Genomic DNA, 111,814 nt, shown 5'->3' with positions numbered 1-111,814 from the left:
CTGGTGCTGGCGATCGGCAATCCGTTCGGCGTTGGCCAGACGGTCACCTCCGGCATCGTTTCGGCGCTGGCACGGACCGATGTCGGCCAGACCGATTTTGCTTCTTTCATCCAGACCGATGCTGCCATCAATCCGGGCAATTCCGGCGGGGCGCTGGTCGACATGGATGGTGAGCTGGTCGGTGTGAACACGATGATCTTCTCGCGCTCGGGTGGTTCCAACGGGATCGGCTTTGCCATTCCGGTTGAAATGGTGGCCCGCGTCGTCGACACGGCGATGAGTGAGGGCGAGCTGATCCGGCCCTGGCTTGGCGCGCGACTGCAGCCGGTGGATAGCGATATCGCCGATGCGTTCGGTCTCAGCCGTCCGCGGGGAGCACTGGTCAATGAGGTCTACCCGCAGGCAGCGGCCGACGAGGCTGGCTTGATGCAGGGCGATATCGTTCTCGCGATCGATGGCCAGGCAGTGAACAATGAGGCGGGCGCGCGGTTCCGCCTCGCCACCCGGGCCGCCGGTGATGATGCGGTCTTCACCGTCCTGCGCGATGGTCAGGAAATGACCTTCGATGTCGCCGTCCAGCCGGCCCCCGGAATTGCCGAACCGGATCCGTTCGAAGTGGCCGGTCGCAATCCCTTGTCGGGCGCTGCCATGGTCACCCTGTCACCGGCTTTCAATGAGCGTGTCGGCCTGGATCCTTTCCGCAGCGGCGTGGTCGTCAGCGCGGTCGGACGGCGCTCGGTGGCCGGTCGTTTCGGCTTCCGACCCGGCGATCACCTGGTCGAACTGATGGGCACGCCGATCCGCTCGCTCGACGACGTCGCCGAGGTGCTGGCCCGTCATGACGGTGAACAGGTCTGGCCACTCGTGGTCGAACGTCGCGGGCAACGTTTCGAGACGTCGGTGCGGCTCTACTAGCTGGCGGACGGATCGTGGGGCTTGAGCGCCACGAAGCTCCAGACATGACCGAACGGGTCACGGATCTTGCCGTGCCGACCGAAGAATTCGTCTTTGCACGGGCGGACCACTGACGCGCCTTCCGCAATTGCCTTGTCGAACCAGGCATCGGCATCGGTGACATACAGGTTCAGCGTGAACGTGGTCCGGTTGTCCAGCGTTGCCGGGGCGACATTGCCGATATGGGCCTCGTGCTCGGGGAATTCGTCAGCGAGCATGACGATCCCGTCATTGATCTGCAGCGTGGCGTGACCGAGCTTGCCCTCGAAGTCATAGCGTTCCAGTAACTCCGCACCCAAGGCCCGGGTATAAAACTCGATCGCGGCGGCGCCATTGCGCACGCTCAGATAGGGGGCAACGCCCGAGGTCGGCGGCTCATGGGTCTCATTCATGCCGTGTCTCCGTTGTCGATTTTCTTTGAGGTCGCCGTCGCCGCGAGTGACCAGACATAGCCCCACGGATCCTTGATCTGACCATAGCGGTCGCCCCAGAACATGTCGGCCAGCGGCATCGCGATTTCGGCGCCGGCCCTGGTCGCTCGGGTCCACCAGGCATCAACATCATCGACCTGCATGTGAAGCGCGATACTGGCGGGTGCCGGTGCCGGCGTGCCGCCGCGATATTCCGGAAAATCATCATGCAGGAAGACCGAGCCGCCATTGATCACCAGATGCGCGTGCAGGACCCGTTTCTCATCTTCGGCCATTTGGCAGAAAACCAGCTCGGCGCCAAAGGCGGCCTTGTAGAATTTGACCGCGGCGAGGGCGTCCTTGGTGGTCAGATGCGGCGTCACCCCGCTGGCGGTGGCTGTGCCCTGATGATCATTGGCCGGTCGCTGCCGGGTCTCCGGATCGCTCATCTCTGCCTCCCGTTTTCTGCCTGCAACTCTATCACGCCCGCACTTCTGTGAAACCGCGAACACGCCTAGGCTTTGTCGCAATGACCAGCTTGTTTGAAGCCGCCGGCCTTGACGCTGATGCCCCGCGCCCGCTTGCCGACCGGCTGCGCCCGCAAACGCTTGCCGATGTGGTCGGGCAGGATCACCTGCTCGCCGGCAAGGGACCGATCGCCCGCATGCGCGCCCAGGGGCGGCTCGCCTCGCTGATCCTGTGGGGCCCGCCCGGCGTCGGCAAAACAACGATTGCGCGCTTGCTGGCCGAGGATAGCGGTCTGGAATTCGAACCCTTGTCGGCGGTCTTTTCCGGTGTCGCCGATCTCAAGAAAGCTTTCGAGCGCGCCCGGGCGCGGCGCCAGCAGGGGCGGGGCACCTTGCTCTTTGTCGACGAGATCCACCGCTTCAACCGGGCCCAGCAGGACGGTTTTTTGCCGGTCGTGGAGGAGGGCACCGTCACCCTGGTCGGCGCCACGACCGAAAACCCGTCCTTTGAACTCAATGCGGCCCTGTTGTCGCGTTGCCAGGTCCTGGTGCTCAAACGCCTGGATGATGCCGGGCTGGACCTGCTCATGCAGCGCGCCGAAGCCGAGATGGGCCGTTCGCTGCCGCTTGATGCCGCCGCCTGCGCCGCCCTGCGCTCGATGGCGGATGGTGACGGCCGCTACATGCTCAACCTGGTCGAGGAGGTTTTCACCTTCGATCCGGAGACCGAAGTGAGCGCTGATGACCTGGCCGAGCTGCTCAACAAGCGCGCCACTGCCTACGACAAGGATCGCGAGGAGCACTACAACCTCATCTCGGCCCTGCACAAATCGATCCGCGGTTCCGACCCGGACGCGGCGCTCTACTGGTTCGCCCGCATGCTGGAAGGCGGTGAGGACCCGCTCTTCCTGGCCCGGCGTCTGGTTCGCATGGCGTCGGAAGATATCGGCTTGGCCGACCCGACCGGCCTGATGATCGCCAATGAGGCGGCGCGCACCTATGAACGCCTCGGCTCACCCGAGGGCGAGCTGGCGCTGGCCCATGCCGTGGTCCATCTGGCGACCGCCGCCAAGTCGAATGCCGTTTACGTCGCCTTCAAGCGGGCCCAGAGAGCCGCCAAGGCGACAGGCTCCCTGATGCCACCCGCCCACATCCTCAACGCGCCCACCGCCCTGATGAAGGACCAGGGCTATGGCAAGGGCTATGAGTATGATCATGATGCCGTTGGCGGTGTCTCCGGTCAGGACTACTTCCCCGACGACATGCCGGACCGTCCGGTCTTTTACGAACCGACGGACAATGGCCGCGAAGCGGCGATTGGCGAACGTCTGGCGCGTTGGCGCAGGCTGCGTGGGGAGCGGCGAGGTGGCCGCTCATAACGCGGGACTTGCCAAGTGCGCGGTTCGCGCGAATCCTTCCGGCATCATTTCTCTGGGGGGAGTTCACATGAAACCGGAACGCATTCACCTGACGCTTGGCTTGCTCTGGCTCATTCTCGGCATGTTGCTGGGCGAGCATATGGGCCGCTCGGGCGATCACACGCAGATGCCGACCCACGCCCACATGATGCTGCTGGGCGGTGTTTTACCCATTCTCTGGGCGATCCTGTACCGCGTTTTCAAGCTGGGTAACGGCCTTCTGGCCTGGGCCCAGGTCGGACTGCACCATGTTGCGGTGCTCGTCATGATCCCGTCGCTCTACCTGATGTTCGGGCAGATGGTCGAGGAGGCCGCGGTGGGACCCTTGCTGGGCATCAGCGCGATCATGGCGATCGTCTCGGTCGCGTTGGTGCTGGTGATGAGCCTGCGCGCCAAGGACTGAGGCTCACTCGTTGCAGCTGGATCCGTAAAACCGGTTGGAGCGTTCCTGGTAGGCCGCGAGTGGTTCGAGGCCCAGCGATGCCCGCCGCTCATCGACCGTGTCCGGGTCTTCGATCGGCGGGTAGACCTGTTCGCCATTCTCGCAAATGAAACGTGAGCCATAGCGTTGTGGCCGGTCGTCAGCCACGGCAATGCGGTCGTAGAGCAGTGCGTAGCGCATGCCGTTGAAGTCACCGGCAAGGGCGAAGGGTTCGACCAGTTCGAGCAGGCGACGCTGGGCCGCCAGGTCGCCTTGCTGGATCAGGGCGGCAATGTCAGCGGCGAGGGCAGGCTGTTCACTGATCAGGGCGGCAAAGTCGTGCTCATCGAGCAGGCCGACAGCCCATTCTGTGTTGGCTTGATCGACCGCGTTGAACGTGTCTGCGGTGGCCTCGATGATCGCCGGGCGGGCGCCCGGGTCAAGGTCGGACCGTGAGATGCGCGATAGCAGCAAGTCGCGAATATAGCGGTCGCGGGCCTTGCGGGCGGCCATTTCGGCGATGAGGTCACCCCATTGCGCATAGGCGGCGTCAAACTCGGCGATCAGGGTCGCGGCGTCAGTGGGAAGTGGCGCCGGCGTGTTGTCGGTCGCCTCGGCATCGGCGACAGCGGGCGGGGCTTCCTGCGGCGCGGGCGGGGCCTCGGCGTCCTGCAGGATCAGCATGGTGGCCAGAATGAATACGGACATGATGCGACTCCCCAAGTTTCAGCCAGTCTAACGCCGCGTGTGGCGTATCCAAGGCATCAGGCAAAACAAAAGCGGCAGTCCTTGGGGAGAGACTGCCGCTTTCGCTTGGGGTCGGGGTCGATCAGGACGGGGGACTGTGAGGCGCGTCGCCGGTCCGGATCGGATGCCGTTCGGTTGAGCCCTTGGGGGCGGCCCAACCTAGGCGAATGCGCCGCCGAGGGCGATCGTCATGGCGCCAAACACACCGGCCACGAAAAGTACATTGACGAGTGTCGAGAGGGAGTTCGAAACACGGTCCATCATGGGTTCAGTCCTTGTCTTCTTGGCGCGCCGGGCCTTCCCGGTTCGCACGTTGGTAAATAAGGACTTAGCGGCGTCACACAATCGTCATTACACCAAAGCAGCATTGCGTAATTGCATGACTTATCGATTGTGACATGAAATTTAGGATTGGTTGGTGTCGCGTTAATGTGCCGGCGGCCAATGCCGGCGCGCTTGCCAATCCGGCTGCGGGACCCTATCGAGCCGGGATGATCAATTATCTTCTCGTCGGTGCCGGCGGTGCGCTGGGTGCTTTGTCGCGCTATCAGGTCGGCCGGTTGACCTTTCGCTGGTTCGGCCCGGAACAGGTGTGGGGCACATTCGCCGTCAATCTGGTCGGCGGCCTTCTCATGGGCCTGCTGATTGGTTGGCTGGCCGCGACCGACCGCGCCGACCAGCAATATATTCGCCTGTTTGGTGCCGTGGGCTTCCTCGGCGGCTTCACGACATTCTCGGCATTCTCGCTGGAGATCGCCAACATGTTGGAACGCAAGGCCATCCTGCCGGCCTTTGGCTATGCGGCCAGTTCGGTCGTATTGGCCCTGGCCGCAGTCTTCCTCGGCCTGTGGATCATGCGGAGGGCCTTCGCATGAGCGGCGTCCAGACGATCAAGGTTGAAGCCAGCGAAGATGATTCCCGGGTCGACCGCTGGTTCAAGCGCCGCTTCCCGCACGTCTCGGCAATCATGGTCCAGAAATTGTGCCGCAAGGGGCAGATCCGGGTCGATGGTGGTCGGGTGAAGGGGGACAGCCGCGTCCATGAGGGCCAGGAGATCCGCATCCCGCCGCTGCCGGAACCCGGCGAGCGGCCGCCGGCCAATCGTTTGTCCGACGAAGACATTGCCTATGTGAAGTCGCTGGTCATCTATCAGGACAACGAGCTGATCGCCTTCAACAAGCCGGCCGGCCTTGCGGTTCAGGGGGGCTCCAAGACAACGCGACATCTCGACGGTCTGCTGGATGCTTTCGGCACAGGTCTTGACCGGCCTCGCCTGGTGCACCGGCTCGACAAGGACACGTCCGGCATTCTCATCGTCGGCAAGGGACCCAAGGCCACCGCGCGCCTCGCGAAGGCCTTCCAGTCGCACAAGACCCGCAAGACCTACTGGGCTATCGCCATTGGTGTGCCCAAGCCCAAGAAGGGCGAGATCAAGGGCTTCATGCGCAAGGCCGCCTCGGTCGGGGTCGACAGTGAGCGCGAGACCATGGTCGCGGCCGGGCATGGTGATGACGGTGCCCAGCACGCCCTAACCCGCTATGTGGTGATCGGCGAGGCCGGCCAGAAAGCCTCCTGGGTGGCGCTGCGTCCGGTCACGGGCCGGACCCACCAGCTGCGGGTCCATCTGGCGGCCATGGGCACCGCCATTCTCGGCGACAAGAAATACACCTGCCACCGTCCGGCCCCGGAAGACCTGGGGCGACGGTTATGCCTGCACGCCCGCCGCCTGGAAGTCCCGCGACCGGGCGGCAAGCCGTTGGTGCTGACCGCGGACCTGCCGCCGGCGCTGAAGAAGATTTATGACACGCTCGGCTTCTCGGTGAAGGAAATCAGTGAGGTCGACATCGAAGATGATCTGGCCTAGCCGTTGTCTTTTGCCGCCTGCTTGGCCTTGAAGGCCGCGACTTTCTCCGGGCTGGTCTCGCCCTGATATTTCGCTTTCCACTCGGCGGGCGGCATGCCGTAGACGCGTTCGCGGGCCTGGTCTTTTGTCACTTCGATGCCGCGCTCCGACGCCGCTTCGCGCCACCAGTCACCCAGGCAGTTGCGGCAGAAATCGGCGAGCAGCATCAGGTCGATATTCTGGACTTCCTTGTGGGCGTCCAGATGCGCGACGAGGCGGCGAAAGGCGGCAGCATCCAGCGCCGTGCGCTCGGTTTCGGTGATGTTTTCGGGCAGGGTCATGGCGGCGGCGCTCCGGCTTGCGTGTGATGCATGGGTAGCATGAGGCGGGGCCTGCTTGCCAAGCCCGGCGCAGCCGCCTATGTCGCGGCCAAGCAGAAGGAGCCTCGCGGCGTGAGCACCCCACTCAAACTCGCGATCTGGGATGTCGACGGCACCATCGTCGACAGTCGCCAGGTGATCCAGAAAGCCATGGACCGCGCCTTTCGCCGCGCCGGTCTGGGCGGGATCGAATATGACCGCACCCGCACCATTGTCGGGTTGGAGCTGACCGAAGCGGTCACCCGCCTGGCGCCGCCGGACTATTCCGCCGTGCAAGCCGTTCAGCTCGCCACCTTCTACAAGGAAGCCTTTGTCGAGCAGCGCGCCGAGGCCGGCTTTTCCGAACCGCTCTATGACGGCGTGCGCGACACGATCGAGCGACTGGTCGATGCCGGCTGGTTGATGGGCGTGGCGACCGGCAAGGCCCGTCGCGGCCTCGACATCGTGTTCGAGCATCACGGCCTGCATCGCTATTTCGACACGCTGCAGACCGTCGATGGCGGCGCTGGCAAGCCGCATCCGCGCATGGTGCTGGACGCGATGCGGGAGACCGGCACGGACACCTTCCAGACGGTGATGATCGGCGATACGCGGTTTGACATGGAGATGGGCCGTAATGCCGGTGTCCATACGCTTGGTGTGGGCTGGGGTTTCCACACTGCCGACGAGATTGCCGAAGGTGGCGCCGACAGCATCCATCATGATTTCGCCGGACTTGATGCCGCGCTGGACCGGTTTGCCGCCGCGGTCGATAGCGCCGCCGGGCAGGAGACAGGCACATGAGCCAGACCTATGAAACCAAGCCGGGCGTAAAAATTCCAAGCCGCGAGAGTGCACTGCCCAAGCGTTTCTACACTGATGTGACCGTGGTCGCGGACGGCGAGGTCTTTGCCGTGCATCTCGACGGGCGCCCGGTCAAATCACCGGCCAAGCGGTCGCTGGCGCTGCCGACGCGGGCACTGGCAGAGCTGGTTGCTGCTGAATGGGCGGCCCAGGGCGAGCGCATTGATGCGCCAAGCATGCCGGCAACGCGGCTATGCTTCGTGGCGCTGGATCTGATTCCCAATGCCCGCGCGGAGACCGTGGCCGAGGTGACGAAATATGCCTCGACTGATCTCGTCTGTTTCCGTGCGCCGGAACCGCCCGCACTGGCCGCATCGCAAGCCGCCGCCTGGGACCCGATCATCGCATGGGCTGAAAGTGCCCTCGGCGCGCATTTCGTGCCGGCCACCGGGCTGATGCCGATCGACCAGGATCCGGTCGCCCTGCAGCGTGTCATGCAGCGGGCCGGCGAGCTCGATGACTGGCGTTTGACGACACTGGCCCATGTCACCGCTGTCTGCGGCTCGGCCCTGATTGCGCTGGCCTTGCTTGACGGCGAGATTGACGGCGAGAAAGCCTTCGTCCTCTCGACCCTGGATGAGCATTTCCAGATCAGCCAGTGGGGCGAAGACCATGAAGCCGCCGACCGCCTGGCCCGCTTGCGCACCGAATTGGTGGTGATGGGCGAAGTCCTGCGTGCATTGGACGCGGCGTCTGCGGCTTGATGCCAGGCGCCAGACGATTAACCTGCATCCCTTGATGTTGCGGAGACTGGACCATGGCTGACACCGCCCCTGTGCAAGCTGGCAAGACCGGCCCCGGCGGGCTGCTGGACTTTGACGTCCTGCGCAAGGCCAGCGTGCGGACCGAGCCATACAATTATTTCGTCGCCGAAGCCGCGCTCAGCGAGCGCGAGGCGGCGGACGTGCGCCGTGATTATCCCGCCATCGACAAGCCGGGCTATCTGCCGCTCTCCAAGCTGGAAGCCACCGGCGAGTTCAAGCGCCTGATGGACGATCTCAACTCCGCCGAGCTGGCGCAGGTCCTGAGCGACAAGTTTGGCGTCGATTTCACCGACAAGCCGCGCATGATCACCGTGCGCAAGGTCTCCCAGCTGTCGGACGGGCCGATCCACAACGACTCGAAGTCGAAAATCCTGACCATGCTGACCTATCTCAATGCCGAGTGGGACGGCACGGGTGCCGGCTGTATCCGCGTGCTCAACGGGCCGAAGGATTTCGAGGATTTCACCGAGGAAGTCCCGCCGCTGGCCGGCTATGTCTTTGCCTTCCTGCGGGCCGACAATTCCTGGCACGGCCATCTGCCCTTCGAGGGCGAGCGCTATGTCGTGCAGACGACTTTCCTGACCTCGCAGGAAGAACTCGACCGCAAGGAAAACCGCGGCGGGCTGCAGTATTTTCTGAAAAAGCTGAACCCGTTTCAATAGCGAAACGACTGGCCCGACTGCCGCATCCTTTGATCAGAAGGCGTGCACGGCGGCCCAACGGTCGAGGCGGCGGAAGGCTTTGCCCGGCCAGTTCGACACGCGCCCTAGCGGCAGGGCCTGGGCCATGCTGTCGATCGCCTGGCCGGTTCGCACCAGCGCGTGGGCGAGGGACGGGCGTTGCAGCCGCCCGCCCACCACACCGAAGCCGGCATTCGAGAGACGCCGCTTGAAGTCATAATCGCCTGGTCCGAGATGGATTTCGCGCACGCCCTGGTCCGCGAGGTGGCGGGCGATTTCGAGATAAAGCGTCAGGCCCGGTCCGAGCTTGGAAAACTCCGGCCGGTAGACCGGGAACCAGTAGTGCAGCACCGTGTCCGAACGCATGCCGAAATGGGCAGCGGCGAGTTGGCCATCGATCTCGACGGTCGACAGCATGCCGGCAAATTCCGACGTGTCGGTGTCGAACAAGTCCTCGATCAGGTGACGGGCCCAGCTGGCGACAAAGACGTCGAGGGCGTTGGTGCGGCGATATTGCTCGCGCTTGGTTTCGATCACCGCGCGCAGGGCGTCGGGACGCCGGTCGTCAAGACGGAAGACAACCCGGTCGCCCAGCTCCGCCAGCTTGCGCTGACGGGCGCGGATATTGCGCATCGCCTTGGCGTCTTCGCGGGCGCAATCATCGAGAAAACTGTCATACCCGGACGACAGGTCGGAAACCCAGGAAATCTCGGCCGGCGCCGTGCTGCCGCGGGCGAAGCTGGCTTGGTCGGCGAGGGCGCCGTGATAATTGAGGATACCGAATCCACTGCCGGCAAGCGCGGCTTCGACATCGAGATCGGGCGTCGTGGTGATCAGGCCATGATGATCGCCCAACGGGCCGCCGATCGGCCGTGCCACGCCTGAACGGGACAGGTGCAGCGGCAGGAATCCGGCGATTGTGCCGTTTCGGTGCAGGATGGCGATACGGGTGTCCTGACGTCGGCGAGCCACCGCCTCGACAAAGTCCAGCGAGAAGTAAGGCGAGGCAAGAGACCGGTTTTGCTCACGAAAACCGTTCCAGACCTGGCGCTCGGCGGCGCCAATCCCGTCCAGTGTCACAATGTCCGTCCGAGTCATCTGGTCGCTCATGCGCCGATCCCCAATCCCGTCATGCCGTTTACCCTGCAAGAGATGCGCCCGGGCTGCTGCGTGCGGTGGGGTTGCGGCCTGTGACTGGCGCACCGGCTTGATTGCACAAGCATTCGCGGGTCTGCTATCTGGCGCATAACAAGAATCCCGTGGGGAAGGACCTGCCATGAAAGACGTGCTCGAGCAGCTGGAAGCCAAACGCGCCGCGGCCCGGATGGGCGGCGGAGAAGCGCGCATCGCCGCACAGCACGGCAAGGGCAAGCTCTCGGCTCGCGAACGCATCGAACTCCTGCTCGATGACGGCTCGTTTGAAGAGTGGGACATGTTTGTCGAGCATCGCTGCGTCGATTTCGGCATGGCGGAGAAGAAAATCCCCGGCGATGGCGTGGTCACCGGCCATGGCACGATCAATGGCCGCCTGGTCTATCTCTTCTCCAAGGACTTCACCGTCTTCGGCGGCTCCCTGTCGGAGACCCATGCCCAGAAGATCGTCAAGATCCAGAAAGCCGCCATCCAGAACGGCGCCCCGATCATCGGGATTTTCGACGCCGGCGGAGCCCGTATCCAGGAAGGCGTCGCCTCGCTGGGGGGCTATGCCGATATCTTCCTGCAGAACACGCTGGCATCGGGCGTCGTGCCGCAAATCTCCATGATCATGGGGCCGTGCGCTGGCGGTGATGTCTATTCGCCGGCCATCACCGACTTCATCTTCATGGTGAAGGACACCTCCTACATGTATGTGACCGGCCCGGACGTGGTGAAGACCGTCACCAATGAGACCGTCACCCATGAAGAACTGGGCGGCGCCTCCATCCACGCGAAAAAGTCCGGCGTTGCCGATGGCGCCTTCGAGAATGATATCGAGGCGCTGGTGCAGCTGCGCCGCCTGATCGACTTCCTGCCGCTGTCCAATCGCGAAACCCCGCCCAAACGCCCGACCCATGACAATGCCGAGCGCATGGAGCCCAGCCTCGACACGCTGGTCCCGTCCAATCCGAACAAGCCCTATGACATCAAGGAGTTGATCGAGAAGGTGGCGGATGAGGGCGATTTCTTCGAGATCGCGCCGGATTATGCCGCCAATATCGTCACCGGTTTCGGCCGCCTCGACGGTCAGCCGGTCGGCTTTGTCGCCAACCAGCCGATGTCACTGGCCGGCGTGCTCGACAGCGATGCCAGCCGCAAGGCCGGCCGTTTCGTGCGCTTTTGCGACGCCTTCAACATCCCGATTGTCACCTTTGTCGACGTGCCCGGCTTCCTGCCCGGCACGCGCCAGGAATATGGCGGCCTGATCAAGCACGGCGCCAAACTCCTCTTCGCCTATGCCGAGGCGACCGTGCCCAAGCTCACCGTCATCACCCGCAAGGCCTATGGCGGCGCCTATGACGTGATGAGCTCGAAACATCTGCGCGGCGACGTCAATTACGCCTGGCCGACTGCCGAGATCGCCGTGATGGGCGCCAAGGGCGCCGCCGAGATCATCCACCGCAAGGATGCCGCCGACCCCGACAAGATGGCCGCCCACGCAGCCGAATACGAAGACCGCTTCGCCAACCCCTTCGTCGCCGCCGGCCGCGGCTATATCGACGACGTCATCATGCCCCACGGCACCCGCAAACGCCTGATCTCGGCGCTAAGAACGCTGAAGAACAAGAAGGCGGAGAACCCGTGGAAGAAACACGATAACATTCCGCTTTAGGGGGTGGACGTCATTTTGAAAGCGGATTCTGAGTACAGTTGATATAATCCGTGTTTCTCAAAAAACTCACGATGTGCATCACCTATGTGTTCAAGAATGGTGTACTTTTCTATTAATTCCTTAAATCTCAACCCTTTTTCTATAAGGCCATTTAGCAGCAAAAGTGAAAGCTCAGAGTTCGTAATTTGTGCTTTGACAATGTCAGCGTGAAATTGTGATGATGCAGAATTCTCATCAATATACTTAAAAATTCGAAAAATTGTCCGAAGGTAACTTCCCAACTGGTAGTCTAAGCTTTCGTAGTATCTTTGATATTTTGTGATTTTGTCGGAATCTCCACCCTTCGCAATGTGAAGTATGAGCTGGTCGAACGCGCGTGGTCCCCTCGTGCTGCTGTACTCAAAAGATTGCGCATTGTCTCTGTAAAGAGATATTAGTTTAAATAGTGTGTTTTCTAAGTTTTGTTCAAAAGCGCTCTTTTTTATTTCGAATATCTCATGGCGCTGAATTTGTACTCCCCAATACAAAACAATTAGCGCGATTAGAGCAACGCCCGTGCCCGCTGTGCCACCAATCAGTGCTCCAAAAGCTGCCCAATCCTCGCTTTTTGATGATAATTCGCCATTAAACTCAACAAAGTACATGATAATGATCGCGAAAAATGAAATCGTGACCAGCGCAACGAGCGCCCATCTAAGCCATCCAAAATTGTTTTGGTGCTGTTGCAGGTGAATTGCCATTTTGGTCCTCTTCAAGCTCGAATGGTTGATGGCACTCTAGCCGGATTCAGTTGGCTCTATATACGGCAATCCAAAGTTGCTCGCATTGGCGTTCTGAGTCTTGGGTCGGTTCCCAACGCTTGAAGCGAAGTGAGGTATGCTAACAGAGTTCACCTGAATCCTTTTAGCGCCGCTGGTTGTTTGGCTCTTGAATTCCGCTTCTGTACTACACGCGAGTGAGTTGGTTCATGATAAGATGTCCGCAGGCTGGGAGGTGCTCCGATTTTGGTGTGAGTAGATACGAGTCACAGGCTGTTTTCAGCAGTGCCGCCGACACTGCACCACCTCCACCCGCTGCCCATCCCCAGCCCCCACAACCCGATAGACCAGCCGGTGCTTGCTATCGATGCGGCGCGACCACCAGCCTGACAATTCGCCCTTGAGAGGTTCCGGTTTGCCTAAGTCCTCGAACGGGTTGCGGCGAATGTCTTCGATGAGCTGGAGGGTGCGTTTGGCGAGGCGGGTTTCGTGGCGGACCAGCCAGGTGAGGTCGTCGAGCGCCTGCTTCTCGCCGCCTGCGGCGTCGCCCCTCCGTCTCGCCGCTTCGCGGCGACCCACCTCCCCACGATGCGGGGAGGAAAAGTTAGACCGTCTTTCTTCCCCACATCGTGGGGAAGTGGCCCGGCGCGCAGCGGCGGGTCGATGGGGTGGCCGAAGGCCATGCGAGCAGCAGCGTGTCATTGACGCCGCGTGAATTCAAAGCGTGGCGCCTGGCGCTCACCCATCCATATTTCGCTTGCCGAGAGGTCGCCGTATCCGTTTCTTGCCGTCAAGGGGCATGCCCGCTGCGCGGCCCTTCGGGCCCTTGACGGCAAGAAACGGACACGGCCTGCTGGCTGACAAGCGATGTATGGCGCGGTCCGCGCACGCACGCGCACTCTCACACACCATTTTCCCGGGCGACGCCTCGGGAGCGACTGAACGGCACTCGTCGCGCTGGGGCCCGTTGGTCCCGGATGGCGCTGGCGCGATTTCGGCAAATGGGGCGGCAAATCGTATCGCGACGCAACTTGACAGCGTGGTCAATCCAAGGCTGTTCTTGCACGGTGCGATCATGGCGGTTTCGCCCTTGTTCAATTAACGGTGGATGAGCAGCCATGGATCAAAACTCACACGCCGGGAATGACCTGATTATCAGGCTGTTGGCCATCCTGGTCGCGGTCCGCGCACTTTATACCTTGACGTGGCTGCTCGTCGTCCTCGGCATCCGGGCCGATCTCCTGGCGCCGCCACTCGATCTCCTGCCTTACGCGCAAAGCGCACCGGTCTGGTTGATTGCCGGCTGGGCGACCTACGCGGTCGGCTATGCGGTGACAGCGGGACTGATTGCCAGCAACCGGCTGATGGCCGCGACCTGTCTCTATGTGGTCAGTTTTGCGCTCGATTCAGCGATCTGGTTTTACTTCACCTCGATCGCCATGCCGCTGGTGCATGCGATCAACTGGGTCGTGCTCGCGGATGTGGTGACCAATGGTCTGGATCTCGGCGTGATCGCCTGCCTCGCAATCATCGAGGCCAATCGCCTGTTGAAGGCGCGTCTCGACGTGTAGGCGCGTGAATGGCCGCGGCTGGTTCCGGACCGGCTGGCTGACAAGCGATTTATGGAGTGTTCCGCGTTCGCGCGTCTTAAGCACACACCATTTTTTCGGGCAGGGACCCGGGGCCAACCGAACCTGCCTTGAAGCGCTGAGCCGGCCGTTGGTCCCGGATAGCGCTGGCGCGCTTCCGGGAGACATGTCGTGGTATTGGGTTGAGGCAAGCGCCGCTACGCCGCCCGTACCGCCTTCGCCAGCATCGCCGGATAGCCGTGCGTGATGCAGGTATGGCCCTCGTAATAGCCACGTGTCGCCAGCAGCTTGTGCAGGCGCGGGAGATTATAGGGCGGGACGGCGGCGAACATGTGGTGTTCGAGGTGGAAATTGACGTTATTGGGCGCCACCAGCAGGCGCTCGAACCAGCGCGCAACCGTGGTGTGGGTGTTGAGGCGCGGCTCGGTGTCATAGCGGTCGATGGCGACGCCGTGCTCGCCGATATTCCGCAGCCGCATAATCGCCGGATAGAGGAAGAGGCGGGCCACCCACCACAGCGCGTAAGCCCAGATCGCCCCGGCGGCGGCGAGGGCAATGATCAGGACCAGCTGGAAGGCGAGGAAGGGGAGTTTGGCGCGCCAGTCAGGCTTGCGCCAGCTCATCACCATTTCCTTGAAACCGGTCTGACCGGTCAGGTCGCGGGTGAATTTGCGGCGCAGGCTGTCGCGCGTCACCGGATAAGCTTTGACCAGGCCCTGGTCGGGGTCCTTGTCGGTGCCGGCATGGCGATGATGGTCGAGATGATAATCGCGATAGAGCTGCAGCGGCACATCGACCGCGGCGCCGCCGATCCAGCGTCCGGCGAATTCGTTGAGCCAGGGCGTGCGAAACAGCGCCTTGTGGGCACAGTCATGCAGCACGATGGCAAGGGCCAGCTGGCGCCCGGCGATGATCAGCACGGCGATGATCGCGGTCAGCGGGTTGGGCCAGATGATGGCCAGCGCGAAGGCGGCGGCCAGCAGGGCGATGTCACCGGCCAGCATCAGCATGCCCTGCCAGTTCGTCGTGCGTGACAGCTCGCGCAATTCCTCACGGTTCACGCAATCGGACAGGCGGCGGTCATTTCCGGCGTGCTGCTGGCTCATGCTCTGTCGACCTTCCGTGCTTTGCCCGCCGGGCGGGTCTCTTGGCGCCCATTGTCTCGCAGAAGCCGGTTTGGCGAAAGAGGGGGCGCGGCGTCAGGTCTTGACGGCGCCACGACCGGTTGGAATGAAGCGCACGATGAAGGTTACCAGCAGGACGCAAGCCAGCGGGTAGAGGGCGTGGGCGAGGGCATTGCCCTCGGCCATGCCGGCGAGCAGGGCGAGGCTGATCACCAGCCGTCCGCCGCGCACCCGGGCATGGCTGAGCGCTTCGCCGCGGGCATCGCAGACGCTGGTCGGGACGGGGCACAGCCAGGCGCCGAGAAGGCCAATCACGACCAGCCCGCCAATCACCGCCATCAACGTGGTCGACACGCCCTGCGGGATCAACAGTGCCGTGAAATCACCCTCCAGTATGATCAGCTGCCAGACCGTGAAGGCGAGGGCGATCAGGGCGGCGATCAGGGCGAGGCTGCGGGAGCGGTCGAGATTGACGTCGATGGCGATGGCAATCGCGGCGACCAGTCCCATCAACGCATAGCCGTCGCTGAAGACCGACAGCCCGGCCAGAACGAGGACGATGCCAAGATCGCCCGGCTTGGCCGGTTGCCCCACGGTGCGGTTGACCGTGCGCGCCGCCATTAGGACGAAGGCGAGTGTCCAGACCGAGGTCGGCAGGCCCATGACCAGCCCGTAGAGGATGAGGGCCGCGGCCACAAAGGCGGTCAGATTGCGGTCGGGATCGGCTTCGCGGCCCAGGGCCCAGCCGAGAAAGATGATCACCATGCCCTCCAGTCCGGTGATCAGCGCATTCACCGCGCCGCCGCCGGCGGAGAGATAGGCATGCAGGCCAAGCCCGATCCCGATCAGTGGCAGGGCGACCAGGACGGCCAGATTGGTCGGATATTTGGCTTCCAGCGGACGGGCGATGGAGGACAGGCGGTAGACGGCTTTGCTCATTGATCGATTCCCCTTTGCACCGGAGACTATGGCGAATCGCGCTCGCTGCCAGCCTCGGAGGGATTGCGCATGATGGAAGCCCTGCTCGTTTCGGCCGGAATGGCCGTCTGGACGGTGCTCGTTCACATGGTGGGCCTTGGCGCCCTGCTGGCCTTGGCGCGCCTGAGGAGCGGCCGGATCGACCCGCACGGCTCGAACCTGCGGCAGGCCTTGTTCATCCTGTTTGTCGTTTTGGGTCTGTTCGTTGTGCACGCGATCGAAATCTGGAGTTTTGCCTTGGCCTATCTGGCGCTGGGGGTGGTCTCCGGCCTCGAGGAGGCGCTGTACTTTTCGACCTCGACCTTCACCACGCTCGGCTATGGCGATGTCATCATCGACAATGAGTGGCGTCTTGTTGCGGCGATGGAAGGGTTTACCGGCTTCCTGATGATCGGCTGGTCGACGGCCTTCCTGGTCTCGATCGTCGGCAAGCTGCGGGCCCTGGAGGCGGACTGGCTGGAGCGGCCGCGCGACGCAGAGTGAGTGCAGCGACTGAGACGCGCCGCCGCCACCGCTTGCCGCCCCCGGCCAAGCCACGCTAAACCCGTGACACCTGTGCGGTAATCACCCGCACCCGGATCAAGGGGCCAGCATGTTCAAGAAGATCCTGATCGCCAATCGGGGCGAGATCGCGGTTCGCGTCATCAAGACCTGCAAACGCCTGGGTATCGCCACGGTGGCGGTTTATTCCGAAGCTGATGCCGACAGCCTGGCGGTCGAAATGGCTGATGAGGCCGTCTTCATCGGCCCGCCGGCGCCCGGCGAAAGCTATCTGGTTCTCGAAAAAATTCTCGACGCGATCAAGCAGACCGGCGCCGATGCCGTGCATCCCGGTTTCGGATTTCTGTCCGAGAACGCAGCTTTTCCCAAGGCGCTGGAAGAGGTCGGCGTGGCCTGGATCGGGCCGAACATCCACGCCATCGACGCGATGGGCGACAAGATCCGCTCCAAGCAGCTAGCCGCCAAGGCGGGCGTGTCGACCATTCCCGGTGCCGATGGCGAGATCGCCGATGCCGATACCGCGCTCGCCGCGTCCAAGGCGATCGGTTATCCGGTCATGCTCAAGGCGTCGGCCGGTGGCGGCGGCAAGGGGATGCGGATTGCGCGCTCGGACGTCGAGGTCACGGAAGGCTTCAAGGCGGCCCGCAATGAGGCCAAGTCGTCGTTTGGCGATGATCGCATCCTGATCGAGAAATTCATCGAAGAGCCGCGCCATATCGAGATCCAGGTGATGGGCGACAAGCATGGCCATGTCATCCATCTCAATGAACGTGAATGCTCGATCCAGCGCCGCAACCAGAAAGTTCTGGAAGAGGCACCATCTCCCTTCCTCGACAAGAAGACCCGCGAGGCCATGGGGGCCCAGGCCGTCGCCCTGGCGGCCGCGGTTGACTATGACAGCGCCGGCACGGTCGAGTTCATTGTCGACAAGGACAAGAAATTCTATTTCCTCGAGATGAATACCCGGCTGCAGGTCGAACATCCGGTCACCGAGCTGACGACCGATGTCGACCTTGTCGAGCTGATGATCCGGTCGGCGTCGGGCGAGCCGCTGGGCCTCACCCAGCGCGATGTCCCGATCAAGGGCTGGGCCGTCGAGGCACGGCTCTACGCTGAAGACCCCTATCGCGGTTTCCTGCCGTCGATCGGTCGCCTGAAACGCTTCCAGGAGCCGGCTGAGGGCAAGCTGGGCAAGGGGGAGCTGCGTATTGATGCGGGTGTCCGCGAAGGCGATGAGATTTCGCTCTTCTACGACCCGATGATCGCCAAGGTGATCGGCTATGGCAAGGATCGCGAGACCGCGATCGACACGCTCGCCGCCGCCCTCGACCGGCTGCATATCGAAGGCCTGCAATCGAATGCGCCCTTCCTGTCGGCCGTGCTCGACGAGGCCGAGTTCCGCGCCGGCCGTATCCACACCGGATATATCGCCGAACATTTCCCGGAAGGGTTTCACGGCACGGCGCCGCGCGAGGAGCAATTGGTCGCGATGACCTGCGCTGCGGCGTTTGTGCACGAGACCTTTGTGCGCCGCGCCGGTTTGATTGAAGGCCGCATGCGGCCTGTCGAGGAACCAAAAATGCGCGAATGGGTCGTCCTGCTCGACAAGCGCCGCATTCCGGTCGAGATCGAGATGACCGGTCCCGGCCGGGCCTCGCTGTGGGCACCGTCGCTGGCGTCGGAGCGCCTGGAGGTCGAAACCGGTTGGCGCGCCGGACAACATCTTTTCGAGGCCAATATCAACGGGCAACCGGTCGCGCTTGAATTCGCCGACCGCACCGAAGGCTATCATTTGCGCCATCGCGGCTTCTCCGCCGTTGCGCTGGTCTGCACCACCCGGTCCGCCGAACTGCACGCCATGCTGCCGGAGAAGGAAAAGCCGGACATGGCGAAGCTGGTCGTCTCGCCAATGCCGGGCCTTGTGGTCTCGCTCGAGGTCGAGGAAGGTCAGAGCGTCAAGACCGGTGAACCGCTGGTCATTGTCGAGGCCATGAAGATGGAAAACGTGCTGCGCGCCGAAACCGATGGCACGATCAAGTCAATCAAGGTCGAGGCCGGCGCCTCGGTCGCCGCTGATGAGCTTCTTGTCGAATTCGAATAGGTCCGGGGCCCACCCGGGGAAGGCAGACGCGATGGACTGGCAATTCCTGTTGTTGAACCCCAATGGCCGCATCGCGGCGCGGGACTACTGGATCGGCGTCGCGATCATCATCGGCGGCAATATCCTGGCCGACATCATCCCGATACTGGGTGGCTTGATCTGGCTGGGGCTGATCTGGGTCGGCCTGTGCGTCTACGGCAAACGCCTGCACGATACCGGTCGCAGTGCCGCCATTCACGCCCTCCCATGGTTGGTAAGTTTCGCGCTCGCCATTGTTGCCGTGATGATGGTGGGCGGCGCCATCCTGTCCGCTGTGCTGTCGGGCGGCGATATCGGGCCGGCGATGTTCCTGTCGGCCGGTGGCGGATTACTCACGCTTGGCGGCTTGGGGACGTTGATCTGGGCCGGCTACACGGTTTGGCTGGGCATGGCACCCGGTCAGGGTGGCGACAACCTCTATGGCGCCGCACCGGCGATCGAGTCCGGGCCTGTCACGGTGGATCCGCAGCCGACAGCAGGCAAGGACGACGATAGGCCCGGATGAGGCCATTTCCCGTCAGGGGCGAAAAACGGCTGGAGAATTCCTGGAATCCGCCTAGGCTTTGCCCGCCAATGACAGGGGAGAGTCAAAGCCATGTCGCTCAATAGTTTCATTCTTAATCCGGCCGATGCCACACGGATCCTGTTCGGGGCGTCTGGCAAGTTGTCACCCCAGGAATTCGCCCAGGGCATCGTCGCCATCATGGCGGCCTATATCGTGTTGCAATTCATCAGCCTGATGCCGGGTTTGGGCTTGCTGCTCAGCTTTGTCGGCGGCCTCGTGCTCGCCTTTGCCTGGGTGTGCGTCTATGCCAAACGTTTCCACGATGCGGGCAAGTCCGGTTGGCTTGCGGCGGCAGCCGTGGTCGCGGTCCTGGTTATCGTAATCGTGGCGAATGTCATCCTCATGCCCGTGTTGGGGGTGAACATGGCCGGGGGTACCACGATGCCGGTTGTCACGGTCAGCAGTGTTCTTGCCGGTATCATCAGCAGTCTGGTCGGGAATGCGGTAGTCGGTTATTTCGTCTACAAGATGCCAACAGTCTGATCGCTGACCGGCCGGGACGCGTCCGGGTCGAATCCTGCTTGAATATGGCCGGTTCCCGGGTAGATACGGGGACCGGCCATTTCACTGTCCAGAGGACGACTTCATGAATCCGCTTGCCCTCCTGCTGCCCAACCACCGCGCGTCTGTTTCGGCTTTCATCCTCGGCATCGCCATCCTGGCTGCCCTGGACGCGATCCGGCTCGCTTTCGGCACGGCTCCGGTGCCGGGCATCATTCCGATGGCGGTGATCTGGTTTTGCTGTTTTTCCCTGTTCGCCAACCGTCGCCGCCATGCCGGCCGCAGTATCGGCCTCGCCATCCTGCCGATCGTCCTGTCCATCGTCGCAAAGGGAATCGGCACGCTGATCGGTGTTGGTATCGCGTCGTTCCAGGCGATGATCACCTTTGCCGAGGAGCAGGGTGTCGACACCTCCGATACGGTGGCATTCAACGAAGCGGTTTCGGATCCGGGTTTCCAGGAAGCTTTCTCGACCTGGATCGAATCGGACACCCAACGGGCGATGGAAATGTTCTCGCAAACGGCGTGGCCGTCCTATGTCGGGTTCTGGGGCGTGCTCGCGGTCTTCGTGCTGTGGTTCGCCACCATGCAGCGCAACAGCGCATCCACTAATCAGGGCTGAGCGGCTTGCAGTCGCGGCGGGTTGGCACGGGTCACGTCCCCGAAGGCTTGTGTCCAGGCCAGGTGCAGCGCGACGTCGAAATCCGCCATCGAGATGTCATGGCCCAGATCGGCCAGTGAGGTGACGCCATAGCGGGGATCCGAGATGCCGCACGGTGTGATGCCGGTGAAATGGCTGAGATCCGGATCAACGTTGAAGGCGATGCCGTGGAAGGAGACCCAGCGGCGAAGGCGCACGCCGATCGCGGCAATCTTGTCCTCGCGTCCGCCTGACCGGTCGACCCAGACACCGACCCGGCCGTCGCGAATGCCGGCTTCGATGCCGAACTGCGCCGCGGCCCCGATCAGCCAGTCTTCCAGCGACTGGATGAATTTGCGCACATCGCGGCCGCGCCGCGTCAGATCCAGCATGACATAGGCCACGCGCTGGCCCGGCCCGTGATAGGTGTACTCGCCGCCACGCCCGGTCTCGTAAACCGGGAAACGGTCCGGCGACAGCAGGTCACCGGCCTTGGCGCTCGTCCCTGCCGTGTAGAGCGGCGGGTGTTCCAGCAGCCAGACCAGCTCATTGGCCCCGCCCGCCGCAATCGCTGCGGCCCGCGCTTCCATGAAGGCGAGGGCGGGTTGATAGGGTGTCAGGCCGGGCGAAACAGCCCATTCGACGTTTTGTAATGTCATATCCTGAAGTCTTAACGCTGCGGAAACCGTATTGGCCAAACATCAGGCCCGCGATGATGATCCGCAAGTCCTGGAGTGCGACGTGAGTCAGATCAGTTCGGTGGAAGTGGAAATTTCAGTCCTGTTGGGCCGGTCGAAGATGCCGATCCAGCAATTCCTCCGCATGGGACGCGGTGCGGTGATCCCGCTCGATTCGGGCGAGGACGACCAAGTGTGGATCCTGGCCAACAATCATCCCATCGCCCGCGGCGATGTTGTCATCCAGGGCGACCGTATCGCCGTGTCCATTACTGGACCGGCCGATGCCAACGAATTCTTCGCAGCTGCATAAAGCGTTGCAATACCCTCTTCACAAGGTGCGGGGATGTTGCTATCTCCCGCGCCTCCATGACGTGCGGTCGTGGCGGAATTGGTAGACGCGCAGCGTTGAGGTCGCTGTGGGGTAAAACCCGTGGAAGTTCGAGTCTTCTCGACCGCACCATCTCTCTCCTTCAGGGGGCGAGATCGGAAGAAACCCTCACTCAGACCTGATCGTGCGAGCCGGGCTTTTCCGGTGTCAGAACGGTGAGCCTGTAGGCCGCCGAGACGCAGGCAATGCTGGCCAGTGAATAGGCCACCAGCAACAGTCGCAGCGGCAATTCCTCCATCACCAGACTGAGCCAGAACAGCGGCGTGCCGATATCGTCCGGCAGGTCTCCGGGCTGCGAGGGCAGGTCGGTGGCGATCGCGAGCACAAGCGTGTTTGACCAGATGATCAGCGGCACGATAAGGGCCAGGGATGCCAGGGCGACCAGCCACAGTCCGGCGCCGAGGCCGAGCGCCGCCGGGCGGGCCCGATTGAGCGCGGTGCCGTACCAGTCCCGCCCGCCAAGGACGCTGGACGGGTAGATGAAGGAGAGGCGCGCGAACAGCGGGCTCAGCCAGATTGCAATCCCGCCGGAGAGGGCGCCGACCACGATGCGTGGCGTATTGCCAACCAGTCCGGCGATTTCAGCCAGCGCGACCAGTAAGGCCGCCAGAACGAAAACGACCGCAGCCGTGGCGAGTACCGTGAGGCCCAGCGCCAGAGAACGCATCAGGATGCGCCAGAAGCCGGTTTGTGGCACCTCGATGCCGACGCTCCGGGCCGGCCGTTCCAGCATGGTCTTGTGGCCGAGAAAAATCAGGGCAGCGGCCATCGCGCCTTCGAAAATATTCGTGGTTCGTCCGACCAGTTGCGCAAACAGGGTGACGATGGTGTAGGCGAGGCTGACTCCGATCCACAAGGTCACCAGGGCGCCGGCGCGGGCGCCAAATGTCGCGGCAGCCTGCCGGAGTATACGGCCGGCGGTGACGCGCTCTTCGCTTCCGCCGATGCGGGTAAAGCCGAGCCCGAACAGGATGATCAGGCCGATTGTCCCGCCGATCGCCAGCCCGGCCAGGACCGGCAGGTTTTCCTCACCCGTGATACTGAACACGTCTTCGCCCCCATTTCTCCCAGTAAACGTCATAAAGCGTCGGTATTTCAGGTCAATGCGATTGAGGTTGCCGGTCGGGACGGCTAAGAGAGGCACGTATGGTGCCTGTCTTGTCGGCCGACGGTGCACTCGATCATATCCCCTTATGGAGGCGTGAATGGGCGAAGCCGCTTATGATGACGACGTCCTGATCGACTCGCCTGCCCGGGCCGATACCGATCCGGAATTCGTTGCCAATCTGCGGCAGGCCATTGCCGACGCCGATGGCGATCTCGTGCGGCGCATGCTGGTGCCGTTGCACGAGGCCGATATCGCTGACGTGGTCGAGCAGCTCTCGGCCAGCCAGCAGGGCGCGCTGGCGGAACTCGCGCCCGATATCATTACCGGTGAAGTGCTGGCCGAGCTCGAGCCGGATTCACGCGAAGTGGTGATGGAGTATCTGGATACCGCGCATCTTGCTGCGGCGATCCAGGAACTCGACTCAGACGATGCCACCGAAGTCGTCGAGGAAATGGACGCGGCAACGCGGACCGCGGTGCTCGCGGAAATCTCCGACAGTGATCGTGAAGCGGTCGAGCAGAGCCTGTCCTTCGAGGATGAGACGGCCGGTCGTCTCATGCAGCGCGAATTCGTCGCCGCGCCGGAATTCTGGTCGGTCGGGCACGCGCTCGACCACATGCGCAATGCGGCCGATGACCTGCCCGACAAATTCCACGACCTGTTCGTGATCGATACAGGCTTCCGCCCGGTTGGCGAGATCCCGGTCTGTCGCCTGTTGAGCGCCCGGCGGGATGTCGCCCTGAGTGATCTGATGGAAACGCCACGTATCCTGGTCGATCCCGAGACCGACCAGGAAGAGGTCGCCTACCTGTTCCAGAAATACCACCTGGTCTCGGCGCCGGTGGTCGACAGTGCCGGTCGACTGACCGGCATGCTGACCCTGGACGATATCGTCCACGTCATCCAGGACGAGAACAAGGAAGACCTGCTCGCCCTGGCCGGCGTGAATGATGCCGGTCTTGCCGACACCGTTGTTCGCTCTGTGCGTTCCCGTGCGCCCTGGCTGCTGGTCAATCTGGGCACGGCGATTCTGGCGTCGGGTGTGATTGCCCTGTTCGAGGGCGCGATCTCGCAGATCGTGGCGCTCGCCGTCCTGATGCCGATCGTCGCCTCGATGGGTGGCAATGCCGGCACCCAGTCGCTGGCCGTCGCCGTGCGCTCGATCGCTGAACGCGATCTGACCGCCGCCAATGCGGTGCGTGTTATCTGGCGCGAACTGGCAACCGGCATGGTCAACGGCCTGATTTTCGCCGTCATCATGGGGCTTGTGACCGTCCTGTGGTTCCGCGACTGGGAATTGGCGGCGGTAATTGCCATCGCCATGGTCCTCAATCTGGCCTGTGCCGGCCTGTCAGGCATTCTCATCCCGCTGGGGATGGTCCGGGCCGGCGCCGACCCGGCTGTTGCCTCCTCGGTTTTCGTGACCACGGTGACCGATGTCGTCGGCTTTCTGGCATTCCTGGGGCTGGCGACACTCGTCCTGTTGTGATGATATTCCGCTTCGGGTTGGCAAGGCCCGGCAATCGAATGGTGAGAATGTGCGTTTTTCTGTCCTGATCCTGAGCCTTTTCGCTGCGATGGGTGCTCCGGCGGCCGCGCAGGGCGTCTGGGAGACGGCGGCCCGGCTCGACGCTTCGCGCGCCGGTCTCGCCGTGGTCGCCCATGATGGTCGTATTTATGCCGCCGGCGGCGCCGGCCTGACGGATCCGCGCAGTGAATTTGAAAGCTATGACATCGAGCTTGATCGCTGGTTCCCGGAGACGGCCCTGCCGCGCGGGCTGGAGCGGTTCGGGATGGCGTCGGTCAATGGCCGCATTTATGTCGCCGGCGGTTATGCGCGCGGCGAGGACGGTGTCGCGCCGAGCGCAGGCGTCTGGTCCTGGTCCTTTGACGGCAATATCTGGCAGAGCGAGGCGGCGATGCCAGCGGCCAAGGCAGACCTCGTCCTGGTGACGGTTGATACATCGCTCTACGCCTTTGGCGGACTTCGTGACGACCGGGAAGCCTTCGTCTTTGATCCCGAGGCTCGCGAATGGGACACGCTTGCCGTTCCCCAAGGCGTCACGCGCCGGGCGGCGGCTGCCGCCGTGGTCGATGGCCGGATCTATCTGGCTGGTGGACGGCAGGACGCCGAGGCCCTGACCCGCGTCGATGTCTTTGACCCACAGACCGGTGACTGGGATCGTGCCCCGGACCTGCCGGCGCCGCGTTCCGGCGCCGCCGTGGCGGTGCTTGACGGGCGCATCCATCTGCTCGGCGGCCGCGGTGCTGACACCCGCGAGACGTTGCAGACACATGTGTCCTGGCAGCCCGGTGATGCCGACTGGCGCGAGGAGGCCGCGTTGCCGGCGCCGCGCACCGGCGGCGGTGCGGCGGTGCTGGCTGATGAAATCTATTTGATCGGGGGCGGATCCGGCGGTGGTTTCCTGGCTCCGTTCACGGCCCTGGACACCACAGATGTGTTCGATCCGGGCAACGATTAGGGCCGCGGCGTCAGGCTTGCAGGGGACAGCCCAATGTCTGGCGCGCCGTCCTGAAACGGAACACGCATGAAACCGAGATTGAAAACCTCTCCGGCTGCCCGCGAACTCATCAAGCGGTTCGAGCCCTTCCGATCCGAAGCCGAACGCGGCGATGATGGACGATGGGTTGTCGGCTATGGCCACCGTGCCGCCGCCAAACCCGGTGTCCGTGTCACCGAGGATGAAGCCTCGCTTCTGCTGATCTATGATGTGATGCGGGCCGAGGAAGTTGTTGATGACAGCATCACCGGTCCCCTGTCGCGCGGGCAGCGCGACGCGCTCACCTCCTTTGTCCATGACGTCGGCGTCGACCGTTTCCGTGGATCCGATGTCGCGCGCTATCTCTTCGAAGGTCGCGCCCGCGCCGCTGGCGAGGCACTCGCCGCTTTTGGTGATGGAATATCGCCGCGGCGCGAGGCCGAGAGCACGCTCTTCCTTGACGCGTTGATGCCCGCCCAGCCGGGTCGGGCGCGCAAGTCCGAGCCGGTCGAGCTGGTCATCAAGATTGAACATCCGACGGAAGAACGCGTGCTGGAAGGCGCGATCGCCGGTGCTGACGCGCCGCCTCCGCCGGAAGCCTATTCCGATCTGCCGCCGCCACCGCCGCCGCTTGATGCCGGTCAGGTCCGGCGCCGTGAAGCGGAAGACGAAATCGCCCGCATCCTGGCCGCCGTCCAGGCCTTGCCGCCGGAAGTCCGTCAGGATCTTACCGATGAAGCCATGGCGCCGGTCGCCGAGGCTGTTTCGGACATGCGCGATGATCCGGTCGATGCCCGTTTCGAGGCTGTCGAAGAGCTGGAGGCCGAAACCGGGTCTGATGCGTCACCCGAGGCGATCACTGCCGATGATGTGGCGGTTGAAGCCGAGGCTCCTACCGAGGCCGACACAGACCCAGGCGAAGATCGTGATGGCGTGGCCGCGCTTGACACGCATGACGCCCCGGCGACCGATCCCGAGTCTGCGGCAGAGCGTGTGATCGCCCGCATGGCCGAGGAAATCGGTGATGATGTGGCAGATGATCCGTCTGCGGCGGAGGCAACTGACACTGTCGATGCGTCTGCCCAGGGCGACACCGCAGCCGAGGCCGAGGAACGGGCTGTGCCGGCTTCGATGCCCGCGCCCGTTGCTGCCTTTGACTTGCCGGACGGCATGGGGCTGGGCTTTGTGCTGACCAATCGCCAGCCGGTCGCCGTCACTGAACCCGAAGTGGATGTAGAGACGGTTGCCGAACAGGCTGACGCTGCATCCCAAGGGCCGGCTGAATTGCCGGAGCGTTATTCGCTCGACCTGCCCAGCGGCACCGGCCTTGGTTATGCCTTGACCAGCATCATGCAGGGGAGCTTCCGGGCCGACGCAGAGCCGGAAACGGCGCCTGTCGATGAGGTCGTTGACACGATCAACGCCGGGACTGCGGACGGGACTGCGCCTGAGCCTGAACCGATGTCTGAGCCTGAACTTGACGCGGAAATCGCCGCCGACGCCGAAACTGAAACACCAACCGTCGAACCTGAAGCCGAAGTCGTCGAGCGCCCGGTCAGCCTCGGTGGTGACGACACACCGCCGCCGCACCCCGCCGAAACGCCGGCCGAGGCCAATGGCGCGATTGGTGAGGTCGCCGGCGAGCCGGTCGCCGCTGATCAGACGATGCACGTCGCGCAGGATGATGATCTCGGGGATGACCCGATGACCAGCGGCCATGATCCGATGTCCGACACCGGCGATGATTTTTCGCCAAGTGATCTGGCCGCCGATGTCCACACCACGCAGGACCGTCCCGGGCCGCGTTCGGATGACGGGTTGTGGACATTTCTTGCCGTCCTGATCGCCGGTGGTTTGCTGGCGGGTTTCGGCAGCGTGCTGGCCGCGTCCGAATGGGATTATATAATCGCGCAGCGTGAAATGACGCTGAATTTCGGAATGGCCATCGCTGGATTTTTCCTCGTCATCGTTGCCGGGTGGCAACTCGCTTCGATTTGGCTGTCCAAGTTGAAACAAAAGGCCGGCAACTAGCCTTTTTCGCGCCATTCTGTTTCGTGGCCCGCACCGGTCTCTCTTGACCCGGTCGCGGGCCGTGCTACATCGCGCGGCATGATACCGAACCAATATCCCTCGCTCGATTTCAACCTCGGTGACACGGCCGAAATGATCCGTGACACCGTCCGTTCCTTTGCCAGCGACGAGATCGCGCCGCGTGCGGCCGAGATCGACAAGACCGACATCTTCCCGGCCGATCTGTGGCAGAAGATGGGGGATCTGGGCCTGTTGGGCATTACCGTCAGTGAAGAAGACGGCGGTACCGGGCTTGGCTATCTCGAGCATGTCATCGCGATGGAAGAGATTTCCCGCGCTTCGGCGTCGGTCGGCCTGTCCTACGGCGCCCATTCCAATCTCTGCGTCAACCAGATGCGGCGCTGGGGCAATGCGGAACAGAAAACGAAATACCTGCCCAAGCTGATCTCCGGCGCGCATGTCGGCTCGCTGGCCATGTCCGAACCTGGCGCCGGATCCGATGTCGTCTCGATGAAGCTCAAGGCCGAACGCAAGGGTGATCATTTCGTGCTCAATGGCTCGAAAATGTGGATTACCAATGCCCCGGCCGCCAATACGCTGATCGTCTACGCCAAGACCGATACCAGCGCCGGTTCGCGCGGCATCTCGGCCTTCATCATCGAGCGCGGCATGAAGGGCTTCTCGGTCGCGCAGAAGCTGGACAAGCTGGGCATGCGTGGCTCGGAGACCGGTGAGCTGGTCTTCGAAGATTGCGAAGTCCCGATCGAAAACATGATGGGCGAGGAGGGCAAGGGCGTCGAAATCCTGATGTCCGGCCTCGACTATGAGCGTGCCGTGCTGGCCTCCGGCCCGGTCGGCATCATGCAGGCCTGCATGGATGTGGTGATGCCCTATATCCGCGAGCGCAAGCAGTTCGGCAAATCGATCGGCGAATTCCAGCTCGTTCAGGGCAAGCTGGCCGACATGTATGTGCGCATGAATGCCACGCGGGCCTATGTCTATGCCGTCGCCCAGGCCTGCGATCGTGGTCAGACCACACGCAAGGACGCTGCCGGTGCCATCCTCTATGCCGCCGAGGGCGCGACCCAGATGGCGCTGGACGCGATCCAGCTCTTGGGCGGCAATGGCTATATCAATGAATTCCCGGCCGGCCGCTTGCTGCGCGATGCCAAACTCTACGAGATCGGGGCCGGCACGTCGGAGATCCGCCGCTGGCTGATCGGGCGCGAATTGTTCGACGAGACGAACTAGGCTCCCGACACGGGCGCCAGACATGTTAGGCTCCGGGCAATCGCTGCCTGGAGCCTTTTTCATGGCTGATTATTCCGATCTCAAAGCCGTTTTCGTCAATTGCACGCTCAAGCGCTCGCCCGAGACCTCCAATACCGAAGGTCTGATGGCAGTGTCGCGCGCGATCATGGAGAAACAAGGCGTCACGACCGACCTCATCCGCCTGGTCGACCACGACGTCCCGCCCGGCGTCTATCCCGACATGACCGAGCATGGCTGGTCATCCGATGACTGGCCGCAGCTGTGGCAGCGCATCGAGGCGGCGGACATCCTGGTCGTTGGCACGCCGATCTGGCTGGGTGAGGAAAGCTCGGTGGCGCGGGTGCTGATAGAACGCCTTTACGCCCAGTCTGGCGACATGAATGACAAGGGCCAGTACGGCGTCTACGGCAAGGTGGGCGGCTGTCTGGTGACCGGCAATGAAGACGGCATCAAACATGTCGCGATGAGCGTGCTCTATGCACTCCAGCATGTCGGCTACACCATTCCGCCGCAAGCCGATGCCGGCTGGATCGGCGAGGCAGGCCCGGGCCCATCCTATCTTGATGAGAATTCGGGCGGTCCGCAGAATGATTTCACCCAGCGCAATACCACATTCATGAGCTGGAATTTGATGCATATGGCGGCGATGCTGAAGCGGGCCGGCGGCTTGCCTGCCGACGGCAATTCGCGCAAGGCTTGGGACGCGGGTGCACGCTTTGACCACCCCAATCCGGAGTATCGTTGACGTCTTCGCTGCCACGACAAGGAATTGTGCATGATCTATCCCCCAACACTGCTCGCTCTGGCGTTTCTGGCGGTGAGCTGCACCGCCGAACCCGCGGGCGCCCAGCCGGGCGGCATGGATCGTCTGTCGGCCTATGACACGATCGATGCCTGCCTCTATCGCGAAGCCGGCCCGGTTGATCGCCAAGCCTGCATCGGCGAATACCGCACGGCCTGCGAAACGCTGTCCGCCGACGGTGAGACCATGGTCGGTATGATGATGTGCGCCGGCGAAGAGTATGAGGCTTGGGATCGCTGGCTGAATGAAGCCTATCGGGATTTGCGCGAAAGCCTGCCGGAAGATGCCGTCGTCAACCTGCGCGAGGCCCAGCGCAGCTGGATGGCGCATCGCGACCAGGACTGTCTCTTCCTGTCAGGCCTTTATGCGGGCGGGTCGATGGAAGGGCTCGAGCGAGCGGGCTGCCTGACCAGCAAGACGGCTGAACGTGCCATCGAGCTGATGCATTGGGATGCGGTTTATCCGCCCTTCTGAACCGCCGCCGTCAGGCCCAGCGTGACCCGCATCTCGTCATCAATGCCGGCCAGCATGCCTTGCGCCGCGTCATAGCCGGCATCGCGGACTTCCTCGAAACGTTCCCATTCGCGGATATCGACTGAGGTCTCCGGCAGGATCAGCAGGTCGGCGGCCTCGCGTCCGATGTCACGGTGGTCGGCAACTCCGATCGTGGCGGCGCGCATCAACAGGGAGGCAATCGGTGGTGGTGATTTCAGCCCGTTCTTGCGCACCCATTCGAGAAAGCCGGGCGGGTTTTCGAAGTCGGCCGGGTTGAGGCCCTGCGCCCGGGTCACATCAACGCCCACGACGGCGCCGCGGTGGAAGGCGCGCATCTCGCGGGCCGGGAAATTGGTGAAGACGGCACCATCGACCAGGATCTGGCCATTGACCACGACCGGCGGCAACAGGCCCGGAATGGCGATCGAGGCGCGCAGCGCATGTCTCAGCGAGCCGGAACGGTGCACTTGCGGGCGGCCACTGGCGAGGTTTGACGACAGGCAGAAATAGGGCCGCACCATTTCCGCGATCTCGACATCGCCGAAATGCTCCTTCAGGCGGGTATCGACCTTTTCGCCCTTGGCCAGCGAGACCACCGGCAGGGTCCAGTCGTCCAGCGGGTTGGAATCGACGAAGGCCTTGCGGATGCGCTGCTCCAGCTCATCATCGGACCAGTCCAGCGCCACGCCGGCCGCGATGATGGCGCCCATCGAGGCGCCGCCGACAAAATCAAACGGCAGGCCCGCTTCGCGCAGGGCGCGGATCGCGCCCATATGGGCATAGGCGCGGGCGCCGCCGCCGGAAACGACCAGGCCGACCGATCGACCGGACAGGGTGCGGGCGAGGCGGGCCGTATCGGCGACATGCTGGTTCTGGCGCCAGTGGAAGACACGCGATGCATCGGCGGCATTAGCCCAATCCTGCGGTCGCGAGGCGGCGCTTACACCGCCCGGGTGGAGTAGCACGACATCCAGCAGTTTCAGCCGCATGGCGGGCGAGGGATCGTCCGGCAGCAAGGGCGTTGACGGTCGCGCATCGGCGCGGGCGAACAACCACATCCGGTCGGCCCGGCCCATCGCGCGGCGGGCCCAGGCGGGATCCGAGAAACGGGCGGTGAGCAGGACGATGTCATACTCGCTTTCCAGCCTGTCGAGCTTTTGGCCGCTCCAATCAGCGCAGGCCTCGTCGGCGATCCCGCAGCTGACGCCCATGCCGGTGAGCGTCGCCGCCAACTCCTTGGCCCGGTAGTCGAGATCAATGGTCGGTGAAGTGCCGATCAGGGCGAAGACTTTCGGCTCGGACCCGGAGGCGCGCCGCGGCCCCCGCAGGCGCGTCAGCATCATGCGCGATAATTCCCGCATCAGACTGGCATGCTTGTTGGTCAGGCGTTCGAAGCTCGTCTTGGGCAGGCGCACCAGCTCGCTGTCGCGCAGGGCGTAGACGCTGGCCGAGTGCGGCGTTTCGTCGAGCATCGACATTTCGCCGACCGGCTCGCCGGCGCGGATATAGCCGATCAGGTCGGGTCGCCCGAGCGCCCCGTTGCGGAAGGCCGCCAGGGCCCCGGAGCGGACCAGATAGATGGCGTCCGCCTCATCGCCCTCCCGAAAAAGGAGTTGGCCGGCCGGCAGGCAAAACCATTCCACCTCGTGCTCGACAGCATCCAGAACCGATTTTTCGACCCGGTTCAGGAAGGGCAGGAAGGAAAGATTGAGAGGCATGGGACCTGTCAGCGGCTTGAATCAGTGGCCACTCTAGAACCCGGTCGCTGGGTTATGAAGGGGGATGCTCGGTGGCGCCGGTCCACCAGGGATAATAATCAGAAACGACGACGCAGGACCAGATGACCGACCGGACGGACCGTGCGGGATTGGCTCTCACCGATCGCATCGGCGTCGATACGGTCGAGGTCGTCCAGCAGCGGCATGCGTTCGCCGGTTTCCGGATCGAACAGGATCATCTGGTCTTCGCTCGTATCCTGGAAATAGGCACCGCCTTCCATCGTGATGCTCCAGGCATCCATGGTGCGCACCGTGATGCCGGCACCGAAATAGCGGGTCAGCGCGTCGAGATTGGATCGCGTCAGTTCTTCCGACAGTTCGGCGTGCGGAAAGGCGGACCAGGCCGGGGCATCGCCCTGGCGCATCCAGGCCGGGATAGCGCGGTCGCGGCGCTGGGCGATCGTGCCGGCCGATAGATAGAACTCATCGCCGAACGGGTGGATGTCGACTTGTCCGGAGACGGCGGCGATATCGGCGTGGTCGGACGCGGCGTGGTCGGCCAGGATGGCCACATTCGAGGCGGAGGACGTATTAACGCGCCAGCGCACGGTCGATGCCGTGTTGGCCTCACCGATTCCCGTCATCCAGGCGGCCGAATCGGCCGACTGCCGGGCTTGGGCCTGGCCCGTTGCTGCCACGAAAAGCGTGGCGATAACAAATGCTTGCACGCGCATATGCACCTCCCACAAGAAACCGGAGCCAGTGTACCGCAATCCGCCTTCAATCCCCATCAGCCTGCAAGGGAGGACTGAATCATGTCTTAACCGGTCGCGTGACTCATTAAGAATCCATCAAACCGGTTCGACCTTGAAACCATACGCGGTGCGGCCCGGAGTGCCAAGCGTGGCGAAAGCCGGCTTGGCCTAATCCATTCCCTCCAGGTTCGTTGGCACAAGATAATCAAGGGGTTCTATCCAATCGATATTCGGCGCCCCCTGGATGTAGGCGTCGAGCAGGGCCTTGTGCCCGGCTCCGTAAATAACGAGGACGCGCTCACCCGGTTCCGCAATTTCCGCGATATTTGAGAAAATGTGCAGATTTCGGCCCCACCAATTCGTCATTTCCCGTGCCCCGGCCGGATCTTCGATCCCGCCCATCTGGGCGAGCAGCAGATAGAGATTGTGCATGTCGCGGGTGGGTTGCGAATTCTCCGAGACAAGCCGTTGCAGGATCGACCGGTCCAGCGAGTCCCGTTCGGCGAGTATCGTGCGGACCTCTCCGATATAGCTTTCCCACGTCGCCAGGAGGTCGGTCTGACCAGCGGTCTGGGCGGCCGACAGCATGGCGTCGAAATCCATCCCGCCGGGATGGTCGACCGCGTACAGGCGGTCATGGCCGAGACGGGCGGCCAGACGCATGCCGATTTGCTGCCTTTCATTGACGCCCAATTCCCGTTCGCCGCCGACGAATTCCAGATAGCGGGCGTTGAAGCCGGCTTCGTGTTCGGGCGTCAGCTCGACCGCGATACGTGTCGGCGCGAAGGTTTCGAGCCGGTCGAGCACGATTGCGATCTCGGCCTGTCGCTGTGGCGTCAGGAAGTCGTCCACTTCGGGGTTGATCATATCGCTGCCGCCGCCGGTGAAATGAAATGTTCCCAGCACCATGACTTGTCCCGGGGGCGGGCTGTCATCAGCGATGGCGGCCGGCGCGGTGGCGCAGGCGATGGCTATGGCTATGGCTATGGCTATGGTGAAGGTGGCAAGTATGGCGCGCATGATATTCTCCCCTCGACAGGATTTGTCGGCATCATGATGCGCCGGGAAACCGGTTCGGATGCATGATTGTTTGCCATCGACGCTGTGCGCGGGTTAATCAGCCAGCACGATTGCAGCTTTCGGGGCCTTCATGACCAAGCTCGTTTCCGCGCTCGACACCAGCTCTGCCGCGTACCAGGAAAATGCCGACGCGATGGCGGGATTGGTTGCAGACCTGCAAGTGCGCACCGCTGCCGCCGCTGTCGGCGGTTCCGAGCGTTCGCGCGAAAAACACCTGTCGCGCGGCAAGCTCTTGCCCCGCGAGCGCGTTGAGCGCCTGCTGGATCCCGGCTCGCCCTTCCTTGAGATCGGCGCCCTGGCGGCCAACGGCATGTATGAGGGCAATGTCCACGGCGCCGGCATGATTGCCGGCATTGGCCGTGTCTCCGGGCGCGAGGTGATGGTGGTCTGCAATGACCCGACCATCAAGGGCGGTGCCTACTACCCGATGACGGTAAAAAAGCATTTGCGGGCGCAGGAAATCGCCATGCAGAATCGGCTGCCCTGCGTCTATCTGGTCGATAGCGGCGGCGCCAACCTGCCGCACCAGGCCGACGTCTTCCCCGATCGCGACCATTTCGGGCGCATCTTCTACAACCAGGCCAACATGTCGGCCGAGGGTATTCCGCAGATTGCCGTGGTGATGGGGTCGTGCACGGCCGGCGGTGCCTATGTGCCGGCCATGTCGGACGAGACGGTCATCGTGCGCAAGCAGGGCACCATCTTTCTCGCCGGACCGCCCCTGGTGAAGGCCGCGACCGGCGAGGTCATTTCAGCCGAGGATCTCGGCGGCGCCGATGTCCATGCCCGGACCTCGGGCGTGGCCGATCATTACGCCGCCAATGACGAACACGCCCTGCACACGGCGCGCCGCATTGTTGGCACGCTGAACAGTGTCAAACAGGTTGATCTCGATCTGACCGAGCCGCGCGAACCCGCCTATGACACCGCCGAGCTGGATGGGGTCGTGCCGGCCGATATCCGGGCGCCTTACGATGTCCGCGAAGTGATTGCCCGACTGGTCGATGGTTCGGAGTTTGACGAGTTCAAGAAACTCTATGGCGAGACCCTGGTCACCGGTTTTGCCAGGCTCTACGGCATGCCGGTCGGCATCATCGCCAATAACGGCATATTGTTCTCGGAAAGTGCCCAGAAGGGCGCCCATTTCATCCAGCTGTGCGCCCAGCGCGGTATTCCGCTGGTCTTCCTGCAGAACATCACCGGTTTCATGGTCGGCTCGAAATACGAGGCGGGCGGCATTGCCAAGGATGGCGCCAAGCTGGTCACCGCCGTCTCGACCTATCGCGGACCGAAATTCACCGTGATCATCGGCGGCTCCTATGGCGCCGGCAATTACGGCATGTGTGGCCGGGCCTATTCCCCGCGCTTCCTCTTCATGTGGCCCAATGCCCGCATCTCCGTCATGGGCGGCGAGCAGGCCGCGGCCGTGCTGGCCACCGTCAAGCGTGACGGCATGGAAGCGCGCGGCGAGGACTGGTCGCTGGACGAGGAGGCGGCCTTTAAGGCGCCGGTGCGTGAGGCCTATGAGGCCGAAGGCAACCCCTATTTCTCGACCGCCCGGATGTGGGATGACGGCATCATCGCTCCGTCGGATACGCGGCGGGTTTTGGGTCTGTCGCTGTCAGCCGCGCTGAATGCTCCGATCGAGAAGACGAAATTTGGTCTGTTCCGAATGTAGCGCCTACCGGCAAAGCGCGTAATTTCAAAGCGTTGCGGCGAACAACTCCTCGGCTTTCCGGCGTGACAACGGGTTAATTCCTGTTAAGGCTGGTTGCGTTGAACCGGTCAGAACATGGCGGAGGGGGAGTGCATGCCGGAGTTTGCCGAACAGATTCTCAGCTTCGCCCGTGAGGGCTTTGCCGAGGTCAATGCCGTGCTCGGATTGCTGCTGGCCGTGGTGTCGGCGCTCATCCTGTCGAAATGGTCGCGACTTGTTGTCGTGGCCGGCGGCGCCGTTATTGCCCATATCATCCTGGAACGGCTTGCGCCCGTGATTGCAGAGGTTGGCGGCTTTCACCTTCCGCCACTTCTGGAAACGCATTTCTGGCGCTATGTCGGCGTCTTGTTTGTCGGCTATCTCGTGGTGATCGGAATCCTGTTCGCGATCAAACGGGTTGTCACAAAAAGTTAAGAAAACTCGCCTGTCAGGAGAACCCGCTTTCCAAGACGAAAATTTCACTAGATCGTTAACACTGTGCACTTGTCTTGGGGTAAGGTGAGCGCAGCGTTTGTTTGCGGAAGGGGACCGCGTAATGGAATTTCTCGACCAGATCTTGGGCTATATCCAGCCCATAATTGACTTCTTCATGCCAGGCCTTGCGGCCTATGCCGGCGACGGCACAGTGGTGAACTGGATGCCGCTGGGCATTCAGCTGGGCGTGATTGCGCTCGTGCTGGCTCTCCTGATGCGGGAATTCGGCGCCATCCTGATCTTTACCGTGGTCGGCGTGATCATTCATGTCATCGTCGATGTGGTGATGCCGATGGTGCGTGGTGGCGGAGCCGGCGATTTCGACATTGCCGCCTTCGGTGGACAATTCACCCAGACGCCGTATCTGCTTTATCTCGGCGCCTTGGCGATCGGCTATTTCGTGGCCATCATCATCCTGTCGATGATCAAGGGCCTGATCTTCCGCGGCGATTGATCGCGGCGATACCGGCGGCGTAGGGGCGCTGCCGGGCTGGGGGCAAAAGCGGGCTGGCGGGAAACCGTCGGCCCGTTTTTCCGTCCGGGCCATGGCGAAAATGATCTGGCGGCTTGTTGCGCGGCGCCCGGAGGCTTAAGGCTAGGGGACTGATTTCATACAGCCCGCTAGCGGAGACCGCCATGTCCGACGCCCCCGTCCTGCTCGATGTCAGCCCGGCCGGTGTGGCCGTGGTCACGCTCAACCGACCCGACAAGCACAATGCCTTCAATGCCGAGGTGATCGCCCAGCTCTCCGACACGTTCGAGACGTTGCGTGCCAATGGCGATGCGGTCCGCATTGTCTTCCTGCGCGGCAATGGCGGCAGTTTCTCTGCCGGCGCCGATCTCGACTGGATGAAGGCGGCAGCGCATTACACCGAGGCCGACAATGAAGAGGATGCGATGGCGCTCGCCACCATGCTCAAGCGCCTCTACGACCTGCCGCAGATGACCGTCGCCCTGGTCCAGGGCGCGGCGATGGGCGGCGGTGCCGGACTGCTGGCGGCCTGTGATGTCGGCATTGTCATGAAAGACGCGAAGATCCGCTTTTCCGAAGTGCGCCTCGGGCTGACCCCGGCCACCATCTCGCCCTTCGTCATCCGCGCCATCGGTCCGCGCTGGGCCCGCGCCCTGTTCGCCTCGGGCGAAGGCTTTGACGGCAATTTCGCGCACCAGATCGGGCTTGCCCAATATGTCGTTGAGAATGCTGACGAGATGGCGGAGATGGAGGAGTATCTCGCCAAGCTGGCTTTCTCCGCCGCGCCGGGCGCCGTCGCGGATGCCAAGAAGCTGGTCGATGATGTGACCGACCACGAGATCAATCACGGACTCGCGGTGCACACCGCCAAGGCGATTGCCAAGCGCCGCGCCTCGGAGGAGGGGCAGGAAGGGCTGGCCGCCTTCCTCGAGCGCCGCAAGCCGCGCTGGGCGGAGTAGGCAACCTGTCCAGTCCTCGTGCCTTCCTGCACGCCCGCCGCGCCGCGCTTCGGGCCTGGTTCGTGCGCGGGCCATGGACGCTGGGTGTTTTCGAATTTGTCAGTTTCGGCATCAAGCAGGCCTGGGCGTGCCTGTTCGGCGGGCTGATGCTGGCCCTGCTGCTGGCGACCTTCCTCTGGTACCCGGCCGATGCCGGGCTGGCGCGCTATGACTTCATCACCCTGGCGGCGCTCGGCATCCAGGTCGCGCTTCTGGTCTCCCGGCTGGAAACCCTGGAGGAGGCGAAGGTCATCGCCATCTTCCATGTCGTCGGCACGGTGATGGAAATCTTCAAGACTTATGCCGGCAGCTGGGTCTATCCGGAGGAGAGTTTCCTGCGGATTGCCGGCGTGCCGCTCTTCTCCGGCTTCATGTATGCGGCAGTCGGATCCTACATAGCGCGGGTCTGGCGGGTTTTTGAATTCCGATTCGACCGATTCCCAAATTTATGGCTGCAATTTGCTTTGGCAGCGGCAGTTTACATCAACTTCTTCGCGCATCACTACGGGCCGGATATCCGTCTTTTCCTCTTCATCGCGACGGTCGCGATCTATGGCCGCTGCGTGGTTTGGTTCCGGCCGGATGAGGCGCATCGGCCGATGCCGCTGGTGATCGGCTTCCTGCTGGTTGCGCTTTTTATCTGGTTTGCCGAGAACCTGGGAACCTTTGCCCGCGCCTGGTCCTATCCGGGGCAGGAGGTCAGCTGGCACATGGTGTCGCTGGCCAAGCTCGGCTCATGGTATCTTCTGATGATCATCAGTTTCGTGCTGGTCGCCGCTGTGCAATACCGGCGCGAAGATCCTTCACGGGACGAGACCAAATCACGGGGATGACAGGCTCATGATCAAGACGCTTCTGATCGCCAATCGCGGCGAGATTGCTCGCCGCGTGATGCGGACGGCCAAACGGATGGGTATCCGCACCGTCGCCGTCTATTCCGAAGCCGATGCCGACGCGCCGCATGTGCGCGAGGCGGATGAGTCGATCCTGCTCGGTCCGGCCCCGGCCTCGGAAAGCTATCTTCTGGGTGACAAGATCATCGAGGCCGCCATCGTCACCGGCGCCGACGCGATCCATCCCGGCTATGGCTTCCTGTCGGAAAATGCGGCCTTCGCCGAGACCTGCGCCAAAAACAACATTATCTTTGTCGGCCCGTCACCGGAAGCGATCCGCGCCATGGGGCTCAAGGATCAGGCCAAGGCGCTGATGGAAAAGGCCGGCGTGCCGGTCACGCCGGGCTATCATGGCGAGAATCAGGACCCCGCCCATCTCGAGGCCGAGGCCGGGCGGATCGGTTATCCGGTCCTGATCAAGGCCGTCGCCGGTGGTGGCGGCAAGGGCATGCGCAAGGTCGATGCTGCCGAGGACTTCCTCGCGGCGCTGGACAGCTGCAAGCGCGAGAGCTCGAAAAGCTTCGGCGATGACCGCGTCCTGATCGAGAAATTCATCACCAATCCGCGCCATATCGAGGTTCAGGTCTTCGGCGACAGCCGGGGGCGGGTGATCCATCTTTATGAGCGCGACTGTTCGCTGCAGCGCCGTCACCAGAAGGTGATCGAGGAAGCGCCGGCGCCGGGCATGACCCCGAATGTGCGCCAGGCCATGTGCTCCGCCGCCATCAATGCCGCCAAGGCGGTCGATTATGTGGGTGCCGGCACGGTCGAATTCATCGTCGACGGGTCGGGCGAGCTACGCGAGGACGGTTTCTTTTTCATGGAGATGAATACCCGTCTCCAGGTCGAACACCCGGTCACTGAAATGGTCACCGGCCTCGATCTCGTCGAGCTGCAGCTGAAGGTCGCGGCCGGCGGCTCGGTGCCCGAGCAGGACACGATCCGCCTGTCCGGCCACGCCATGGAAGCGCGCCTCTATGCCGAGGACCCGGTGGCCGGCTTCCTGCCCTCGACGGGGCCGTTGCAGCGTCTCGAATTTCCGCAGGCAGGGCCGGGCCGCCGTGTCGATACCGGCGTGGAAGAGGGCGGTGAGGTGTCCCTCCATTATGATCCGATGATCGCCAAGCTGATCGCTCACGCTGAGACCCGCCGCGAGTCCGCCCACATCCTGGCCGACATGATTGATGAGCTGGTCGTCTATCCGGTCCGCACCAATGCCGCCTTCCTGCGTCGGGCGGCCGTGCATGAAGACTTTCTTGCTGCTCGTCTATCCACCGGCTTTATCGAGGCCAATCTCGAGACGCTGGTTCCGACCGTCGTACGTCCGGTCGATGGTGCCTTGGCACTGTTGGGGGCGCTCGACTTGCGTCCGATCCTTGGCGGTGCCCTTGACCCGTTCGAGAGCGCCGATGGCTGGCGCCTCAATGCGCAGCCGCGGATCGAGCATCGCTTCGACGTCGCCGACGAGATCATCACGGTCGTCCTCACCCGGGCCGGACGCGGACTGACGGTCCGTATTGGTGATGAGATCACCGATATCCGTGATCTCGGCATCGAAGACACGGCGCGGGGCTACGCCTTTGCCGCCCGCGCCGATGGGGTCGACCTGCACGCTGTATGTGAACCGGTCGAGGGCGGTGTTCTGGTGGCTTGCCAAGGCCGGGCCACGGTCTACGCCTACGAGAACCCGGAAGCCGCCGCCGACGCGCTGGAGGCGGGCGATGTGATCAAGGCGCCGATGCCGGGCAAGGTGTTGGCGGTCAATGTGAAGGCCGGTGACAGCGTGAAGAAGGGCCAGGCGCTCGTCGTTCTGGAAGCGATGAAGATGGAGCACGCCCTGGCCGCGCCGCGCGACGGCGTGATCGGCGAGCTGGCGGTCGAGACAGGCGGTCAGGTTGCTGAGGGCGATGTCCTTGTCGCGCTCGAGGCGCTGGACGAGGTGGTCGCCGCCTGACGCGTCGGCTCGCCTCGCTCATGCCTTGGACCTGTGCGTGAGCGCAAGTAACCATTGATAGCTTGCCGAGATTTCCCGGTTACGGCCTTCTGCCCGCAAGCCATGAATGGGGAGGACCGACCGAAGGCCGATCTTCGACGGGACAGGACGGTTCGCAGCCGCACTTATCCCCCCACACGCGAAACCGGCACATCTCTTGCTCTTTTCCCGGTGACATCACGGGAGATGGATCAATGCGTGACACCTATATGGATCAGTTCGGGTCGACTTGGTCGGATGACGCCAAGCGCAAGTTTCGTCATGAGCCGATGACGGTACGTCACAACTACCACGAACATCATGCCTTCTCCGACGTCGCCCTGGCGGCCCTGATTGAACGCCATCCGCGTGACATGATCGATTTTTGCACCATGGGCGACGATGCGACCGACCATGACAGCTGGCGAGCGGGTGACCCGGGTGCCCTGAGCGGGCTGGAGCTGATCGAGGCTGTCCGCAAGGGCAGGCTTTGGATCAATCTGCGCCATGCCATGGACACAGACCCGGAGTATCGCCCGATCTATGACGCGATGCTGGCCGACATGAAGAAGGCCGATCCGTCTTTCCGGCCACTGGTCGCAGAAGCCGGCATCCTGATTTCGTCACCGTCCGCCCAGGTGTTCGCCCATTCGGATGTGTCCGAAACCATGTTGTGGCACATGCGCGGTGTGAAGCGTTTTCGTACCTATCCGGCCAGGTTGCCCTATTTGAACCACGATGATGTCGAGGGCGTTCTGCACAAGGACAAGACCGAGGATATCCATTTCGATCCGGCCTGGGACAAGGACGCCTTCACGGTTGATCTGCATCCGGGCATGGCAACAAATTGGCCCTTGCACGGGCCGCACCGGATTGAAAACCAGTCGGGCGTGAATGTCTCCGTGCCATTCGAGATTTCGACCCCGCAATCGCGGCTCCAGAACTCGATCCTCTATGCCAATGGCGTGCTGCGACGCCAGTTCGGTTATGTGCCGAAAGAGACCCGGACCGATGGTCTTGGCGCATTGATGAAGCGGGTTTTGAGCTTTGCCGTGAAGTTGAAGTTCAAACTTCTGGGCGAGCCGGTGCGGGTGATGCCGAAGTCCGAGCGGACCTTCGATATCGATCCCGACGCGCCGGACGGGTTCGTCAATCGCCAGGCGGCCTGAGCAGGGCGCATTCATCGGCATGACAATGTTGTAAGGCGAGGGGATTACAGTCCCCTCGCGCGTCCGTTTGTGGCACAGGGTTGGGGCGGGGGTGATTGTTGCAACCAACCTGTCTGGAACAAAAACCATGAAATCTGTTTCTGTTTTGCTTGCCGCTGTCAGCGTGCTTTTCAGCGCGCCTGCACTGGGCCAATCGGGCATGGCCCCGGTACATCCCGTCCTTGACGCCACGCTGTCCCGAAGCGCCGTCCCGACCGACAAGTCCGAGTGGCGCTTCACCATCACCATGACCAATGAGGACGGGGTCATGGTCGGCCGATTCGACGGTACCCGACCCGAAACCGAACGCTGGCAGCTCGTTTCTCCGGCGCTCGATGATTTGTCCGAGATGCAGTCGGGCATGTGGACCGGACTGCAGGAACCTGATGAGGATGAGGATGACTCCGGGCTGTTCTTCTCGGCCGACGGGAGTGACATCGTGCCGGGATCCCTGACCTTGGCCGACGAGGCCGGCGACAGGCTGGTCTTCAATTTTGATCCCCAACTCGATGAGGACGACCAGGCGATGGCCGACCATGTCCAGGGGGCGCTCACCGTATCGCGAGACCAGCTCGCCGTGACGCAATTGCGGGTCTGGGCGCCCGAGAGTTTCAAGCCGCATTTTGCGGTGCGTCTCAACCGGTTCGAGATGGTGCAGCAATTCGACCAGCTCGACGGCCTGCCAGCGCCGGTGCTGACGCGCATGTCGCAGGAAATCAGTGGCCGCGCCGCCTTCCAGACATTCGAGCAGAGCTTCGAGCTCACCTTCACCGATATCGAGTATCTGGGGACGGTGACCGTCGACTAGAGCTGAAGCGTGGGCGCCGCGCTGCGGTTTTGACCGCGGCGCGGAGTCGCCCTACTTGCTCCCCATGACTATTCACATCGTCAAACTCTGCGTCGGCGTCGCTTCGGTTGAGGAGCTGGAAGCCCATCGCGACCGCGAAATGGCGGCGCGTCGGGCCGCTGGCGAGCCGGAAGTCGCCATGCATGTCACCCGCATGTTCCCAGCCCGCAAGGACGAGGTCGAGGCCGGCGGCTCGCTGTATTGGGTCATGTCGGGGGCGATCCAGTGCCGCTCCGAGATTATTGCGCTCGAGGCGGTGACCGGTAGCGACGGTATCAAGCGCTGCGCCATCATGATGTCGCCGGAGATCATCCGGACCGCTGCGGCGCCGCGCCGCCCTTTCCAGGGTTGGCGTTATCTCAAACCCGAGGATGCCCCGCGCGATGTCGGCGGTGGCGGCGAGGGCGGTGACGGTCTGCCGGGGGAATTGCGGGCGAAATTGCTGGAGCTGGGTGCCTGGTAGGACCTGCGTCAGCAGGCCGATGCCGGTGGATACCCGGAATGGGCGCCGGACCTTGTCAACGCAGCGCTCCGGCGTGTTGCAGTCGCAGCATCAGGAGCAGAATCAAGGCTTCGATCGAAATGACCACAAGGCCGATCGGGCTGTCCCAGGCCGGATTGTCTCCCATCCGGACCCAGAGAACCAGATGGCTGGCAACAGCCCCGCCGATAGCGAGCACGGCTGCCTTGTTGCGCAGGATCAGCAGGGCTTGGGCCGCAAAGCCCAACGCACATAACATATAAAAGAGTACGAGTTCGAAGAGGCCTGTATGGTTGAGGGCGACGCGGATATTGATACCGAAGAAAATTCCGCCGCCTATGCCTGACTGGGTGAGGGTCACACCGAGCAACCAGGCGGCGGCGTAGAGACTGAAAAGCGTTGCCAGCACGTGCGCGGCGATCTCGACCCGTCGGGGATGCCTGTGTCTGGCCGATGTTGCGCGTGTCATTGACGGTCCTGGCCGGCTTATTCAGTCGATTCCGGCAAACGAATTTCAAACAGGGTGGGCCATAACTTGCCGGTGACATAAATCTGGCCTGTCTGTGCATTCCACGCAATCCCGTTGGCGACGGCGTCGCGGCGCCCGGCAACCTCGGCCGGGATCAGGGCGGCAAGGTCGATCATGGCATCGACGATCCCGGTCTCCGGATCGATACGCACGATGGAGCGCGTTTCCCAGATGTTTGCCCAGATGCGGCCGTCAATCCATTCCAGCTCGTTGAGCCGGCGCACCGGGCGCCCGTTCAGTGTGACTTGGATCGAGTGCGCGAGCGTCATCGTTTCGGGGTCGAGGAAGCGCAGCTCCGGTGTGCCGTCCGACAGGATGAGATGAGTGCCGTCATGGGTCAGCCCCCAGCCCTCACCGGGATAAGTGAAGCTGTCGACCTGTTCGAACGTGTCGGCATCAAAGATGAAGCCGCGTTCCGACACCCAGCTGAGCATGTAGATGTGGTCGCCGATCCGGGCCGACCCCTCGCCGAAGATCGGCGGGGCAATGGCGACGCTCTGTTCAACAATCCCGGTTTCCAGTGCCACCCGGCGCAGGCTCGACTGGCCGACCCGGCCGGTGCTCTCGAACAGCTCGCCTTGATGGATGAACAGGCCCTGGGTGAAGGCATTGGCATCGTGCGGATAGCGGGCCACCACTTCCGGCCGGATGATCTCGGGCGCTTGCGCGCAGGCAACCAGTGGCAGAGTTGCCCAAAGGGCAAGAGCGGTGAGAGTGCGGGCAATCATCAAGCGGGTCTCCCCCTGTGGGTGCGTTGGCCAGCTTAGCGGGAAATCCGGCGTCAAGAAGGCGGTTTTGCTGCCATGTTGTCGATCAGCCGGGTTGAACCCAGCCTGACTGCCGCCAGCACGCGGGTCCGGCGATCGATCACGCCGTCACCCAATTCGGCCAGGCTGGTAGCGCAACGCGCTTCGACGTAGTCAACCGCGTCGAAGACCTCATTGGCCTTGGCAAGCGCTGTCGCCTGCGACGCCGACACCGTGCTGCCGGCGCTGAGCGCCGCCGCGAAATCCTTCAGGATCAGGTTGAGCTGGCCGGCACGGGCGCGTTGATCGGCATCGAGATAGACATTGCGTGAGGACAGGGCGAGGCCATCTTTGTCGCGACCGGTTTCGCCGGCCAGGATCTCGACCGGGAAGTCCAGATCCTTCACCAATTGCCGGATTACCAATAATTGCTGGTAATCCTTCTCGCCGAAGAAGGCCATGTCCGGCCGGACCTGGTTGAATAATTTGGCGACCACGGTCGCGACGCCGTCGAAAAAGTGCGGCCGCACGGCCGCTTCCAGCCCGATGGCCGGCCCCTTCAAGACGAGATTGGCACTATAGCCATCGGGATACATGATCTCCGGTGTCGGCAGATAGATGAGGTCGCATTTCGCGTCCGTGAGTTTTTCCGCGTCGGGAATCAGCGTGCGCGGATAAGCGTCGAGATCTTCGCCGGCGGCGAATTGTTTTGGATTGACGAAAATACTCGTCACCACGCGATCACATTGTGCCTTGGCCAGCCGGACCAGGGACAGATGCCCATCGTGCAGCGCGCCCATGGTCGGCACGAAGCCAACACTCAGGCGGTCGTCACGCCAAGTTCGCACCCGCGTGCGCAGCGCGGAAATCGTGGTGGCGTGGGGAATTTGCTGGGTAATCATGAAAGGGTCCACAAAACGGGTCGCTTGGGGATAATCTCATGCGATGATACAGGCAAGCGATCCGATCCCGTCAGAGACAATGACATGAAACAACTGACTGTTTTTCTTGCCGCCCTGGCGCTTTGCGGTTGTGTGACCACCAGCTCGGAACATCCGGCGGCTGCCGGCGAACCGGAAGCGATGGTGGCGCCGACCCGCAATGCCCAGCTGGCCGACGCCATGTCGCGGGAATTGGCGCATCTGGCCCGCTTCGATCCGGATGCGGTTGAGCGTGTGGCGCCGGAGTTGCGCGCCTTGGCGACAGCGATCGTCGGCCTCAATGATCCTGGCGACGCACCGGATCTGCCGGTCACGCCAGTCCCGGCGCAGCATCACCTACCGCCGCCACCGGCCGACATGCTCGACGCGCCGAGCTTGCAGCATGCCATTCATCTGGCCTCCTACCGCCGCGTCGAGACCGCGCAGAGTGGCTGGCACGCATTGATGGTTGCGCACGGCGATGTCCTGACCGGGCTTGAGCCGCGCCTCAGCCAGGCCGAGATTGCCGGCCAGGGACAGTATCTGCGTTTGAAAGCGGGGCCGTTCGACAGCGCCGCCGCCGCGCAGGCGGTGTGTCTGCAGATCACGAACAGCGGCGATTACTGTGCCGTGGTTGACTTCTCCGGTCTGCGCATGGCGGATATGGCGTCGGCTGCGGGCGAATAGAATCGCCGTGCCCGCGCGTGAGTTTCATGTGCCGGGACCGTGGTCCAGAATTGGGGCAAGATGACAAGTCAGACCGGTTTTCGTTTGCCAACACGGCCGCTTGGCCGGGTCCGCGACGGTGTCCGCGCGGCGCACATCATTGTGGTTGGCAATGAGAAGGGTGGGGCCGGCAAGTCGACCGTGGCCATGCACCTCGCCGTCGCGCTGCTGCGGATGGGCAAGAGTGTCGGTGCCATTGATCTCGACCTGCGCCAGCGCAGTTTCGGCCGCTATCTTGCCAATCGTGAACGCTGGTGCGAGCGCCATCGCCTGTCCCTGCCGCGACCGGAAGAGGCGGTTCTTGCGCCGAGCGCCCAGCGCGATCTCGATCTTGTCGAGGACGAGGAGACCGAGCGCTTTTCCGAGGCCCTGAGCCGGCTGAAGACCAATTGCGACTTCATCATCATCGACGCGCCCGGCGCCGACACACTTTATTCGCGTTTGGCCCATTCCTGTGCCGACACGGTGATCACGCCGGTCAATGACAGTTTCGTCGATTTTGACCTGCTTGCCGAGATCGACCCGGAGACCTTCCAGGTCGGCACGCCGAGCGTTTACTCGGAAATGCTGTGGGAGTGCCGCAAGCGCAAGGCCCAGCTGGAGAAGCGCTCGATCGACTGGGTCGTCATGCGCAATCGCATTTCCATGCTCGATGCCCGCAATAAGCGGCGCGTCGGCGACGGGCTCAAAATGCTGTCGCAGAGGATCGGCTTCCGTCTGGCGCCGGGTTTTGCCGAGCGGGTGATCTACCGCGAGCTTTTCCCGCTTGGGCTGACCTTGCTCGACCTCACCGAAAGCGGCTCCACGGTGACTTTCACCATGAGCCATGTGGCGGCCCGCCAGGAGCTGCGTGACCTGTTGATCGTGCTCAAATTGCCCGGTCTGCAGGGCGAAACCATTCCGTTCTGACATGACGCCCTTTGCCCTTGGAACCCTCGCTCTGATCACCCTTTTGGGGGCGGCGTGGTGGTTTTCGCGACAGAAGACCGCCAAGGCGGCACGCATGGTCCGGATCATTCTCGGCGGCGGAGCCTTGCTGGCCGGGGTGATCATCAGTCTGCGCGGCGGAGTTATTCTGGGCGGGCCGATCGGTCTGTTCGGCCTTGGTCTGCTGGGGGATGTGCTGCGGCCGCGACCGTCCGGGGCGGACGCTGGCAAGGGGCATGGCTCCGGCAGCGCCACGCCGCCAAGCCGGGGCGGTATGAGTGTGCAAGAAGCGCGTGAAATACTCGGTGTCGATGCCGGCGCGGATGCCGCAACCATCCGCGCCGCCCATCGCCGTTTGATGAAAAAGCTCCATCCCGATACCGGCGAAGGCTCGGCGGCCCTGGCCCGTCAGGTCCAGGAAGCCCGTGATCTTTTGCTCGCGCAATTGGATTGACAGGCAGGGTTTTTACCCAAGGTTGTATTTGCATCAATCCTGACCTATCGTCCGGGTATCGAGGGAGGGGGGAATGCGGCGAAAAATCCGACCCGGCCATGACCTGTTCGGCCATCCCTTGCCCGGCACCCTGCCGCTCAGCGAGGAATCGGACCGCTTGTCCCGGGCGCTGCGCGGGCTGAGCGAGGATGCCTTCCATCATGGCTATGGCCAAAGTGCCTGTCTGATTGAACTCGCGGCCAATTACATCGAAATGGAATCGGCACGCCTCGATCAGCTGCGGCGGCGACGCTGAACCAGCCCGCCTGGCAGGCTGGCAATCTCGCCGCGCATCTCCATTTCCATCAGCAAGGCCTGGACCTGTCCCGCCGGCAGGGACGCAGCGCGGGCCAGCTCGTCGCTTGAGACAGGCGCGGGCGACAACAGGGCGCGCAGCCGGTCGAGTGGATTGGCCCGGGCCGGTACCGCTTCCATCGACATCTCGACCTCCTCCGTCGCTTCGTCAAAAAAATCGTCAGGATCGGGGGGGCTGCAATCCTCAACATGCCGGGTTGGCGTGGAAGGTGGCCGGGCCTCAGCCAGGACGGCGAGCACGTCATCGACGGTTTCAATCAGGTGGGCGCCATCGCGCAGAAGCTGGTTCGAGCCGCGGGCACGCGGGTCGAGCGGGGAGCCCGGCACCGACATCACCTCGCGGCCCTGTTCGCCGGCATAACGCGCTGTAATCAGCGACCCCGAACGCAGCGCCGCCTCGACCACCAGCGAGCCGAGCGACAGGCCGGAAATGATCCGGTTGCGGCGCGGGAAGTCGCGCGCTGTCGGGGTCCGGCCCAGCGGCATTTCGGAAATCAGCAGGCCGCGTTCGGCGATGTGTTCATGCAGGGCAGCGTGTTCCGGCGGATAGACATGATCTATCCCGCCAGCCAGGACGGCGATCGTACCGCTGTTGAGGGCGCCGGCATGGGCGGCGCCGTCAATCCCGCGGGCCAGACCGGAGACGATCACCACATCCTCGCGTCCCAGCCCGTTGGCCAGCTCGCGGGCGAAACGCAATCCCACCGCCGAGGCATTGCGGGCGCCGACAATGGCACAGGCCGGGCGCTGGAAAAGCCTTGTGTCACCGCGGACGATGATGGCGGGCGGCGGATCGGGGATGGCCGTCAGCAGGGCCGGATAATCCGGTTCGAAACCGCAGATGAGCCGGGCGCCGGCCCGGTTGACCTGTTCAAGCTCGGCCTCGACCCGGTCGACCGGCGGAATGTCGAGATTGCGTCGCCCGGCCGCGCGGGCGCGGGCCGGCAGGTCATCGATTGCAGCTTCGGCACTGCCATAGCGGGCGATCGCACGGGCAAAACTGGTTGCGCCCAGCCCCCTTGTCCGCGCGAGGCGCAGCCACATCACCCTGTCGGTGTGGCTGGCCTCGGCATCGGTCATGTCGCGGGCGTGTCCGGGTCTTCGCTGTCGGCCGAAGTGCCAGTTCCGGCCGTGTCCTTCTTGCCGCCGATGCGCGGTTCCTCGCCCTTGAGCAGGCGCTGGATATTGGCGCGATGCAGCCAGTAGATCAGCACGGTCAACACCGCGGCCATGATGGCGACATCCGGACGTCCCCAGGCATAGGCGGCAAAGGGCGCCACCAGGGCGGCGGCCAGGGCCGCAAGCGAGGAGATGCGGAAGATCGCGGCCATGATCAGCCAGGTCGCGATCACGGTCAGGCCGACCGGCCAGAACACGGCCAGCATGGTTCCAACAAAGGTGGCCACACCCTTGCCGCCCTTGAATCCCAGCCAGACCGGGAAGCAATGGCCGGCGAAGGCGAATCCGCCCGCCACAAGACCCGCCGTGGTGCCCAGAAAATAGCCCAACACCGCCGCCGCGATCCCGGCCTTGCCGGCGTCGAGAATGAGGGTGAGGGCCGCGAGGTCCTTGCGGCCCGTGCGCAGCACATTGGTGGCGCCGATATTGCCCGAGCCGATGGCACGGATATCGCCCAGCCCGGCCATGCGTGTCAGCACCAGTCCGAAGGGAATGGAGCCGAAGAGATAGCCACCGGCGGCGGCAAGCACGATCAAGAGGCTGGTCATGTCAATTTGCACCTAAGAGTTGTATAATGTGTCTCCGGCGACGATGGTTTGCAAGACCCGTCCCTGGAAACGGCGTCCGGCCCAGGCCGAATTGCCCCGTGCCGAGGCAAAAGCGTCGGGCTGGCAGACCCAGGGCTTGTCGCCATCGATGAGGATGAGATCGGCCGGGGCGCCGACCGCGATGCGACCCTGCGGCAGACCGATGAGGTCAGCCGGGCCGCTGGTCATCACGCGCAGCGCGTCAACCAGTTCGAGTTCGTCGTCATGCACCAGGCCCAGCATGGCGCCGAGCATGGTCTCGAGGCTCAGCGTGCCGGCAATGGCCAGGGCAAAGGGTTCGCCCTTGTCGTCAAACGGTGTCGGCCGGTGATCGGAAACCACCGCGTCGATCTCGCCGGAGATGATGGCGTCGACCAGGGCCAGTCGGTCGGCTTCACTTCTCAGGGGCGGGTCCATGCGGAAGGCACTGTCCAGCCCCCCGGCATCAACCTCGTTGAGGGTGAGATGGGCGATGGCGACGGTGGTGGCGATCTCGAGATCGCGGCTGCGGACATGGCGCAGCGCATCCAGGCCGGCCGCGGTCGACAGCCGGTCAATCATCAGCTTGCCGCCCGAGAGTTCTGCCAGCGCCGCATCGCGTTCGATGGCAATGCGTTCCGATACCGCCGGTTCGGCGGGCAGGCCGAAGCGGGCCGACCAGTCGCTCTCAAGCGCCACAGCGCCCTTGGCGAGATGCGGATCGGCCGGGCGGCTCGCCAGCCAGACATCGAACTGGCTGGTATAGCTCAACAGGCGGCGCATCAGTCGGGCGTCGTGGATGGGGGCGTCACCGCAACCGGCATAGACCGCGCCGCCGCGCACCATCAGGCCGATCTCGGCCATCTGCTCACCCGCCAGGCCCTGGGTCGCGCCGCAGGCCGAAAGAACCCGCACACCACGTTGGGCGAGGCCCCGGTTCATGCCGGCAAACCCGTCCGCGTTGTCGAGCGGGCTGCGCGCATTGGGCGCCAGCACGATCGTTCCGAACCCGCCGGTCATGGCCGAGGCGCACAGCGTGTCCAGGGTCTCGCCGTCCGGGGTGAGGGCGGCTTCCTTGGCGCAGCGCAGGTCAATGAGCGCCGGGGCGAGGATGCAACCCCTGGCGTCGATCACGTCATCGGCGGCATCCAGGTCCAGCTCGTTGCCGGTCTGGGCGATCAAACCGTCCTCGATGAGGACCCCGCCGGGGCCGTCATGGCCGGAGGCGGGGTCGACCAAGCGGGCATTGATGATGGCGCGGGTCGTACTCATGCCGCAGCCTCCTTGCGGATATTGCCGCCGATCAGCTCGAGGATTGCCATGCGGACGGCCACGCCGCTTTCGACCTGGTCGAGGATCACACTCTTGTCGGGGTCATCGGCCAGCTTGGTATGGATTTCGACGCCGCGATTCATCGGTCCGGGATGCATGACCAGCACGTCGGGCGAGGCGGCTTCCAGCCGTTCATGGGTCAGGCCGAAGAGATGGAAGAACTCGCGCTCGGACGGCACGAAACCGCCGGTCATGCGTTCGCGTTGCTGGCGCAATGCCATGACCGCGTCGCAGCCTTTCAGGGCCTCGTCGAGATCGTGGAAGACGTCGCAGCCCCACTGGTCGACATCGGACGGCAACAGTGTCGGCGGGGCGCACAGGCGGATTTCGGCGCCGAGAATATTGAGCAGGCCGATATTCGAGCGGGCGACCCGCGAATGCAGGATATCGCCGACGATCAGGATGCGCCGTCCGCCGACCGAGCCCCAATGCTGGGCTAGGGTGAAACTGTCGAGTAGGGCCTGGGTCGGGTGCTCGTGCATGCCGTCGCCGGCATTGACGACGGAGAGACCTGTCCGCTCGGCGAGGAATTGCGGCGCCCCGGTCGCAGAATGGCGCACCACCATGATGTCCGGCTTCATCGCCGCCAGGGTGCGCGCCGTGTCCGACAGGCTTTCGCCCTTGGAGGCGGAGGAGTTCGCCATGGCGAAATTGACCACATCGGCACCCAACCGCTTGCCGGCCATCTCGAATGAGCCTTGCGTCCGCGTCGAGGCCTCGAAGAAGAGGTTGAGAACCGTCAGCCCACGCAACACATCCGTGCGCTTGTCCGGCGTCCGGTTGGCTGCCAGATGATGCGCGGCGCGCTCGAAAATGATCTGGATATCAACGGGGTTGAGGTCGGCCACCGACACAAGGTGGCGGTGGGGGAAGTCGTAGGAAAATTCCGCGCGGCTCATCCCGTCTCCTGGGTCGCCAAGGGCACACAGATAAAGTGTTCGGCGGTATAGGGGGAGTTGGGGGCGGGAGCAAGGGAGGGTGCGTGTCGTGGTGGTTTTGGCGAGGACCAAATATTGTTGTCATCCCGGACGCATGCCCGGCGTCGGGCCGGGCGGAGATCGGAGATGACAAGTGAGGGTGTTGACCTGCGGTGGGGCTTGCGGCCTGCTGGGCGAGACGCCGCTCGCAATCGGAGCCACCATGACAACAATTCGTCCCATGGCGCGAACCGACGCGCCCGCAGTCCTCGCCATCTACGCCGAGGGCATCGCCACCGGTCACGCGACCTTCGAGAGTGCCGCGCCTGACTGGGCCCATTTCGACGAGGGCAAGCTTGCCGCACCGCGCCTGGTCTCACTGGACGGTGAAGGCGTGGTGACAGGTTGGGCCGCACTCAGCCCGGTCTCTTCGCGCTGTGTTTATGGCGGGGTGGGCGAGGTCTCGGTTTATGTCGCCGCCGCGGCGCGCGGCCAGGGGCTCGGGCGGATCTTGCTGCAGGCCTTGATCGAAGGCTCCGAGGCCGAAGGCCTGTGGACTCTCGCCGCCGGTATTTTCGCCGAGAACACCGCCTCGATCCGACTGCACGAGCAATGCGGCTTTGAACGCCTCGGCGTGCGCCGTGGGCTCGGCAAGATGGGTCATGGCCCGATGGCCGGCCAGTGGCGCGATGTGGTACAGATGGAGCGCCGCAGCGCTGTCGTCGGGATTGATTAGCGCTTGACCTGCGTGCCGGGCTTTCGTCTCGTTCCGGCCATGAAGATTTACTCTCTGGCGCTGGGCGCCCTGACCCTCGCCGCCACTGCGCCAGTCGCGGCCCAGTCCGATACGCAATCCGCCGTCTGCCCCGTCGAGCTCATCGTCCTCGGGGTCGGCCAGGATGGCGGCGCGCCCCAGCTGGGCAATAGCGCGGACCCGGCCTGGGAGGATCCGTCGCTGCGACGCCTGGCAACCTCGATTGCCGTCCTCGACCGGGAGGCGGGCGCACGCTATCTCTTCGAGGCGACGCCGGATATGCGCGAGCAACTCTACCGGCTTGACTTGGCCATGCCGATCACGGCGCGGCCCGGGCTGGACGGCATCTTCCTGACCCATGGTCATATCGGCCATTATACCGGCCTGATGTTCCTCGGGCATGAGAGCATGGGCGCTCGTGATGTACCGGTTTATGCCATGCCCTCCATGTCGGCCTTCCTTTTCTCCAACGGGCCCTGGGACCAGCTGGTCCGCTACGACAATATCGAGCTGGAAGAGATCTGGGCTGGCCAGCCGGTCGAGCTGGGTGATGTCCGTGTGACGGCCTTTGAGGTGCCGCACCGCCAGGAATACACCGAGGTTGTGGGCTATCACATCGCCGGGCCGACCCGTTCGGCGATCTTCCTGCCGGACATCGACAGCTGGGAAGAATGGGAGACGTGGGAATATGGCGAGGCCATGCGGATCGAGGATCTCATCGCCACCGTCGATATCGCCTATATCGACGCCACCTTCTACGCCAATGGCGAAATCCCGGGCCGCGACATGTCAGGCTTCCCGCATCCCTTCATCACTCATTCCATGGAACGTTTCGCCGATCTGCCCGCCAGCGAGCGGGCCAAGATCCGCTTCATCCATTTCAACCACACCAACCCGGTCCGCTATCCCGACGCGCCGGAGCGGGATGTGGTGATCGAGGCCGGTTTCGGGCTGGCGGATGAGGGGGAGCGGTATTGCCTGGCGGATTAGTCGAACCGTTGTGGGCCGTAATTCCAGGTATGTCTCAAGATTTGCCATTCGCCTGATCGCAATTCCCAGAGAATGACCGAGCGCTGGAGCCGTCGAGCGCCATCAGCGCCGCGCCAGAATATCAGGGCTGTCTCGTAAATCCGGTCCGGCCCGGCTGCGAGTGTTTCGCGCGACAGGATGTCGACGTCGGACAGTCCGACCGTCATCAAATGGCTCCAATACCGGGCGATGGCGTCGCGCCCGCCACTCGGCGCCGTCCCCGGTGGCATGATCACGGCGTCCGAGGCGTAGAATTCGCTCGTGTCCTCAGGACGGTTCGCATTCAGGCTGTCCGCCCAACCCGGCAGGTCCTGAGCCTCGACCGCGGGCGTCGCGATGCTGATGAGGAGTGTGGCCAGAATGACGTGCCGCATTTTCCGCCTCCGGTGAGGTGTGAGCCCTGATCGGGGATGGTGAGTATGGGTGAAGCTGGCCTGACCTTGAGATGAACGACTTGCGCGCACGCGCGCGGGGTCAATCATTATTGTCTTGGCGGCCAGTCGGCCTCAGTCGGTTTTCAAGGTCAAGGGCGCCGCAGGCGCCGCTTCGCGGGCAGGCCCCTTGAGCTTGAAAACCGACTGAGGCTTGGTCTCGGCAAGACAATAATGGGCGGGTGTGCGTCGCGGCGCTGCGTGCCAATACGCGCTATCCCAACAGCCACAGCCAGAACGGAATCGTCACAAAGCAGAACAGCGCGCTCGCGGTGATGTCGCCGGCGGAATAGGGCGCGTCGCCGCCCATCTGCTTGGCCAGGACATAGGCCGAGGCGGCGCCCGGCGAGGCACCGGTCAGCAGGAGGATGGTCAGGGGCACGCCCTCAATGCCGAGCAAGCGGCCGATGCCATAGAAGACCAGCGGTCCGATCATCAGCTTGATGAAGACCGACAGTCCCAGAAGGCGCGGACGGGCTTTCATGGCGGTGAAGTTGAGGCCGGCGCCAACGGCCAGCAGGATCAATGGCAGGGCAGCCTGGCCGATCAGGTCGACCGTGTCGGTCAGCATGCCGGGAAGCGGGATACCACCCAGATTTACGATACCGCCCGCCGCCGAGCCGAGGATGAGCGGATTGGTCAGGATGCGATAGATGATCGAGCGCCAGTTCGGCGCTGCGCCATCGCCCCAGATCGACAGGGCCGCGACGCATTCCATGTTCACCAGCGGGATGGAGGCGACCATGATCAGCGCCACCAGGATTTCGCCCTCCTCGCCGAACAGGGCAATGCCCAGGGCGAGAATGAGCAGCCCGTTCCAGCGGCAGGTGGCCTGGAAAACGCTGGTATAAGTCGGGTCGGGGATTTTCAGCAGCGGCTTGATCGCCAGCGTGATCGCCGCCATGCCGAGAAAGCCCAGCATCGCCGCGCCCATGAAGCTGCCCAGCTGGATATCCGACAGGTCGGCATGACTGATCGAGGAAAACAGCAGGGCCGGCGACAGGCCGAGATAGGCCAGCCGCGAGATCGGGCCCCAGCTGTCATCCGGCAGAAGATTGGAGCGGCGCAGCAGCCAGCCGACAAAGATCACGCCGAAGACCGGCACGAGGGCGGAGATGATGGGGTTCATGCGGAACAGCCTCGCGTCGTCAAAAAGGGCAGGCGCTGTTTTCCCTCTCCCCGGGGAGAGGGATCAAGGGTGAGGGGAAAAGCCCGGTCTTGATCGGGTGTCTCGCCGAACCCCCTCATCCCCCCTGCGGGGACCTTCTCCCAAGGGAGAAGGAAGATGGTGGCGCTACTCACCCAGCATCTCCAGCCGATCGAGGGCGCTTTGCAATATGTTGGCGGCGGCGTGGGCGTCGATGATGTCCTTGCGCTTGTCGCGGCGCACGCCGACGGCGATCAGCTTTTCCTCGGCCTCAAAGGTCGACAGGCGTTCGTCCTGGAAGACAATCGGCAGATCGCGCAGGCGCATCAGATTGCGGGCCATGGCGCGGACGGACTGCACGCGCGGGCCTTCCGACCCGTCCATATTGACCGGCAGTCCCAGCACGATGGCGGTGGCCTGGCGCTCGTCCAGCAGGGCGAAGATGCGTTCCGCGTCGTTGGTGAACTTGGTCCGCTTGATGGTTTCCACCGGTGTCGAAAGACCGCGCGAAGCACCGCAGGCGGCGACCCCGATGGTCTTGCTGCCCGGATCAAGAGCGATCAACGGGCCATCGGGCAGGTCTTCCAGCGTTACAATCGGCATGATTGCGGGATGCGCCTTGCACGCGCCACCGTCAAGCTTTCTTGCACCTGCGAAAGGCGATTGCTACTCAAGCGGCTTCGACTATCCGGAGTGATTTCCCATGTCCGTCACCGCTGATGATGTGCGCCGCATCGCGCGTCTCGCCCGCATTGCCGAACCCACTGACCGCGTCGAGGCGCTGGTTGGCGAACTCAATGGCATTCTGAGCTGGATCGAACAGCTCAATGAAGTGGATGTCGAGGGCGTCGAAGCCATGACCACACCGGTGAAATTCCCGCTGCCGCAGCGCGCCGACGAAGTCACCGACGGCAATTGCCGCGACAAGGTCCTGGCCAATGCGCCCTGCTCCGACGAAGGCTTCTTCGTTGTTCCCAAATCGGTGGAGTAGGTCATGAGCGAGCTTTTCAAACTCACCCTGTCTGACATCACCGCCAAGCTGAAGGCGCGTGAGGTTTCCGCGGTCGAACTGGCCACCGAAGGCCTCGCCCTGTGCGAGGCGGCGCAGCCCAAGCTGAATGCCTTTACGGCCTTTGACGCCGACAAGACGCTGGCCATGGCCAAGGCCTCGGACGAGAAGCTGGCACGCGGCGAGGGCGGGCTGATCGAGGGGGCACCGCTGGCGATCAAGGATTTGTTCGCGGTCGAGGGCGTCGACACGGCGGCCTCCTCGAACATCCTCAAGGGCTTCAAACCGACCTATGAGTCGAGCGTCACGGCCAAGCTGTGGGAGAATGGCGGCGTCTTCCTGTGCAAGACCTCGATGGACGAGTTCGCCATGGGCTCGTCGAACGAGACCTCTAACACCGGCCCGGTCAATAATCCCTGGAAGGGTCCGAACGGCGAAATGCTGACGCCGGGCGGCTCCTCGGGCGGGTCTGCAGCGGCTGTGGCGGCTGATCTCTGCTTCGGCGCGACCGGTACCGATACCGGCGGTTCGATCCGCCAACCGGCCGCCTTCACCGGTACGGTCGGCGTCAAAGCCACCTATGGCCGCACCTCGCGCTGGGGCACGGTGGCCTTTGCCTCCTCGCTCGACCATCCGGGCCCGTTTGCCAAGACGGTGAAGGACTCGGCCTTGATGCTGCAGGCCATGTCGGGCCATGACCCCAAGGATTCGACATCCTTGCCAAACGACGTGCCGGACTTTGTCGCCGCCGTGGGCGGTTCGGTGAAGGGCCTGCGCATCGGTGTGCCCAAGGAATATCGGGTCGACGGCATGCCGGCCGAGATCGATGAGGCCTGGCAAAAGGGCATTGACTGGCTCAAGGCCGCCGGCTGCGAGATCGTCGACATCTCCCTGCCGCACACCAAATACGCCCTGCCGGCCTATTACATCGTCGCGCCGGCGGAAGCCTCGTCCAACCTCGCCCGCTATGACGGCATGCGCTATGGCAATCGCGTCGAGGGGGAAAACCTCAATGCGACCTATGAAAACACGCGCGGTGCCGGTTTCGGCCATGAGGTGCAGCGCCGCATCATGATCGGCACCTATGTGCTCTCTGCCGGCTATTACGATGCCTATTATCTGCGCGCCCAGAAAGTGCGCACGCGCATCCTGCAGGATTTCGAACAGGCGTTTGAAAAGGTCGATGCCGTGCTGACGCCGTCAGCGCCATCGGCGGCGTTCGAACTGGGTTCCAAGTCGGACGATCCGATCGCCATGTATCTCAATGACGTCTTCACCGTCACCGCCAACCTGGCCGGCCTGCCGGCCATGTCAGTGCCGGCCGGTGTCGACAAGGACGGCCTGCCGCTGGGGCTGCAGATCATCACCCCGGCGCTGGACGAGGAGACCATGTTCAAGGTCGGCGCGGCGATCGAGGATTCGGCCGGCTTCGTCGCCAAGCCGGAGAATTGGTGGTCCTGATGAGCACGCCCGAAACACCGACACCTGACACGCCGCAACCCGAAGGCCCGAAAAAGCCCAATCGCGGCTTCATGATCATGATGGCCGTGCTTGGCCTCGCCTTCGGCCTGCCGACTGTTTATTCCGGCGGCGTGATGGTGGGGCAGGCTTTCGGGACGGGCGAGTTCCCGGCCATCGGCTTCATCATCCAACTGTCGCTGGGGTTGATGCTGGCCGGGTTCGGTCTGGCAGCGATGCTGGCCGTGGTGAAAAGCTTTGCGGGAAAGTCCGATGGCCAAGGCTGAACCCGCCCACCCAGCCATGAAACTCGCACGCCCGAGTTTTCTTCTTGGCGCGCTCTTCGTGCTGGCGGCGGTCGTGGTGTTTCGCGGCCTCGTGCCGCTGGAGCCGCGCACCATCTGGACCGTTTTCCTGGTCGTACCGGGCATCGGTTTTTTGTTTTTCGGCCTGACCGTCGCCATGGCGGGACGGGTCCTGGTTGCGGCGATGAACACGCCGGAAGACGAGCGTCCCGCTTGGGATGACGACGATGACGCCGACGAAGATCCGGACGAAGACCCGCACAATCACGCGGCCACTCCGCGCTAGCGGTCGCTCCGGGCCTTGGGTCCCGCAGTCTGCCTTTACATGATGAAGAATCCGGCGACCGGCAGCATCTCGCGATATCCGGGATGGTACATGTCCATATAGACTTCGACACGTCCCGGCTGGGCCGACCCGCAATCGAGCTGATAACCATCCACGATAGACCGGTAGATGCCGGCGCCGAAATTGCCCAGCCGTTCAAAGCGCGGCGTCTGCCCATCGGCGCACCGCAGGCGGGACAGATATTCACGCTGCCCGCCCGGACCGGATGCGCGAACCGGATTGTCCCAGCTGCCCAGTGGATAACGCTGAGCCGCTCTGGCACGCGTCTGGAGTTCGCCATCCGACATGGGAGAACGGCCTTCCATCATGGGGCCCAGCAAGGCCATGGCCAGTGCCTGCTCAAACGCAGCCTGGCTTGCGGATACGCGTGGTTCCGGCTTGGACGCGCAGGACGAGAGCGCCAGGGCCGCGACCCCGCTCAGGGCGATCGAAAGAATGGTGTGTCGCAAGGTCTGTCCCTCTTCGGTGCGTCTTCCGTTTGCTTTGCGAGCTATCAGCAAGTCGGTTGCCAGTTTGCCTCGTGCAACTGCAGAAACCTGCCCTACGCCGCAGCAGACCGGCACCGAAATGCGCCATAGCAGCGAGCCGGACTTGACGGCGGGCGGGGAAGGTTCAATCAACGCCGGGTGGGTTGTCTGCCCGCCGCACGACCATAAACACGGGGCTATCGATGAGTGATCACAGCTATATCCTGCCGGGCGCGACCGGCGACTGGGAAGTTGTCATGGGTCTGGAGATCCACGCCCAGGTCGTCTCCAATGCCAAGCTGTTTTCGGGAGCGGCGACGGCCTTTGGCGCGGCGCCCAACACCCAAGTCTCCCTGGTCGATGCAGCCATGCCCGGCATGCTGCCAGTGATCAATGAGCGCGTCGTCGAGCAGGCTGTCCGGACGGGGCTCGGCCTCAATGCCCAGATCAATCTCTGGTCTCGCTTTGACCGCAAGAACTATTTCTACCCGGATCTGCCGCAGGGCTATCAGATCTCCCAGTTCCAATTCCCGATCGTCGGCGAGGGCGAGATCGAGTGCGAGCGCGACGACGGCTCGCGCTTCACCGTTGGCATTGAACGCCTGCACCTGGAACAGGATGCCGGCAAGTCGATCCATGATCTCGATCCCAATTCGACCTATGTCGACCTCAACCGCTCCGGCGTGGCGCTGATGGAAATCGTCTCGCGCCCGCATATCCGCTCGCCCGAAGAGGCCTCGGCCTATGTCGCCAAGCTGCGCACCATTCTGCGCTATCTGGGCACGTGCGGCGGCGATATGGAGAAGGGGCAGCTGCGCGCCGATGTGAACGTCTCGGTGTGCCGTCCCGGCCAGTACGAGAAATTCCGCGAGACCGGTGATTTCTCGCATCTGGGCACGCGCTGCGAGATCAAGAATGTCAATTCTCTGCGCTTCATCCGCCAGGCCATCGAGTATGAGGCCAAGCGCCAGATCGACATCATCGAGGACGGCGGCAAGATCGATCAGGAAACCCGCCTGTTCGACGCAGGCACCGGTGTGACCCGCTCCATGCGCTCCAAGGAAGAAGCGCACGACTACCGCTACTTCCCCGACCCCGACCTGCTGCCGCTCGAGCTGCAGCAGACCTGGGTCGACGAGATCAGGGCCGGCCTGCCCGAACTGCCAGACCAGAAGCGCGTGCGCCTCGTCTCCGAACTCGGCCTGTCCGATTACGACGCCGCCGTCCTGTCCGCCGACAAGGACCGCGCCGATTATTTCGAGATCGTGGCCGAGGGCCGGGACGCCAAGCTGGCCTCCTCCTGGGTCAATAACGAGCTCTATGGCCGCCTCAACAAGGAAGGTCTCGACATCACCGACAGCCCGGTCTCGGCCGAACAGCTCGGTGGTCTGATCGCGCTCATTTCCGACGACACCATCTCCGGCAAGATCGCCAAGGACGTGTTCGAAATCCTGTGGAGCGAAGGCGGCGCCCCGGCGAAAATTGTCGAAGAGAAGGGCCTCAAACAGGTCACCGATACCGGTGCCATTGAAGCCGTCATCGACCGGCTCATCGCCGACAATCCCGACCAGGCCGCCCAGGTCAAGGACAAGCCCAAGACGATGGGCTGGTTCGTCGGCCAGGTGATGAAAGCCATGCAGGGCAAGGCTAATCCGCAAGCCGTGAACGAGATTTTGCGGAAGAAGTTGCTGGGATAGGCAACCCATAGCGCAATTTCCGGACACGTGTCTCCAACGCCTCGGATCGGGTGGCTCCATCTTTCCGATCCATACGAAGCGGTGTGAGGCAGGCTGACTCCGCTTGGAGGTTTTCCCTCTTTCCCGCCGGCCGGTGAGGGGGAGCCGGCCTCGTCTCACTCACCCCCATAACTCTCGCGCACCCAACTCATCGGGGGGCGGATTGGTTGTCCGGGGCGTACCGCGGGCGGCGCTTATTCGGTTTAGCGGGCATGACGACCATTTGACCCCGCGCGGTGATCGACAGGGGCAAAACACGACAAATAACGTGGCCACCACGATGGATCGCTCCATTGCTGCTGATTTTGAATTCGGGGCGGGACGGTGAGTCGGGAGATCTTCCAGCTTCTTGCAAAAGGCCTGGCGGCGTGCAGGTCAAAATTGATGGCTTTAAATCAGAATCTTATCGGATTCGATCGGTATCCCCACGCTCTTTTTGTCCAGGAACGCAAGGCGAGGTCGCCGCGGTGATGTTGTTGTGCGCGGGTACTGCGCCCCGAGGCCCGGCCAGCTTGACATTTCACCCCACAAACCGGCACATCGCGGCAACCTGTCTAACCCCCGTTTTACGGACGCTTTCCCATGCATGCATACCGCTCCCATACTTGCGCCGAACTGCGCAAGGACCATGTCGGCCAGACGGCCCGGATTTCCGGCTGGATCCACCGCAAGCGCGATCATGGCGGTCTGCTCTTCATCGACCTGCGCGACCATTATGGCCTGACCCAGGTCGTGCTGGAGCCGGAAAGCCCGCATTTCGCGACGCTGGAACGCTTGCGTGTTGAAAGCGTGATCACTGTGACCGGTGAGGTCATCGCCCGCTCCGACGAGACCGTGAACGCCAACCTGCCGACCGGCGAGATCGAGGTCCGCCTGGCCGAGCTGGCGATCCAGTCGGAAGCGGAAGAATTGCCGCTTCCGGTCTTTGGTGAGCCGGACTGGTCGGAAGAGGTGCGCCTCAAGCACCGCTATATCGATCTGCGCCGCGAGAGCCTGCACAAGCGCATCGTGCTGCGTTCGAAGATCATCGACAGCATTCGCCGCCGCATGGTCGACGAGAAATTCGTCGAATACCAGACGCCAATCCTGACCGCCTCCTCACCGGAAGGTGCACGCGATTTCCTGGTGCCGAGCCGGGTCCATCCGGGCAAATTCTACGCCCTTCCGCAGGCGCCGCAGCAGTTCAAACAGCTGATCATGGTCTCCGGCTTTGACCGCTATTTCCAGATCGCACCCTGTTTCCGCGACGAGGATGCCCGCGCCGACCGGGCGCCGGGCGAGTTTTACCAGCTCGACATGGAAATGAGCTTTGCCACCCAACAGGACGTGTTCGATGTGATCGAGCCGGTCATGAAGGGCCTGTTCGACGAGTTTGCCGACGGTCGCACCGTGCCGGACGAACCTTTTGTGCAGATCGCCTACAAGGATGCCATGCGCTGGTATGGCTCCGACAAGCCGGACCTTCGCAACCCGATCAAGATGGCCGATGCCTCCGAGACCTTCCGCGGGTCCGGCTTCAAGGTGTTTGCCGGCATGCTGGAACGCAATCCCAAGGTCCAGGTCTGGGCGATCCCGGCCAAGACCGGCGGCAGTCGGGCCTTCTGTGACCGGATGAATTCCTGGGCCCAGAAAGAGGGCCAGCCGGGCATGGGCTATATCTTCTGGCGCGAGGCCGAGGGTGGCCTGGAAGCGGCCGGCCCGATCGCCAAGAATATCGGCGAGGAGCGCACCGAGGCGCTGCGCGTTGAACTCGGCCTCGGCGCAGGTGACGCGTGTTTCTTCGCGGCTGGCGACCCGAAGGATTTCGCCAGCTTTGCCGGGCGTGCCCGCGATGTCGTCGGCACCGAACTCGATCTTTGCGAAAAGGATACCTTCCGCTTCTGCTGGATCGTCGATTTCCCGATGTATGAGTGGGATGAGGACAACAAGAAGATCGACTTCTCGCACAATCCGTTTTCGATGCCGCAGATCGATCCGGATGAATTCCTCAAGCTCGATGCCAATACCGATGCCGACACGCTGCTGGCCCTCAAGGCCTTCCAGTACGACATTGTCTGCAATGGCGTGGAGCTGTCATCCGGCGCCGTGCGGAATCACCGTCCGGACGTGATGCTGAAAGCCTTCGCCTTTGCCGGCTATGATGCGGCGACGGTCGAGGAAGAGTTCGGCGGCATGCTCAACGCCTTCCGCTATGGCGCCCCGCCGCACGCCGGGATCGCGCCGGGTGTTGATCGGATGGTCATGCTGCTGGCCGGCGTCGAAAACCTGCGCGAAGTGGTGATGTTCCCGAAGGATCAGCAAGCTCGCGACCTGATGATGAACGCACCGGCCGAGGTTGAGCTCAAACAATTGCGCGAGCTGCACATCCGCACGGTGGTGCCGGATGCGAAGAAGACCTGATCGGCGTTGATCGCGTCAGACAGATAAACGCCGGCCCGATGGGCCGGCGTTTTCGTGTGTGGTGATGTGGTCAATCAGGATGGTGGCCGCGGCGACCGGGTTGGGGATCCGGCATGGCATTGTGCGGTTCCGGTGGTTCCGGCGGAGTGTGCGGATCGGGTGGTGTCGGTGTGACCCGGCGCAGATGTTGGTCATCGATCATCCAGATTGTGTCAGTGTCTGTATCGGGTAGCTCGATGATATAGGTGCCGTCCTCGGTCTCGATGCGGGCGGTGGCGCGGCCATTGCGGCCCAGGGCCCGGTTTTGGTCGCGAAGTGCGCGACGGGCGGCCTGGTTGGCATCCATCGCTTCGCGCCGCGCATCTTCCAGGATGCGGCGCCTTTCCTCGCTGATCGCCTCGCGCTGGGATTCGCGTTCGCGTTCGATACGGCGCAGTTCGCGTTCGGCGCGGGCGATCTCACGCATGGCGTCATTGGTGGCTTCGCGAATGGCGTCCTGGTCGAGCTCTGACGCGTGCAATTGCAGCGCCGCTCCGATCTCTGACAGGATCTCGATGCGGGCATTTTCCAACGCTTGGAGTTCGATCACGCGCTCGACCCGTTCCGGCTGCGAGAAGCGCAGCGCATATTCGAAACGCGAGGTCGTGCGGGCGTCATCGGACAGGCTGCCACAATCGGGCAGGTTGACGCCCGGACCCAGGGCGGTGGTCCCGTCTCCACAGGCGCCGCTGAGATTTTCCTTGGTCAGCCCGGTGGTTTCGGCAAATGAGGCGCCGGAGAAATTGGCGCCGATCAGGCTGGCACCCGTGAAGTCGACCTCGCGCAGGCTGGCGCCCTGGAAGTTGGCGCCGGTCAGGTCTGCATCCTGGAAATTGACGTCATTGCCCGAGACCTCGGCGAAATTCGCCCGCCGCAGCTCGGCGCCCCGGAAATTGGTGTCACTGAGTTGGGCGCGCAGGAAATTCACCTGGCGCAAACGTGCATCGGCGAACAGTGTGTCGGTGAGCGAAGACCCGATGAAGGTAACGAAGACCATCTGGGCGCTCGTGAAGTCGGTGTCGGCGAGGTCGGCCGAGGAAAAATTGACCCGCTCAATGACCGAGTTTGCCATCGTCGCGCCGGACATGTTGGCGCGCGAGAAGGTCACACCGGTCAGGCGGGCGTTGACCATGATCGCTTCGTTGAAATCGGTATCGTTGAACTGGCTCTCGATCATCGTGACCGACGGCAGTTCCGACTGGGCGAAAGTGGTGCCTTCGAAATTGGCGCCGATGAAAACGGCATTGGCCATGTTCTTGTCGGAAAAGTCACAGCCCTCGCATTCGCCGCCAATGGCCAAGCCACGACGCGGATGGTCGTCGTCGCCGCCCGCCAAGGCAGGCGAGACTGCCAGCGCCAGGAGCGCGGCCGAAGAAGCGAATATCTTCAATCTGTTCCGCATATGCTCACGGATAGGCCAGCCAAACCGGCAAGGCGACTTAAATCACGGTAACCCGATTGCATATCCTATGAGGGCGTGGCTGGGCTGGCCAGCATTGCAAGCGGTGATCAGCGACAGGCTGGCAGCGTCAGTCCGGCCGGCAATTGTGTCGAATTGTCGCCGCACGCTGCGCTCAGCTGGGCCTGGGTGAGGCCGCGAACCCGCTCCATCTCGGCGCCGGACAGGGTTGCGCCGCTGAGATCCGCGCCGCTGAAGTCGGCGCTGCCAAAATGGGCGCCGACCAGATTGGCCCGGCTGAGATCGGCATTGCGGAAGCTGGCGCCGGTGAAACGGCCGCCAAAGAGGTTGGCAACAGACAGGTCGGTGCCGTCGAAACGGGCCCGGTTCATGGTCACCAAGGCGAGGTTCGCCTGCCGCAGGCGGGCACCGGACACATCAATGCCGGGCAGGTCGCGATAAGCCAGTTCCGCTTGGAAAAGGTTGCAGCCGGGGCAGGACTGGCCCGCCTGGACACGCGCAATCTGTCCCGCATCCTGGGCCTGGGCAAGGCCGGATGTCGCGACGAGGGCGGTCAGGGCAAGGATAAGCCGTACCATTGTGGAGCACTCCGAAGATATTGCCGGGTGTGCTGCAAGGCCCGCGCCGTTACCGGATCAGCTACCGGTCCAGTTGCAGGCATCACATTTCTGCCCCGTCTCGTCGTCCATCACGACTGTGAAATGGCCACATTCCGGGCAGGGTGCGCCGCTGTAGACGGAGATGTCACGCGAGGTCGATCGCGTGGCGTGGCCTTGATCCTCGATCTCGTAATGGCCGGACTGATTGTCCTTGCCATCGCCGCTGGCGGCCCGCTTCGGGGCATTGGCAAACATCAGGATATTGTCGGGCACCTGGCCGCGCGAGAAGCCGCGCGAAATGAATTTGGCCGCGTCTTCCTGGGCCAGCTTCTCTTCCTGGACGCCGCGACCGAGATCGCCGGGATCAGCCTTGTCAGCCGGAATTTCCGCCAGGTCATCACGGCCGAGATAGGAAACGCCGAGCTCGCGGAAGAGATAGTCCAGGATAGAGGTCGCGTGCTGGATCGAGTCATTGCCCTGCACAGCGCCAGCGGGCTCGAAGCGCGTATAGACGAAAGCGTCGACGAATTCTTCCAGCGGTACGCCGTATTGCAGGCCGATCGAGATCGCGATGGCGAAATTATTCATCAGCGAGCGGAAGGCGGCGCCTTCCTTGTGCATGTCGATGAAAATCTCGCCGAGCTCGCCATCATCGAATTCGCCGGTGTGGAGATAGACCTTGTGGCCGCCAACAGTGGCTTTCTGGATATAGCCCTTGCGGCGGTCCGGAAGTTTGCGGCGGGCGGCCGGCATTTCGACAACCCGTTCAACCGTGCGCTCAACGACGCGTTCGGTCGGCGGCGCCTCGGCGGCATAATCGCCCTTGTCGAAATCAATCGCCGGCAAGAGGTCGAACAGGCCCGACGCCGTGCGCCGGATCGACAGGGCCCGCAGGCCCAGCTCGCCGCCGAGATCGATCAGGGCCGCGACATCATCAATCGTGGCATCGCCCTCGATCGCGAGCGCGGTCTGGCAGCAGCCGCCAATCTGCGCCTCAATGGCGGCGGCCATCAGCATCTGGTCCTGGTGCGACGGCGTGTCGAAGACCCGGCGCGTATTGGCCGACAGGTCCGGAGCGCCGGCGAGATCACCGGTGCCGTGGGCGTGGGCATCGGCGGCGCGGATATCGGCCTCGTCATAACCGATGGCGTGGCACAGGGAATTGCCGTCACGCTCGATCACGTCGCTGGTCAGGCCCAGCGCGTCGCGACAGGTCCGGTCTCCGAGTGTCCAGCGATTGAGGGCGTGGCGGATGGAAGCCCCCTCCGCGATCGAGTCTTCGAGGCGTTCAAGCGCCTCGGCCGGCAAGCCGCGTGCCATCAGGTCTTCCAGCGAGATGCCGGGGGCGCCGCGCAGGCTGCCATGGCCGGCGGCATGATCTTCGGCGCGTTCGACCTCGGTGACGCTGCAGCCCAAGGCAAGCAGGCCGGCACGGGCACAATCGCGCAGGCGTCGGCCACCTGCCATGTCGGCATCGCTGGTGATCGCCGACGCGACCGGCTTGGCGCCGAAACTGTCGGCATCGATGAGGGCGGCGACCGTGGCATCCGGCTCCCGGCAGGTCAGGGTCGGTCCCGGCCTGGCCAAGGCGGCTTTCGGCAGGAAGGGGGCGGGGGACGTGCGCAACTCGGCGGCCACCGGCGAGAAGGCGGCGGGCAGGAGGTCGAGGTCCGGCAGTTCACCCAGCCCGGGCGCGGCGGCTCCGGTTTCCATCGCGACATCGCGTAGGGTTCGTGTCGCCAGGTGGGCAATGGCGGCGCTGGCGGCGCGGGCCGCATCGCTGCTGTAGGCGAGGCCGGCCGACATCATTAGTGCACCGAGACCGGTCAGGGACAGGGAGCCGGCCGAGCTGGCGCCCTTGGGCGCGCTGAGAGTCAGTGCGATGGCCCAGTAGCGCAATGCGTCGGTAAAAAGGTCTGCCCGGAAGCCATGCTTGTGATCAAGGAAGGCGGGAAGATTGATCCACAGGCTCGGCCCGGTCTCGTCCGGACTGGCGTGGAAGGCCAGTGACGGCGTGCCGAAACTCCATACGGTGCGGGCAATGCCGGTCCGCAAGTCACGGGCACGCACTTCGCCGCCATCCTGTTCAAACGTCCAAGTCTGGTCGCCCGATACGGCAGCCGTGAAGGCCGCAGGCACATGCAAAACCGCCGGGCGGGTCTCGACCGCGTCGGGAATAAGCGCCGAGAGCGCCTCGTCATCGGTGCCTTGCCGGGCCAGGGCGAGGGCGCGTTCGACGGCTTCCTCCGGCACGCCGTCCTTGAGGGCGCGGCGCATGGCGCGGGCCAGGGCGGCATTGCGGCGCGGATCGAAACATTCCTCGATATCGCCTGAACAGCGACGCACCGCTTCGCCGATCGCTTCGAGACGATCACGGGTGACGCGGGCGCCGACATCAAGGACCGAAGCGCGCAGCGCCGTTTCGGCGACGCGGCGCAACTGGCCCGGGGCCTGGCGCGAATTGACGCGGATGGTGAGCGGCGGTGTTGGCGTTGCGGCGCCGGGCACTGGATCACCATAGGCCCAGTCGACACCGCCTTCGCGGATCAGCGTGGCATCGGCAATGACCATTCGTCCGGTCAGGCTGGCGGCGAGTTCGGCGGCAAACAGTTCAGCGTCAGTGTCATTGGCGAAACCGCCCTGCCGGGCCGCCGACCAGGCCATGGCGCCGGACAAGCGCTGAGCGGCGGTGGCAAAATCCGTTTCAGGGACGCGTTCATCACCGCTTGCCGAGGCCGGGCACAGCGCGCCGAAGGTCTTGGCGCCTTTGCGCGGGCTGGTTTGCAGCGGCCGTGGCGTGTCCAGCAGGTCGGCGAGGGTTTGGGCGGCGGTGCCGCTCCAGCCCGCCGGCGTGGTGATCTGCCGCACGGTGCCGCTCGCGGCATCGGTTGGGCCGTCCGCATCATCATCACTGGATGCCAGCAGGTGCGTCTCCAGCCCGCTGGCGGACGCTGTCTCGGCGATGAAATCGGCTAGGCGACCGAAGACCTGCATGCTGAATTCCCTCCCGACCCGAATCGCTCGGGCGCACAACGAGTCTACCGCGTCGTGATACGGTCCTGAAACCCGCCGCGTTCAACACTGGACCCGGCTGCCCGACAGGGGCATATAGGCCAAGCCTGCCTCGACCGACTCGGAGCCGCTGACAATGTTCGGACTGATCTCAAAAATCTTCGTGTGGTGGAAAGATGCCACCCCGGGAACCTTCCTGACGCTGCGCATGCGCGGCGCCAAACAGGTCGGCTCGGACGCGTACGGCAATCGCTATTTCGAGGAATCCGGTGTCACCGGTCCGGATGGCCAGGGCCAGAAGCGTCGTTGGGTCATTTACAAGGGCTATGCCGACGCCTCGCGCGTGCCGTCTGACTGGCATGGCTGGCTGCATCACACGTTCGACGAACGTCCCAGCGACACGCCGCTGATGCGCCAGGCGTGGGAGAAGGATCACCATCCCAATCTCACCGGCACGGTGCACGCCTATCGTCCGACCGGCTCGCTCGCCTCCAGTGACCGCCGCCAGTCCACGACCGGTGACTATCAGGCCTGGTCTCCGGACGAGGCATAATCCGCCTTTACCGCGTCACAATCCCGCGACAGGGTATGCGTCATGAAAACCTGTGTACTCGCCTCGATTGTCTCGCTCGCGCTGGCCGCTCCACTCTGGGCCCAGGACGAGACCCCGTCATCGTCCTCATCCGCCGAGGACGCATCCGACCTCCTGCGCCGCGACGACCCAGACAACACGCCGGAACGGGGTCCCTTGTCTTCGCAGCCGGGCAGCTTGGTTGTCTTGCGCGGTCTCGACAAGGTGACCGCCCGCACCCGCGATTTCGAGGTCGCCATTGGCGACACGGTCCAGTTCGGGGCCTTGTCGATCACGGCGCAATATTGCCGCAAGCGGCCGCCGGAAGAGACGCCGGAAACCTATGCCTTCCTGCAGGTCAATGATCGCCGGACCGATGGTTTTGGAGTCGATGTCGAGGGCGAGCCGATCTTTTCCGGCTGGATGTTTGCTTCGCGGCCGGCCCAGAACCCGCTGGAACACCCCGTCTACGACGTCTGGGTGATCGACTGCAGGGCCTGATCGCCGGTTATCTCGTCCGGCAGCGTGTTGAAGTCCGCCTCGAATATCAACGCATCGGCCAGTTTCGCGCGATAATCGCTGCGTGAAATCGTCTGCGCGCCGAAACTTTGCAGGTGCTCGGTGGTGAATTGCGTGTCGAGCAGGCTGTAGCCACCGGCCTTGAGCCGCGCGATCAGGTGGACGAGCGCGACCTTGGAGGCATCGCGGCGGCGCGAGAACATGCTCTCGCCGAAAAAGGCGGCGCCCAGCGAAACGCCATAGAGCCCGCCAACCAGATCATCGCCGCTCCAGCATTCCACCGAATGGGCATAGCCGGCCGTATGCAGGTCGCCATAGAGGCGGATGATGCCATCATTGATCCAGGTTTCCTCGCGGCCCGATGCCGGTGTGGCACAGCCCGCGACCACGGCAGCAAAGTCATGATCGACGGTGACCTGGAACACATCCTGGCGGACGGTCTTTTTCAGGCTGCGTGAGGCATGGAAGCCATCGAGCGGGATGATGCCGCGTTCGTCGGGGTCGAGCAGGTAGATGCGCGGATCGTCGCGACCCTCGGCCATCGGGAAGACGCCGCGGGCATAGCAATTGAGCAATTCCTCGGCACCGAAGCCGCGCATGTCCTCTCCTCAACCGGGCCGGCCGGGCGGATCAGCTCTCCCGGCTCGCCAACCATTCCTCAAGCCAGCGGATATGGTAATTGCCGCTCACGAAGTCCGGTTCCTCGAGCAGGTCGAGGAAGATCGGGATCGTGGTCTCGACACCGCCGACAACCATTTCCTCCAGCGACCGGCGCAGGCGCAGCAGCGCTTCGTGACGGGTGCGGCCATGCACGATCAGCTTGCCGATCAGGCTGTCATAATAAGGCGGAATGGCATAGCCGGCATAAAGGGCGGAATCGAGGCGCACGCCGAGACCGCCGGGCGCGTGGAAATCGGTGACAGTGCCGGGTGAGGGCGCAAACGTGCGCGCATTCTCGGCATTGATCCGGCACTCAATCGCCCAGCCTTCAAAGGTCACATCGCTCTGCTTGATGTCGAGCTTCTGGCCATCGGCGACGCGGATCTGCTCGCGCACCAGATCGATGCCGGTGATCATCTCGGTGACCGGGTGTTCGACCTGCAGGCGGGTATTCATCTCGATGAAATAGAACTCACCGTTTTCCCACAGGAATTCGATCGTGCCGACGCCGCGATAGCCGATCGCCTCGATGGCGCGGCGCACGACATCGCCGATCTTCTTGCGGTCTTCGTCATTGAGGGCCGGCGAGGGGGCCTCTTCGAGGATTTTCTGGTGGCGGCGCTGCAGCGAGCAATCGCGCTCGCCCAGATGCACCACATTGCCGTGGGTGTCGGCGAGGATCTGGATTTCGATATGGCGCGGCCGACCGAGATATTTCTCGATATAGACGGTGCCGTCGCCGAACGCCGCGAGGGCTTCGGCCGAGGCGGTTTCCATGGCCTCTTTCAGCTTGTCGGCGGTCTCGGCGACTTTCATGCCGCGGCCACCACCGCCCGAAGCGGCCTTGATCAGCACCGGATAGCCGATCTTTTCGGCAATCGGCTTGGCCGCGTCATAATCCTTCACACCGCCTTCAGAACCGGGAACAACCGGAATGCCGGCATCCATGACGGCCTGTTTGGCGGTGATCTTGTCACCCATCATGCGGATATGCGCCGCCGTCGGCCCGATGAAGGCGAGACCGTGCGCCTCGACGATCTCGGCGAAGCGGGCATTTTCCGACAGGAAGCCATAGCCCGGATGGATGGCTTGGGCGCCGGTGACTTCGGCTGCCGTGATGATGGCCGGGATGTTGAGATAGGATTTGTTGGCCGGCGGCGGGCCGATGCACACGCTCTCATCGGCGAGGCGCACATGCATGGCATTGGCGTCGGCTTCCGAGTGCACGGCCACGGTGCGGATGCCCATCTCGCGGCAGGCGCGGTGGACGCGAAGGGCAATTTCGCCGCGATTGGCGATCAGGATCTTGTCGAACATGTCGTCGCTCGCCTTGCTGGTCGCGTCAGGACAGGACGAAGAGGGGTTCGCCGTATTCGACCGGCTGGCCGTCTTCGACGAGAATGTCGGTGACCGTGCCGGCCTTCTCTGCCGTGATCGGGTTGAAGGTTTTCATGGCCTCGACGAGAAGCACGGTATCGCCCTTCTTCACCTGGTCGCCGACCTTCACGAAATTCACCGCGTCCGGATTCGGTTTTAGATAGGCGGTACCGACCATGGGGGATTTCACGGCATTGGGATCATCAGCCGGGTCTGCGGCTGTGGCAGCAATGGCGGCCGGGGCCGCTGCGGCCGGTGCTGCCGCCGTCGGGGCCGGCGCTGCGACGCTGTGAACGACCGGGGCCGCGGTGATCTGACGGGCGATCTTGAGGCGCAAATCGCCACGCTCGACCTCGATTTCCGACAGGTCGGTTTCACGCAGGATATCCGCCAGTTCGCGGACAAGCTTTGCGCTGATCGGGGAGCGGGGTCGGGAATCAGAACTCATGATAATTAGACCTTTGGTTCCGTCAGTTGCCGAGACAGGAGACGGCAGCGTTGATGCCCAGAAGATAGCTCTGCAGTCCGAGGCCAGTGATCGATCCGCGGGCCGCAAGGGCGATATAGGAATGGTGCCGGAAGGCTTCGCGTGCTGCAGTCTGACTCAAGTGAACTTCGATGACGGGAGGTTCTATCGCGCGAACCGCGTCATGCAAAGCGACCGATGTATGTGTGAATGCAGCCGGATTGAAAACAACTGCACTCGCATTGACGTTTGCGTCATGCAGCCAGTCAATGAGTTCACCCTCTTGATTGGACTGGCGAAAGACGATGCCAAACCCCAAGTCACGGGCATGGGCAACACAGGCCTGTTCAATTTCAGCCAGGCTCAGCGCGCCATAGATTTCCGGCTCGCGCGTGCCCAGAAGATTGAGATTGGGACCATTGAGGATGTGAATGGGTCGGGTCATGGCCTTGCTTTGCATCCGTAACGGGATTTACCACGGGTCTAACGAGGGACTCAGAGAAAGGCCAGCGAAGACCATGCTGCAGCTGACAGTCAATGGCGAAGGCCGCAAGGTCGACCCTGATACGAGCGTGAGTGGCCTCGTCACGATTCTCGGCCTGGATGGCCGCAAGATCGCGGTGGAGCGCAATCTGGCCATTGTGCCGCGCTCGCAATATGACCAGACCGCGCTCGCCGATGGCGACCGGATCGAGATTGTCGCATTTGTTGGAGGTGGATGAGATGGATGACGCACAGGCCGTGAACGCCCCGTTCGAGGACACGCCGCTGGTTGTGGCCGGTCGCACCTTCACCTCGCGCCTGATCATCGGCACGGGCAAGTACGAGACCTACGCCCAGAATGCCCAAGCGCTGGAGGCCTCCGGCGCCGAGATGATCACCGTCGCCATCCGCCGGGTGAACCTGTCCAATCCGGACGAGCCGCGCCTGGTCGATTTCATTTCACCGGACGACTACACCTTCCTGCCCAATACGGCCGGCTGTTTCACCGGCGAAGATGCCGTGCGCACGCTGCGCCTGGCCCGCGAGGCCGGCGGCTGGAACCTGGTGAAGCTGGAAGTCCTTTCCGACCCCAAACACCTCTATCCCGACATGGCCGAGACGCTGCGCGCCGCCGAGCTGCTGATCAAGGACGGGTTCGACGTCATGGTCTATTGCTCGGACGATCCGGTCTACGCGAAGAAGCTGGAAGAGATCGGTTGCTGCGCGATCATGCCGCTGGGCGCACCGATCGGCTCGGGCCTGGGCATCCAGAACCCGGTCAATATCCGCCTCATCATCGAGCAGACCAAGGTGCCGGTTATCGTGGATGCCGGTGTCGGCACGGCGTCAGACGCCACCGTGGCGATGGAGCTGGGCTGTGACGGCGTGTTGATGAACACCGCCATCGCCGAGGCGAAAGACCCGATCCGCATGGCGCGGGCGATGCGCCATGCGGTCATTGCCGGTCGCGAGAGCTATCTGGCCGGTCGCATGCCCAAAAAGCGCTATGCCGACCCGTCCAGCCCTCTGTCGGGCCTGATCTAGCCCCGCAGGGCGGCGGCCAAGGCTTCATCCAGCGCCATTTCATTGGCCCCCGGGATCACGGTCCCGTCGACGATGAAGAAGGGCGTGCCGGTGACATTGAGGGCCCGGCCCAGCGAGTGGACCTGGTTGATGTGGGCCATGATCGCAGGATCATCCATGTCGGTCCGCATGCGGGCTACATCGACGCCGGACACGGTCGCCAGCTGGTCGATGCGGGCCGAAGGCAGCGGGCCGGACGAGCGCACCATGGCGAGATGGAAAGCGGCGTAGACCTCTTCACCCTGACGCAGCGCTGCGAGTGCGGCGCGGGCCGCCTCGATCGAGTCATCGCCGAGGATCGGATATTCCTTGAACACGATCTGGACGCGGTCGCCATATTGCTCGCGAACGTCTTCCACCCAGGCCGCAGCCACACGGCAATAGGAGCACTTGTAGTCCATGAATTCGATGATCACGACGTCGGCATCATCGGGGCCGAGACGCGGGTCACGGGCGTCGTTGAAAATCGCTTCGCTGTTGGCAGCGACGGCGTCATAGACGGCCTGCATTTCACGGGCCCGGGCGCGCCGCTGCAGCTCGATCAGGGCTTCTTCGATGATCTCCGGATTTTCCAGGATGTAGTCGCGGACAATCTCGCGCACTTCGTCGCGTGCTGTGTCGTTCAGCTGGGCGGAAGCGGCCGGCTGCTGGCAGCCGAGAAGGGCAATTGACGCCGCGACGATGGCGAACAGTCGATACATGAATCTCATCCTTTTGCCTTGTTGCCGACTAGTTAGCCCGGACCGACGCATCTTTCGAGGGGGTGCTGCGGTTGAGGTGGTCACGATCTTGTTGGAGTGATGCGGGCTTGGAAGTCGGGATTCGGGGTATGGGGCGATCCATGGTGCATCAGGGGCAGGTAAGCGGGTCCGGTTTTTGGCGTCGCCTTATCGTTGCGGTTTGGGTCGTCGGTTTCGTTGTGGGGGGCAGTTCTCACCTCATCGACGTCGTTCAGTGGGGATGGTTGCCCTACACCCATGTACCAATTCTTCTGAATGCCTATTTCACGGCACTCTTGCCACTCGACTTCCTCGTCGCGACGCTTGTCCTGTTCCGCCGCCGCGTCGGCTTGTTGGTGGGCTTGGCCGTATTGGTCAGTGACCTGGCCGCCAATGCCTGGGTCATTGTCCAACCGGACATCGGAGGTTGGCACTGGCGCTACACATTGATCCTGGCATTTTCCCTGTTTGCCGCCCTGGCCATGTCGCAGCTGTGGCGAAACGATCGGTCAGCGGAAGCCGAGAGCGCCGCCGGCCGATACATGTCCTGACCGGCCTGTCGCCCATCGAAAGTCACATCCTGGTCGGATCGCGGGTATCACTCGCTGCCGATATCCTCGATCACGAGGATGCGCGCTTCGCCGACGGGGTGGGCGACATGCTCCTCACCATCGCCGATGGTCAACGCGTCGCCGGCCTCGAGCTGCATGGACTTTTCTTCGCCGCCCTCGCGATATTTCATCTCGACCCGGCCATCGAGCACCACGAAGACTTCGTCGCCGGTATTGCGGTGCCAGCGATAGGGGCGATCAGTCCAGTGCAGGCTAACGCCGGTTGAGCCGAACAGCGCAAGGCGCTCTGCGCCCCAGGCCCTGTCCGCGGTAAAGTCGCGGGCGCGGAGGCGTTTCATCAGACGATCTCGATCACAGCGTCGACCTCGACCGCGGCGCCCAGCGGCAGGGCGGGACAGGAGACCGCCGAGCGGGCATGACGGCCAGCATCGCCGAAGACCTCGACCATCAGGTCGGAACAGCCATTGATGACCATGGGAATGTCGGTGAAGCCCGGTACCGCCGCAACAAAGCCGCCAAGCTTCACAACCCGCTTCACCCGCGACAGGTCGCCGCCGCAGGCGGCTTTCAGCTGGGCGATGAGATTGATGGCGCACAGGCGCGCTGCGGCCTGGCCGGCCGCAACGTCCATATCGCTGCCAAGCGTTCCCTTCACCAGCCCGTCCGGGCCGATCGAGACCTGGCCGGAAATGAAGATCTGGCTGCCGCTCTGCACGAAGGGCACATAATTGGCGACCGGGGCGACCGGTTCCGGCAGGGTGATTCCAAGCTCGGCGAGGCGGGTGTCGATGGCGGGCATGTCAGGCTCCAGACTGTGGGTTCGCGGCGGAGATTAGCGGCGTATCGGCCTCATGCAATCTGCACGCTTGACTTGACGCGCGCGTCATCCGGCATGGTGGATGGATGATGACCCTGATCCATGAAGACGAGATCCGATTCGATGCCCGCGACGGCTATTCGCTGTCCGGCAGGATCATCGCACCGGACAATCCGCGTGCCGCGGTCCTGATCTCGTCCGGGACCGGCTTTCCCAAGGGCCTCTATCGCCGCCTCGCCCTGGCGGGGGCTGAACGCGGCTATGCCAGCCTGATCTATGATTATCGCGGTATCGGCGGTTCGGCGCCCAAGCAGATGCGGGGTTTCAAGGCGGATATCGTTGATTGGGGCCGGCTTGATTATTCCGCCGCGTTGGATCGCGTCGCAGGCCTGGTGCCGGGCGGACCGGTCTTTGCGGTTGGTCACTCGGTGGGCGGACATCTGGTCGGCTTTGCCGACAATGCAGACCGGGTCAGCGCCCATGCCTTCATCACGGTCGGGACGGGTTATTGGGGCGCCCATGAGCTGTCTTATCGCCCCTCGGCGCTGATGTTCTGGCTCTTGTATGGCCCGGCCTGCCTCGCCCTGACCGGACACATCCCGGCCGGTGGCATTTGGGGCGGGACAGCCCTGCCGCGCGATGTTTTCCTGCAATGGCGGCAATGGGCCTCGAAGCCGGACTATTTCGGTGCTTTCCTCGATCAGCTGACGCCACACGGTTTTGATACCGTGACAGCTCCGATCCGCTCCTGGACGTTTTCCGATGATCGCCTCTGTGCCCGACGCTCGGCTGAAGACCTGCTGAAGCACTACCCGAACGCGCCGTCCGAGCATCTGCGCCTCGACCCGGCCGATATCGGGGCGCAGCGGGTGGACCATCATGGGGCGTTCAAGCGCGATGCGGCCGGCTTCTGGCCGCTGGTCTTCAACTGGTTTGATGGATTTGCGCGTTAGGGTTGCGTTGCGTGTCCTGACATGCCTTCATGCAGTTTCTCCGGGAGGCGTATTGTGAACGTCATTCAAGTTGTTGCAGCAGTGTTGGTGACGCAATCGACGGGGCCAAATGTGCCTTGCATGGAGCCGAGGTATGAGGCGTTGGAACTGGGGTTTCAAGAGTTTGATCAGTCTGAAGCCGGATGGCGCGGCGTGGCACGGGAGGGGTGCTATCTAGAGGCCGCCAATCTGATATCGAACTACAAACAAGCCAATCTTGACGACCTCGGGCTAGAATCCACGAGTCGCCTCGAGTGGCACGAAGGGCAGATGCGAGCGTATGCGGGCGACTATAGCGCTGCCATCAACTTGTTTCGCGCGACGTTCGATACGCGAGAAAGCGGTACTGCTGATCGGCACTACGCGGAGGCAACGATAGCCTTCCTTCAACATGATCGTGCCGCTCTCCAAGCAGCGCGGGATGAGCTCGCGGACCTTCCCCCTCCTGAGGGGTTCGAGGCGGCTATCGAACGTTTCGAGCGACTCTACCCAGACCATCCCGTTCCAACTTGGCCGCTAAATTTGAACGTGGTCGACAAATTGGTTCGGTGTTTCGGCGCGACATACGAAGCCGCATATAGTGGTCAATGCGCCAGCGTGAACGCTATCTCTGATTAATCAGTTTGATCAGGTTTCGACTTCGGCTTCGGCTTCGGCTTCGAACTGAGGCCGCGACCTTTCATCACCGCATCGCTGCCGAATTTCTCGCGTGCCTTGTCCATCGCCCGTTCGGCGGTGGCGCGACGGATGGCCTGCGGGTCGAGCAGGTCGCCGGCATCGCCGACCGCGTCGCGCAGGCCTGAAAAGCCGATCCCGATCAGCCGGAAGCGCGTGCCGTCTATCTCGGGCGCCAGCAATTGCCGGCCGACCCGGAACAGGGTGTCGGCCAGCTGGCTGGGTTCGTTGAGGGTGCGTCGCCGGGTGCGGGAGCGAAAGTCCGAGGTTTTGAGCTTCAGCGTGATCACCTGGCCGGACACGCCCTTGGCCTTCATCTGGTCGGCGACTTTCACGCTCAGCCGCCAGAGATGTTTCTCCAGCGTTTCACGATCATCATGATCGGCGTTGAACGTGGTTTCCGAGGACACGCTCTTGCGCTCGCGCTCGGGCGAGACTTTGCGCCGATCCTCGCCGCGCGACAGGCGCGAGAGATGATAACCCATATCGCCATAGCGGTCGGCCATGCGCTTGTCGCCCTGGCGGCGGATATCGGCCAGCGTGCGGATACCGTCGCGTTCCAGCTTGGCGGCAAAGGCCGGTCCGACGCCATAGATCGAGCGCACCGGGCGCGGCGCCAGGAAGTCCAGGGCTTCGGCCTCACCGATCACGGCAAACCCGTTCGGCTTGTCGAGATCGGAGGCGGTTTTGGCGAGAAATTTGTTGAAGGACAGGCCGACCGAGACCGTGATCCCGACCGTCTCCTCGATTCGCCGCTGCAAGCGCAGCAGGGTGAGCGCCGGCGGTGAGCCGTGCAGGCGTGACGTGCCCGAGAGATCGAGGAAGGCCTCATCGATCGAAAGCGGTTCCACCAGCGGGGTGATATCCTTCATCATGTCGCGGATGCGATAGCCCTCACGCGTGTATTTGCCATGCTCCGGCCGGACGACCACGGCGTCCGGGCAAGCCTTGAGCGCTTTGAACATCGGCATCGCCGAATGCACGCCATAGAGTCGGGCGATGTAGCAACAGGTCGAGACCACGCCGCGCTGCCGGCCACCGATGATGACCGGCTTGTCCTCAAGCTCGGGATTGTCGCGCTTCTCTATCGCCGCGAAAAAGGCATCGCAATCGATATGGGCGATCGACAGCGTGTCCAGTTCGGCATGGCGTAGCAGTTTGTGACTGCCACAGGCCGGACAGGAATCGGCCTGCTCGGGAAGCGGTGTCAGACAGGCGCGGCAATAGCCCGGCTCGCTCATGGCGCGCCGCTTTCATCCGCCGGCCACAGCCAGGCCGCACCGCGGACACCGGAGGCGTCGCCATGTTCGTGACGGACGATCCGCGTCCGGCACACATCGGAGAATATCCAGTCGGGCAGGGCAGCGCTGACCCGCTCGCACAGGCCGGGCGCGTTCGACACGCCGCCGCCAAGCACGATGATGTCGGGATCGAGAATATTGACGATGGTCGCCAGCCCGCGGGCCAATCGGTTGGCATGCCGGTCAACGCTGTCCGCTGCCGCCGCATCGCCGCCTGACGCCGCGTCGAAAATGGCATTCGCCGCCAGATTGCCACCATGCCGCCGGGCATGGTCCGCCGCCAGGCCGGGGCCGGAGACCCAGCTTTCCAGGCAGCCGGTCTTGCCGCACCAGCAGGCGGGCGGGGCGAGTTCATCCTGGCGCGGCCAGGGCAGGGGATTGTGACCCCACTCGCCGGCAATGCCCTGGGCGCCGTCGAGCAGTCGCCCGTTGACGACCACACCGCCGCCGACGCCAGTGCCCAGGATGACGCCGAAGATGACCCGACCGTCACGGCCGGCCCCGTCGCGGGCCTCGGACAGGGCAAAACAATTGGCGTCATTGGCGCTGCGAACCGGTCGATCGAGCGCTGCCGACAAGTCATCACGGAAGGGGCGGTCATTGAGCCAGACCGAATTGGCGTTTCGCATCAACCCGGTGGCCGGGCTGATCGATCCGGGATGGGCGAGGCCGACGCGGGCCGGACCGTGGGCGGCCTCAAGTCGCACGACCAGGTCGCGGATGGCGATGATCGTGCCGTCCGGGTCGCGCGGCGTGGCCAGGCGCTCGCGGGCCAACTCCGTTCCGTGCCGGGAAAACAGACGGGTTTCGATTTTGGTGCCACCGAGGTCGATGCCGATTCGATTCATCCTGTCGTCCCCTCCCGCATGGCGTATACTTTTTTCGGCCGCTTTTGTTCTTATCTTGTTCCGAAACGCCCGAAAAGTGGCCTTTGACTCATGGTTGGTTAAGGAAAATCGGGTTTAGTGCAGGTGGGGTTCAACAAGCACGATAAAATACGTGCAAACAACGGGAAGCGCGTCACCGACATGCTGCAGGTCATGCCCAAAAAGGTCCTGATTGTCGAAGACAACGAGTTGAACATGAAGCTGTTCAACGATCTGCTCGAGGCTCATGGCTATGAGACCTTGCAGACCAAGGACGGCTTCAAGGCACTCGAAATGGCGCGCGAACACACGCCCGACCTGATTCTCATGGACATCCAGCTGCCGGAAGTGTCCGGCCTTGAAGTCACCAAATGGCTCAAGGATGACGACAGCCTGGCGGCGATACCGGTGGTGGCTGTCACGGCATTCGCCATGAAGGGGGATGAGGAACGCATCCGTGAGGGCGGTTGCGAAGCCTATCTGTCCAAGCCGATTACCGTGGCCACGTTTATCGAGACCGTTCGTCAGTTTCTCGACTAGGGGTGATCGTCGATGAGTGCGCGTATTCTCGTCGTTGATGATCAAGCCGCCAATGTCCGGCTGCTTGAAGCGCGACTGCAAGCCGAATATTTCGATGTCTGTACGGCGACCAATGGCGAAGATGCCATTGCGGTGGCCAAGGCAGAGCAACCCGACCTCATTCTCCTCGATGTGATGATGCCGGTGATGGACGGGTATCAGACCTGCTCCAAACTCAAGGACGACACGTCGACGCGCCATATTCCGGTGGTGATGGTGACCGCTTTGGATCAGCGCGAAGACCGGATACGAGGCCTCGAGGCCGGGGCCGATGACTTTCTCACCAAGCCGATCGATGATGTCACCATGTTTGCCCGCGTGCGCAGCCTGTTGCGGCTGAAGGCGGTGCTGGACGAGTTGCGCTATCGCGAATCGAACTCGGCGATGTCGGGTTTTGCCGGCGACATGCACGATGACATTGATGCCGCGTCCCGGATTGTGATCGTCAGCGCGGATCCGCGTGCGACCGGACGTTACGCTGCTGCCATGCCGGCCCAGGCCGATGTCCGTCAGATCCACGACCCGGCTGCCGCTATCGCCGCAACCCGGGATGAGGCGGATCTGTTGATCGTCGATCTCACAGCCACAGATTATGACGGCCTGCGCTTGTGTGCGCGTGTCCGTTCGGACGCCGCGACCCGGCAATTACCCATTCTGGCCGTCGTACAACCGGATGATGTCCATCATGCTGTCCGGGCGCTCGATCTCGGCGTCAATGACATCATCCACCGTCCGGTTGATGCCGGAGAGCTGGCGGCGCGAGCGCGCACCCAGCTGCGCCGTAAACGCTATGCCGACCAGCTCCGCTCGCATCTCGATGAAGGCATGGAGCTGGCCGTCACCGATCCGCTGACCGGCCTGCATAATCGCCGCTATATTTCTTCGCGTTTGCGCCAGGCGATGGACAGTGCGAGCAATGGCGGTGCGCCGGTGTCTCTCTTGCTGGCCGATATCGACCATTTCAAACAGATCAATGACAGCCACGGCCATGAGGCCGGCGATATTGTTCTTCGCGATTTTTCTGCCCGTCTGCTGCAGGGCTTGCGGGCGCTGGACCTGGCGGCGCGTTACGGGGGCGAGGAGTTCGTCGTCGTGATGCCGGGCGCGGGCATGGCCGAGGCGCGCATCGCGGCCGAACGCCTGCGCTCTGCTGTCGCGGAGAGCGGATTCAAGCTCAAGGATGGTGGGCGTGTTCCGGTGACCGTGAGCATCGGCGTGGCTCAGGCCCAGCGCGGTGAAGGGCTGGACGCGCTTTTGCGCCGGGCCGATGAGGCGCTCTACGCCGCCAAGAATTCAGGCCGGAATCAAGTACAGGCCGCGGACAATGCCGCGGCCTGATAAAAACTTGATGGTCGAGCGGGGATAACCGTTCGAACGGAAAACCGTCCTACTTGATTTTCGCTTCCTTGAAATCGACGTGCTTGCGAGCGACCGGGTCGTACTTTTTCAGTACGAGCTTCTCGGTCATGGTGCGCGCATTCTTCTTCGTCACGTAGAAGTAACCCGTACCAGCCGTGGAGTTCAGGCGGATCTTGATGGTTGTCGGCTTCGCCATGGCTCTAAATGTCCTGGTGCTGTGAGTGTGCGCGCATACGGCCCCATGCCGACGCGAGAGCGCGCGAACATACGCACGGCAGCGCCGCTGTCAACTGTCCGCGTCTGTCGGGGCTGCACGCACCCAGACCAGCGCTGCATAGATCGCAGCAATCATTGCCATGACGATCATCAGCCCGTGCGGTCCGAGCCCGTCCATGGCGATGCCGGAGGCGGGAGGGCCGAACAGGGAGCCGGTGCCGTAGGCGAAAATGAAGGCGGCATTGGCCGCCGCAATGGCGCCACCGGAGAAGCGCTCGCCGACCAGGGCCAGGCCGACCGTGTAAAGACCGCTGGCAACGCCGGCCTGGATGAAAAAGAGCAACATCATGCCGGGCAGATAATCGCCCACGGCCCAGATTGCGAGCGGGGTGATGGCGGCGGTGGTGGCGATCCATTTCAGCGCTTCGCGGCGGTCGGTCTTGTCGGCGATCCATCCCAGCGGGATCTGGAAAGCCAGCGCGCCGGCCGCGGCGGCCATGGCGACCATCGAGATGCCAGCATCGCTGAGCAGCAGCCGGTCGCCGTAAACCGGGGCCATGGAGAAGAGCACGGTTTCCAGCGCTCCGAAGGCCAGCGCAGCGCCGATCGCTGCCGGGGCCAGCCGGGCCGCGTTCAGGATGGCAGTAGGCGAGGCTTCGTCCTTGCCCGGAGCTTGCGCGGCGGGGCCTTGCAACAGAATGATCGGCAAGGCGCCGATCAGGAAGATCAGCCCGCCGGCATAGAAGCCGGCATCGCCACTGGTGCCCAATTGGCCGAACAGAAAGGCGCCGACCCCGAAACCGCCGGACAGGACCGTGCCGTAGACGCCCAGGATTGTGGCCCGGCGCATCGGCGTGGCGATCTGGTTGATCCAGGTTTCCGAGACCACGAAGACCACGGTCATGAAACTGCCCATCACGAAACGCAGGACAAACCAGGCCGGCACCGTTTCAAACACCGGGAAGAGGGCGTGCAGGGCGCCGGCACAGAGCAGGCTGACCACGATCAGCACCCGCCCGGGAACCAGCGACAGGAGGCGCGGTACGATCGGGGCCATCACAAGGGTCGAGAAGGCCGCAGCGGCGCCGTTGAGGCCGACAATCAGACCGGATGATGTCATGCCCTCCAGCCGCAGCGAGACCAGCGGCATGGAAAGTCCGAACACAATCCCGCACACCGCCGCACAGCAGATCGAGGCGATCAGCGAGCGGTTGTTGGCAAAGCGGGGATCGGTGAGCGGATTGGTCATGCGGTGCTCTATAGCGCCGCGTCGTGACCGCGTCTCCTGCCGGATCCGGTCACAGGTCCGCGATCACCATCCTGCCGCGCACCGCCCGCATGCAGCGCGGATGTTCAGGGGCGGGCGGCTGGACGCGCTTGAGTTCATCCAACACGAAATGGGTCACGAAGGGCAGGTCGAGATCGCGGGCGTCGGCGAGGGTGACCCATTGCACGTCTTCCAGCTCGGCGCTCGGCTTGGGCGCGCGGTCGTCCAGCAGGGCCGAGGCGTCAACGGTGAAGAACCAGGTATCGAAGCGGCGGGTCCGGCCCGGCGGCGTGATGGCGCGGGTGATCAGTTTCAGCGGTGCCAGATCCGGTGCGGCGCCGGCGCGGCGGAAAGGCTGCCAATTGGCATGACGGCTGGCTACCGGCGCCTCGCGGGCGATCAGCAGGCCGGTTTCCTCGGCGGTTTCCCGCACGGCAGCGGCAGCGGCGGCGCGGGCGCGGCGGGCATCAAGGCTGCGGGTCATGATGTCGAGCACACGGCCGTCGAGATCGCGCGCCAGCGGCGCTGTGCTGTCAGCCCGATCAACCCGTCCGCCCGGGAAGACGTATTTGTTCGGCATGAAGACATGTTTGGCGGAGCGGCGCCCCATCAACACATCAACCCGTTCGCCCTCGCGCCGGGTCAGGATCAGCGAGGCGGCAAGGCGGGGGCGCATCGGTTTGACGTCCTTGCGGTGTCGCTCATCACTCACCGGCGTCGCCCCTTCTTCCAAGGTCTGCCCGAGCGCTTGCCATTTGGCGGTCCCCCGGTGCGGCCGCGATTGCGGCGATTGGGGCGGTCGCCCTTTTCCGGCTCGGTCAGCATGTCCAGCAGCAGCCCGCCGGTGACCGGTGTGGCTTCGTCGATACGCACGGTAACGGGCATGCCGAGACGGAAACGCGAGCCGGTCTGCAAGCCGATCAGCGCGTGGGCGCGCTCATCATGCTCGAAGCGTTCCTCGCCCAATCGCGAGATCGGAACCAGCCCGTCGGCGCCGGTCTCGTTGAGACGGACAAAACAGCCAAAACGGGTGACGCCGGTTATGCGGCCATCAAACTCCGCCCCGACCTTGTCGGCCAGATAGGCGGCGATGAAACGGTCGACGGCATCGCGCTCGGCCGCCATTGCGCGGCGCTCGGCATGGGTGATCTCTTCGGCAATCACGGTCAGGCGACTGCGTTCTTCATCCGACTGACCATCATCCCCGAGCTTGAGGGCGCGGATCAGGGCGCGGTGGACGGTGAGGTCGGCATAGCGCCGGATCGGCGAGGTGAAGTGGCCATAGCGCTGCAGGTTGAGACCGAAATGGCCCTGGTTCTGGGTATCGTAGACCGCCTGCGACTGGCTGCGCAGCACCACCTCGTTGATCGTCTCGCAGTGCTCGGACGTTTTCGCCTGCTTCAGCAGCTGGTTGAAACGCCCGGTCGCGACCTTGTCGCCGCGCGTCCATTTCAGCCCGACGGTCGGCAGGAAATCGGCCAGTGCATCAATCTTTTCGCGCGAAGGTGGTTCGTGGACGCGGTAGATCAGCGGGACGTGTTTTTCCTCCAGGCTTTCTGCGGCGCAGACATTGGCCTGGATCATGAACTCCTCGACCAGCTTGTGGGCGTCAAAGCGCTGGCGGGTTTCGATGGCCAGAACCTTGCCGTTTTCACCGACACGAACCCGGCGTTCCGGCGCGTCGATCTCGAGCGGTTCGCGGCGATTGCGCGCTTCGCGGCAGGCGAAATAGGCGCCCCAGAGCGGTTTGAGCACGGCGTCGAGCAGGGCATTGGCAGGGCCGCCATCCTGACCGTCAATCGCCGCCTGGGCCTGGGTGTAGGACAGTTTCGCGGCCGAGCGCATCCAGCCGCGCAGGAAGCGGTGAGAGCGCTTGTTGCCGTCCTTGTCGAACACCATGCGCACGGCGAGACAGGGGCGGTCTTCCTTTTCGCGCAGGGAACACAGATCATTGGACAGGCGTTCCGGCAGCATCGGCACGACCCGGTCGGGCAGATAGACCGAATTGCCACGCTTGAAGGCGCCGCGGTCGAGCGCGCCGCCGGGCGTCACATAGGCGGCGACATCGGCGATCGCGACGATGACCTGCCAGCCGCCGGGATTTTTCGGGTCGGCATCCGCTTCGGCCCAGATCGCGTCGTCATGGTCCTTGGCGTCGTCGGGATCGATGGTGATGAGCGGCAGGGGCCGCAGATCGTCGCGCTTGCCCGGCTTGGCGAGCGGCGCCTCATCGGCCTCACGCTGTTCGGCCTCGGCAAAGCCCTGTGGGACGCCGTGTGAGTAGAGCGCGATGATGCTGCCGGCGCCAGGCGCATTGGCGTCGCCGATGACCTCGATGATCTCCGCCGTCTTCAAGCCGTGCCGCCGCTCCTTGGCGATCTGGCACAGCACGAGATCGCCATCGCGGGCTTTTTCGGCCTCGCCCTTGGCCGGAACCAGTTCATGCCGCGAACGCCGATCGACCGGCAGCAGACGGAACGGGCCGGATTGCGGTTTCCTCAGCACGCACAGAAGCTTGTGGGCGCTTTGGCCGAGTTTTTTGATCAGCCGGGCCTCATAACTGCCATCCTCCTGCAAGGCGAGCCGGACCAGCGCCTTGTCGCCAATGCCGATCGCCGGCGTGCCCTTGCCGCCCGCGCCTTCGCCCGGCGCCAGGCGGATCAGCGGGGCCGCGCGGTCCGGACGGACCGGCTCGGCCAGCAGTTCGCCATCATTGTCGCGCCCGATCAGCTGCACCACGGTGACAGCGGGCAGGGCGCCGGGCAGAGCATAGGTCTTGCCGTTTGAGCGGGTGATCGTGCCGTCTTCGGTCAGCGCGACCAGGGCATCCTTGAGGGCGCGTTTGGCATCGCTGCCTTTGAGCGCCAGTTCGCGCGCCAGCTCCCGCTTGCCGTATTCACCACCGCCGGCGCGGACAGCCTCCACGACCGCCTCGCGGGTGAGGCCGGCATCAAACTCTGTCTCGCCGGCCATCGGATCTATTCCGCCTTGGCTTTGGCTGTTGCCGGCTTTTTCGCGGCCGGCTTCTTGGCCGCGGTTTTCTTGGCCGCGGTTTTCTTGGCAGCGGGCTTTTTCGCCGTGGTCTTCTTGGCAGCCGGCTTTTTGGCCGGAGCCTTCTTCTTCGCCGGAGCCTTTTTCTTGCCGCCCTTGGCGGCCTTGGCCTCGACCCATTCCATCGCCTGTTCCAGCGTCACGCTTTCCGGGTCGGTGTCCTTGGGCAGGGTGGCATTGACCTTTTCATACTTCACATAGGGCCCATAGCGGCCCGACATGATGCGGACCGGCTTGCCGTCATGCTCGCCCAGCTCCTTGAGCGCCGTGGCCGTGCCGCCGCGACGGCCGCCATTGGCACGTTTGTCGGCGATGACCGAGATGGCGCGATTGACGCCGATCTCGAACACGTCCTCGACCGACGGAATATTGGCGTAGGTCTTGTCGTGATGAACATAAGGGCCGTAGCGACCGATATTGGCCGTGATCGGCTGGCCATCATCCGGGTGCTCGCCGACCGTACGCGGCAGGTCGATCAGCTTGATCGCCTGTTCCTCGGTCAGGGTTGCGGCGTCCCAGCCCTTGGGAATGGAGGAGCGTTTCGGCTTGTCCTCGCCATCGAGCTGCATCTGCAGATACCAGCCAAAACGGCCATTCTTGAGCTCGACATCCTTGCCGGTCTCCGGATGGACACAGATCACCCGGTCGCCCTGCACGTCGTCCTCGCCCGGAGGACTCATCTGGCGGGTGAAGGAACAATCGGGATGGTTGGAGCAACCGAGGAAGGCGCCGAACTTGCCGAGACGCAGGCTGAGCGTGCCTTCGCCGCAGGACGGGCAGAGACGCGGATCGGTGCCGTCTTCCTTCTCCGGGAAGATGTGCGGGGCGAGCGCTTCGTTGAGGGCGTCCAGTACATTGGTGATGCGGAGCTCGCCGATCTCGTCGACGGCAGCGCGGAAATCGGTCCAGAAATCACGCAGCAGCTGTTTCCAGTCGAGTTCGCCAGCCGAGACCTTGTCGAGCTGACCTTCCAGCGCCGCCGTGAAGTCATACTCGACATAGCGGGCGAAGAAGTTCTCGAGGAAGGCGATGACAACCCGACCCTTGTCGAGCGGGTTGAAGCGGTTCTTGTCCATCTGGACATAGTCGCGGTCGCGCAGGACCTGCAGTGTCGAGGCATAGGTCGAGGGGCGACCGATGCCGAGCTCTTCCATCCGCTTGACCAGGGAGGCCTCGGTAAAGCGCGGCGGCGGCTGGGTGAAGTGCTGGTCCGCATGGGTCTTGCCGACGGTCGCGGCGGCGCCCTGGCTCAGCTTGGGCAGGCGGTTTTCGCCCTCATCCTCTTCATCGTCGCGCCCCTCCTGGTAGAGCGCCAGGAAACCGTCAAACAGCTGCACGGTGCCGACGGCCCGCAGGGCGGTTTTCTGGTCAGAGGAGGTGATGTCCACCGTGGTGCGCTCGAAGCGGGCGCTCTCCATCTGGCTGGCAACGGCGCGGCGCCAGATCAGCTGGTAAAGGCGGGCCATATCTTGGTCCAGCGACATTTTCTCGGGCAGGCGCGCGAAGCTGGTGGGGCGGATTGCCTCGTGCGCTTCCTGGGCGTTCTTGGCCTTGGTGGCGTACATGCGCGGCGCCGACGGCACGTAGAGCGAACCGTGCTCCTTGCTGATCACGTCGCGGGCCTGGCTGATCGCCTCGGGAACCATGGAAACGCCGTCGGTCCGCATATAGGTGATCAGACCGGTGGTCTCGCCACCGATCGTGACACCTTCATAGAGTTTCTGCGCCGTTTGCATGGTGCGGGTGGCGGAAAAGCCCAGCTTGCGTGCCGCTTCCTGCTGCAGCGTCGAGGTGGTGAAGGGCGGTGGCGGGTTGCGTTTGGCCGGCTTGGCTTCAACGCCGGTGATGGACAGGCTGGCCGCGTTGATCGCGTCAACGGCGGCATTGGCGCTGGCGCGGTCCTTGATCGACAGCTTTTGCAATTTCTTGCCGTCGAGCGTCACCAGCTTGGCCCGGAAATTGTCGGAATTCGCCGTCAGGTCGGCATCAACCGTCCAGTATTCCTCGGAGCGGAATTTTTCGATCTCCAGCTCGCGGTCACAGATAAGCCGCAGGGCGACCGACTGCACCCGTCCGGCCGAACGCGAACCCGGCAGTTTGCGCCACAGAACCGGCGACAGGGTGAAGCCGACCAGATAGTCCAGCGCCCGGCGCGCCAGATAGGCATTGACCAGCTCCATGTCGACGGCACGCGGATGCGCCATCGCTTCCAGGATGGCCGGTTTGGTGATCGCGTTGAAAGCCACGCGCTGGACAACGACATCCTTCAGGACGCGGCGCTTTTGCAGCGCTTCCAGCAAGTGCCAGGAAATCGCCTCACCTTCGCGATCCGGGTCAGTGGCGAGGATCAGGCGGTCGGACTCGCGTACCGCATCGGCGATTGCCTTGACGCGCTTGGCCGAGGCGGTGTCGATCTCCCAGGCCATCGCGAAATCTTCATCCGGCTTCACCGAGCCATCCTTGGGCGGCAGGTCACGGACATGTCCGAAACTGGCCAGAACGGTGTAGTCCGCGCCGAGATATTTATTGATGGTTTTGGCTTTGGCCGGGGATTCTACGACGACAACATTCATCGGTGCTTGGTTCCAGACATGAGGCAGGGACCGCCAGGCAGCGGCCAAGGCGCGCGAAAGTGTTCGAGCGGAAAGGTTGTGTCAACCGACCGAAGGATTCCAGTCCGACGCGCATATGCGCGCCGAACCGTAGCGTCGATGTGTGGAGTTATCGTCCCGGCGCGACCGCGAAACAAGGATGGTCGCGGGCACTCAGCTCGCGGCAGGCGAGCCGGGCTTCGTCTTCGGTCAGGGCTTCGAAACGCGCCCGCCAGAGGCGGTCACCGCTGATCGTAACGGCCCGTGCGGCCGGCTGAGCGGCGTCGAGGGCGCCGGAGAAGATGGCCACTTCGGCGAGGCGGTCTTGCGCCGCGTCGGCGGTGTTGTAGGCGCCGACCTGGATCGACCAGGCGCCGCGGATCAGGCTCGGCTCGGCCGATGGGCGGCTTGTCGGTGCATCGAGGCGGGCTGGCGCGAGCGGTTCGAGGCGCATTTCGTCTTCATCGGCGAGGACGATCTGCACCGAGGGTGGTGGATTGGCGGAACCCATTTCGGTCGGCTCGTCCAGGTGCAGGGCGGCGACGTCTCGGGCGATCAGATCCTGCTGTCGCACGGGGTTGATGCGCGGTGAGGAGAGGGCGGCGAACAAGCGCGTATCCTGTCGCTGTTCCAGCGTTGCGAAGGCGGCTTCGATGAGCTCTTCGGCATGGGCGTCGCGGGCGGCGGCGCTTGGTCCGCCCATGATTACGGTGATCAGGCGGTGATCGCCCCGCTCGGCCGATACGACGACATTGAAGCCGGAGGCACGAATATAGCCGGTTTTGAGTCCATCCACGCCACGAACCCGTCCAACCAGTGAATTATGGTTGCGGTAGGTGCGACCGTTCCAGGTGAATCTCTCTTCGTTGAAATAGTCGAAGTATTGCGGAAAATCCCGGTGCAATGCGATCGCCAGCCGGGCCATGTCGCGCGCCGTCGTTGTCTGCCGCGAATTGGGCAGGCCGGAGGCGTTGCGAAAGGTGGTATGGGTCAGGCCGAGCTCGGCCGCGCGGGCGGTCATCAGCTCACCGAAGCGGCTTTCGCCCCCACCTAGGCGTTCGCCGACGGCCACCGCCACATCATTGGCGCTTTTCACCACGAGGGCGCGGATCGCGTTTTCGGCCGAAATCGTGTCGCCGGCGCTTAGTCCGAGGCGTGACGGGCTGGCATTCGATGCGTTCGCGGACACACGGATCGGGTCATTGAGGCCGATTTCACCGGTCTCGAGAGCCTCGAACAGCATGTAGAGCGTCATCATCTTGGTCAGCGAGGCCGGATAGCGCTCCGCGTCGGAACGCCGGGAATGGAGCACGACGCCGGTATTCTCGTCGACCACAAAGGCGGCATAGCGCGAATTGTTCGCGTGGGCAGGCGCGGACAGGCCAGAGAGGGCAAGGCCGACGGTCAGGGCGAGAAGGCGGGTTGCAGTGATCATGCGGGCAGCCTGACGCGTGCTCATTGCCAGCGGGTTAAGGCCTGCCCGTGGTCATCAGATATGTTTTGTGCGGTGCACAATAATTTCCTTGACCCCGGCCGGGAGTGTGGTATTTATATTGCGACTGCGAAGAGCTTCCGCAGCAAGTTTAGCAACCAGACAGTGACCCGTGATGAGCGACGTCGAGAAAACTTCCACCGAAACGAAAGCGGCCGCTGCCAAAGCGACTGCCCCGAGCGCGCCCCGCATTGTGTCGCAGACCGTGGCGCCGGTGAAGACGACTGCAACGGCGAGCCCGGCCAAACCGGCAAAGGCGACGACCGCCAAGCCGGCGAAAGCCAAGAAGGCCGCGCCGAAGACGTCGACGGCGAAAGTCAAATCCGCGCCGTCCCAACCCGCCCCCAAGGCAGCCAAGCCGGCCTCGAAAGCCAAACCCGCTGCCCGCACCACAAAGAGCTTTGCCATGAATGACACCATTGAGAGCATGACCGCCGCGAGCAATGACGCGCTCAAGGAAGGTTTCGAGAAGACGCTGAAATCGGTTACCGAGGCCAGCAATTTCCAGAAAGAGACTGTCGACGCCCTGATCGCTTCCGCGACCGTGGCCGGCAAGGGCTTTGAAACCGCCAACACGAACGCCGTGACCTATGCCAAATCGGCGATGGAAGACGGTGTTGCTGCGACGAAGAAGTTCGCCTCCGCCAAGTCGGTCCAGGAAGTGTTCGAGATCCAGTCCGAATTCACCAAGTCGGCCATGGACAATTATCTCGCCGAGATCAACAAGACCTCGGACCTGTTCTCCGACCTGTTCAAGAATTCGGTGAAGCCGCTGAACGATCGCGTCGCGGCCGCCATGGAGTTCGCACAGGCTCAGCGCTGAACCTTGTGAACTGACCAGTTTTGGTATTTTCCTCCCCGACTGGGCCCGGTGATTAGTCACCGGGCCCTTTTTTTGTCGGCGTCGCCTCGTCGAGACGGTGTGGCCTTGTGGCCGTCTTGGGACCTGGGGTGCGAGCACCTTTCGGTCCGGTGCGTTCCGGCGCCGGTTTTCCGGCTGCTGGACGAAACGCTGGCGTCCTCCCCGACCGGGCCCGTGGTGATTTCGGGATGGTTCCGGTGGATCCCCGATATGAACGGGGTGCGCCTTTTTAGGCTGAACGCGGTGAAACGGGAAGCAAGAATTTGCTGGGCGTGTTATTCTTGTGTCCTGACGGCGCTGCGGAGCGTCTCTTTCCAAGTCCGGCAAGGATTCCTATCTGTGCCGATGAGTAGCGAAGTAATATTCGAGCACGTTTAAAATATGACCGAACGAAAACATGACGATACCGGCGTAGAAGAGGAAACTGGCCTCGCGACAAAGACCCGGCCGGCGACCAAGAAACCTTCGCTTTACCGTGTTTTGCTACTCAATGATGACTACACGCCGATGGAATTCGTGGTCGAGGTTCTCGTCCGAATTTTCCGGAAGTCGCCCGAGGATGCAGCGCGAATCATGCTGCATGTTCATCAGAACGGTGTCGGTATGTGCGGCGTGTACACGTATGAGGTTGCCGAGACAAAGGTAGCCCAGGTCATGGACGCCGCACGGCGGGCTCAACACCCGCTGCAGTGCACAATGGAAAAGGAATAGAGTGGTGCCCTCATTCTCTTCAGACTTGGAAGACAGCCTGCACCGCGCTCTGGGATACGCCAATGAGCGTGGGCATGAATTTGCGACCCTGGAGCATCTCCTTCTTGCTCTTGTGGATGATCAGGACGGCGCGGCTGTGATGAAAGCCTGCGACGTTGATCTTGATGAACTTCGGGCGACCCTGACCGAATATGTGGACAATGAACTCACTGAACTCGTCGTTGATGACGAGGAGGACGCCAAGCCGACGGCCGGCTTCCAGCGCGTCATTCAGCGGGCGGTGATCCACGTCCAGAACGCGGGGCGCGAGGAAGTGACAGGGGCCAATGTCCTGGTGGCCTTGTTCGCCGAGCGTGAAAGCCATGCGGCCTATTTCCTCGCCGAGCGCGACATGACCCGCTACGACGCGGTGAATTTCATCTCGCACGGCATCGGTCGCAAGCCGGGTGCTTCGGAAGAGCGCGCTGTGCGCGGAGCTGAACCGGCAGAAGAGCCGCAAAAGGATGGCGATGCGCTGACCGCCTATACGGTCAACCTCAACGAAAAAGCCCGCAAGGGCGGCGTCGATCCGCTGATCGGTCGTGATGCTGAAGTCGAGCGTTGCGTCCAGGTCCTGTGCCGTCGTCGCAAGAACAACCCGCTGCTGGTTGGTGATCCGGGCGTTGGCAAGACCGCCATTGCCGAGGGTATTGCCCGCAAGATCATCGAGGACCAGGTTCCCGATGTGCTGGCCGGGGCCACCATTTATTCGCTCGACATGGGCTCCTTGCTCGCCGGGACCCGCTATCGCGGTGATTTCGAAGAGCGTGTGAAACAGGTCGTCAAGGAACTCGAGGAAAAGGACAATGCCGTCCTCTTCATCGACGAGATCCACACCGTCATCGGTGCCGGGGCGACGTCCGGCGGCGCCATGGATGCGTCCAACCTGCTCAAGCCGGCCCTGCAATCGGGCAGCCTGCGCTGCATGGGCTCAACGACCTACAAGGAATATCGCCAGCATTTCGAGAAGGACAGGGCGCTTGTCCGCCGCTTCCAGAAGATCGATGTGCCCGAGCCGTCGGTGCCGGATGCGATCAAGATCCTGCAGGGGCTGAAATCCTATTTCGAGGACTTCCACGATGTCCGCTTCACTAATGAGGCGCTGAAATCGGCCGTCGAACTCTCCTCGCGCTATATGGGCGACCGCAAATTGCCGGACAAGGCGATCGATGTGATCGACGAGGCCGGTGCGCAAATGCGGTTGCAGCCCGTGTCCAAGCGCAAGAAGACGATCGGCGTGAAAGAAGTCGAGGGCATTGTTGCCACCATGGCCCGCATCCCGCCGAAAACGGTGTCCAAGGATGACGAGCAGTCGCTGCGCAATCTCGAAACCGATCTCAAGCACACCGTGTTTGGCCAGGACGAAGCCATCGACCAGCTGGCCACGGCCATCAAGCTGTCGCGGGCCGGCCTGCGCGAGCCGAACAAGCCGATCGGCTGCTACCTCTTCTCCGGCCCCACGGGTGTCGGCAAGACCGAGGTCACCAAGCAGCTGGCCGATACGCTTGGCGTCGAACTGCAGCGTTTCGACATGTCGGAATACATGGAGCGGCACGCCGTCTCCCGTCTGATCGGCGCGCCTCCGGGCTATGTCGGTTTCGACCAGGGCGGCCTGTTGACCGATGGCGTCGATCAGCACCCGCACTCGGTCCTGCTGCTCGACGAAATTGAGAAGGCGCACCCGGACCTGTTCAACATCCTCCTGCAGGTCATGGACAATGGCACGCTGACCGATACCAACGGCAAGAAGGTCGATTTCCGCAATGTCATCCTCGTGATGACGACCAATGCGGGCGCCTCCGACGCGCAAAAGGAATCGATCGGCTTTGGTCGCGGCAAAAAGACCGATGAAGCGGACAAGGCAGTCGAACGCCTGTTCACGCCGGAATTCCGCAATCGCCTCGACGCCGTCATTCCCTTCGCGCCGTTGTCGCCGGAGTCCATCGGTCGTGTGGTCGAGAAGTTCGTGCTGCAGCTGGAAGCCCAGCTCATTGATCGCGGCGTGACCTTCGAACTGACCGCCGATGCTACCGCCTGGCTGGCTGAGCGCGGCTATGACAGCCGCTTCGGCGCCCGTCCGCTGGCCCGGGTCATCCAGGAGCACATAAAGAAGCCCCTGGCCGACCAGATCCTGTTTGGCGAGCTCAAGAAGGGTGGTCTGGTCAAGGTTGATGTCGACGAGGCCGACAGCAACCGGCTGGACTTCCATGTCACGCCCGGCGACCGGCTCCTGCCGCGCAATGCCAAGAAAAAGGACAAGAAGGAAGAGGTCTGATCCTCACCTTCCGGTTCAATGAAAAACGGCGCCCCGCGGGGCGCCGTTTTTGTGTTCGAATGGCTCGCCGGCTGAATTCAGGACGTTGCAGCCCGTTCGGCAGGCGCGATTCCGCAGCCGGGTTTCGGGCCGGGGCCATGCTGCCGGAAGGCCCGTGGAGTCAGGCCGGTTTGTTCCTTGAAGGCCCGGTTGAACGGGCCGATCGAGGCAAAACCGCTCTCTAGGGCGATGTCGAGAATACTGGCCTCGGCCTGCGCCGGATCAGACAACAGCGCGGAGGCATGATCGATCCGGTAACGATTGATGAAGCGGTTGAAATTGCGCTCACCGAGTCCGAGCGTGATGGCTCGGCTGACCCGGTAGTCCGGTTCACGCAGGCGCCGGGCGAGGGTGGCAACCTTGAGGTCCGGATCGAGGAAGAGCCGGTCCGCCTCAACCCTCTGGCGCACCCATTGTCCCAAGGCTCGTTCCTCGGCGCTTGGCGCGCTGTCGCTGGCGGCCCGCGACGTCATGCGTTCCGTGTCGTTGGCAGCGACAGGCAATGGATGGCGCTGGCGCCAGACCACGGCAAACCCGGCGGCGACGAAGATCAGGAGCGCACAGAGTGCTTGTGCGAGAGCAATCGTACCGGCGTCGAAGCGCGTCGTGTCGCCATGATCGAGCAACATGACGCAGACCGAGACACAGGTGCCATAGCTGGCGAGGAATCCGATCCGCAGGCGCCGTTCGGCGGGCGGCTCGCTCTTCGTCCAGCTGCGTATACCCTCCCAGAAAGCGAGGACCAGAACGGTTGAACTCAGCATGGACTGGAAACTGCTCGTGGCGGCGAGGACGGCGGTCAGTCCGGCATCCCCGATGATCTGCTCGGCCGACGCGCCTACCAGCAACTGATTGATCACGGACGGTGCGAAAATGCCGCCGACAAGAATCGCCTGCGGCAAGCCGAAGCCAACATCCGCCCGGAAGATGCCGCGCGAGACCAGCCAGAAACAGCTGCAGCTGGCGCATCCGGTGATCGCGAGAATGGCGGCGAAGGGGCCGGTATAATCGGGAAAGACGTCGCGTATCATCACCGCGGCGAGACCGGCACAGAAAATCGCCCAAGCGATCTGGAGACCGCTGCGTTGACGCACAGTGAGGACGGCCAGGATCGAGACGATCGCGGCGGCGGAGAAGGTGAGTTTGACGGCGCCCGCGAATTCCAGCATCGGACCATATCTCCTGAAATCGGGCGCCCCCGAGCGCAAGGCTCTGTGTCGCATATTTCGGGCCATGATCAAACCCGCTGCCGCCGCAATCAAAATATCTGGCCGATTTCCAAATCGGCGAGACGGGTGCGGTTAGGCGTGAAGAGTGTGGCGTGGTCGCGGAAGTTCGCGATCGCTTGTACTCGAAGTGAAAGGCTAGATCATGTCCGATTCCGTCGCTGCGCCATCGCGGCGCCGACGCGTCACACCGCAGAGCCTGCTCCAGGGCAGCGGTGTCCTGTGGTTCACCATCGCCGCTGCCGGCCAGTGGCTGTTCACCTATTATATTCTGGGCGCCTATATTCCGCGCACGGCGTCCGGCGATTATTCACGCTGGAACGAGACCGGTCTGATTGAGGGGTATGTTCAGGGTGACTGGCTGGGAAATCTCGGTTTCATCTCCCATGTCCTGCTTGCGGCCCTTGTCAGTGCGGCCGGCGTGATCCAGCTCCTGCCCATGATCCGGCGCAAGTTTCCCGCCTTCCATCGCTGGACCGGCCGCGCCTATATCTCGGTGGCGGTATTCTTGGCGATCGGCGGTATTCTCCTGATCTGGGTGCGTGGGACCCGTTTGAACGATTGGGCGGCCCTCGGGACAACGATTGACGGTTTGCTGATTTTGGTCACTGCGACCTTCACCCTGCGCCACGCGATGGCACGCAGGATCGATCTGCACCGGCGCTGGGCGATGCGCCTTTTCGTCGTAGTCAGCGGTGTCTGGTTCATCCGAGTGGCCTATATGGCCTGGGCCATCGCCAGTGGCGGAGCGGGCATGCGCCGGACCTTGGATGGCCCCACGGATATCCTTGTCCCGTATCTGGCCTTCCTCGTACCGCTTATCGTGCTGGAAGTTTACCAAAAGGCGCGGGACAGCCGCTCGGCGCCTTTCAAGCTTGGCGTGGCGGGCTTGATCCTGGTCTGCGGCGGCATCACCGCGCTGGGCCTGTTTGGGGCCTGGATGATGATGTGGTCGCCCAATATCCTGATCTAGACCGCCAACATGCGGGCATGCTGGCCCGGTGCCACGCCGAAGTGCTGGCGGAATGCGGTCCGGAATGCGGCTTCCGACCGGAAGCCGCAGCGCCCGGCGACTTGTTTGACCGCAAGGCCGGCTTCCAGAAGGTCGCGGCCATGCTTCATGCGCAGGGTTTCGACAAAGCGTGCAGGCGGCATGCCCGAGGCGGCGCTGAACCGGCGGTGGAAGGTCCGTTCGGTCTGGCCGCAATAGGCGGCCAGGTCGGCGACTTTCAGGGGCTGGTCAAGGCGGTCCTGCATCCAGTCGATCAATGCGCCATAGCGATCTCCGGCCCGGGTCTGGGCATCGAGGACATCGGAGAATTGCGACTGGTGACCGGGGCGGTGCGCATAGACCACCAGTTCGCGCGCCACCCGTGTCTTCAGGGCCCGGCCATGATCGGCCTCCAGCATTGCCAGGGCCAGATCGATCCCGGTTGTCACGCCAGCCGAGGTCCAGATATCGCCGTCCCGCACGTAGAGCGCATCCGGATCGACGGTGAGGCCCGGAAAACGGGCCGCGAGCCGCGGCGCGCCGCGCCAGTGCGTGGCGACACGCTGGTCGGTGATGATTCCGGCTGCGGCCAGCAGGAAGGTACCGCTGCATACCGAACCGATCCGGCCGAATTGGCGTGCGATCCGGCCGAGTCCGGCGAGCAGGCCTGTGTCGGCGACCGCCCGTGTGATCTCGGCCTCATAGCCGCCGGCCACCACCAGCGTGTCCGCCGGACCCGGTATTATGTCGACGATCGCCCGGGCGGTCAGGCCCAGCCCGCCACCATGGTCAATCTCGCCACTTGGTAGTGCGATGACGTCGACGCGGTAAAGCGGTCTTCCCGAGAGTTGGTTGGCAGCTGTGAACACCGCGGCCGGCCCGGCTATGTCAAGCAATTCGGCACCCGGGAAGGTCGCGAAATATATGGTTCTTGTGTCAGTCATTGGCGAAATATAGTTGTTAGTTGTCATTTTTGCCAAGTGCTTCCCTGGCGAACCGCGATCAGCGCCAGCCGGCGCCGCCCGGAGGCGGCAAGGTGCGAGGTGTTCATTGAAGCGCCGCCCGAATTCGCCCAGAACAGGGCGACGCCAGCGGGACCGGAATTTCATGACGCAGCCCAGCCCAGATGCTGTCCTTCGTGCCACATTCGGCTTCCCCGGTTTTCGGCCCGGCCAGGCCGACATTGTTGACCATATCCTGGCCGGCCGTCCGACCCTGTGTGTCATGCCAACCGGTGCCGGCAAGTCGATCTGCTATCAGGTGCCGGCCCTGATCCTCGACGGGTTGACGGTGGTGATCTCGCCGCTGACGGCCTTGATGGACGATCAGGTTGCTGCCCTGCAGGCGAATGGCGTTGCTGCCGCGGCCATCCACTCCGGACGCGACCGCGGCGCCAATGTCGAGGATTGGCGCCGGGTGCAATCAGGCGAGATACGCCTGTTATACCTGTCGCCAGAGCGGCTGATGACCGGCCGCATGCTGGCGGCGCTGGACACGGTCGGACCGGCCATGTTCGTGGTCGACGAGGCCCATTGCATCTCCAAATGGGGCGCCAGCTTCCGACCGGAATACGAGGATCTCTGCCATCTGCGGGAGCGCTTCCCCACGGCCCGGCTGGCGGCCTTCACGGCGACGGCCGACGAGGCGACCCGGGCCGATATCGCGGCCAAACTGTTCGGGGCGGGCGGTGAGATCGTCGTGCATGGGTTTGACCGACCCAATCTGACGCTCTCGGTGGCACCGAAATCCGGCTGGAAAGCGCAATTGCTGGACTTTCTCGACGGTCGGCGTGGCGTTTCCGGCATCGTTTATTGCCTGTCGCGAAAATCGACAGAGGAAGTTGCAACGCTGCTGCGGGCGGAGGGTTATCACGCCTTGCCCTATCATGCCGGACTGGCGCCAGAGGTCCGGCGCGAGAACCAGGAGCGATTCATGGCCGAAGAGGCGGTCGTCATGGTGGCTACGATCGCTTTCGGCATGGGCATCGACAAGCCGGATATCCGCTATGTCTTCCATCTCCACATGCCCGGCTCGATGGAGGCATACTACCAGGAAATCGGCCGTGCCGGTCGCGATGGTCAGCCGGCTGAGGCGATGATGCTCTATGGTCTCTCCGATGCGCGCATGCGTCGGCAATTCATCGACCAGGATGGTGAGGATGACGGTCATCGCCGCCGCGAGCACAAGCGCCTTGACAGCCTTCTGGCCTATTGCGAGGCGACCCGGTGTCGCCGCCTGTCCTTGCTCGCCTATTTCGGTGAAACGGGCGGCAAGCCGTGCGGCAATTGCGACCTCTGCCTCGACCCGCCAACCCTGATCGACGGCACGCGGGAGGCCCAGATGCTATTTTCGGCCATTGTGCGGACCGGCGAGAGTTTCGGCACGGCGCATGTCATCGATGTCCTGCGCGGCGCCGATACCGAGAAGATCCGGGCACGCGGTCATGACAACTTGCCGACCCATGGCGTTGGCGCCGAGCGTCCCAAACCCTTCTGGCAGGGCTTGGTCCGTCAATGCGTGGCGTCCGGATTGCTGGAGATCGACATCCAGGGCTATGGCGCGCTCAAATTGACTTCCGATGCCCGCGCGGTCCTGAAGGGCGAGCAGACGGTTGCCATTCGCGAGATCACTGCCAAGGCGTCATCGTCCAAGCGGCCCAAAAAAATGATCGAGGCTGCGGCGGCAAATGTCGATGCGGATGTGTTGGCGGCGCTCAAGGCACTTCGCCGCGAGCTGGCGGCCGAGCGCAACGTGCCGGCTTATGTGGTGTTTTCCGATGCGACTTTGATCGACATGGCGCATCTGCAGCCGCGTTCACTGGATGAAATGGCGGCGGTCAACGGCGTCGGCCCCAAGAAACTGGAGACTTTCGGCGAGCGCTTTCTCGGTGTGCTCCGGGCACTCGGTTGATGGCGTGATTGTGCGGCAAGCGGATGACTCACTGCCGGTTTCATGGATGATTAGGATGTTACCGGCGTTGCCGCGTCGGGTGGCTTTTGGGCGAAGGACCTGGATGACGCGCCGCGACACCCCCTATTATATTCTCATCGGCCTCCTGTCGGTTCAGGTGGCTTATGGTGGCTATTGGGCGATCAATGACATTTCAGCACGCATCGGGCTTTGGCCGGATGCGGCGCTGGCGGCGGCCTTCGTCCAGAGCCTGACCTTGACGCAGGAAGTGTTGTTCTTCTCTCATGTTGTCATGAATCTGGTGACCCTGGTGCTGGTATTGCGGGGGAAACGATGGGCCTTGCCCGCCTTTGTCCTGTCTTTTGTCCTGGATCGTGCCGAATGGGTGATCATGGGCAGCAACAACCTGTTTTCAACGATGGTGAATGTGGACGCCTGGACGCTGTTTTCCTTCACCCTGCAGGGCGCGATCATCGCCATGCTGGTCTTCCTGACTTTTGAAGGCCGATTGCGCTGACCCTTGCCCGGTCGGTGGCCGTAATCAGGGGTGTTCGATAGCGGCCGCAATCCGGGCGGCCTGATCTTTCAGAACCTCCATATCCGCCTGTCCGCCACCATGAGCGCCCAGCGCGACGCCCTCATGGCGCGGGATGATGTGGAAATGGACGTGAAACACTGTCTGGCCGGCCGGCGCGCCGTTGAACTGGGTCAGTATGATGCCATCCGGCGCCAGCGCCGTCTTGACCGCATTGGCGATCCGCTTGACCCGCACGATGGCAGCCTGAAGGGCGCCATCCGTCATTTCCAGCGCATTGCGAACCGGTTCGCGCGGCACCACCAGGACATGGCCCGGCGCCTGCGGGAAAATATCCATGAAGGACAAGATGTGTTCGTCCTCATAGACCTTCACGCAGGGCAGTTCCCCCTTGAGGATTTTTGCGAAAATATTGTCCGGATCATAGTCGCCGTCGAGGCTCATGGGGTCAGCTCCGTGGTGTCAGCAAGCGGGGAGATATCGCATCAAATGCGCAGACGGCGGCCGGATCAAGCGCCAGGAAGACAGCTTCGTCGACGGCGCGGCAGGCCGGCATCGCCACGGTCGTTCCCGCAACGCCCGGCGCTGTGGTGAAGACGATCTTGTCGATGTCGGACGTCTGGATCAACGCGTTGGCGACGGCAAGGAAAGCGGCCCGGTCTTGCGCGTCGTCGATATGCGCGGCGCACTGGATCGCGGCGCTTGGCAGGCATGGCGCCTTGATCGCCGCTTGGCTCACAACGCGCTCGGCATAGGGGCCAATCTGATCGGCCAGCAGGACGGCCATCTGGTGCATGACGGCGTTCGGTGACAGGCGCTGGTAGTAGTGCCGTGCCGAGCCTTGGGGAGGAAGATCACCGACCATGCGTCGTTCCGAGAAGCCGCGTTCTTGACCATGAACGGAGCCGGCGACCAGCAGGAGCGGGCCGGGCGCAAGACCGGCAGGCAGGGCGATGCGCTCATTCGGTCCGAACAGGAGAATGCGGGCATGGTTGCTCAAGGCATGGGCCAGCTGGTCGTGCTCGGCCTCGGTCAGCGAATGTCCGGCGTTTGCAGCCAACGCGCAAAGGAGTGTTTCCGGTGTCGCACCCCCGGGCCAGACTTGCATGTCGCTGCGGCGTTCACGGAGTGAGGCTGGCAACAGGCGCGATGCGGTGAGCGGAATCCCCTCGCGCTGGAAGCAATACCACAGTCGGCGAAGGACTTCGCAGTCCAGTTCGGGGGTCTCGAAATAGTACGCGACCTTGTAGCGCACGCGATACCCGATCTGACCATCTTCGGCGTTTTCCGACTCCGGTAGAACCATGACAGGGGCCGCTGCGTCGACATAGTCGAGGTCGGCAACAGCACGGCGCACGAGATCTGAGATGAATTGTGGTGGCCAGTTCATCGGGGCGGAAAACCGGCAAATGCTCCAGACCGGTCGATCATTGGGATAAATCTCGACCGGTTCGCCCGCGAGGCTGGAATTGGGAATGATGATCAGCGTTTCGTCGCGCTTGCGGCCCACTACTGACCGCCAGTTCATGGACTCGATTTTGACGTTCTCACCCTTGTAGCGGATGCCGTCACCGGGTTTGAGATGGCTGTCGAGCTGCAGGGCGATACCAGAAAAAAGCCCGCCCAGTGTCGGTTGAAGCGCGAACCCGATAATGGCGGTCAGCAAGGCCGAGGTGGTTAGGATCGTTGTGATGTCGAAGCCCATCAGCTTGAGCGCGATGGCGCTGATAGCGAAAGTGACGATTATGAAAATCACGACACGCTGGGCGCCGACGGGCTCGATCCGCAGGCTTTGGCGCAGGCCGATCTCGAGGATGATGCCGACCAGGATGAAAGTCACGAGAAGCGCGGTCAGCGCGCCGGCGGTCAGTTTGATCAGGCCCGGCAATTCGGTGTCTGCGAAGAGAAGATTGCTACCCACCCAAGCGTGCACGACCCAGGCGAGCAAGGTCATGAAGGCGAGCAGTGCGAGGCGGAACATTACGCCTGCCCCTCGTGGTCGTTTCGGTCGGCAAGTGCGCGGCGAAGGCTGCGTCGGAGGCGTTCGATGCTTGCCGACAGTCGTTTGAGTTCGCTTGCACCGTCGTCGGGCAGGGGCGTGCCGTCATCAATACCAACCGAGACATCTTCAGCCCGCGCGGTCAGTGCCTGCAGCGGGACGACGAGCTGACGATTGATGGTGTTTGATGTCGCGGCGTATCCGGCCAGGAAGATGACAAGCAGGCCGGTGCCCAGTGCCAGCACCAGTTCGAACATGCCGCGCATTTCCTGTTCGATCGGCACGGTCACGATCTGCAGGCCGATGGTCTCGCCCATCTGCCATCCGAACCCGTTCTCAGTGCCATAGCGTTCGACCATGGCGGGCGGCGCTTGGTCGGGCGTGCTGTGGCAGCTCAGACAGGCTTCCTGTTCGATCCGGATTGGACGGGCCAGGTAGAACAGTTCATGTCCGCCGCGGCGCCAGCGGCCGGACCGCTCGGTCAGGGCGTCATCCTGACGAAAGGCGTTGATCAATTCGGTTTCGAACGGAACCGGCCGGTCGGTGGGGCTGGTCGGGTTAAGGGCGACCTCGCGATAGGTATAGGCAAGGTCGGCGCTGGAAACTTCGGCGAAGACTGTTTGCGCCGCGAATGACGGCACCGTTTCCGGATGAAAGGTGTCGCTCGACGCTGTGTAGGCCAGCGGTGCGACCTGGTCAGATGTGTAGGCGCGGATAGCCTGGGCAGTCGCCAGCAAAAGGCGCGATTCGCGCGTGGCCTCGTCGAAGGCGCGTGCCTGCAGCGCAAAGAAGGCACCGCTGCCCCCGATCACCAAAGCGGTCAGGAATACCAGCGCCAGCGCGCGACGGATCAAGCTTGATGTCGTCACATTCAATCCCCCAATTCGAGACTGGAGCGATTCACCCGTTCAAACAAAAGCGGATGCCGCTAGCGCGGCTGGTCCTTGCGAAACGGGCTGTCTGCGTCTTGAAGCTGGATGTCGGTTGCGACAGCGGCCCGTTCCTGGTCGAGATACTGCGCCACGGCATTCCGGAAGCCTTCATTGGTGATGAAATGGGCTGAGCGGACCGGCTGGGGACGATAGCCGCGGGCCAGCTTGTGCTCGCCCTGGGCGCCAGCCTCGACGCGTTGCAGCCCGCGTGCCATCGCGGCGTCAATGGCTTGGTGGTAGCACAGCTCGAAGTGCAGGAAGGGATGGTCCTCCAGCTTGCCCCAATATCGACCGTAGAGCGCGTGTGAGCCGATCAGGTTGAGTGCGGCCGCGATATAGCGTCCATCCTTCTTGGCCATGACCAGCAGGACACGGTCGGCGAGACGTTGATGCAGCCGGTCGAAGAAATCGCGATTGAGATAGGGATAGCCCCATTTGCGGGCGCCGGTTTCCTGATAACAGGCATAAAACACGTCCCAGTGTTCAGGGCACAGCTGTTCGCCGGTCAGGTGTTCGATCGTGAGACCGTCCTGGGCGGCGGCGCGTTCCTTGCGCAAGGCCTTGCGTTTGCGTGAGGACAAGTCGGCGAGGAAGTCGTCATAGTCTCTATAGCCGCGGTTCGACCAAATATATTGCCGGTCGAGGCGCGGCAGCAGGCCGCTGGCGTGCAATTCATCTGCTTCGGCTTCGCCGGGGAAATTCACATGCCAGCCGGACACACCCCAACGCGTCGCCAGGTCACAGCAGGTACGGGTGAGGGCCTGTCGCAGGGCCGGGCTGTCGGCCAGGATGCGGCGACCGGTGACCGGCGAGAAGGGGATGGCGGTCAGGAGTTTGGGATAATAGCGACCGCCGGCCCGCTCATAGGCGTCTGCCCAAGCGTGATCGAACACATATTCGCCCATGGAATGCGATTTCAAATAGAGCGGCACGGCGCCGACCAGCTTGCCCATGGCATCGCGGGCGAGCAGATGGCGGGCTTCCCAGCCGGTCTCGGCGCCGACGCAGCCGCTGGCCTCGAGCGCTTCCAGGAAATCCCAACTCAGGAAAGGGTCGAACTCGGCGCCGGGCGGATTGGCCAACCGGTCCCAGTCATCACGCGGCACATCGCCCAGACCGGCAACCGGCTGCACGGTGACCGCCAGAGACTGATCGCCATCATCCGCCGGGGGAGGCGCCATCGTCGGACCGATCAGTTGCGGCGCTGACGGCGCGCTTGGCGAAGCTCCGCCTCGCTCGGCACAGACACGGCCTCGATCTCGGTGGCCCGAACCCAGGCCGGCGTGCCAACTTCCAGCGACGTCCGGGCCCGCGACGCAAATTGGTGGGCGCGCGGTCGGTTGCCGGCCGCATAGGATTGTTCGGCGATGGCCAGCTGGGCGAGGGCGGTGTCACCATTGCGCTCGTGAATGATCGAGAGCTGGTACCAGGCAAAGCCATTGTCAGGCTCGATATCCAGTGCGACCCGCAGATGCTGGGCGGCCTCTTCAAGATGGTCCGGATTGTCGGTTGCGATCATGGCGATGGCGAGATTGACCCGCAGCAGCGGCGCGGTGGGCTCCAGTTCAACCGACCGGGCGTGGGGCGCGATGGCCTCGTCGGCATGCCCGCTCTCGAACAGCATCTGGCCGTGCAGCTCATGGAAATACGGATTCTCCGGCTCTTCATCGAGCAGGCCCTGGATTTCCGACAGGGCGCGATCAAGACGGGCGTCGTGATAGTGGGCGACGGCCCGGGCATAGCGTGCCGGCAGCGATTGGTCGCTCTCAGGGTAGCGGTAGAACACGAATTCCGGCTCAGCGAGGAAGCCGTAGATCTTGCCCTGGATACGGGCGAGCCGGGCCATTTCCTCGGGGCTGTCCTGAACATCGTAAAAGGGCGACTCACTGGCACCGCCGCGCAGATTGGCGATCCGTTCCGACGACAGGGGGTGTGAGCGGAAATAGGGATAGCGGCGCGCGTTCGACATGACTTCCTGATAGCGGAAGCGCTCGAAAAACTGCACGAGCCCTTCGCCGGACTGGCCGCTGGCTTCGAGAAATTGCAGGCCGGCCTGGTCGGCAGAGGCTTCCTGGGCGCGGCTATAGGTCATGAAGGAGAGGGCGCCGAACTGTTGCGACGAGGCGAGCAGGGCACCGGCCGCGCCGCCTTCGCCAGCCAGTGCCGCAAGCACGCCGAGGCCGAGACTGACGAACATCGGGGCCTGGGCCGCCGAAATGCCGTCGCCAACGCGCGCCAGGTGGGCGCCGGAGATATGGCCGGCCTCGTGCGCGATCACGCCCTTGAGCTGGTTGGGTGTTTCTGATTCCAGAATGATCCCGGTATGCAGGAAGATGTTCTGGCCGCCGGTCACAAAGGCGTTCAGTTCCGGGTCGGCCACGATATAGAGATCGACATCAGCCGGCACCAGTCCGGCGGCTTCGAGAATGGGATCGGAGTAATCGCGCAGCATATGCTCGATTTCCGTGTCCCGGATCAAGGACTGACCCAGGCTGGACGCTTGTGTGGCCACAGCAAGAACGCAGGCTGTGGCGACGGTTTTCAGGATCGACATCCTGCCTCCACTGATCGGCCCCCGCTCGGCCCATGATAGCAGCGTCACCCCAAGACGCCACCATGACCAAGATGGGTTGCCCGGACAGGCCGGGCAACCCTTGTTCTGGTTAGTTCCCGAACAGGCCGGTCCGGTTCCACCAGCCGCGACGCTTGGACTTGCCATCTTCGTCGGCGGGTTTCGTGGTGTCGGCCTTGTCGGTCTTCGTTTCGCTATCACGTGTTTCGTCGCCGGATTCCGTCGCATCGGCGGCGGGTTCGGCAGCGACCTCCGGTTCGGCCGCTTCGGCGACCGGCTCGGCTGGCGCTTCATCGGCTTTTTTGCGACGGGTCCGACGCTTGGGCTTGGGCGCCTCTTCGGCAACCGGCTCTGCGGCCGGTTCGTCAGCAGGGGCCTCGGTTGCCGGAGCCTCCGTCGCCGTATCAGCCGCCTTTTTGCGCGGACGACGTGTCCGCTTTTTCGGGGCCTCTTCGGTGGTCGCTTCGACTGCCGCGGCTTCGGCCGGCGGCTCGACCGCATCGGAAGCGGGTTCGCTGTCGGCCGCTGCGGGCTTGCGCCGCGGGGTGCGGCGGCGCTTCGGCTTTTCTTCGATAGGGGCGGCTTCGACAGCGGCGGCTTCAGCGGTCGGCTCGGCGTCCGGCTCAGCTGCGGCGGCCGCGGCTTCGCTGGTCACCTCGTCTGCGCCCGATGCAGCGTTGTCGGTGTTCGTCTCGTCCGTATTCGCCTCGTCCTCGGTCCGGCGACGACCGCGGCCACCGCGGCGACCCCGGCGACGACGGCGGCGTGGTTGGTCATCGCCATCCTCACCGGCGGCGTCACGCGGGCTGTCGCCCTCGTCGGCGCTGCCGTCCTCATCGCTGTCATCGCCTTCCACCTTGACGACTTCCATCGCCGCTGCGGTGTCATCGGAAGACGGTTTGCGACGACGGCGCCGACGACGGCGCCGGCCACCGGAGGCTTCGCGGCTCTCCTCGTCATTCTCCGCTTCGTCCTCATCCGGAACGTCAGGGATTTCGATTTCCTCGATCGATTCGACGGAAAGCGGCGCGATCGTCAGTTCTTCACCCGGCTCGCGGTTCTCCAGCGCTTCAATGGTGAATTCCGGCGCCAGGATGGTGTCGTCCGCCGTGACGAGCACATTCATCGAGAAGCGTTGTTCGATCATCAACAGATGATCGCGCTTGTCGTTGAGCAGGTAGATGGCAACGGCCGTCGGAACCGAAATGCGGATCCGCTTGGCGCGACCACGCGTGCCTTCTTTCTCAAGACCACGCAGGGCGACCAGGGCGCTCGATTCGGTCGAGCGTAGATGACCGGTGCCTTTACAGGTCGGGCAGGTCGTCGTGGAGCCTTCCAGCAGGCTGGTGCGGCGGCGCTGGCGCGAAATCTCCATCAGGCCGAATTGCGAGATGCGTCCCACCTGCAGGCGGGCGCGATCACGCTTCAGCATGTCCTTCATCTTCTTTTCGACAGCGCGGTTGTTCCGGCTCTCGTCCATGTCGATGAAGTCGATGACGATCAGGCCGGCAAGGTCACGCAGGCGCATCTGACGTGCCGCTTCGGCTGCCGCTTCCAGATTGGTCTTGAGCGCGGTTGCCTCGATATTGCGTTCCCGGGTCGACTTGCCCGAGTTCACATCGATCGAGACCAGGGCCTCGGTGGGGTTGATGACCAGATAGCCGCCGGATTTGAGCGGGGCGACAGGCGAATAGATCGCTTCAAGCTGGGCTTCGCACTGATGGCGCAGGAAGAGCGGCACGGTTTCCTTGTAGTGCTGCACCTTCTTGGCATGGCTCGGCATCAACATCTTCATGAAGGCTTTCGCCTCCTTGTAGGCTTCTTCGCCTTCCACCTGCACGCAGTCGATCTCCTTGTCGTAGAGATCGCGAATCACCCGTTTGACCAGATTGCCTTCCTCGTAAATCAGGGAAGGGGCGACCGAGTTCAGGGTCAGTTCGCGGATATTCGTCCACAGACGCAGGAGATAGTCGGCATCGCGCTTGATCTCGGTCTTGGTGCGCGAGGCACCGGCCGTGCGGATGATGAGGCCGACACCCTTGGGCAATTCCAGCTCGGAGACCACAGACTTCAGACGCTTGCGGTCAGACGCGTTGGAGATCTTGCGGGAAATGCCGCCGCCGCGCGGCGTGTTCGGCATCAGCACGCAATAACGGCCGGCAAGCGAGAGATAGGTCGTCAGTGCGGCGCCCTTGTTGCCACGTTCTTCCTTGGCAACCTGGACCAGCAGGATCTGGCGCCGCTTGATGACTTCCTGGATCTTGTATTTGCGGAACATCTGGCGACGGCGGCGCGCGGCCTGCTGGTCGCTGATATCGTCTTCTTCGCTGTCATCGCCAATGGTTTCAGGCGCTTCGGCCTCACCCTCACCATCCGCGTCATCGGACGCGGTGTCGGTGGCCGGGGCGGCTTCCGCCTTGGCATCTTCCGCCTCGTCCTCGTCCTCGTCGGCCGCCGAAGCTTCCTCCTCGGCGAGGGCCACGCGGTCCTCATAGGGAATCTGGTAGTAATCCGGATGGATCTCGTTGAAAGCGAGGAAGCCGTGGCGATTGCCGCCGTACTCCACAAACGCCGCCTGCAACGAGGGTTCGACCCGCGTTACCTTGGCGAGATAGATATTTCCACGGATAGGGCGGCGGGCAGCCGCTTCGAAGTCAAAATCCTCAACTTTCGAACCGTCGAGTACGACGACGCGGGTCTCCTCGGGATGACCTGCATCGATCAGCATTTTCTTGGACATTAAAGTCGTCTCCTGCACCCGCGCACAATCGCCTGTTTCCTGCCAGTCGGCGGGACAAGGAAGAGAGTGGCGGCGGGGGCGAGATGGACGGGGTGCGGCCTGTTTTCAGTGCTCTGGGCATCAGGCGCTCCCTGCGCATCGGCAGTTACCATTAGCGTCCCGCTCCGTTACGGGAGGACGCGGCGGTCGGGGCCCCGGCAATTTTTCGGTCGGACCGGGGCGACGATAAGCGTGTTGGCAGGCCGTATTAGCCCAGCCGCTTCGCGCCTGGCTGCCGCACTCGACCGGCATATCCGGTGGTGCGTCGCCAAGGCCTTGGCAACATGCAACATTCGAATGCGGAAGAAAAGGCTTTCGCGCCGTAGGCGAGGCGGGCAAAGAAATTCGGCCCGGCATCAACCAAACGTCAAGCTCCGTGCCCTATGGTTACGCAAAAGCCGTGGACAGAATCACGGTGTGTGCGATGGTGTAGTGATGCGGGTTCAACAGTTTTTGATGGCGTTGTCGTCGGTTCTGGCACTGTCCAGTCCCGGTCTCGCGGACCAGGAGGTCCGGGATGTGCGTTTTGGCGTGGATGTCGCCACGACGCGGGTTGTGATCGAGATCTCGGAACCGGCCGAGTTCCGCGCTTTCACGCTAGATGGCCTCTCTGATCGTCTGGTCGTGGACTTGCCGCAGGCGCGCTGGTCGGTTGCCAATCTGGCGTCTGGAGAGGGCGTCGGGCACGGGCTGGTCGATGCCTTCCGCTTCTTTGACAATTCGGTGTCCAGCTCCCGCGTCGTTTTCGAACTCGACCATCCCGCGGTCATCGTCAACCAGTTCGCGCTCGATCCGGCGACACCCGGTGGCAATCACCGGCTGGTGATCGACATGGAACGGGCGAGCGAAGGCAGTTTCCAGACCGCATCGGGCTTCGATCATACCCGCGCCGTCTCACTTGATTCGCTGATCGCCGAACGCGTCGAGGCCGTTTACGTGCCGCCGCAGCGCGAACGCCGCGTGATCGTCGTGGATCCCGGCCATGGCGGCCGTGATCCGGGTTCGCTCGGGATCCACGGGACCCATGAGGCCGATGTCGCGCTGGAAGCCGCCCGCGAACTGCGCCGCCAGCTCGAGGCGACGGGCAATTATGAAGTCCTGCTGACGCGTGATCGCGACGTCTACCCGTCCTGGGAACAACGTGTCGGTGTCATGGCGGAAGCCAGAGCGGACCTCTTCATCTCCCTGCACTCCGATTCTTCCCAGAATTCGAACGTGCGGGGCGCTGCGGTCTATACGCTCAATGACCGAGCCGAGAACCGTGCCCGTCAGCGTGCCCGCGAAGGCGCGAACCACACCTCGCAAGTGGATGTGAACAATATCCTGGTTGAACTGGAACTGCGCGAGAAACGCAACCAGTCGTCGGCCTTTGCCGAAGTCCTGCTGGAGCACCTTTCGTCGGAGGGGCCCTTGCTGGCCAATCCGCATCGTCAGGCCAACCTGTTCGTATTGCTCGACTCGCGCGTGCCTGCAGTCCTTGTCGAGATGGGTTTCCTGACCAATCGGACGGACGAGGCCAATCTGACATCGGCGAGTTTCCGACGCCGCCAGATGAGTGCCATTGTGAGCGGGATCGACGATTATTTCACTAACCGCGGTGATGAAATCTTCGCGGATCGGGACATGATCGCACTTCCGGCACGCTGACTCCCTTTAATCTGTTGCCGAGCGCGGCCATAATGCCGCCTCGGAGTCATGCTGGAACGGCGCGTCTGACCTGGAGGTCGAACGGTCGGGTTGCAGCCAGAGGGCAGAATGAAACTCTTCACCTTGCGTAATGTTTTGCGGACAGCTCTCTGGGGCAGTATCGCGGCTGCGGTGCTGGCTGTTATCGGCTTCATCGCCGTCGCCATCTATGTCGTCCGCGTGACCGATGACCTGCCGGACTATCAGCAGCTCGCCGAGTATGAGCCGCCGATCATGAGCCGTGTTCATGCTGGTGATGGCCTGTTGATAGCGGAATATGCGCGCGAACACCGTGTCTTCGTGCCGATCGCCAATATTCCGCAGAATGTGGTGCATGCCTTCATCTCGGCCGAAGACAAGAATTTCTACGAACATGGCGGCCTGGACTTTCGCGGCATCATCCGCGCCGGCCTGTCCAATATCTCCAACGTGTTGCAGGGGCGCCGTCTGGAAGGCGCGTCGACGATCACCCAGCAGGTTGCCAAGAATTTCCTGCTCTCCAGCGAGCAGCGCCTTGAGCGCAAGGTCCGTGAAATGGTGTTGTCGCGGCGCATCGAGCGCGCCTTTACCAAGGACCAGATCCTCGAACTCTATCTCAACGAGATTTACCTCGGAAACCGCGCCTATGGCGTAGCTGCGGCGGCGCTGAACTATTTCGGACGCTCGCTCGACGAGCTCGAGTTGCACGAGATCGCCTATCTGGCGGCCCTGCCCAAGGGACCGGCCAATTATCACCCGGATCGTCATCACGACGCCGCCATCGAGCGCCGCAACTGGGTGCTCTCACGCATGGCCGAGAACGGTTTTGTGACCGAGGACGCCGCGCGCGAGGCCATGGCCCGGCCGCTGGAAACCGTCGACCGCCTGTCAGGTGCCACTTATACGGCGGCCGAGTATTTCGTCGAGAATGTCCGCCGCGAAGTCTTCTCCCTCTATGGCGAGGACGAGCTTTATGATGGTGGGCTGTCGATCCGGACGACACTCGACACGCGCATGCAGCTCGCGGCCCGCGCCGCCCTGCGCAATGGGCTGGAGGCCTATGATCGCCGCCATGGCTATCGCGGCGCCTTGTCGAATATCGAATTGGGCGAGGGCTGGGTCGAGCGCCTGGCCGCCGCCGATATCCCGCGTGACCTCGACGAGGGTTGGCTGCAAGCGGTCGTTCTGGAGACCACTGCAGATGCAGCTCGCATCGGCTTCCTCAACGGCGAGGAAGGCTCGATCCCGATGTCGGCGCTGGAATGGGCCCGCGAAACCCTACCTGATGGCGAGATCGGACCGCCGGTCAGCCGTCCCTCGGAGGTGTTGAACCCGGGTGATGTGATCCTGGTGGCCAGCATTGCCGACCAGGAAGGCTTCAGCGACGGCCAGTATGGGCTGCGTCAGGTGCCGGGGATCAATGGCGGTATCATGGCTATGGATCCACACACCGGTCGTGTGCTGGCGATGGTCGGTGGTTATTCCTTCCAGCACAGCCAGTTCAACCGCGCCACCCAGGCGCGGCGTCAGCCGGGCTCGGCTTTCAAGCCCTTCGTCTACGCCTCGGCGTTGGACAATGGCTACACGCCGGCCAGCCTGATCCTGGACGCGCCCTTCATCGCCTCCGGCGGGCCGGACGAGCGCTTTTACATGCCGTCCAACTATTCGGAACGCTATTATGGCATGTCGACCCTGCGGCTCGGCCTGGAGCTGTCGCGCAACGTCATGACGGTCCGGCTGGCCCAGGAAATGGGCATGGCGCCGATCGTCGACTATGGCACGCGTTTCGGGATTTATGACGAAATGGAACCGGTGCTGGCAATGTCGCTCGGGGCCGGGGAAACGACGCTTTACCGCCTCGTTTCCGCCTATGCGACCATGGTCAATGGTGGCCGCCGCGTCGAACCGACCATTATCGACCGGGTCCAGGACCGTACCGGCGCCACGATCTTTGCCCACGAAGTGCTGCCCTGCGACACCTGCGATGCTGAAGAGTGGGATCGCTCAGCCGTGCTCGAACCGCTCTTCCCGGAAACCCGTGAGGAAGTCGTTGATCCGGTGACGGCCTATCAAGTGGTGAACATGCTCGAAGGAGCCGTGCAGCGCGGCACCGGTACGGCGCTTCGCTCGCTGCCCTGGACGCTGGCTGGCAAGACCGGCACGACCAATGATTTCCGCGATGCCTGGTTCATGGGGTTCGGGCCGGACCTCGTGGTCGGTGTTTATGTAGGCTTCGACACACCCTATCAGCTGGGCTCCGGCGAGGCTGGCGGCCAAGTCGCGGCGCCGATCGCCCGCGACTTCCTGGAAGTCGCGCTTGAGGGTTATCCCGTCGCGCCGTTCCGGGTACCGCCGGGTGTGCGGCTTGTGCCGATCAATCGTCTCAATGGAGAGCCCGGTATTCTGGGCCAATCCGGGGTGATTCTGGAGGCTTTCCGCCCGGGTACCGAGCCGTCACGCCAGACCGATGAAGTGGAAAGTGGTCTCAGCTTTGCCCGCGATTCGGTCAGTGATGATCCGCTTGCCTTCCTGCTCGATGAGCCGGATTCGCAAGATGATGAACCCGACGATGAGCTGGGCGGCCTGTACTGAGTACGGTTCCGACCGTCAGTGCGGCCACGGCTTGTCTGAGGCGCGCGTGCTGATTATCCCCTTGTGAGCAACCGGTTTGAAGAATCGCAGGATTGAACGCCCATGCGTGCAGACATCCAGACCCTGTCCGACGAAATCCAGCAGGCAGTTGGCCTGCTGAGGAGGCGTCTTTGACTGGGATACAGCCCAGAAACGTCTCGATGAACTGAATGCGAAGTCGGAAGACCCCGACTTCTGGAACCAGCCGCAGCAGGCGCAGGTCCTGATGCGCGAACGCAACCGGCTCGACGCGGCGATCAAGACCGTGATCGAGGCCGAGCAGGAACTCTCCGACAGTCTCGAAATCATCGAGCTGGCCGAGATGGAAGACGATGCCGACATGATCGAGGAGGCCGTCGCCGGCCTCGGCCATCTCGGTGAGCGCATGCGCCGCGCCCAGCTGGAGACGCTGCTCTCCGGCGAGGCCGACGGCAATGACGCCTTCGTTGAAATCCATTCCGGCGCCGGTGGTACGGAAAGCCAGGACTGGGCCGCCATGCTGGCGCGCATGTATTCACGCTGGGCGAATGCGCATGGCTACAAAGTGGAAACGATGGAAGAGCAGGCCGGCGAGGAGGCGGGTCTGAAATCCACCACCATCCTGGTCAAGGGCGAGAATGCCTATGGCTGGCTGAAGACCGAGGCCGGCGTACATCGCCTGGTGCGGATATCGCCGTTTGATTCAAGCGCCCGCCGCCATACCAGCTTCTCCTCCGTCGGCGTCTATCCGCAGATCGATGATGCAATCGAGGTCGATATTGATGTC

113 protein-coding genes and 1 tRNA gene (2 of these 114 only partly in view) are annotated in these 111,814 nt (G+C 63.3%); 62 read left to right on the top strand and 52 right to left on the bottom strand.

What is annotated here, in order from left to right; translation table 11 throughout:
- Positions 1–915: the 3' portion of a Do family serine endopeptidase gene (locus tag C7435_RS05585; protein WP_170150345.1), read on the top strand. The gene continues 489 nt to the left of window position 1, outside the view; the window shows 915 of its 1,404 coding nt (coding positions 490–1,404); its start codon lies beyond the left edge, outside the window; its stop codon occupies positions 913–915.
- Here the strand turns inward: C7435_RS05585 and C7435_RS05580 are convergent.
- Positions 912–1,346, bottom strand: coding sequence for a VOC family protein (locus tag C7435_RS05580; RefSeq protein WP_121210351.1), 435 nt, complete (start codon positions 1,344–1,346; stop codon positions 912–914). The genes C7435_RS05585 and C7435_RS05580 overlap by 4 nt on opposite strands.
- Positions 1,343–1,813 carry a VOC family protein gene (locus C7435_RS05575; protein WP_075190854.1) on the bottom strand — a complete coding sequence of 157 codons (471 nt, stop codon included), beginning with the start codon at positions 1,811–1,813 and terminating at the stop codon, positions 1,343–1,345. The genes C7435_RS05580 and C7435_RS05575 overlap by 4 nt, the downstream gene beginning before the upstream one ends.
- Positions 1,814–1,893: 80 nt before the next feature.
- Here C7435_RS05575 and C7435_RS05570 point away from each other — a divergent pair, with 80 nt between their 5' ends.
- Both C7435_RS05570 and C7435_RS05565 read left to right on the top strand, forming a co-directional pair.
- Positions 1,894–3,210 (top strand): replication-associated recombination protein A, encoded by a 1,317-nt coding sequence (locus C7435_RS05570; RefSeq protein ID WP_121210350.1) that lies wholly within the window; start codon positions 1,894–1,896, stop codon positions 3,208–3,210.
- A 67-nt stretch (positions 3,211–3,277) separates the two neighbouring features.
- Positions 3,278–3,652, top strand: a complete 375-nt coding sequence (locus tag C7435_RS05565; RefSeq protein WP_121210349.1) for a hypothetical protein — start codon at positions 3,278–3,280, stop codon at positions 3,650–3,652.
- A 3-nt stretch (positions 3,653–3,655) separates the two neighbouring features.
- Here the strand turns inward: C7435_RS05565 and C7435_RS05560 are convergent, their stop codons facing one another.
- Positions 3,656–4,378, bottom strand: a complete 723-nt coding sequence (locus C7435_RS05560; RefSeq protein ID WP_121210348.1) for a DUF6624 domain-containing protein — start codon at positions 4,376–4,378, stop codon at positions 3,656–3,658.
- Between the two features lie 530 nt (positions 4,379–4,908).
- On the opposite strand from C7435_RS05560, the gene crcB reads away from it, so the two are divergent.
- Together crcB and C7435_RS05550 are read left to right on the top strand one after the other, a co-directional pair.
- Positions 4,909–5,292 (top strand): fluoride efflux transporter CrcB, encoded by a 384-nt coding sequence (crcB, locus tag C7435_RS05555; RefSeq protein WP_121210412.1) that lies wholly within the window; start codon positions 4,909–4,911, stop codon positions 5,290–5,292.
- Positions 5,289–6,281: an RluA family pseudouridine synthase gene (locus C7435_RS05550; RefSeq protein WP_121210347.1), complete on the top strand. Its 993-nt coding sequence runs from the start codon at positions 5,289–5,291 to the stop codon at positions 6,279–6,281. The genes crcB and C7435_RS05550 overlap by 4 nt, the downstream gene beginning before the upstream one ends.
- On the opposite strand, the gene C7435_RS05545 is transcribed toward C7435_RS05550, so the two are convergent.
- Positions 6,278–6,601, bottom strand: a complete 324-nt coding sequence (locus C7435_RS05545; protein ID WP_199288356.1) for a DUF1244 domain-containing protein — start codon at positions 6,599–6,601, stop codon at positions 6,278–6,280. The genes C7435_RS05550 and C7435_RS05545 overlap by 4 nt on opposite strands.
- 111 nt (positions 6,602–6,712) lie before the next feature.
- Between C7435_RS05545 and C7435_RS05540 the strand changes: the two genes are divergently transcribed.
- The 3 genes from C7435_RS05540 to C7435_RS05530 are packed head-to-tail and all read left to right on the top strand — an operon-like array spanning position 6,713 to position 8,909.
- Entirely contained in the window at positions 6,713–7,423 is a 711-nt protein-coding gene (locus C7435_RS05540; protein ID WP_233350689.1) for an HAD-IA family hydrolase, read from the top strand.
- Positions 7,420–8,187: an ATP12 family chaperone protein gene (locus C7435_RS05535; protein WP_121210345.1), complete on the top strand. Its 768-nt coding sequence runs from the start codon at positions 7,420–7,422 to the stop codon at positions 8,185–8,187. Before C7435_RS05540 ends, C7435_RS05535 begins: the two co-directional genes overlap by 4 nt.
- Before the next feature lie 53 nt (positions 8,188–8,240).
- Positions 8,241–8,909, top strand: coding sequence for a 2OG-Fe(II) oxygenase (locus tag C7435_RS05530; RefSeq protein ID WP_075190847.1), 669 nt, complete (start codon positions 8,241–8,243; stop codon positions 8,907–8,909).
- 33 nt (positions 8,910–8,942) lie between these two features.
- Here C7435_RS05530 and C7435_RS05525 read toward each other — a convergent pair whose 3' ends face one another.
- The gene (locus C7435_RS05525; protein ID WP_170150344.1) at positions 8,943–10,037 is read right to left on the bottom strand and encodes a GNAT family N-acetyltransferase; all 1,095 of its coding nucleotides are present in this window, start codon (positions 10,035–10,037) and stop codon (positions 8,943–8,945) included.
- A gap of 166 nt (positions 10,038–10,203) precedes the next feature.
- Here C7435_RS05525 and C7435_RS05520 point away from each other — a divergent pair, with 166 nt between their 5' ends.
- Positions 10,204–11,736: an acyl-CoA carboxylase subunit beta gene (locus tag C7435_RS05520; RefSeq protein ID WP_121210343.1), complete on the top strand. Its 1,533-nt coding sequence runs from the start codon at positions 10,204–10,206 to the stop codon at positions 11,734–11,736.
- Here the strand turns inward: C7435_RS05520 and C7435_RS05515 are convergent.
- Together C7435_RS05515 and C7435_RS05510 are read right to left on the bottom strand one after the other, a co-directional pair.
- Positions 11,733–12,476, bottom strand: coding sequence for a putative phage abortive infection protein (locus C7435_RS05515; RefSeq protein ID WP_121210342.1), 744 nt, complete (start codon positions 12,474–12,476; stop codon positions 11,733–11,735). The genes C7435_RS05520 and C7435_RS05515 overlap by 4 nt on opposite strands.
- A gap of 297 nt (positions 12,477–12,773) precedes the next feature.
- Positions 12,774–13,073, bottom strand: coding sequence for a Txe/YoeB family addiction module toxin (locus tag C7435_RS05510; protein ID WP_121210341.1), 300 nt, complete (start codon positions 13,071–13,073; stop codon positions 12,774–12,776).
- 539 nt (positions 13,074–13,612) lie between these two features.
- On the opposite strand from C7435_RS05510, the gene C7435_RS05505 reads away from it, so the two are divergent.
- Positions 13,613–14,065 carry a hypothetical protein gene (locus tag C7435_RS05505; protein ID WP_121210340.1) on the top strand — a complete coding sequence of 151 codons (453 nt, stop codon included), beginning with the start codon at positions 13,613–13,615 and terminating at the stop codon, positions 14,063–14,065.
- A 215-nt stretch (positions 14,066–14,280) separates the two neighbouring features.
- Here the strand turns inward: C7435_RS05505 and C7435_RS05500 are convergent, their stop codons facing one another.
- Together C7435_RS05500 and C7435_RS05495 are read right to left on the bottom strand one after the other, a co-directional pair.
- The gene (locus C7435_RS05500; RefSeq protein ID WP_121210339.1) at positions 14,281–15,189 is read right to left on the bottom strand and encodes a fatty acid desaturase family protein; all 909 of its coding nucleotides are present in this window, start codon (positions 15,187–15,189) and stop codon (positions 14,281–14,283) included.
- A gap of 93 nt (positions 15,190–15,282) precedes the next feature.
- Positions 15,283–16,146 carry a hypothetical protein gene (locus tag C7435_RS05495; RefSeq protein WP_121210338.1) on the bottom strand — a complete coding sequence of 288 codons (864 nt, stop codon included), beginning with the start codon at positions 16,144–16,146 and terminating at the stop codon, positions 15,283–15,285.
- A 69-nt stretch (positions 16,147–16,215) separates the two neighbouring features.
- On the opposite strand from C7435_RS05495, the gene C7435_RS05490 reads away from it, so the two are divergent.
- The 5 genes from C7435_RS05490 to C7435_RS05470 all read left to right on the top strand — a co-directional run bounded on the left by C7435_RS05490 (position 16,216) and on the right by C7435_RS05470 (position 20,514).
- On the top strand, positions 16,216–16,668 hold the full coding sequence (locus C7435_RS05490; protein WP_075190838.1) for a potassium channel family protein: 453 nt from the start codon (positions 16,216–16,218) through the stop codon (positions 16,666–16,668).
- 109 nt (positions 16,669–16,777) lie between these two features.
- Positions 16,778–18,787, top strand: coding sequence for an acetyl-CoA carboxylase biotin carboxylase subunit (locus C7435_RS05485; RefSeq protein WP_121210337.1), 2,010 nt, complete (start codon positions 16,778–16,780; stop codon positions 18,785–18,787).
- A 31-nt stretch (positions 18,788–18,818) separates the two neighbouring features.
- On the top strand, positions 18,819–19,331 hold the full coding sequence (locus C7435_RS05480; protein ID WP_170150343.1) for a DUF805 domain-containing protein: 513 nt from the start codon (positions 18,819–18,821) through the stop codon (positions 19,329–19,331).
- 90 nt (positions 19,332–19,421) lie between these two features.
- Entirely contained in the window at positions 19,422–19,874 is a 453-nt protein-coding gene (locus C7435_RS05475; protein ID WP_121210335.1) for a DUF805 domain-containing protein, read from the top strand.
- A 103-nt stretch (positions 19,875–19,977) separates the two neighbouring features.
- Positions 19,978–20,514, top strand: coding sequence for a hypothetical protein (locus C7435_RS05470; RefSeq protein ID WP_121210334.1), 537 nt, complete (start codon positions 19,978–19,980; stop codon positions 20,512–20,514).
- Here the strand turns inward: C7435_RS05470 and lipB are convergent.
- Positions 20,505–21,191 carry a lipoyl(octanoyl) transferase LipB gene (gene lipB / locus C7435_RS05465; protein WP_121210333.1) on the bottom strand — a complete coding sequence of 229 codons (687 nt, stop codon included), beginning with the start codon at positions 21,189–21,191 and terminating at the stop codon, positions 20,505–20,507. The genes C7435_RS05470 and lipB overlap by 10 nt on opposite strands.
- 82 nt (positions 21,192–21,273) lie before the next feature.
- Here lipB and C7435_RS05460 point away from each other — a divergent pair, with 82 nt between their 5' ends.
- Positions 21,274–21,522, top strand: a complete 249-nt coding sequence (locus C7435_RS05460) for a FliM/FliN family flagellar motor switch protein (RefSeq protein WP_041637474.1) — start codon at positions 21,274–21,276, stop codon at positions 21,520–21,522.
- A 63-nt stretch (positions 21,523–21,585) separates the two neighbouring features.
- A tRNA-Leu gene (locus tag C7435_RS05455) sits at positions 21,586–21,672 on the top strand.
- Between the two features lie 40 nt (positions 21,673–21,712).
- Here the strand turns inward: C7435_RS05455 and C7435_RS05450 are convergent.
- On the bottom strand, positions 21,713–22,648 hold the full coding sequence (locus C7435_RS05450; protein ID WP_075190832.1) for a hypothetical protein: 936 nt from the start codon (positions 22,646–22,648) through the stop codon (positions 21,713–21,715).
- A 157-nt stretch (positions 22,649–22,805) separates the two neighbouring features.
- Here C7435_RS05450 and mgtE point away from each other — a divergent pair, with 157 nt between their 5' ends.
- From mgtE to C7435_RS05420, 6 genes are all read left to right on the top strand, one after another.
- A complete protein-coding gene (gene mgtE, locus C7435_RS05445) occupies positions 22,806–24,197 on the top strand; it encodes a magnesium transporter (protein ID WP_075190831.1) in 1,392 nt (463 codons plus the stop codon).
- Positions 24,198–24,246: 49 nt separating this feature from the next.
- Complete coding sequence (locus C7435_RS05440; protein WP_170150342.1) at positions 24,247–25,191, top strand: Kelch repeat-containing protein; 945 nt, start codon at positions 24,247–24,249, stop codon at positions 25,189–25,191.
- Positions 25,192–25,257: 66 nt separating this feature from the next.
- Complete coding sequence (locus C7435_RS05435) at positions 25,258–27,240, top strand: lysozyme (protein ID WP_121210331.1); 1,983 nt, start codon at positions 25,258–25,260, stop codon at positions 27,238–27,240.
- Between the two features lie 78 nt (positions 27,241–27,318).
- Entirely contained in the window at positions 27,319–28,491 is a 1,173-nt protein-coding gene (locus C7435_RS05430; protein WP_121210330.1) for an isovaleryl-CoA dehydrogenase, read from the top strand.
- A gap of 61 nt (positions 28,492–28,552) precedes the next feature.
- Positions 28,553–29,257: a flavodoxin family protein gene (locus C7435_RS05425; RefSeq protein WP_075190827.1), complete on the top strand. Its 705-nt coding sequence runs from the start codon at positions 28,553–28,555 to the stop codon at positions 29,255–29,257.
- A gap of 30 nt (positions 29,258–29,287) precedes the next feature.
- Complete coding sequence (locus C7435_RS05420; protein WP_121210329.1) at positions 29,288–29,788, top strand: lysozyme inhibitor LprI family protein; 501 nt, start codon at positions 29,288–29,290, stop codon at positions 29,786–29,788.
- Here C7435_RS05420 and C7435_RS05415 read toward each other — a convergent pair.
- From C7435_RS05415 to C7435_RS05405, 3 genes are all read right to left on the bottom strand, one after another.
- Positions 29,773–31,527, bottom strand: coding sequence for a patatin-like phospholipase family protein (locus C7435_RS05415; RefSeq protein ID WP_121210328.1), 1,755 nt, complete (start codon positions 31,525–31,527; stop codon positions 29,773–29,775). The genes C7435_RS05420 and C7435_RS05415 overlap by 16 nt on opposite strands.
- Before the next feature lie 98 nt (positions 31,528–31,625).
- Positions 31,626–32,261: a hypothetical protein gene (locus C7435_RS05410; RefSeq protein WP_147422634.1), complete on the bottom strand. Its 636-nt coding sequence runs from the start codon at positions 32,259–32,261 to the stop codon at positions 31,626–31,628.
- A gap of 189 nt (positions 32,262–32,450) precedes the next feature.
- Positions 32,451–33,302: a DUF5694 domain-containing protein gene (locus C7435_RS05405; RefSeq protein ID WP_147422633.1), complete on the bottom strand. Its 852-nt coding sequence runs from the start codon at positions 33,300–33,302 to the stop codon at positions 32,451–32,453.
- A gap of 130 nt (positions 33,303–33,432) precedes the next feature.
- Here C7435_RS05405 and C7435_RS05400 point away from each other — a divergent pair, with 130 nt between their 5' ends.
- From C7435_RS05400 to C7435_RS05360, 9 genes are all read left to right on the top strand, one after another.
- Positions 33,433–35,040, top strand: coding sequence for a carboxyl transferase domain-containing protein (locus tag C7435_RS05400; RefSeq protein ID WP_121210325.1), 1,608 nt, complete (start codon positions 33,433–33,435; stop codon positions 35,038–35,040).
- 132 nt (positions 35,041–35,172) lie between these two features.
- Complete coding sequence (locus C7435_RS05395; protein WP_121210324.1) at positions 35,173–35,493, top strand: hypothetical protein; 321 nt, start codon at positions 35,173–35,175, stop codon at positions 35,491–35,493.
- A 121-nt stretch (positions 35,494–35,614) separates the two neighbouring features.
- Complete coding sequence (locus C7435_RS05390) at positions 35,615–36,007, top strand: hypothetical protein (RefSeq protein ID WP_121210323.1); 393 nt, start codon at positions 35,615–35,617, stop codon at positions 36,005–36,007.
- Between the two features lie 182 nt (positions 36,008–36,189).
- Complete coding sequence (locus C7435_RS05385; protein WP_121210322.1) at positions 36,190–36,984, top strand: enoyl-CoA hydratase-related protein; 795 nt, start codon at positions 36,190–36,192, stop codon at positions 36,982–36,984.
- Positions 36,985–37,046: 62 nt separating this feature from the next.
- Complete coding sequence (locus C7435_RS05380) at positions 37,047–37,856, top strand: DUF817 domain-containing protein (RefSeq protein WP_121210321.1); 810 nt, start codon at positions 37,047–37,049, stop codon at positions 37,854–37,856.
- Between the two features lie 7 nt (positions 37,857–37,863).
- Positions 37,864–39,870 (top strand): acetyl/propionyl/methylcrotonyl-CoA carboxylase subunit alpha, encoded by a 2,007-nt coding sequence (locus C7435_RS05375; protein WP_121210320.1) that lies wholly within the window; start codon positions 37,864–37,866, stop codon positions 39,868–39,870.
- A gap of 233 nt (positions 39,871–40,103) precedes the next feature.
- Positions 40,104–41,057 (top strand): hypothetical protein, encoded by a 954-nt coding sequence (locus tag C7435_RS05370; protein WP_121210319.1) that lies wholly within the window; start codon positions 40,104–40,106, stop codon positions 41,055–41,057.
- 127 nt (positions 41,058–41,184) lie between these two features.
- A complete protein-coding gene (locus tag C7435_RS05365; protein ID WP_121210318.1) occupies positions 41,185–41,904 on the top strand; it encodes a hypothetical protein in 720 nt (239 codons plus the stop codon).
- A gap of 64 nt (positions 41,905–41,968) precedes the next feature.
- Positions 41,969–42,406, top strand: coding sequence for a DUF1489 family protein (locus C7435_RS05360; RefSeq protein ID WP_121210317.1), 438 nt, complete (start codon positions 41,969–41,971; stop codon positions 42,404–42,406).
- Between the two features lie 55 nt (positions 42,407–42,461).
- Here C7435_RS05360 and C7435_RS05355 read toward each other — a convergent pair whose 3' ends face one another.
- The 3 genes from C7435_RS05355 to panC are packed head-to-tail and all read right to left on the bottom strand — an operon-like array spanning position 42,462 to position 44,601.
- The gene (locus C7435_RS05355; RefSeq protein WP_147422632.1) at positions 42,462–42,893 is read right to left on the bottom strand and encodes a hypothetical protein; all 432 of its coding nucleotides are present in this window, start codon (positions 42,891–42,893) and stop codon (positions 42,462–42,464) included.
- A gap of 17 nt (positions 42,894–42,910) precedes the next feature.
- Positions 42,911–43,681: a glutaminyl-peptide cyclotransferase gene (locus C7435_RS05350; protein WP_121210315.1), complete on the bottom strand. Its 771-nt coding sequence runs from the start codon at positions 43,679–43,681 to the stop codon at positions 42,911–42,913.
- Between the two features lie 53 nt (positions 43,682–43,734).
- Positions 43,735–44,601: a pantoate--beta-alanine ligase gene (gene panC, locus C7435_RS05345; RefSeq protein WP_121210314.1), complete on the bottom strand. Its 867-nt coding sequence runs from the start codon at positions 44,599–44,601 to the stop codon at positions 43,735–43,737.
- Between the two features lie 84 nt (positions 44,602–44,685).
- On the opposite strand from panC, the gene C7435_RS05340 reads away from it, so the two are divergent.
- From C7435_RS05340 to C7435_RS05325, 4 genes are all read left to right on the top strand, one after another.
- Positions 44,686–45,306 (top strand): SPOR domain-containing protein, encoded by a 621-nt coding sequence (locus tag C7435_RS05340; RefSeq protein WP_121210313.1) that lies wholly within the window; start codon positions 44,686–44,688, stop codon positions 45,304–45,306.
- A 60-nt stretch (positions 45,307–45,366) separates the two neighbouring features.
- A complete protein-coding gene (locus tag C7435_RS05335) occupies positions 45,367–46,254 on the top strand; it encodes a division plane positioning ATPase MipZ (RefSeq protein WP_121210410.1) in 888 nt (295 codons plus the stop codon).
- 94 nt (positions 46,255–46,348) lie between these two features.
- Entirely contained in the window at positions 46,349–46,726 is a 378-nt protein-coding gene (locus C7435_RS05330; protein ID WP_121210409.1) for a J domain-containing protein, read from the top strand.
- A 73-nt stretch (positions 46,727–46,799) separates the two neighbouring features.
- Positions 46,800–47,021, top strand: coding sequence for a hypothetical protein (locus C7435_RS05325; protein WP_075190808.1), 222 nt, complete (start codon positions 46,800–46,802; stop codon positions 47,019–47,021).
- Here the strand turns inward: C7435_RS05325 and dprA are convergent.
- Genes dprA through C7435_RS05305 form a run of 4 tightly spaced genes read right to left on the bottom strand, consistent with a single transcriptional unit; the run spans position 47,000 to position 51,056 of the window.
- A complete protein-coding gene (gene dprA, locus C7435_RS05320) occupies positions 47,000–48,160 on the bottom strand; it encodes a DNA-processing protein DprA (protein ID WP_121210312.1) in 1,161 nt (386 codons plus the stop codon). The two genes, C7435_RS05325 and dprA, sit on opposite strands and share 22 nt — an antisense overlap.
- Positions 48,157–48,807, bottom strand: a complete 651-nt coding sequence (gene plsY, locus C7435_RS05315) for a glycerol-3-phosphate 1-O-acyltransferase PlsY (RefSeq protein WP_121210408.1) — start codon at positions 48,805–48,807, stop codon at positions 48,157–48,159. The genes dprA and plsY overlap by 4 nt, the downstream gene beginning before the upstream one ends.
- 12 nt (positions 48,808–48,819) lie before the next feature.
- Complete coding sequence (locus C7435_RS05310; protein ID WP_121210311.1) at positions 48,820–50,097, bottom strand: dihydroorotase; 1,278 nt, start codon at positions 50,095–50,097, stop codon at positions 48,820–48,822.
- Positions 50,094–51,056 carry an aspartate carbamoyltransferase catalytic subunit gene (locus C7435_RS05305; protein WP_121210310.1) on the bottom strand — a complete coding sequence of 321 codons (963 nt, stop codon included), beginning with the start codon at positions 51,054–51,056 and terminating at the stop codon, positions 50,094–50,096. Before C7435_RS05305 ends, C7435_RS05310 begins: the two co-directional genes overlap by 4 nt.
- A gap of 241 nt (positions 51,057–51,297) precedes the next feature.
- Here C7435_RS05305 and C7435_RS05300 point away from each other — a divergent pair, with 241 nt between their 5' ends.
- Both C7435_RS05300 and C7435_RS05295 read left to right on the top strand, forming a co-directional pair.
- Positions 51,298–51,810 (top strand): GNAT family N-acetyltransferase, encoded by a 513-nt coding sequence (locus tag C7435_RS05300; protein ID WP_121210407.1) that lies wholly within the window; start codon positions 51,298–51,300, stop codon positions 51,808–51,810.
- A gap of 39 nt (positions 51,811–51,849) precedes the next feature.
- Entirely contained in the window at positions 51,850–52,818 is a 969-nt protein-coding gene (locus C7435_RS05295) for an MBL fold metallo-hydrolase (RefSeq protein ID WP_121210309.1), read from the top strand.
- Here C7435_RS05295 and C7435_RS05290 read toward each other — a convergent pair.
- From C7435_RS05290 to ruvX, 3 genes are all read right to left on the bottom strand, one after another.
- On the bottom strand, positions 52,815–53,231 hold the full coding sequence (locus C7435_RS05290; RefSeq protein WP_170150341.1) for a YybH family protein: 417 nt from the start codon (positions 53,229–53,231) through the stop codon (positions 52,815–52,817). The genes C7435_RS05295 and C7435_RS05290 overlap by 4 nt on opposite strands.
- A gap of 271 nt (positions 53,232–53,502) precedes the next feature.
- Entirely contained in the window at positions 53,503–54,417 is a 915-nt protein-coding gene (locus C7435_RS05285) for an AEC family transporter (protein WP_121210307.1), read from the bottom strand.
- 165 nt (positions 54,418–54,582) lie between these two features.
- Complete coding sequence (gene ruvX / locus C7435_RS05280; RefSeq protein ID WP_075190800.1) at positions 54,583–55,038, bottom strand: Holliday junction resolvase RuvX; 456 nt, start codon at positions 55,036–55,038, stop codon at positions 54,583–54,585.
- Positions 55,039–55,138: 100 nt separating this feature from the next.
- Here ruvX and gatC point away from each other — a divergent pair, with 100 nt between their 5' ends.
- From gatC to C7435_RS05260, 4 genes are read left to right on the top strand one after another with little or no spacing between them, the layout of a single operon-like run.
- Entirely contained in the window at positions 55,139–55,426 is a 288-nt protein-coding gene (gene gatC / locus C7435_RS05275; RefSeq protein ID WP_121210306.1) for an Asp-tRNA(Asn)/Glu-tRNA(Gln) amidotransferase subunit GatC, read from the top strand.
- 3 nt (positions 55,427–55,429) lie between these two features.
- Positions 55,430–56,905 carry an Asp-tRNA(Asn)/Glu-tRNA(Gln) amidotransferase subunit GatA gene (gatA, locus tag C7435_RS05270; protein ID WP_075190798.1) on the top strand — a complete coding sequence of 492 codons (1,476 nt, stop codon included), beginning with the start codon at positions 55,430–55,432 and terminating at the stop codon, positions 56,903–56,905.
- A complete protein-coding gene (locus C7435_RS05265; protein WP_075190797.1) occupies positions 56,905–57,189 on the top strand; it encodes a hypothetical protein in 285 nt (94 codons plus the stop codon). The genes gatA and C7435_RS05265 overlap by 1 nt, the downstream gene beginning before the upstream one ends.
- Entirely contained in the window at positions 57,176–57,493 is a 318-nt protein-coding gene (locus C7435_RS05260; protein WP_121210305.1) for a hypothetical protein, read from the top strand. The genes C7435_RS05265 and C7435_RS05260 overlap by 14 nt, the downstream gene beginning before the upstream one ends.
- A gap of 35 nt (positions 57,494–57,528) precedes the next feature.
- Here C7435_RS05260 and C7435_RS05255 read toward each other — a convergent pair whose 3' ends face one another.
- Positions 57,529–58,002, bottom strand: coding sequence for a hypothetical protein (locus C7435_RS05255; RefSeq protein WP_147422631.1), 474 nt, complete (start codon positions 58,000–58,002; stop codon positions 57,529–57,531).
- Between the two features lie 221 nt (positions 58,003–58,223).
- Here C7435_RS05255 and gatB point away from each other — a divergent pair, with 221 nt between their 5' ends.
- Positions 58,224–59,717 (top strand): Asp-tRNA(Asn)/Glu-tRNA(Gln) amidotransferase subunit GatB, encoded by a 1,494-nt coding sequence (gene gatB / locus C7435_RS05245; RefSeq protein ID WP_121210302.1) that lies wholly within the window; start codon positions 58,224–58,226, stop codon positions 59,715–59,717.
- Between the two features lie 621 nt (positions 59,718–60,338).
- Positions 60,339–62,156: an aspartate--tRNA ligase gene (aspS, locus tag C7435_RS05240; RefSeq protein ID WP_121210301.1), complete on the top strand. Its 1,818-nt coding sequence runs from the start codon at positions 60,339–60,341 to the stop codon at positions 62,154–62,156.
- Positions 62,157–62,226: 70 nt separating this feature from the next.
- On the opposite strand, the gene C7435_RS05235 is transcribed toward aspS, so the two are convergent.
- The 3 genes from C7435_RS05235 to C7435_RS05225 form a co-directional block, all read right to left on the bottom strand.
- Positions 62,227–63,585, bottom strand: a complete 1,359-nt coding sequence (locus C7435_RS05235; protein WP_170150340.1) for a pentapeptide repeat-containing protein — start codon at positions 63,583–63,585, stop codon at positions 62,227–62,229.
- A gap of 119 nt (positions 63,586–63,704) precedes the next feature.
- A complete protein-coding gene (locus C7435_RS05230; RefSeq protein WP_121210299.1) occupies positions 63,705–64,193 on the bottom strand; it encodes a pentapeptide repeat-containing protein in 489 nt (162 codons plus the stop codon).
- 57 nt (positions 64,194–64,250) lie between these two features.
- A complete protein-coding gene (locus C7435_RS05225) occupies positions 64,251–67,208 on the bottom strand; it encodes a TSCPD domain-containing protein (RefSeq protein ID WP_121210298.1) in 2,958 nt (985 codons plus the stop codon).
- Positions 67,209–67,362: 154 nt separating this feature from the next.
- Here C7435_RS05225 and C7435_RS05220 point away from each other — a divergent pair, with 154 nt between their 5' ends.
- Both C7435_RS05220 and C7435_RS05215 read left to right on the top strand, forming a co-directional pair.
- Positions 67,363–67,779, top strand: a complete 417-nt coding sequence (locus C7435_RS05220; protein WP_199288355.1) for an NADH:ubiquinone oxidoreductase subunit NDUFA12 — start codon at positions 67,363–67,365, stop codon at positions 67,777–67,779.
- A gap of 42 nt (positions 67,780–67,821) precedes the next feature.
- Positions 67,822–68,298, top strand: coding sequence for a DUF2155 domain-containing protein (locus C7435_RS05215; RefSeq protein WP_121210297.1), 477 nt, complete (start codon positions 67,822–67,824; stop codon positions 68,296–68,298).
- Here the strand turns inward: C7435_RS05215 and aat are convergent.
- From aat to aroQ, 4 genes are read right to left on the bottom strand one after another with little or no spacing between them, the layout of a single operon-like run.
- Positions 68,265–68,915: a leucyl/phenylalanyl-tRNA--protein transferase gene (gene aat, locus C7435_RS05210; protein ID WP_121210296.1), complete on the bottom strand. Its 651-nt coding sequence runs from the start codon at positions 68,913–68,915 to the stop codon at positions 68,265–68,267. The genes C7435_RS05215 and aat overlap by 34 nt on opposite strands.
- Positions 68,916–68,946: 31 nt before the next feature.
- Positions 68,947–70,293: an acetyl-CoA carboxylase biotin carboxylase subunit gene (gene accC, locus C7435_RS05205; RefSeq protein ID WP_075190788.1), complete on the bottom strand. Its 1,347-nt coding sequence runs from the start codon at positions 70,291–70,293 to the stop codon at positions 68,947–68,949.
- A gap of 25 nt (positions 70,294–70,318) precedes the next feature.
- Positions 70,319–70,801: an acetyl-CoA carboxylase biotin carboxyl carrier protein gene (gene accB, locus C7435_RS05200; RefSeq protein WP_121210295.1), complete on the bottom strand. Its 483-nt coding sequence runs from the start codon at positions 70,799–70,801 to the stop codon at positions 70,319–70,321.
- Between the two features lie 22 nt (positions 70,802–70,823).
- Positions 70,824–71,264: a type II 3-dehydroquinate dehydratase gene (gene aroQ, locus C7435_RS05195; RefSeq protein ID WP_121210405.1), complete on the bottom strand. Its 441-nt coding sequence runs from the start codon at positions 71,262–71,264 to the stop codon at positions 70,824–70,826.
- A gap of 76 nt (positions 71,265–71,340) precedes the next feature.
- On the opposite strand from aroQ, the gene thiS reads away from it, so the two are divergent.
- Both thiS and C7435_RS05185 read left to right on the top strand, forming a co-directional pair.
- Positions 71,341–71,541, top strand: a complete 201-nt coding sequence (gene thiS / locus C7435_RS05190; protein WP_075190892.1) for a sulfur carrier protein ThiS — start codon at positions 71,341–71,343, stop codon at positions 71,539–71,541.
- Between the two features lies 1 nt (position 71,542).
- A complete protein-coding gene (locus C7435_RS05185) occupies positions 71,543–72,346 on the top strand; it encodes a thiazole synthase (RefSeq protein ID WP_121210293.1) in 804 nt (267 codons plus the stop codon).
- Here the strand turns inward: C7435_RS05185 and C7435_RS05180 are convergent.
- Positions 72,343–73,086 (bottom strand): DsbA family protein, encoded by a 744-nt coding sequence (locus tag C7435_RS05180; RefSeq protein ID WP_121210292.1) that lies wholly within the window; start codon positions 73,084–73,086, stop codon positions 72,343–72,345. The genes C7435_RS05185 and C7435_RS05180 overlap by 4 nt on opposite strands.
- Positions 73,087–73,226: 140 nt before the next feature.
- Here C7435_RS05180 and C7435_RS05175 point away from each other — a divergent pair, with 140 nt between their 5' ends.
- Positions 73,227–73,655 carry a hypothetical protein gene (locus tag C7435_RS05175; RefSeq protein ID WP_121210291.1) on the top strand — a complete coding sequence of 143 codons (429 nt, stop codon included), beginning with the start codon at positions 73,227–73,229 and terminating at the stop codon, positions 73,653–73,655.
- A gap of 47 nt (positions 73,656–73,702) precedes the next feature.
- On the opposite strand, the gene C7435_RS05170 is transcribed toward C7435_RS05175, so the two are convergent.
- On the bottom strand, positions 73,703–74,014 hold the full coding sequence (locus tag C7435_RS05170) for a cupin domain-containing protein (RefSeq protein WP_075190782.1): 312 nt from the start codon (positions 74,012–74,014) through the stop codon (positions 73,703–73,705).
- Positions 74,014–74,475: a RidA family protein gene (locus C7435_RS05165; protein ID WP_121210290.1), complete on the bottom strand. Its 462-nt coding sequence runs from the start codon at positions 74,473–74,475 to the stop codon at positions 74,014–74,016. The genes C7435_RS05170 and C7435_RS05165 overlap by 1 nt, the downstream gene beginning before the upstream one ends.
- A 104-nt stretch (positions 74,476–74,579) precedes the next feature.
- Here C7435_RS05165 and C7435_RS05160 point away from each other — a divergent pair, with 104 nt between their 5' ends.
- Positions 74,580–75,446 (top strand): alpha/beta hydrolase family protein, encoded by an 867-nt coding sequence (locus tag C7435_RS05160; protein WP_233350688.1) that lies wholly within the window; start codon positions 74,580–74,582, stop codon positions 75,444–75,446.
- 54 nt (positions 75,447–75,500) lie between these two features.
- Positions 75,501–76,103, top strand: a complete 603-nt coding sequence (locus tag C7435_RS05155) for a hypothetical protein (RefSeq protein WP_143743040.1) — start codon at positions 75,501–75,503, stop codon at positions 76,101–76,103.
- Here the strand turns inward: C7435_RS05155 and C7435_RS05150 are convergent.
- Together C7435_RS05150 and C7435_RS05145 are read right to left on the bottom strand one after the other, a co-directional pair.
- Positions 76,100–77,401, bottom strand: coding sequence for a DNA polymerase IV (locus C7435_RS05150; protein WP_121210289.1), 1,302 nt, complete (start codon positions 77,399–77,401; stop codon positions 76,100–76,102). The genes C7435_RS05155 and C7435_RS05150 overlap by 4 nt on opposite strands.
- A complete protein-coding gene (locus tag C7435_RS05145) occupies positions 77,398–78,309 on the bottom strand; it encodes an ROK family protein (protein WP_121210288.1) in 912 nt (303 codons plus the stop codon). The genes C7435_RS05150 and C7435_RS05145 overlap by 4 nt, the downstream gene beginning before the upstream one ends.
- Before the next feature lie 192 nt (positions 78,310–78,501).
- On the opposite strand from C7435_RS05145, the gene C7435_RS05140 reads away from it, so the two are divergent.
- Positions 78,502–78,867 (top strand): response regulator, encoded by a 366-nt coding sequence (locus C7435_RS05140; protein WP_147422630.1) that lies wholly within the window; start codon positions 78,502–78,504, stop codon positions 78,865–78,867.
- Positions 78,868–78,879: 12 nt separating this feature from the next.
- The gene (locus C7435_RS05135) at positions 78,880–80,244 is read left to right on the top strand and encodes a PleD family two-component system response regulator (protein WP_121210287.1); all 1,365 of its coding nucleotides are present in this window, start codon (positions 78,880–78,882) and stop codon (positions 80,242–80,244) included.
- 49 nt (positions 80,245–80,293) lie between these two features.
- Here C7435_RS05135 and rpmG read toward each other — a convergent pair whose 3' ends face one another.
- The 7 genes from rpmG to C7435_RS05100 all read right to left on the bottom strand — a co-directional run bounded on the left by rpmG (position 80,294) and on the right by C7435_RS05100 (position 89,290).
- Entirely contained in the window at positions 80,294–80,461 is a 168-nt protein-coding gene (gene rpmG, locus C7435_RS05130) for a 50S ribosomal protein L33 (protein ID WP_011643217.1), read from the bottom strand.
- 90 nt (positions 80,462–80,551) lie between these two features.
- A complete protein-coding gene (locus C7435_RS05125; RefSeq protein ID WP_121210286.1) occupies positions 80,552–81,730 on the bottom strand; it encodes an MFS transporter in 1,179 nt (392 codons plus the stop codon).
- Between the two features lie 49 nt (positions 81,731–81,779).
- Positions 81,780–82,460: an NUDIX hydrolase gene (locus C7435_RS05120; RefSeq protein ID WP_121210402.1), complete on the bottom strand. Its 681-nt coding sequence runs from the start codon at positions 82,458–82,460 to the stop codon at positions 81,780–81,782.
- A complete protein-coding gene (gene rnr, locus C7435_RS05115; RefSeq protein ID WP_121210285.1) occupies positions 82,457–84,721 on the bottom strand; it encodes a ribonuclease R in 2,265 nt (754 codons plus the stop codon). Before rnr ends, C7435_RS05120 begins: the two co-directional genes overlap by 4 nt.
- A gap of 5 nt (positions 84,722–84,726) precedes the next feature.
- Positions 84,727–87,372, bottom strand: a complete 2,646-nt coding sequence (gene topA, locus C7435_RS05110; RefSeq protein WP_121210284.1) for a type I DNA topoisomerase — start codon at positions 87,370–87,372, stop codon at positions 84,727–84,729.
- A gap of 148 nt (positions 87,373–87,520) precedes the next feature.
- A complete protein-coding gene (locus C7435_RS05105) occupies positions 87,521–88,825 on the bottom strand; it encodes a D-alanyl-D-alanine carboxypeptidase (protein ID WP_233128320.1) in 1,305 nt (434 codons plus the stop codon).
- A gap of 54 nt (positions 88,826–88,879) precedes the next feature.
- Positions 88,880–89,290 (bottom strand): hypothetical protein, encoded by a 411-nt coding sequence (locus tag C7435_RS05100; RefSeq protein ID WP_075190770.1) that lies wholly within the window; start codon positions 89,288–89,290, stop codon positions 88,880–88,882.
- Here C7435_RS05100 and C7435_RS05095 point away from each other — a divergent pair.
- The 3 genes from C7435_RS05095 (at position 89,289) to clpA (ending at position 92,769) form a co-directional block, all read left to right on the top strand.
- Positions 89,289–89,705 carry a phasin family protein gene (locus tag C7435_RS05095; RefSeq protein WP_075190769.1) on the top strand — a complete coding sequence of 139 codons (417 nt, stop codon included), beginning with the start codon at positions 89,289–89,291 and terminating at the stop codon, positions 89,703–89,705. The genes C7435_RS05100 and C7435_RS05095 overlap by 2 nt on opposite strands.
- 420 nt (positions 89,706–90,125) lie before the next feature.
- Positions 90,126–90,455: an ATP-dependent Clp protease adapter ClpS gene (clpS, locus tag C7435_RS05090; protein WP_075190768.1), complete on the top strand. Its 330-nt coding sequence runs from the start codon at positions 90,126–90,128 to the stop codon at positions 90,453–90,455.
- Positions 90,456–90,459: 4 nt separating this feature from the next.
- Positions 90,460–92,769, top strand: a complete 2,310-nt coding sequence (clpA, locus tag C7435_RS05085; protein WP_075190890.1) for an ATP-dependent Clp protease ATP-binding subunit ClpA — start codon at positions 90,460–90,462, stop codon at positions 92,767–92,769.
- Positions 92,770–92,846: 77 nt separating this feature from the next.
- Here the strand turns inward: clpA and C7435_RS05080 are convergent, their stop codons facing one another.
- The gene (locus tag C7435_RS05080; protein ID WP_170150339.1) at positions 92,847–93,977 is read right to left on the bottom strand and encodes a helix-turn-helix domain-containing protein; all 1,131 of its coding nucleotides are present in this window, start codon (positions 93,975–93,977) and stop codon (positions 92,847–92,849) included.
- Positions 93,978–94,179: 202 nt separating this feature from the next.
- Here C7435_RS05080 and C7435_RS05075 point away from each other — a divergent pair, with 202 nt between their 5' ends.
- A complete protein-coding gene (locus C7435_RS05075) occupies positions 94,180–95,007 on the top strand; it encodes a DUF2306 domain-containing protein (RefSeq protein ID WP_121210282.1) in 828 nt (275 codons plus the stop codon).
- Here the strand turns inward: C7435_RS05075 and C7435_RS16940 are convergent.
- The gene (locus C7435_RS16940) at positions 95,004–95,969 is read right to left on the bottom strand and encodes a GlxA family transcriptional regulator (protein WP_170150338.1); all 966 of its coding nucleotides are present in this window, start codon (positions 95,967–95,969) and stop codon (positions 95,004–95,006) included. The two genes, C7435_RS05075 and C7435_RS16940, sit on opposite strands and share 4 nt — an antisense overlap.
- Positions 95,970–96,132: 163 nt before the next feature.
- Here C7435_RS16940 and recQ point away from each other — a divergent pair, with 163 nt between their 5' ends.
- Complete coding sequence (recQ, locus tag C7435_RS05065; protein WP_121210281.1) at positions 96,133–97,935, top strand: DNA helicase RecQ; 1,803 nt, start codon at positions 96,133–96,135, stop codon at positions 97,933–97,935.
- Positions 97,936–97,939: 4 nt separating this feature from the next.
- On the top strand, positions 97,940–98,452 hold the full coding sequence (locus C7435_RS05060) for a hypothetical protein (protein WP_143743035.1): 513 nt from the start codon (positions 97,940–97,942) through the stop codon (positions 98,450–98,452).
- A 24-nt stretch (positions 98,453–98,476) separates the two neighbouring features.
- Here C7435_RS05060 and C7435_RS05055 read toward each other — a convergent pair whose 3' ends face one another.
- From C7435_RS05055 to C7435_RS05030, 6 genes are all read right to left on the bottom strand, one after another.
- Positions 98,477–98,914: an HIT family protein gene (locus tag C7435_RS05055; RefSeq protein ID WP_121210280.1), complete on the bottom strand. Its 438-nt coding sequence runs from the start codon at positions 98,912–98,914 to the stop codon at positions 98,477–98,479.
- A gap of 4 nt (positions 98,915–98,918) precedes the next feature.
- Entirely contained in the window at positions 98,919–100,451 is a 1,533-nt protein-coding gene (locus C7435_RS05050) for a mechanosensitive ion channel family protein (RefSeq protein WP_121210279.1), read from the bottom strand.
- A complete protein-coding gene (locus tag C7435_RS05045) occupies positions 100,451–101,338 on the bottom strand; it encodes a Tll0287-like domain-containing protein (protein ID WP_158025624.1) in 888 nt (295 codons plus the stop codon). Before C7435_RS05045 ends, C7435_RS05050 begins: the two co-directional genes overlap by 1 nt.
- A gap of 59 nt (positions 101,339–101,397) precedes the next feature.
- A complete protein-coding gene (locus C7435_RS05040; RefSeq protein WP_121210278.1) occupies positions 101,398–102,582 on the bottom strand; it encodes a GNAT family N-acetyltransferase in 1,185 nt (394 codons plus the stop codon).
- 11 nt (positions 102,583–102,593) lie between these two features.
- Positions 102,594–103,955 carry a M48 family metalloprotease gene (locus C7435_RS05035; protein ID WP_121210277.1) on the bottom strand — a complete coding sequence of 454 codons (1,362 nt, stop codon included), beginning with the start codon at positions 103,953–103,955 and terminating at the stop codon, positions 102,594–102,596.
- Between the two features lie 109 nt (positions 103,956–104,064).
- On the bottom strand, positions 104,065–106,713 hold the full coding sequence (locus tag C7435_RS05030; protein ID WP_121210276.1) for an Rne/Rng family ribonuclease: 2,649 nt from the start codon (positions 106,711–106,713) through the stop codon (positions 104,065–104,067).
- A gap of 495 nt (positions 106,714–107,208) precedes the next feature.
- On the opposite strand from C7435_RS05030, the gene C7435_RS05025 reads away from it, so the two are divergent.
- The 3 genes from C7435_RS05025 to prfB all read left to right on the top strand — a co-directional run.
- On the top strand, positions 107,209–108,399 hold the full coding sequence (locus tag C7435_RS05025; protein ID WP_170150337.1) for an N-acetylmuramoyl-L-alanine amidase: 1,191 nt from the start codon (positions 107,209–107,211) through the stop codon (positions 108,397–108,399).
- A gap of 108 nt (positions 108,400–108,507) precedes the next feature.
- The gene (locus tag C7435_RS05020) at positions 108,508–111,009 is read left to right on the top strand and encodes a penicillin-binding protein 1A (protein ID WP_121210274.1); all 2,502 of its coding nucleotides are present in this window, start codon (positions 108,508–108,510) and stop codon (positions 111,007–111,009) included.
- A 102-nt stretch (positions 111,010–111,111) separates the two neighbouring features.
- A protein-coding gene (gene prfB, locus C7435_RS05015; RefSeq protein ID WP_121210273.1) for a peptide chain release factor 2 occupies positions 111,112–111,814 on the top strand; the annotation gives its coding sequence in 2 pieces (ribosomal slippage) (positions 111,112–111,180 and positions 111,182–111,814; 1,128 coding nt in all) (it continues 426 nt past the right edge of the window).

Origin of the sequence: Maricaulis maris (assembly GCF_003634045.1) — a bacterium.
GTDB lineage: Bacteria > Pseudomonadota > Alphaproteobacteria > Caulobacterales > Maricaulaceae > Maricaulis > Maricaulis maris.
This window is presented reverse-complemented; position numbering and strand designations above follow the sequence as displayed.

Bases quoted from the DNA above. Each gene is read 5' to 3' on its own strand.
- C7435_RS05580 (WP_121210351.1), bottom strand. From the start codon at position 1,346: ATGAATGAGACCCATGAGCCGCCGACCTCGGGCGTTGCCCCCTATCTG.
- C7435_RS05575 (WP_075190854.1), bottom strand. From the start codon at position 1,813: ATGAGCGATCCGGAGACCCGGCAGCGACCGGCCAATGATCATCAGGGC.
- C7435_RS05570 (WP_121210350.1), top strand. From the start codon at position 1,894: ATGACCAGCTTGTTTGAAGCCGCCGGCCTTGACGCTGATGCCCCGCGC.
- C7435_RS05565 (WP_121210349.1), top strand. From the start codon at position 3,278: ATGAAACCGGAACGCATTCACCTGACGCTTGGCTTGCTCTGGCTCATT.
- C7435_RS05560 (WP_121210348.1), bottom strand. From the start codon at position 4,378: ATGTCCGTATTCATTCTGGCCACCATGCTGATCCTGCAGGACGCCGAG.
- crcB (WP_121210412.1), top strand. From the start codon at position 4,909: ATGATCAATTATCTTCTCGTCGGTGCCGGCGGTGCGCTGGGTGCTTTG.
- C7435_RS05550 (WP_121210347.1), top strand. From the start codon at position 5,289: ATGAGCGGCGTCCAGACGATCAAGGTTGAAGCCAGCGAAGATGATTCC.
- C7435_RS05545 (WP_199288356.1), bottom strand. From the start codon at position 6,601: ATGACCCTGCCCGAAAACATCACCGAAACCGAGCGCACGGCGCTGGAT.
- C7435_RS05535 (WP_121210345.1), top strand. From the start codon at position 7,420: ATGAGCCAGACCTATGAAACCAAGCCGGGCGTAAAAATTCCAAGCCGC.
- C7435_RS05530 (WP_075190847.1), top strand. From the start codon at position 8,241: ATGGCTGACACCGCCCCTGTGCAAGCTGGCAAGACCGGCCCCGGCGGG.
- C7435_RS05525 (WP_170150344.1), bottom strand. From the start codon at position 10,037: ATGAGCGACCAGATGACTCGGACGGACATTGTGACACTGGACGGGATT.
- C7435_RS05520 (WP_121210343.1), top strand. From the start codon at position 10,204: ATGAAAGACGTGCTCGAGCAGCTGGAAGCCAAACGCGCCGCGGCCCGG.
- C7435_RS05515 (WP_121210342.1), bottom strand. From the start codon at position 12,476: ATGGCAATTCACCTGCAACAGCACCAAAACAATTTTGGATGGCTTAGA.
- C7435_RS05505 (WP_121210340.1), top strand. From the start codon at position 13,613: ATGGATCAAAACTCACACGCCGGGAATGACCTGATTATCAGGCTGTTG.
- C7435_RS05500 (WP_121210339.1), bottom strand. From the start codon at position 15,189: ATGAGCCAGCAGCACGCCGGAAATGACCGCCGCCTGTCCGATTGCGTG.
- C7435_RS05495 (WP_121210338.1), bottom strand. From the start codon at position 16,146: ATGAGCAAAGCCGTCTACCGCCTGTCCTCCATCGCCCGTCCGCTGGAA.
- C7435_RS05490 (WP_075190838.1), top strand. From the start codon at position 16,216: ATGATGGAAGCCCTGCTCGTTTCGGCCGGAATGGCCGTCTGGACGGTG.
- C7435_RS05485 (WP_121210337.1), top strand. From the start codon at position 16,778: ATGTTCAAGAAGATCCTGATCGCCAATCGGGGCGAGATCGCGGTTCGC.
- C7435_RS05480 (WP_170150343.1), top strand. From the start codon at position 18,819: ATGGACTGGCAATTCCTGTTGTTGAACCCCAATGGCCGCATCGCGGCG.
- C7435_RS05475 (WP_121210335.1), top strand. From the start codon at position 19,422: ATGTCGCTCAATAGTTTCATTCTTAATCCGGCCGATGCCACACGGATC.
- C7435_RS05470 (WP_121210334.1), top strand. From the start codon at position 19,978: ATGAATCCGCTTGCCCTCCTGCTGCCCAACCACCGCGCGTCTGTTTCG.
- lipB (WP_121210333.1), bottom strand. From the start codon at position 21,191: ATGACATTACAAAACGTCGAATGGGCTGTTTCGCCCGGCCTGACACCC.
- mgtE (WP_075190831.1), top strand. From the start codon at position 22,806: ATGGGCGAAGCCGCTTATGATGACGACGTCCTGATCGACTCGCCTGCC.
- C7435_RS05435 (WP_121210331.1), top strand. From the start codon at position 25,258: ATGAAACCGAGATTGAAAACCTCTCCGGCTGCCCGCGAACTCATCAAG.
- C7435_RS05430 (WP_121210330.1), top strand. From the start codon at position 27,319: ATGATACCGAACCAATATCCCTCGCTCGATTTCAACCTCGGTGACACG.
- C7435_RS05425 (WP_075190827.1), top strand. From the start codon at position 28,553: ATGGCTGATTATTCCGATCTCAAAGCCGTTTTCGTCAATTGCACGCTC.
- C7435_RS05420 (WP_121210329.1), top strand. From the start codon at position 29,288: ATGATCTATCCCCCAACACTGCTCGCTCTGGCGTTTCTGGCGGTGAGC.
- C7435_RS05415 (WP_121210328.1), bottom strand. From the start codon at position 31,527: ATGCCTCTCAATCTTTCCTTCCTGCCCTTCCTGAACCGGGTCGAAAAA.
- C7435_RS05410 (WP_147422634.1), bottom strand. From the start codon at position 32,261: ATGCGCGTGCAAGCATTTGTTATCGCCACGCTTTTCGTGGCAGCAACG.
- C7435_RS05405 (WP_147422633.1), bottom strand. From the start codon at position 33,302: ATGCGCGCCATACTTGCCACCTTCACCATAGCCATAGCCATAGCCATA.
- C7435_RS05400 (WP_121210325.1), top strand. From the start codon at position 33,433: ATGACCAAGCTCGTTTCCGCGCTCGACACCAGCTCTGCCGCGTACCAG.
- C7435_RS05395 (WP_121210324.1), top strand. From the start codon at position 35,173: ATGCCGGAGTTTGCCGAACAGATTCTCAGCTTCGCCCGTGAGGGCTTT.
- C7435_RS05390 (WP_121210323.1), top strand. From the start codon at position 35,615: ATGGAATTTCTCGACCAGATCTTGGGCTATATCCAGCCCATAATTGAC.
- C7435_RS05385 (WP_121210322.1), top strand. From the start codon at position 36,190: ATGTCCGACGCCCCCGTCCTGCTCGATGTCAGCCCGGCCGGTGTGGCC.
- C7435_RS05375 (WP_121210320.1), top strand. From the start codon at position 37,864: ATGATCAAGACGCTTCTGATCGCCAATCGCGGCGAGATTGCTCGCCGC.
- C7435_RS05370 (WP_121210319.1), top strand. From the start codon at position 40,104: ATGCGTGACACCTATATGGATCAGTTCGGGTCGACTTGGTCGGATGAC.
- C7435_RS05365 (WP_121210318.1), top strand. From the start codon at position 41,185: ATGAAATCTGTTTCTGTTTTGCTTGCCGCTGTCAGCGTGCTTTTCAGC.
- C7435_RS05360 (WP_121210317.1), top strand. From the start codon at position 41,969: ATGACTATTCACATCGTCAAACTCTGCGTCGGCGTCGCTTCGGTTGAG.
- C7435_RS05355 (WP_147422632.1), bottom strand. From the start codon at position 42,893: ATGACACGCGCAACATCGGCCAGACACAGGCATCCCCGACGGGTCGAG.
- C7435_RS05350 (WP_121210315.1), bottom strand. From the start codon at position 43,681: ATGATTGCCCGCACTCTCACCGCTCTTGCCCTTTGGGCAACTCTGCCA.
- panC (WP_121210314.1), bottom strand. From the start codon at position 44,601: ATGATTACCCAGCAAATTCCCCACGCCACCACGATTTCCGCGCTGCGC.
- C7435_RS05340 (WP_121210313.1), top strand. From the start codon at position 44,686: ATGAAACAACTGACTGTTTTTCTTGCCGCCCTGGCGCTTTGCGGTTGT.
- C7435_RS05335 (WP_121210410.1), top strand. From the start codon at position 45,367: ATGACAAGTCAGACCGGTTTTCGTTTGCCAACACGGCCGCTTGGCCGG.
- C7435_RS05330 (WP_121210409.1), top strand. From the start codon at position 46,349: ATGGTCCGGATCATTCTCGGCGGCGGAGCCTTGCTGGCCGGGGTGATC.
- C7435_RS05325 (WP_075190808.1), top strand. From the start codon at position 46,800: ATGCGGCGAAAAATCCGACCCGGCCATGACCTGTTCGGCCATCCCTTG.
- dprA (WP_121210312.1), bottom strand. From the start codon at position 48,160: ATGACCGATGCCGAGGCCAGCCACACCGACAGGGTGATGTGGCTGCGC.
- plsY (WP_121210408.1), bottom strand. From the start codon at position 48,807: ATGACCAGCCTCTTGATCGTGCTTGCCGCCGCCGGTGGCTATCTCTTC.
- C7435_RS05310 (WP_121210311.1), bottom strand. From the start codon at position 50,097: ATGAGTACGACCCGCGCCATCATCAATGCCCGCTTGGTCGACCCCGCC.
- C7435_RS05305 (WP_121210310.1), bottom strand. From the start codon at position 51,056: ATGAGCCGCGCGGAATTTTCCTACGACTTCCCCCACCGCCACCTTGTG.
- C7435_RS05300 (WP_121210407.1), top strand. From the start codon at position 51,298: ATGACAACAATTCGTCCCATGGCGCGAACCGACGCGCCCGCAGTCCTC.
- C7435_RS05295 (WP_121210309.1), top strand. From the start codon at position 51,850: ATGAAGATTTACTCTCTGGCGCTGGGCGCCCTGACCCTCGCCGCCACT.
- C7435_RS05290 (WP_170150341.1), bottom strand. From the start codon at position 53,231: ATGCGGCACGTCATTCTGGCCACACTCCTCATCAGCATCGCGACGCCC.
- C7435_RS05285 (WP_121210307.1), bottom strand. From the start codon at position 54,417: ATGAACCCCATCATCTCCGCCCTCGTGCCGGTCTTCGGCGTGATCTTT.
- ruvX (WP_075190800.1), bottom strand. From the start codon at position 55,038: ATGCCGATTGTAACGCTGGAAGACCTGCCCGATGGCCCGTTGATCGCT.
- gatC (WP_121210306.1), top strand. From the start codon at position 55,139: ATGTCCGTCACCGCTGATGATGTGCGCCGCATCGCGCGTCTCGCCCGC.
- gatA (WP_075190798.1), top strand. From the start codon at position 55,430: ATGAGCGAGCTTTTCAAACTCACCCTGTCTGACATCACCGCCAAGCTG.
- C7435_RS05265 (WP_075190797.1), top strand. From the start codon at position 56,905: ATGAGCACGCCCGAAACACCGACACCTGACACGCCGCAACCCGAAGGC.
- C7435_RS05260 (WP_121210305.1), top strand. From the start codon at position 57,176: ATGGCCAAGGCTGAACCCGCCCACCCAGCCATGAAACTCGCACGCCCG.
- gatB (WP_121210302.1), top strand. From the start codon at position 58,224: ATGAGTGATCACAGCTATATCCTGCCGGGCGCGACCGGCGACTGGGAA.
- aspS (WP_121210301.1), top strand. From the start codon at position 60,339: ATGCATGCATACCGCTCCCATACTTGCGCCGAACTGCGCAAGGACCAT.
- C7435_RS05230 (WP_121210299.1), bottom strand. From the start codon at position 64,193: ATGGTACGGCTTATCCTTGCCCTGACCGCCCTCGTCGCGACATCCGGC.
- C7435_RS05225 (WP_121210298.1), bottom strand. From the start codon at position 67,208: ATGCAGGTCTTCGGTCGCCTAGCCGATTTCATCGCCGAGACAGCGTCC.
- C7435_RS05220 (WP_199288355.1), top strand. From the start codon at position 67,363: ATGTTCGGACTGATCTCAAAAATCTTCGTGTGGTGGAAAGATGCCACC.
- C7435_RS05215 (WP_121210297.1), top strand. From the start codon at position 67,822: ATGAAAACCTGTGTACTCGCCTCGATTGTCTCGCTCGCGCTGGCCGCT.
- aat (WP_121210296.1), bottom strand. From the start codon at position 68,915: ATGCGCGGCTTCGGTGCCGAGGAATTGCTCAATTGCTATGCCCGCGGC.
- accC (WP_075190788.1), bottom strand. From the start codon at position 70,293: ATGTTCGACAAGATCCTGATCGCCAATCGCGGCGAAATTGCCCTTCGC.
- accB (WP_121210295.1), bottom strand. From the start codon at position 70,801: ATGAGTTCTGATTCCCGACCCCGCTCCCCGATCAGCGCAAAGCTTGTC.
- aroQ (WP_121210405.1), bottom strand. From the start codon at position 71,264: ATGACCCGACCCATTCACATCCTCAATGGTCCCAATCTCAATCTTCTG.
- C7435_RS05185 (WP_121210293.1), top strand. From the start codon at position 71,543: ATGGATGACGCACAGGCCGTGAACGCCCCGTTCGAGGACACGCCGCTG.
- C7435_RS05180 (WP_121210292.1), bottom strand. From the start codon at position 73,086: ATGTATCGACTGTTCGCCATCGTCGCGGCGTCAATTGCCCTTCTCGGC.
- C7435_RS05175 (WP_121210291.1), top strand. From the start codon at position 73,227: ATGGTGCATCAGGGGCAGGTAAGCGGGTCCGGTTTTTGGCGTCGCCTT.
- C7435_RS05170 (WP_075190782.1), bottom strand. From the start codon at position 74,014: ATGAAACGCCTCCGCGCCCGCGACTTTACCGCGGACAGGGCCTGGGGC.
- C7435_RS05165 (WP_121210290.1), bottom strand. From the start codon at position 74,475: ATGCCCGCCATCGACACCCGCCTCGCCGAGCTTGGAATCACCCTGCCG.
- C7435_RS05160 (WP_233350688.1), top strand. From the start codon at position 74,580: ATGATGACCCTGATCCATGAAGACGAGATCCGATTCGATGCCCGCGAC.
- C7435_RS05150 (WP_121210289.1), bottom strand. From the start codon at position 77,401: ATGAGCGAGCCGGGCTATTGCCGCGCCTGTCTGACACCGCTTCCCGAG.
- C7435_RS05145 (WP_121210288.1), bottom strand. From the start codon at position 78,309: ATGAATCGAATCGGCATCGACCTCGGTGGCACCAAAATCGAAACCCGT.
- C7435_RS05140 (WP_147422630.1), top strand. From the start codon at position 78,502: ATGCCCAAAAAGGTCCTGATTGTCGAAGACAACGAGTTGAACATGAAG.
- C7435_RS05135 (WP_121210287.1), top strand. From the start codon at position 78,880: ATGAGTGCGCGTATTCTCGTCGTTGATGATCAAGCCGCCAATGTCCGG.
- rpmG (WP_011643217.1), bottom strand. From the start codon at position 80,461: ATGGCGAAGCCGACAACCATCAAGATCCGCCTGAACTCCACGGCTGGT.
- C7435_RS05125 (WP_121210286.1), bottom strand. From the start codon at position 81,730: ATGACCAATCCGCTCACCGATCCCCGCTTTGCCAACAACCGCTCGCTG.
- rnr (WP_121210285.1), bottom strand. From the start codon at position 84,721: ATGGCCGGCGAGACAGAGTTTGATGCCGGCCTCACCCGCGAGGCGGTC.
- topA (WP_121210284.1), bottom strand. From the start codon at position 87,372: ATGAATGTTGTCGTCGTAGAATCCCCGGCCAAAGCCAAAACCATCAAT.
- C7435_RS05105 (WP_233128320.1), bottom strand. From the start codon at position 88,825: ATGATCACTGCAACCCGCCTTCTCGCCCTGACCGTCGGCCTTGCCCTC.
- C7435_RS05095 (WP_075190769.1), top strand. From the start codon at position 89,289: ATGAATGACACCATTGAGAGCATGACCGCCGCGAGCAATGACGCGCTC.
- C7435_RS05100 (WP_075190770.1), bottom strand. From the start codon at position 89,290: ATGGCAAAGCTCTTTGTGGTGCGGGCAGCGGGTTTGGCTTTCGAGGCC.
- clpS (WP_075190768.1), top strand. From the start codon at position 90,126: ATGACCGAACGAAAACATGACGATACCGGCGTAGAAGAGGAAACTGGC.
- C7435_RS05080 (WP_170150339.1), bottom strand. From the start codon at position 93,977: ATGCTGGAATTCGCGGGCGCCGTCAAACTCACCTTCTCCGCCGCCGCG.
- C7435_RS05075 (WP_121210282.1), top strand. From the start codon at position 94,180: ATGTCCGATTCCGTCGCTGCGCCATCGCGGCGCCGACGCGTCACACCG.
- C7435_RS16940 (WP_170150338.1), bottom strand. From the start codon at position 95,969: ATGACTGACACAAGAACCATATATTTCGCGACCTTCCCGGGTGCCGAA.
- recQ (WP_121210281.1), top strand. From the start codon at position 96,133: ATGACGCAGCCCAGCCCAGATGCTGTCCTTCGTGCCACATTCGGCTTC.
- C7435_RS05055 (WP_121210280.1), bottom strand. From the start codon at position 98,914: ATGAGCCTCGACGGCGACTATGATCCGGACAATATTTTCGCAAAAATC.
- C7435_RS05050 (WP_121210279.1), bottom strand. From the start codon at position 100,451: ATGTTCCGCCTCGCACTGCTCGCCTTCATGACCTTGCTCGCCTGGGTC.
- C7435_RS05040 (WP_121210278.1), bottom strand. From the start codon at position 102,582: ATGGCGCCTCCCCCGGCGGATGATGGCGATCAGTCTCTGGCGGTCACC.
- C7435_RS05035 (WP_121210277.1), bottom strand. From the start codon at position 103,955: ATGTCGATCCTGAAAACCGTCGCCACAGCCTGCGTTCTTGCTGTGGCC.
- C7435_RS05030 (WP_121210276.1), bottom strand. From the start codon at position 106,713: ATGTCCAAGAAAATGCTGATCGATGCAGGTCATCCCGAGGAGACCCGC.
- C7435_RS05025 (WP_170150337.1), top strand. From the start codon at position 107,209: ATGGCGTTGTCGTCGGTTCTGGCACTGTCCAGTCCCGGTCTCGCGGAC.
- C7435_RS05020 (WP_121210274.1), top strand. From the start codon at position 108,508: ATGAAACTCTTCACCTTGCGTAATGTTTTGCGGACAGCTCTCTGGGGC.